Consider the following 115,343-nt stretch of genomic DNA (forward strand, 5'->3'; position numbering starts at 1 on the left):
GAACATAATCAGCAATGGCTTTCATTTCGAGTCCATCGGTAATCACCAAACCTTCAAAGCCGAGGTCCTGCTTTAACAATTTATTGATTGCCAACTCCGACAAGCTGGAGATGGCTTTCGGATGGTCATCAATGGCCGAAACCGCAAGGTGGGCGGTCATCACACCCATCAAACCGTTTTGGATCAGGTAGCGAAACGGGAAAAGATGAACGCTGTCAATTTCCTGCATGGACTTGCTGATGAGGGGCAGCGTGTAGTGAGAGTCTTTATCGGTATCGCCATGACCCGGAAAATGCTTGGCTACACTGATGATGCCCATGTCCTGCATGCCTTTCATGTATGCCAGTGATTTGCTGGCAACAAAGAGGCTGTTTTCGCCAAATGAGCGACTGTTGATGACCGGGTTCATGGCATTGTTGTTGACATCAACCACTGGGGCAAAATTCATGTGCACGCCTATGCGCAGAAGTTGTCTGCCAACTTCAAGGCCCATTTCATAAATGATCAGGTCATTCTCAATGGCGCCCAATGCCAGTTGCCGAGGATAAGAAATTGCACTGTCGAGCCGCATGCCCAGGCCCCACTCGGCATCAATGGCAATAAGCAAAGGTGTCTTGGCAACCTGTTGGTAGTGATTGGTCATGATTAACTGCGAAGCAGGAGTGCCGCGAAAGAAGATTACTCCACCCACATTGTATTTTTTAAGAACTCCGGCAATCGAATCGGTGTAGCGTTGCCCCATGTTTGAAAAGGATCGTATCATAATCAACTGTGCAATCCTTTCTTCGGTGCTTAACGAATTATAAACAGAATCAACCCAAAGTTTTTCCGCAGGCGGGTCGGATACAAAACCAACTCTTGCTTGTTGTGCCTGGGTTTCGGAATAAGCAGTTAGTAATAAAATCAGGGTAAGAATAATGGTAAAGTGCTTTCTCATAGGAGGCAGAAATTCATCATTTATAAAAGCCAAAACGGTATATTACTATTAGGAGTATGCCAAGGTTCAAATACACAAAGATAATAGTCAGAAATTGCAAACCAACAACCCGATCCCACGCAGCAAAGTTCAATGTTTCTGAAGAGTTATAAAAATTTTCTTTGAGTTAGCCTTTATTATTCCTGCAACTTGATAAATTGCCTATTTTTGAAAACTGCAATTCAAGTCCCGCAAACACAACTTCGCAGTCAATTATGAAATCAACAAACGAACTAGCCATTATCGCTTCACAGCTAAGGCGGGATGTGCTCCGCATGGTTCATGCCGTACAATCAGGCCATCCGGGAGCGCCACTCGGATGCGCCGAGTTTTTCTCAGCCATGTATTTCCGCATACTCAGGCATAGTCCCTCCCCCTTCAATATGGATGGAATTGGCGAAGACGTTTTCTTTCTTTCCAACGGCCATCTTTCAGCCGGATGGTACAGTGTGCTGGCCCGTAGCGGCTATTTTGACGTTGAAGAACTCAGCACTTTCCGGAAAATTAATTCCCGTTTGCAAGGCCATCCGGCAACAGCCGAACATCTTCCGGGTGTGCGGGTTGCATCAGGCTCGCTCGGCCAGGGATTGTCAGTGGCCATTGGATGTGCATCGGGCAAGAAACTGAATAACGACAATCACCTGGTATATGTTCTGATGGGTGACGGCGAAATGCAGGAAGGCCAGATTTGGGAAGCGGCAATGTATGCTGCCGGTAAGAAAATTGATAACCTCATCGCTATCGTTGATTATAATGGACAGCAGATTGACGGCATGGTTAACAATGTAATGCCCCTGGGAAATCTGAAAGACAAATGGCTAAGTTTTGGCTGGAAGGTACTTGAAACCGACGGCAACAACCTGGAAGAATTACTCAATACACTCGAAGAAGCTTTTTCGTTAACAGGTAAAGAAGAGCCTATCATCATTCTCATGAAAACTGCTATGGGCAAAGGAGTTGATTTCATGGAGAACCATCATAAATGGCACGGTGTTGCCCCCAGCGATGAACAACTAAAAAAAGCACTTGAGCAACTCGATGAAACACTCGGAGATTATTAATGAAGAAATTCCTCCTTAATATAATTCTGATTTTTCTGGCTGTTTCACCCTGTGCTTTCGCCCAGCAAACAGCAGAGGAAAAAAAACCACCGTTAACGCGTATTCTTTTCATCTTTGATGCATCGCAGAGCATGTATGGCCGCTGGCAAAGTGATACAAAAATGAATATCGCCCAGCGCATGATGGGCAATCTACTCGATAGTCTCAGAACCGTTGAAAATATTGAACTAGCCCTGAGGGTGTTCGGGCATCAACGGACTTATCCGCCGCAGGATTGTTCAGACACAAGGCTTGAGGTTCCTTTCGAACCCGATAACAGCAGGAAAATAAAAAAGAAAATCTACGAGATCACACCTCGGGGCACGACTCCTATCGCCGTTTCTTTGATGGAAGCCGAGCATGACTTTCCCGACTGCGATAACTGCCGCAATATTGTGATCCTGATAACTGACGGAATTGAAGAATGTGAAGGCGACCCATGCGAAGTTTCGGCAGCATTACAACGAAAAGGTGTCGTATTGAAACCATTTGTTATCGGTATCGGACTCGATTTTCGTGATGCATTTGATTGTGTAGGTTCTTACTTTGATGCTTCAAGCGAACATGCATTTACTGCTGCGTTGAATTCTGTGATCTCGCAGGCGTTGCAACGAACCACACTTCAGGTGAACCTCCTCGATACCTGGGGCAATCCTACTGAAACCAATGTGAACATGACATTTTACGACAGGGTATCCGGTCTGCCAAGGTACAACTACATTCACACCATCAACAGTGCCGGAAATCCTGACACTTTGATCATTGACCCTATCCCGGTTTACGATCTAGTGGTTCACACAACGCCGCCGGTTCGGATTGATAATCTTGTGCTGGAACCCGAAATTCATAACACAATTATTATCAATTCACCCCAGGGTTCTTTAAACCTGATGGTAAGAGGCAACGATCGCTTGCTCAGAAGCATTCCCATTGTGGTCAGACCCCATGAAAAACCTGAAACCATCAACGTACAGATGGTGGGCGAGAACAAGCGCTACCTTACAGGTTTGTATAGTCTGGAAGTACTTTCGTTACCTCGGCTGCAAATACCGAGGATTGAAATCTCACAGGATGCCGTTACCAATGTCGAGATCCCATTGCCTGGAATTATCGTAATCAACAAATCAATTATCGGGTTTGGAAGCCTTTACGTACTTAAAAACAAAAACCAGGAATGGATTTACGATCTCAGGGACAACCTGCTGCAGGAATCCCTGATCCTGATGCCTGGTGATTACTTGCTCGTTTACCGCTCAAAATTCAGCGACCGGTCTATTTTTACAATCGAAAAACGTTTTACAATCCGCTCAGGCGAAACTGTTAACCTCAGGGTGTTCTGAGAAAATTACAAATACATGAAAGAATACATAAATACAGGTAGCAAGGACACCCGCTCAGGTTTTGGTGTAGCCATGCTGGAATTAGGCAGGAGCAATCCTGATGTAGTGGCACTTTGTGCCGATCTGACGGGTTCGCTCAAACTCGAGGAATTTGCGGCAGAGTTTCCTGAGCGGTTTTTCCAGGTTGGTATTGCCGAAGCCAATATGATGGGCATTGCTTCAGGGCTAACAATCGGTGGGAAAATTCCCTTTGCAACGACTTTTGCCAATTTTGCTACCGGAAGGGTTTACGACCAGATCAGGCAATCCATAGCCTATTCCAATAAAAATGTAAAGATTGCCGCCTCACATGCCGGCGTCACCCTCGGCGAAGATGGAGCAACACATCAAATACTCGAAGACATCGGGCTCATGAAAATGTTGCCAAATCTTACTGTGATCAATCCCTGCGATTTCAACCAGACCAGGGCCGCGACCCTTGCCGTTGCAAAACATACCGGGCCTTTGTATCTGCGCTTCGGCCGGCCAAAGGTTCCCAACTTTACTCCGGCAGAGCAGGATTTTGTTATTGGCAAAGCCCTTTTGCTGCAAACCGGAAATGACGTAAGCATTTTTGCCACAGGCCATATGGTTTGGAAAGCCCTGGAAGCCTGTTTGATCCTGAAAGAAAAAGGCATCTCTGCCGAAGTGATCAATATTCACACAATTAAACCACTGGATGAAAAGGTAATTCTTGAGTCAGTTAAGAAAACTGCTTGTGCTGTCAGCGCGGAAGAACACCAGCAAAATGGTGGCCTCGGCGACAGCATTGCGCAATTGCTGACGCTTCATCATCCCACACCTATGGAAATGGTCGCCGTAATAGATTCATTCGGCGAAAGCGGTAAACCCGAAGAACTGATGCGTAAATATCATCTGGATACCCCGGACGTTGTTGAAGCGGCGATAAAGGTGATTGGCCGCAAGCGATTATAGATCTGTCGAAAGTGTTGAAGTTCTATTGAAGACTTAAGCGGTTCTTTGCCTCAAAGCTTCATAAACCAATACGGCAGCCGAAGTAGAAACATTTAGTGAATCTATACTTCCGAGCATTGGTATCTTAACCTGGGACTTTGTGTTCTCAAGCCAGAATTCACTGAGGCCATCCGCTTCTGCCCCCATAACGAATGCCAGCGGTTTCCTGAAGTCGCTTTGATGATAAAAGGATTTAGCGGTCAGCGCGGCAGCAAAAGGTTCAATATTATTTTGGCTCAACCATTGTAACGCTTCCGTGGAGGTGCATGTAGCAACTTGTTTTATAAACACACAGCCAATGGATGAGCGGATGACATTGGGATTATAAATATCGGTTAGCGGATCGCAAATAATTACGGCATCAACACCAGCTGCATCAGCTGTACGAAGGATGGCGCCAAGATTTCCTGGTTTCTCTACCGATTCAAGAACGATGAGCAATGGATTTTCTGTAAGCAATATGTCAGTTAGCTTTTTCTCCCGCGCCTGCATCACCGCCAGCAAACCATCCGATTGATCGCGGTAAGCCATTTTTGCGAACACCTGGCTGTTCACTTCAAAACACTTAAAATCATCAATCATGTTCGAGATATCGCCCTGGTTTTTCTCCTGAAAATGAGCGGGGCTAACCATCAGGTATTCAGTTTTAAGGCCTGATTCGATGGCAAGCCGGATTTCCCGGAACCCTTCAACGATAATCAAACCACTTTCCCTGCGATCCTTTGAACGGTGCAGCTTTACAACCTCTTTCACGCGGAGGTTCTGAAGGCTTGTTATCTTCTCTAAAATAGGCATGGACCAGAATTTTTATGGTTCGAACCTGCTCAACGCAGGTTGTGGTCAATGGTTTGGACGCAAGAATAAAATGATGGTCAGGAACAATTGATTAATCAAGATGCTTAAGTGAAGCAATAGCCGCCACCGGATCGGCTGCATTAAAAACCGAGTTTCCGGCAACCAGCACATCAACGCCTGCATCAACAAGTTTCCGTGCATTTCCGGTTCCAACGCCACCATCTACCTCAATCAATGCAGTTGCGTTCTTTTGTAAAATCAATTCTTTCAGCCTGCTGATTTTATCAAACGTATTTTCTATAAATTTTTGACCGCCAAATCCAGGATTCACTGACATGAGCAGCACGAGATCAACATCGTTGATAATTTCCCGCAGGCTTTCAACCGGGGTATGTGGGTTCAGCACAACACCGGCTTTCATGCCTTCTTCACGGATCGCATGAAGTGTACGGTGAAGATGGGTGCATGCTTCAATCTGAACACTGAGGATGTCTGCTCCGACTTCCCTGAACTGCTTGATATAGCGTTCGGGTTGTACAATCATCAGGTGAACATCCAGCGGTTTGCTTGCGTATTTTTTAATAGCGCTTACAACAGGCAGTCCAAAGGAAATATTGGGAACAAAAACACCGTCCATGATATCCAGATGGAACCAATCAGCAAGGCTGTTGTTTACCATTTCAATATCACGGCGAAGGTAGGAAAAATCAGCTGATAATAATGAAGGAGCTACAAGGTGTTTCATTAACCCAGGTAGGTTTTCAGGATTTTGCTTCTTGATGTATGTTTGAGCCTGCGGATGGCTTTTTCTTTTATCTGGCGAACGCGTTCACGGGTCAGATCAAACTTTTCGCCAATTTCTTCAAGCGTCATCGGGTGACTGCCGTTAAGCCCGAAGTAAAGCTTCACAACATCCGACTCGCGGCCGGTAAGCGTTGAAATGGCGCGGTCAATCTCCTTGCGCAAACTGTCGTAAAGCAATTCGGTTTCAGGAGTGGTCACTTCATCGCTGCGGAGCACATCGTAAAGATTGTTGTCTTCGTCCTGTATCAAAGGAGCGTCCATTGATACATGACGACCGGAATTACGCATTGAGTCTTTTACCTCGTTTTCAGTAATTTCAAGCATTTCAGCAATTTCTTCGGCATTGGGTTCGCGTTCATAAACCTGCTCAAGCTTCGCATATGCTTTGTTGATCTTGTTGATGGCGCCAATCTTGTTTAATGGCAAACGCACAATACGTGATTGCTCCGCCAGAGCCTGAAGAATGGATTGACGTATCCACCATACAGCGTAGGAAATAAATTTGAACCCGCGGGTTTCATCGAAACGTTGCGCCGCCTTTATGAGCCCGAGGTTGCCTTCATTGATGAGGTCGGGGAGGCTCAGGCCCTGGTTCTGGTACTGTTTTGAAACAGATACAACAAAACGTAGATTGGCTTTGGTAAGTTTCTCAAGTGCGGCACGGTCGCCTTGCTTGATGCGCTGCGCCAGGGCGACTTCCTCGTCGGCCGTGATCAGATCAACTTTTCCAATTTCCTGTAAGTATTTATCGAGTGAAGCGGTTTCGCGGTTCGTAACCTGCTTGGTGATTTTGAGTTGCCTCATAGTTTATGACAAATTGTTAGCTTATTCTGTACGAACTCAAAGGGGATTAAGTTTCAAAAAAGAGAAAATATTTCAACAAAGCTGAAATATCTTTTATTGTTCCTGCCTTGGAGGCCTGGGAAGCAACACCTTACGGGAAAGTTTGAGTTTGCCTGTTTTGCTGTCAATGTCAATCAGCTTCACTTCAATTTCATCACCAACCTTCAATACACTTTCAACATCTGTGATTCGGGCCCAGTCAATTTCAGAAATATGGAGCAAGCCATCTTTTCCGGGAATAATTTCGACAAAAGCGCCAAAAGTGGTTATGTTTTTAACTTTTCCTTTGTAAACTTCACCAATTTCGGGAACAGCTACGATTTGGCGGATGCGTCTCTTCACCTTCTCAATTGAATCCTGATCGGCGGAAACAATATCAATGATTCCGAATTCACCTACTTCTTCGATCACGATGGTTGAGCCTGTCTCGCGTTGCATTTCCTGGATGATCTTGCCACCCGGTCCGATAACTGCACCAATAAACTCACGTGGAATAGTCATTTTAACGATGCGGGGAACAAAGGGTTTGAATTCTTCTCTTGGCGAAGAAATCACTTTTTCCATTTCGTCAAGAATATGCAGGCGTCCAAGTTTGGCCTGATCCAAAGCTTCTGACAAAACCTTGTAGGATAAGCCGTCAACTTTAATGTCCATTTGGCAAGCAGTGATACCGTTGCGTGTTCCGGTAACCTTGAAATCCATATCACCCAAATGATCTTCATCGCCAAGAATATCTGAAAGTACGGCGTATTTTCCTGATTTTGTGTCGGCAATCAAACCCATGGCCACTCCTGAAACAGGGCGGCGCATTTTTATTCCGGCGTCAAGCAAGGCAAGTGTGCCACCGCAAACTGTAGCCATTGATGATGAGCCGTTCGATTCCAGAATGTCTGAAACTATCCTGATGGTGTAAGGGTTCTCATCGGAAGCAGGAATCATGCTTTTTAAAGCACGGTGCGCCAGGTTTCCGTGGCCGATTTCGCGGCGGCTGGTTCCAAGCATTCGTTTCACTTCACCAGTTGAAAATGGCGGAAAATTATAATGCAAAATAAAATTGATCTTCTCTTCAATCACAGCGCCATCAATCATCTGCTCATCCAGTTTGGTTCCCAGGGTAACAGTAACCAGCGCCTGGGTTTCACCGCGTGTAAATATGGCTGAACCGTGAACTGCAGGCAGATAATCCACTTCGCCCCATATTGGTCGAATCTCATCCAGTTTGCGGCCATCGAGGCGAATGCGTTCATCCAGCACAACATTCCTGACTGCTTCCTTGTGTGCCTCTTTATAATACCTTCCAATCATGTTGGCCTTTTCTGCCTGTTCTTCTTCGCTCAAGGTTTCAATGAACTCTGATTTTATCAGACTAAAAGCTTCACTACGTTCTTTCTTTCCAATACCTTGTTTGGCAACTTCATAAATCTTTTTGTAAACAGCGGTCCTGATTTTTTCACGAAGTTCTTCATCGTTGGTTTCGTGACTATACTCACGCTTTACCTTAGCCTTTTCAACTTCAGCCGCCAATTCTTTCTGAACCCGGCATTGAATCTTAATGGCATCATGGGCAACTTTCAAAGCTTCGATCATGTCAGCTTCACCCACTTCTTTCATCTCACCCTCTACCATCATGATGTTGTCCTCTGAGGCAGCAACAATCATGTCAATATCCAGTTCCGGCAAGTCTTTTACACCAGGGTTAACAATGAATTTGCCATTAAGGCGTCCAACACGTACTTCCGAGATAGGCCCATTGAATGGAATATCTGAAACTGCCAGTGCAGCTGAGGCTGCAAGACCTGCCAGTGCATCGGGCAAGATATTGTTGTCGCTCGAAATCAGAGTTATAAGCAATTGAACTTCGGCATGATAATCATCAGGGAATAATGGGCGGATAGCCCGGTCAATCAGGCGTGAAATCAACACTTCGTAATCCGAAGGGCGTGCTTCTCTTTTGAAGAAACCACCGGGGAATCTTCCGCTGGAAGCGTATTTCTCGCGATAATCAACGGTCAGGGGCAAAAAATCAACATTTTCTGCTGCTTCAGTTTTGGCAACCACCGTGGCCAGGAGCATCGTATTGCCCATTTTTACTACTACGGCTCCATCGGCTTGTTTGGCCAATTTGCCGGTTTCAATGCTAATTGTCCTTCCATCACCAAGATCGAAGGTTTTTGTAATTACGTTCATATAGGGTTTGGTTATAATGTCATCTAAAAATCAATCTGTGTTGCGTGGTCACAGCCCAAAGCAATGTCAATTTTTCACAATATAAAAAAAGGCAATCAGGAAATTGCCTTCTTGAACAGCTAAATATGCTTTCTATTTTCTGATACCAAGCTTTTTGATAATAGCGCGGTACCGGGTAATATCTTTTTCTTTAAGATAATCAAGCAAGCGCCTTCTTTTACCAACGAGGCGAACCAATGCACGTTCAGTAGCTTTGTCTTTCCTGTTTCCTTTTAGGTGCTCAGTAAGATGCTTGATCCTATGTGTGAACAGTGCAACCTGGCCTTCAGGAGAACCGGTATCGAATTCCGATTTACCGTATTCTTTAAAAAAATCTTGTTTTGTTTCTTTTGTAAGGTACATATCCTTGTTATCTATAGCTTTAAACTTCTCTTGAAAAACGGGGTGCAAAATTAAGATTTCTAATTGGATTTACAAAGGATAGAAGTAAAATTTTGTTTTCACTTTTTATTCGAATGGCAAAAGTAAATATTTTACAATTATTTTCTGTGCGAACCTCTTGCATGAGGAGAAAGATTTATACATTAGCCCGGCTTTAATTGATACTAATAATCAAATCTTAAAATCAATCAGCAATGGATCCACACAAAATTGAACTCTTCTTCGCCACCCAGGCCAGCAAGTTTCAGCCCGAACATTTGCCCATTATCCGCAACTACCTCGAAAAAATGGATGATGACAAATTCTTTCGACTCCAAACCATGCAGTTTAAAGATCCCACGTTACTATTGGTACTTTCAATACTTGTCGGCCATTTTGGTGTTGACCGTTTTCTCCTGGATCAAACCGGTGTTGGGATCGCAAAGCTGTTGACCTGTGGTGGCCTCGGCATCTGGACCCTTGTGGACTGGTTTCTGATCATGGGCCTTACACGTGAATATAATTTCAACAAATTCATGCAAGTTGCCGTTTAGGGTTTTACAGAATTTCTATTTCCGAAACCTGCTTGCCATCGTATTGATTACCGGTGGTTATGCATTGTATTTGTTGCCGCAGTTTTTGTCAATTGGCGGGATCAAAGGGCTTTGCATGTTCCGTTCAATCACCGGAATCCCTTGTCCGGGATGCGGAATGGGGAAAGCAAGCATACTTATATCTCAGGGAGATTTCTGGGGCGCTTTCCTGATGAACCCATTAGCAATTCCGTTTGCGCTTGCTGCCATAGCAGCTATTATCTGGCTGACTATTGATCTGATCAGAAAAAAAGAAACTTTTCTTCCTTTACTGAGCCGCAGGCTGAAATGGCCTTATTTTCTGTTTTTGTTAGCTATTATCGGAGGGGTTTGGGTGTGGAATATTATGAAGGATTTGTAGCAATGGGTTGAAAATCAAAACTCATAGCTGAAATCTATTTTTCTTCCAACTTTTACTCCAGCAACCCCCCACTAATTTCCCTTAACTCAACTTCTACGATCTTGGCCTGATAGCGGGCGGTAATCAGCCTTCCCTCGGCCGCCAAATAGTTTTTCTGGGCTTCGCGCAGTTCAAAGCCTGAAAGTTCACCCAGGCGGAAACGTTCCATGGCAATGGCCAGGTTCATATCGGCCACTTCCAGGTTTTCAGCTTCGAAATCTGCAAGCTGAATTTTGCTCTGCATGCTCAGCCATGTTGCCATCAGGTCGGCTTCAAGCTGGTGACGAAATTCAAGAAGTTCAATTTCTGAACTTTCGAGCATAAGCCGTGCATTCTCTATCTGACGGTTCAGATTGAACCCGTTAAAAATATTCCATCCAACTGAAAGCCCGTAATTTATTCCAGAAGTACGGTTGGTCTTAATAAAACCTGATTCTGACTCGGCGCTGACATAATTGTAACCCAGGTTCGCATTGAGACGTGGCATGCGGAGGGCTTGTATTTCGCGTAAATCCAGTGAAGCTATGCGATTGTCGGTAAAACTCATCTGTAGATAAGTGTTATTGGCCATCACCGCTTCATGAACGGCAGCCCATTCAGGTAAGATAACCTGGTCAATCTCGGCAGCAACTTCAAAATCAAAATTTATGTCACGCGCCATCAGGTTGTTGAGGCGTATTTTTGAGGTTCGCATGAGCTCCTCGCTATTCAACAAATCAGAACGATCCGTATTATAATCTACCTGGGCCTGCAAAATATCCAGCCTTGAAGCTGCGCCCAATTGGAATTTCTCATCAGCTAGCCTGATCCTTTCCTCTGAAATTGCAATAGATTTGCCAATCACCTGCAAACGCTGCTTCTGGCGAACCAGGTCATAGTATGACGACAACACGCTGACGATGGTTTGCTCAATAATTGCCCGTGCAGCCAATTCGCCCATTGCTTCAAATTCCTTCAGTTTCTCGTAGCTTGCAAACATGGCCAGCCCGTCGAACAAGGTCCAGTTAAGGGCTGCATTCAGGTTCAAAGAGTTTGATTTAGCATTATCTCTTTCATTAATCTCACCCGAAAGGTATTCCTGACGGGAATTTTGAATATTGTTGTTTTGTGAAGCACCTAGGTCAATTGCAGGTAAAAAACCAGCATTACCGTAAGTCACATTGTTTGAAGAAATTTCCGCCTGCTTTCGGGCAATTCGGATCGAATAATTGTTTTCAAGTGCAATCTCAACGGCCTGATCTGGAGTTAACAATTCCTGTGAAAAACCCAGCAGCGGCATTAAGGAAACTAAAGTGAGAATTGATTTTATTTTGGAAAACATGTTTTTTTATTTTGTGATGCGGTGGTGCGGTGTCGAGTGGTTAATTGGTTGAATTGTTAATTGGTCAATTAGTGGAGTGATGGAGTATTGGAGTGATGAAGTAAATCTTTCTTGTTTCTTGTGTCTTGTTTCTTGGTTCTTCTCACGCCGCTTCCACATTCGAAACATCTTTACTTTTCTCAGAAACAAATGAATAGATAGCAGGAATCACATACAATGTGAGAATTGTTGCAAATAATAAACCACCAATGATTGCAGTTCCCATTGATGTACGGCTCTCAGCGCCGGCGCCTAAAGCAAGGGCAATAGGTGTTACTCCCAGTATAGTTGATAAACTGGTCATCAAAATGGGTCTGAACCTTGCTACCGCCGCTCCCTTGATTGCTTCAAGCTTGTCCAGGCCTTGTGCTTTGCGCTGATTGGCGAATTCAACAATCAGAATACCATTCTTTGCTACCAACCCTATGAGCATGATCATACCAATCTGACTGAAAATATTCATAGTGTTCGCTAAATACCAAGTTGTGAGAATTGCACCGGCTAGCGCCAGCGGCACGGTAAACATTATGATCAGCGGATCGCGGAAACTTTCAAACTGAGCTGCGAGTACCAGGTAAATCAGGATCAATGCAAATACGAATGCAAAGACCAGGCTTGATGAACTTTCAGCAAAATCCTTTGAAGGCCCTGCAAGCGCTGTGCTGAAACGGTCGTCGAGTACTTCATCGGCTATACGGTCCATTTCCAATATTCCCTGGCCAATGGTGACCCCATCAACCGGATTAGCTGATACGGTAGCAGAAACAAACCTGTTATACCGGAACAACTGTGGTGGATTGGTTTCCTCACGAAGTTGTACCAGGTTGTCGAGCTGGATCATATCACCACGATTGTTTCGGACATAAAGCGACTGCAGATCAAGTGGTTTGTTGCGGTTTTCACGGTTCATCTGACCTATAACCTGGTATTGCTTGCCGTTCATCACAAAAAACCCGAACCGCTGTCCGCTGAATGCCAGTGAAAGTGTTTGTGCAATATCCATTGCTGAAACACCCAGGTTACGCGCCTTATCGCGGTCAATGCTTACGCTGATTTCAGGTTTATTGAAACGAAGGTTAAGATCGGCAAACTGAAACTTCGGACTGGCATATACTTCTTCCATAAAAAGCGGGACAATGTCTCTCAGCGCTTGAAAATTCGGAGCCTGAATCACATATTGAACGGGAAGTCCACCGCCTTGCCCGCCAATTGACTGATCCTGTGCAACAAAAACCCTTGCAGCTGAAAGCTCACGCACATGGCTTGAAATAGCCGCTGCAATCTCCTGTTGTGATCTTGTACGTTGCGAAGGGTCAACCAGGCGCGTTCTAATAAACCCGGAATTAACAGAACTTGCTGCACCAAAACCAGGACTTGTAATTGAAATCAAGGCGTCAATTTCAGGCACATCATTCTCCACAAGCTCAACCAGTTCATTCATATAGCTATCCATATACTCATAGGAAACGCCCTCGGGTGCGGTGGCCACTATTCTGAGGCCGGAGCGGTCTTCAAGCGGGGCGAGTTCAGAAGGCAGCAAAGAACCAAAGCCCACGATCATTAAAATAGAAATGATGATGATCACAAATGCTATCCAGCGATGGTTCATAAAAGCATTAAGCGAGTCGCGATACCAGCCGGTAAGATTATTAAAGAAAGGTTCAGTTTTATTATAAAGCCAGTTATGCTTTTCACGTTTTTTCAGGATGCGTGTTGAAAGCATTGGCGTGAGCGTGAGTGCAACAAAGCTTGAAATGATGACGGAACCGGCAAGCACTATGCCAAATTCGCGGAACAGGCGACCGGTAATCCCTTCTAAAAATATGACAGGCAAAAACACAGCCGCCAGCGCTATTGTAGTGGCAATAACGGCAAAAAATATTTCTGCCGAACCCCGTATACCGGCTTCAACCGGCGATAATCCTGCTTCGATTTTTGTGTAAATGTTTTCCAGCACCACAATAGCATCGTCAACCACCAGGCCTATGGCAAGCACAATGCCAAGCAGCGTAAGCACATTGATTGTGAACCCTGCAAGATACATGATGAAAAAGGAGCCTATGAGGCTAATGGGAATTACGATTACCGGAATGATGGTGGTACGCCAGTCGCGGAGGAAAAAGAAAATGATGAGTACAACCAGGAAAAAGGCAATAAAAATTGATTGCTGCACTTCTTTGATAGAGTTGCGGATGTACTCTGTGGTATCGAACCCGATAGCGGTTTTGATATCTGCCGGAAGATCTTTTCTTATTTGCTCAAGCCTGTGGTAAAACTCATCGGCAATTTCAATATGGTTCGAACCAGGTTGAGGTGTAATAGCGTTTCCTACCATAGGAACCCCATCGCGGCGAAGCAATGTGCGTTCATTTTCCGGACCCAACTCAGCAACACCCAAATCCCTGAAACGGATTACTGCGTTGTTATCTTCTTTGATGATAAGATTGCCAAATTCCTCTGGCGTTTCAAGGCGGCTCAAGGTGCGAACCGTGAGTTCCGTTGCATTGCCTTCGATGCGACCTGATGGCAGCTCAACATTTTCACGGAGCAATGCGGTGCGGACATCAAGAGGCGTAAGTCCATAAGCGGCAAGTTTCAAAGGATCCATATATAAGCGCATGGAGTAGCGCTTGGCGCCCCAGATACCAACCTGGCTGACACCCGGAATGGTTTGAAAGCGTTCCTTGAAAATCCGGTCGGCTATATCTGTCAATTCAAGTAGTGAGCGTGATTCGCTTGCAATATTCAGGAAAATGATCGGGCTGCCATCAGCATCCGATTTTGAAACCACGGGTGGATCAGCATCAGCTGGTAAGCGAAACAATGACCTTGCAACGCGGTCGCGCACATCGTTGGCAGCAGCTTCAAGATCAACACCAAGGTCAAATTCAACGCGTATTCCGCTACGCCCATCGCGGCTTGTGGATGTAAGGGTGCGTATGCCCGCAATCCCGTTAATGGATTCTTCGAGCGGTTCGGTAATCTGCGATTCGATGATGTCGGCATTGGCGCCCACATAATTGGTGCTCACATTGATAATCGGAGGATCAACGCTGGGATACTCACGGACGCCAAGGAAGTTCAACCCAATGAGACCAAAAATGATAATGACAATTGACATTACCGTTGCTAAAACCGGACGTTGTATGCTGAGTGATGAAAGGCCCATGGGATAAATTAGGATTGTGGATTGACGATTTCAGATTTACGAATTCAGATTTACGAATTACGATTTAGAAAGTAAGATGTGGGCATAGATCCCAGTTTCAGTTATGTGACCGGCTCCTGACAACACCTTAATTTATTTCGCTTAGCGTAACTGGCATTCCTTTTCTTAACTGAAGAATTCCAGTTGTAATGATTGTGTCTCCCGGGTTCAGACCTGAAGTGATCTGGATTAAATCACTGGTGCGTATTCCGGTTTCTACTTCCATGGGTTCAGCAATGCCATTCTTATAAAGATAAACAAGTTGTGTTCCCAACATAGGAACCAGCGCTTCAGTAGGAATGGTAACCGCTTCGTAATAAGTGTTGAGCACAAGCTCAACCGTAGCAAAGGAGCCGGGAATCACATCGAGTCCAGGATTTGAATACAACGCCCTGAGTCGCAGTGTGCGTGTAGCCTGATCAATGATTGGCTCCACAGCATAAACTTTGGCTTCATATTGTTTGCTTGCATTTCCGAAGGAAAAACTAATTGGGTTGCCGGGCTTTACTTCAGAGGCGTAACGCTCAGGAATTGAAAATTCAATTTTTACAGGTTGCATTTTCACCAACGAAGCAATGCGGGTTCCAGGGCTGATATAACTTCCTTCGCTCACCATCCTCAAGCCGATAATTCCATCAAAAGGAGCTTTTATCTGGGTTTTGGCAATTTGTGCTTCAACCATCAGCATTTCTGCCTGATTGGTATTCAGGTCAGCCAGCGCCCTGTCATACACTTCCTGGCTTACGGCTTCTTTCTCCAATAGCATTCGCTGGCGGAATTCACGCTCTTCCAGCAGCGCTTCCTGGTATTTGAACCGTTGCAATTGGGCTTGCATGTCGGCATCATTGATGGTAAGTAAAAGGTCGCCTTTGCGAACCCTCTCCCCTTCCTTAAAATAAATTGCTGTAATCTTTCCGGAAGCTTCACTTGAAAGCTCAACCGATTCATCGGGCAGTACTGTACCGCTGGTAAAAATACGGTTGTCGAGATCAGCCGGATTTACAATCAAAGCCTTTACCGGAAGCCCTGAAGGAGCAACTGATTCAACTGAAGTTGCCTTCTTATCGAAATTGAACCAATCGAGCCGGCGTCCCAGAAGGAAGAGCAAAACAAGCACTACAAGCAGAATAAGAAGAATTCTTTTAAGTATTTTATCCATCTATTTTATTGAAAAAGTCCCTATTTAAAAACCGGGCGCAAAGTTAGTCATTAACACTCATTTAAGAGCAGGCTGGCAATTTGTAATATAGGTTAGCCATGAAAAATGCAACCTGTATATAAACCTCCCAATGAATTAACACATAAAAAAAGGTCTTTGTTTGACAACGGATGAGCAGAAAGCTTGCGATCAAAAAGAAATAATTTTGTCGAATGCTAGTGAGAAGATTCTGAAGTGCTTCGCAAAGGCGGCACTTTAAATATTAATCGTACATTCGTAACAATTTGAGTTAGCATGTTGGAAAATTCAGTCACCCTCAAAATTAGGAAGCACTCGTAAAACATTTATGAGTCAGAATGTGTTCAACTCTTAGCTCTATTCACTCAAACAAAATATCTTCATTAGTGTTTATGGAGTATTAAAAAAACGATTTTTATCAAACATGTATAACCCATCATGAACAAACATGCAGTAATCATTGGCGCAGGATTTTCCGGACTTTCGGCAGCAGCTTTTCTTGCCCGCGCAGGCTTTGAAGTGAGTGTGTTAGAGAAAAACTCAATGCCAGGCGGGCGGGCACGTAAGTTCGAAGCCAAAGGTTTCACGTTCGATATGGGACCAAGCTGGTATTGGATGCCTGATGTTATGGACAATTTTTTCTCGGCTTTTGATCGGAAAACCAGCGATTATTTTGAGCTCAAGCGCCTGGACCCGTCTTACAGGGTTTACTTTGGTAAGGATGACTTTGTTGAAATTCCCTCAGATGTGGAAGAAACAATTGCATTGTTCGAACGCTTGGAGCCAGGAGCCGGAAGAAAACTGCAAAAATTTCTTATCGAAGCTGAGAGAAAATATACCATCGGCATCAATCAGTTTGCCACCAAACCTTCACTCTCCATAAAGGAATTTGCACAATGGAGATTGCTCAAACACTTGTTTGCCATGCATTTGTTCCGATCCTTTCACAGCCATGTAGCACGCTATTTTAAAAACCCGCGGATTCACAGGCTGCTCGAATTCCCTATCCTCTTTCTGGGCGGCACCGGCGACACCACACCCGCATTATACAGCCTGATGAATTATGGAGATCTCAAGATGGGAACATGGTATCCCATGGGAGGAATGTACGAGTTGGTTGATGCGATGCACAAACTGGCTGTTGAAATGGGTGCTACATTCCACTTTGAAACCGAAGCCAAAGAACTCGAAATCAAAGATGGAGTAATTAACGCCGTTATAACAAAAAAGGGACGCTTTGAAGCCGATTATGTCATTGGCGCAGGAGATTATCATTATATAGAACAAAACCTGCTTCCCGAAAAATACCGCATGTATTCCAAATCATACTGGGCTAAACGGGTTATGTCTCCGAGTTCTCTGATTTTTTATATTGGCCTTGATAAGAAGCTGGAAGGTTTCCTGCATCACACTTTGCTGTTTGATACCAACTTCGACATACATGCAGCTGAGATTTATGGCAAGCCTCGCTGGCCCAGCGACCCGGCGCTTTATGTAAGTGCGACCTCAAAGACCGACCCCAGTGTTGCCGCCGCAGGCCAGGAGAACCTGATGGTGCTCATCCCTGTGGCAACCGGATTGGAAGATACAGAAGCAATACGGGAACACTATTTTAACATAGTAATGAAACGACTTGAAGATATCAGTGGACAGAAAATCCACGAACATGTGATTTATAAGCGCTCTTATGCACACAATGATTTTATCTGCGATTACCATGCATACAAAGGCAATGCCTATGGACTGGCAAATACGCTGATGCAAACAGCATTTTTAAAACCCAGGATGAAAAGCCGGAAATTAAAAAACCTGTATTTTAGCGGACAGTTAACCGTTCCTGGCCCCGGTGTTCCCCCAGCCATCATGTCGGGAAGGATTGCGGCGGAGGAGATTCTTAAAAATGTGATGCTGTGATGCAGTGGGCGAGGTAGTTTGCGATGAGGGGGTATTGGAGTAATGGAGTGATGGAGTGATGGAATTCTTAATTCAAAATTCCAGATTTAAGATTCATAAATCTACAAATGACATCAATTTTATATTTGAAATTCTGGAATTTGGGTTTTGAACTTTGGATTTTGGGCTTTGATGTTTGGTTAATTAGTGGAAATGGAGTGGTGAATGGTTAATTAGTTAGTTGGTATGGGTCAATATAGTGATGGAGTAGTGGAGTGATGGATTATTGTGACTAAGTTTGCGAAGAGCTCATCCCCCTTGGAGAAGGGGGTTAGGGGGATTGACCGATTTAACTAACTGGTATTCAGCAAATCATTGATACGGTAGCTTGGAGCTTGGAACTTGGGACTTGGATTTTGGAACTTGGGATTTGGGACTTGGGGCTTGGAACTTGGGGCTTGGAACTTGAGACTTTGAACTTGGAACTTTGAACTTTGAATTTAACACGATGAAAGAGCTTTTCGATATGATTTCACGCGAGTCGAGCAAGATGACAACTACTACTTATAGTACGTCTTTCTCGCTTGGTATTAAGTTCTTTAGCAAGAAGTTTCACGACCCAATCTATGCAATTTATGGGTTTGTGCGCTTTGCCGACGAGATCGTGGATTCTTTTCATGGGTTCGATAAAGCAAAATTGCTCAAACGCTTTTCTGAAGACACTTACCAGGCCATTGAGGAAGGAATCAGTCTGAACCCAATTTTGAATAATTTCCAGGCAACGGTGAATAAATATAAAATTGATCGGGTGCTGATTGAGCTCTTTCTCAGAAGCATGGAGATGGATCTCACGAAAAAAGTTTACGATACTGCCGATGAATACAAGGAATATATCTTTGGCTCGGCCGATGTGGTGGGTTTGATGTGTTTGCGTGTTTTCTGCGAAGGCAATAACGAGAAATTTCAGGAATTAAAGCCACGTGCTATGCGCCTGGGATCAGCTTTTCAGAAAATCAATTTTCTCCGCGATCTCAAAGCTGATCATTATGGTTTGGGTCGAACCTATTTCCCTGGTGTGAATATGGATAAGTTTGATGAAACCGAGAAAAAGAAGATAGAAGACGATATTCAGAAAGATTTCGACGAAGCACTAGCCGGAATCAAGCAGTTGCCTGAAGGTGCAAAGTTTGGGGTGTATGTGGCTTATGTTTACTTTTACGCCTTGCTGAAAAAGATCAAACGTTTACCGGCAAAACGCGTTTTGAACGAAAGGGTTCGTATCAGCGACCAAAATAAATACTGGTTGCTTGTGACCTCGCTTGCAAAGTATAAAACCGGGTTGCTGAATTAAGACCGAATTTGTCTCTAAAGGCCAAATCTTGTCATCCTGAACGAAGTGAAGGATCTATTTCTAGCTGTAAATCAGATTCTTCGCTCCACTCAAAATGACAAAATATAATAAATAAAAAAGTTTTCAGACGGAAAGAAAATATAAATATGGAACAAGTTATTCTCGTTGATATAAATGACAATCCGATAGGTTCGGAAGAAAAAATCAAAGCCCATGAACTGGCTTTGTTGCACAGGGCTTTCTCGGTTTTTGTGTTCAATAAAAAAGGTGAACTGCTATTACAGCGCCGTGCTTTGCACAAATATCATTCACCAGGTTTGTGGACCAACACCTGTTGCAGCCATCCGCGGCCCGGTGAAGAAACCATAGATGCCGCTCGCAGGCGCCTGATGGAAGAAATGGGACTTGATTGCGATCTTAAATGGAAGTTCTCATTCATTTACAAAGCCACATTTGATAATGGCCTTACCGAACACGAATTCGATCATGTATTTTTTGGATCATACGACCACAAACCGGTGATAAACCCCGCCGAAGTGGATTCATGGAAATGGATAAATATGGATGCATTGCTGATCGACGTGCTGAAGAACCCGGAAGACTATACAGTTTGGTTCAGGATCGCACTGGAAAAGATGATTGAGCTGTCAGGAAAATAAACCGGTTTTAGTGCTATGCTGTTTGGTTACAAATGATTCAAACAAATTGAGATTAACCTCGTTATAATATTATTAGAAAGATAAAAAACTATGAATTGGTATATTGCAACACTTCTTGTTCTGGCTGCCTTTTTCTTTATGGAATTCTGGGCCTGGTTCAGCCATAAGTACATTATGCACGGTTTTTTGTGGTCGCTGCACAAGGACCACCACATCCGCGATGGCCGTAAATGGGAATTCAATGATTTGTTTGCTTTTATGTTCGCCATTCCAAGTATCATCCTGATCATACTGGGGGTTTCAAACGGATTTGATTACCGTTTCTACATCGGACTGGGCATTGCGCTTTACGGACTGGCTTACTTCATTTTCCATGATGTGCTGGTTCATCAGCGGTTGAAAATGTTGTCCGGTTTAAGGAACCGATACCTGAATGCCACCATCAAGGCCCACCTTGAACATCACAGACCTCACCAGCACAGGAATTATGGATTCCTGGTGGCGCCCTGGAAATATTACAAAGAGGAATTTGGAAAGTGAATGGTTATTGGTGATTAGTCAATAACTACATTATCATTCTTTCCCCGCCAGTTTCCTAAAATCCGCTCCGGTAGGCTCCTGGAAAACTTCCAGTTCGAACTGTGGGATAACTGCCAGGAGGTGGTCAAAAATGTCGGACTGGATATCTTCATAATTCGCCCAGGCTTTATCGGAGCTGAAAACATAAATTTCAATGGGTATGCCGGCTTGCGTGGGCTGCAACTGCCTCACCAGCATGGTCATGTCAGTGTTCACCTTTGGATGGTGTTTGAGGTACTCCTTGGCATAAGCCCTGAAAACACCCAGGTTGGTCTGGCGGCGACCGTTCACCATCACCGAACTATCAATATTCTGACTGGAATTGTGTTCCCGCAGTTCTTTCTCTTTACGGTCAATATAATCAGTGAGCCGATGAATTTTTCGGAACCTTTCAAGCATTTCCGGGGTGCAGAACTTCACGCTGTTCATATTGATCTGTATGGAACGTTTGATCCGGCGCCCGCCCGATTCTTCCATCCCGCGCCAATTCCTGAAAGATTCGCTGATGAGGGCATAGGTTGGAATATTTGTGATGGTCATGTCCCAGTTGCGAACCTGCACTGTTGTAAGGTTCATTTCAATTACCGCACCATCAGCATTGAACTTGGGCATTTCAATCCAGTCGCCGGGTCGAACCATATCAAGCGCCGAAAGCTGTATGCTCCCGACAAGGCCCAGGATTGTGTCTTTGAATATCAGGAGAAGGATCGCAGAAATAGCGCCCATGCCGGTAAGAATTGGCCAGGGAGAAGTTCCTACAAGCATAGAAACAATCAGCACTGCAACGATAATATACATGACTATCTTTACCACCTGCAGGTAACCTTTTATTGGCTTCACTTTGGCGATATCGTAATGCTGGTAGATTACATGCACCGCGTTAAGGAAAGCGCTTATTACTGCAGTAAGAACAAAAACCATATAAACCTGCAAAGAAACCTGTACAAAACGGCTCAAACCTTCGATATCGGTCACTGTATCCGGCCCGACATTGTAAATCATCATGGCAGGAATAAATAGAATGAGGCGCTGGAAAAATTTTTGCTCGATCAGTATATCATCCCATTTGCTGGAGGTTGTTCTGGCCACTACCTTAATCACCCTCAGTGCAATATACTTAAGCAGGAAATAAAGCAAGACTCCCACCAGCAATATGCACCCAAATACAATCAGATCGCTGATTTTGAGCGCCATGCTTTCTGACAAGGCCGAATTTAACAGCCAACGGGTAATGAGCTCATCGAAATATTCTATCATGATTTAACTTTTTACATCTTTATGCAAGGAGAAAATCTCCCGGGCAAGTCATTCAGTTTTTGAGTCGCAAGTAAATTCAGAACCATGCTTAGTTCAATCCCCGCTGTTTGAGCAGTGGTTCAATTGAAGGTTCTTTGCCCCTGAATTTTACGTATTGCTCCATTCCCTCGCCTAGGGCGTTTTCGGCCAGGATGTATTTTCTGAATTTATCGGCAAGCTCACGGTTGAATAAATCACCACTTTCCCTGAAGGCATCGTAAGCATCGGCATCAAGCACGCCAGCCCATAAGTAAACATAGTAGCCCGCAGCATAGCCGGTTCCGAAAACATGATTGAAATATGTGGTGCGATAGCGTGGGATAATTTCATCAATCAATCCGATTTTTTCCATTGAGGCTTGCTCAATGGCGCGAATATCAAGATCGCCGCTCACATCCATGGTATGGTATTCCATATCCAACAGTGCCGCTGAAACGTACTCAACAGTTGTAAAACCCTGGTTGAAGTGAGTGCTTTTTTTGAGTTTGGCAATCAGTTCGTCGGGCATGGGTTCGCCGGTTTCATAATGAAGGGCATAAATTTTCAGCATTTCGGGTTCGCCTGCCCAGTTTTCGAGGACCTGGGAAGGCAATTCCACGAAATCGCGGGGAACATCACGGCTGGTGCGGCGGTAATGGCCATCGGCAAAAAGGTTATGCAATCCGTGGCCGAATTCATGGAAATAAGTGGTCACCTCATCCCAACTCCACATGGCCGGATTATCGCCAACCGGACGGGCAAAGTTGGTGACAATCGTAACAATGGGATAAACTTTTTCAGCGTTTTCGTACGAACCGCTCCTGAAAGTTCCACACCATGCTCCGGCGCGCTTGCCCGGACGGGGATGGTAATCCATATAAAGCAATCCAAGGTGCGAACCGTCATGATCAAATACTTCATACACTTCAACTTCTTCGTGGTAAACGGGCAAATCAAAATGCTGTTTGAAAGTAAGGCCATAGAGTTGTTCGCAGAGATAAAAAACGCCATTCCTTACATTATCCTTTGTGAAATAGGGTTTTAACTCCTCTTCATCAAGGTCATATTTTTCTTTTCTCAGCTTTTCTGCATAATACCACCAATCCCATGAAGCAAGCTCAAAATCACCACCTTCACGGTTAACAATCTCCTGCATTTCGTCGCGTTCATTTTTGGCGATCTTCAGGGCCGGTTCCCAAACCTGATGGAGGAAATTAACAACATTTTCAGGGCTTTGGGCCATATTTACATCAGTTGCAAATGCAGCGAAATTTTCAAAACCCAGGAGTTTCGAACGCTCATCGCGCAGTTTCAGAAGTTCGGCAAACAATGCCTTGTTATCAAACTCATTGTCGTTATCGCCACGCATAAAATAGCCACGGTAAAGTTTCTCGCGCAAATCGCGGCGCTGAGCATACTGAAGAAAAGGAATCCAGCTTGGTTTCTGAAGTGTGAAAACCCATTTTCCTTCCATATTCACACGTTTTGCTTCAGTTGCAGCTCCGGCAATGATTTCATCACTGAGGCCGGCAAGGTCCTCAGCATTTTCAATGATTAGCTGAAAATTGTTGGTTTCGGCAAGCACATTCTCGCCAAGTTGCAATGAGATCATGGATAAGCGCTCGTTGATTTCCTTGAGCCTGTTACGTTGATCTTCAGGCAGGGCTGCTCCGTTGCGTGCAAAATCCTGGTAAACTTTTTCAACCACACGCATCTGTTCAGGATCGAGGTTCAAACTTTCACGCTTTTCATACACAATTTTAACTTTCTCAAACAAGTCCTGGTTCAACCTGATCTCATTATTATGAGCGGAGGTCAAAGGCGTAATTTCCCTGGCAATCGCCTGCATGTTCGGATTTGTGTTCGCACCATTAAGGCGATAAAACACTCCGCCCACTTTCCTGAGCAATTCGCCGGCGTTGTCGAAGGCAACAATAGTATTCTCAAAATCAGGTTCGGCTGTATTGCTGATGATGGCATCAATCTCAGCTTTTTCCTGGGCCATTCCTTCCTGGAATGCCGGAAGATAATGAACCTCTTCAATCAGGTGAAAAGGAGGAACATCGAAAGGTGTGTTGTAATCAGATAAAAACGGATTTTCCATAGGAGTTTGCTGTGTGCAGGCGGCCAGTAACAAGCCGGCAAGAATTAGAACAAGGTTAAATTTTCTCATTTCAATAAATTTTTATGAATGATTATAAGAGGTACTTTTCAAGAAAATACTCAATTGGGTTGCTGGAATAATGAGAGGCACGGTTGGCATATACTGATGAGGCCATATAAGGCATGCAGGAACTTATCGTTTTAATGCGACAAAAATAGTCATTTATTAAGAAAAGAAAAGTTTGAGGTGAAGTTCTGCTTTTCTTGCGGCGTCATATGGTAAGATTTGAACCTGAATTCCGTTGGTTGAATTAGCGACGTTAAAGCATTAAAAGTGTAAGGGCATCTTTTCCATTGGCTAAGCGGCAATTGCATTGCCGCTTGGAACATAATTGTATTTGCAATTCAATACTTCGGCATAGCTATACAAAGCCAATACTATAGGCCGGATAACGTAAAACACAGTTTTATTGCTTCACAGTTAGCATAAGCATACTCAAAGCTTCTTTATACTTTCCTGCTTCAATCCATTGCTGCGCCAGGCGATGCAAGCTTTCACTCTGTGCAAGTTCATTATTCTTGTTTTCGCTAATAATACACGATACATAAGGATTTCGCCGGGAGGCTTCAATTTCATCAGATGTGGGCAAACTTTCAAGATTTCCCAACCGGCCCAGGTCATTGCCGGTAAGCATCGTGCTCAGGCGGATTTTATCCGGAAGATTATCAACACCGATTCCAAGGCGTGCCAATGGTTTTTCAACTTCAAACAAAGCATCGCCTGCAGCCCGCACATAAAAATCAGCACCCATGCGGCCTACTAAATCCATTTTCCGGGTGTCAATTTTGCCTTGTGCATTTAAAACATCGGGATGAACATGAATGAGCAGGATTTCACAAATTACAAGATTTGCAGCGCCACCCTGATCACCGGTTTCTATCACCTGCCTTACTTTACATTCAAACTGTACAGGCGATTCCTTTACCCTGAAAGGTTTTACTATTTCAGAAGCCAACGGGCTCAGACCCGATTTTTCAAACTCATTTACACCTCTGGGGTATTCAGTACTTGCCAGGCTGACTTGCTGCACCATGCCGTAAGTAACCGCGTTGATAACCACTTCGGGAACTTCTTTCACATTTTCGTAGGTGTTTTTTACCGTGTTATCGCGGCCACGGCGTGAAGGCGAAAAAATCAGGGTGGTGGGGTTCACACCAAAAGCGTTATAAAAACTAAACGGAGATAAATTTGGTTTTCCTTCCCGGTCTATTGTACTGGCAAGGGCTATCGGACGGGGTGCTATGGCGCCAAGCATTAGCTGATGAAGTTCAGTAACCGATATATCGGATGGGATGATTGTTTTCATAAAGCCAGAATTAAAAACAAGGAATAACCCCGCCTGCCAGTGCATTGGCAAAAATTGGGCGGACAGGGATTTTTGATTTTCGAAGTAAACATTAATTGTAATATAAATCCATTTAACCCTTACAATGCCGGTAAAATCTTTGTGACTGACTCGCCAAATCCAACCCTGAGTCCGTCTTTTTCGGCAAAAGCATGCATAATCACTGTATCATGGTCTTCAATAAATTTTCGTGTGATCCCAGCCGGAAGCTCAATGGGTTTTGTGCCTTTCCATGTAATTTCTAGCAAGGAGCCAAATGAACCTGCATCCGGGCCGCTGATGGTTCCCGAAGCGTACATATCGCCAATATTGATATTGCAACCGTTCACGGTCTGGTGCGCCAGTTGCTGGCTCATGTTCCAGTATAAGTACTTTGTGTTCGAACGGCAAACTGTGGTTGCTTCCTGGTTTTCAGGTTGTATAAGCACTTCAAGGTTGATGTCGAAACTTTTATTGCCGTTGAATTGCAGGTAAGGTAAAACTTCAGGTTCCTGTTTAGGGCCGGCGGTTCGGAAAGGCTCAAGCGCATCAAGGGTAACTACCCAGGGCGAGATTACTGAACCAAAACTTTTAGACAAAAACGGCCCGAGCGGTACGTATTCCCATTTCTGGATGTCGCGCGCTGATAAGTCGTTAAAGATCACCAGTCCAAAAATATAATCCTCAGCATTTTCAACCGGGATGTTTTCTCCAAGCCTGGTGTTCCGGCCTGTAATAAATGCCATTTCAAGTTCAAAGTCCAGGAGGCGGGTTGGCCCGAAAACAGGCTTCTCCACATCATCGGGCTTGGTTTGGCCCTTTGGGCGGTGAATCGGCGTTCCGGAAACCACAATGGAACTGGCCCTGCCATGATAACCAACCGGGATATGTTTCCAGTTTGGCAGCAAAGCGTTTTCCGGGTCGCGAAACATGATGCCCACATTGGTAGCGTGCTCTTTGCTGGAATAAAAATCGGTGTAATCGCCCACCCTGACGGGCATGAGCATGGTCACTTCCTTAATATTATAAAACATAAAGCCGGGTTGTTCCATGAAAGCCTTCAAAGAATCATCATTTTCCGAAAACAAATCTATGATAGTGTTCCTGATGGCTGTAGTTTGGTTTTTGCCAAGTGCGATGAAATCGTTCAGGTGGCGGTTCTCAAAAACACGTTGTTTGCCTTGCAACTCTTCTCCAAAGCAGCCCCAACCGCTCATCGCAGCCAGGCTGATGACGGTATTACCGATCCGTGTGGCAACAAAGGTTTCCTTATCTGAATTTTGGGCAATTCCAAAAGGGATGTTGTTCAGGGAGAAATCGTCGTCGGGTTTGGTTTTGATCCAGGAATTTTTTGCGGACATTTTTTATGGGTTTTGAGGAGTTGAGGCGTTTAGAGGGTTTAGACTGTTTAGAAGTTTAGAGGTTTAGAGTGTTTAGGTGTTTAGGTGTTTAAGTGTTAAGGTGTTTAGTGGGTTTTGGGGTTTAGAGGTTTAGTAAGTTTCATTCTTCATTCGTAATTCGTAATTCAAAATTCAAAATTCGTAATTTAACAATCGTAAATCATAAATCTAAAATCTTGAATCTTAAAGGGTTCCTCTGCGTTCCTGTTCCCGCTCAATTGATTCAAACAAGGCTTTGAAATTTCCTTTTCCGAATGATTTGGCGCCTTTGCGCTGGATAATTTCATAGAATACGGTCGGGCGGTCCTGGACAGGTTTTGTAAAAATCTGCAAAAGATAGCCTTCATCGTCGCGGTCAATCAAAATGCCGAGTTTACTCAATGAGGACAGTTGCTCGTCAATTTCACCCACACGATCACTAACGGTATCGTAATATGATCCCGGAACGGTAAGGAAATCAACACCACGTTTTTGAAGCTCACTCACAGTAGCAATTATATCATCGGTTGCCATGGCCACATGCTGAACCCCTGGCCCTTTGTAAAAATCAATGTATTCTTCGATCTGGGATTTCTTGCGGCCTTCGGCAGGTTCGTTGATCGGGAATTTGATGCGGCCATTGCCATTGCTCATCACCTTGCTCATCAATGCGGTGTATTCGGTGCTGATGTCTTTATCGTCGAAGGAAACAAGTTGTGAGAAACCCATCACCTTGGCATAAAAATCAACCCATTTATTCATTTCACCCCAACCTACATTGCCTACCATGTGGTCAACATATTGCAGGCCAACATCAGCGGGCTTATAATTTGGGTTCCAGGCAATATACCCTGGCAAAAAGATTCCTTTGTAATTTTTGCGTTCAACAAAAACATGAACCGTTTCGCCGTAGGTTTTTATGCCGGAAACAATAACTTCACCCTGCTCATCTTTCTGAACCGCTGGTTCCATGTACGATACAGCGCCACGGCTCGTAGTTTCATGGTATGATTTTGTTGCATCATCAACCCATAACGCTACTACTTTCACACCATCGCCATGAAGTTTTACATGATCACTGATGGGCGATTTCGGATCAAGCGCTGATGTTAACACAAATCGGATCTTTCCCTGTTGCAGAACGAAGGAAGTGCGGTCTTTCAACCCGGTTTCCAATCCGGCATAAGCCAAGGGTTGAAAGCCAAAAGCTGTTTGATAAAAGTGAGCTGCCTGTTTAGCATTGCCCACATAAAATTCAACATAATCAGTACCATTGATAGGGAGGAAGTCTTTTTGATCAGCCATTTGTATTTTCGATTTTGGATTTACGATTTACGATTTTGTGAAGCGGTGATGCAGTGATACTGTAATACAGTAGTGGAGTGATGGAGTAATGGAGTAATGGAGTGATGGAGTAATGGAGTGATGGAGTAGTGAATGGTTAATTGGTTGATTGGTTGAATAGTTACTTGGTTAATTGGTAATTCGTTGATTCGTTGAGCTTTGAATTTTCAATTTGGAACTTGGGGCTTGGGGCTTTGAACTTTGAACATTTGAACTTTGAACTTTGAACTTTCTATTCCAGCCACGACAAAAAGTACTCCTTCTCCTCAATCTCCATGGCCTGTTTTGTGATTTTCAGCGGGCGGAAGGTATCAACCATCAGCGCGAGTTCTTTGGTTTCTTTTGCACCCAGGCTTTTCTCAACGGTTCCGGGATGCGGCCCGTGTGGGATGCCCATAGGATGCAAAGTGATCTGTCCACGGGTTACATGCTTGCGGCTCATAAAATCGCCATCCACATAATACAACACCTCATCAGAATCAATATTGCTGTGATTGTATGGAACCGGGATACCGAGTGGATGATAATCGTAGAGACGGGGAACAAAGTTGCAGACTACAAAAGTTTTGGTTTCAAAAACCTGGTGAACCGGAGGCGGCTGATGCACCCGCCCCGTGATGGGTTCAAAATCATGAACTGAAAGTGCATAAGGAAACAAATATCCATCCCAGCCAATCACATCAAACGGATGCGATTCAAGGTGATAGGGAAAAATCATATCCTGCTTTTTTATAAGCACCTTGAAATCGCCTTTCTGGTCGAAAGTTTCAAGATTCTGTGGTTTACGAATGTCGCGTTCGCAGAAAGGCGAATGCTCAAGCAATTGTCTGTTGTGGTTCAGATAACGTTTAGGAAATCTTAAAGGACTGAAAGATTCAACAATAAATAAGCGGTTGTTTTCATCTTTGAACTCTAACTGGTAAATGGTTCCTCGGGGGATCACGATTTGGTCGCCATAAGCAAACGGGATTTGGCCATACATACTTTTCAGAACGCCTTCGCCTTCATGAATGAATATAATCTCGTCGGCCATTGAGTTCTTAAAGAAATAGTTGTCGGTGCCGCTTACAGGCGCCGCCAGCGAAAGATAAACATCGTTGTTTACCAACACTGGAACACGGCTTTGCAGGTAATCACCGCCAGGCTTTACATTAAACCCTTGGTAACTACGGTGTTGCATATTCTTTTCAATCGCAATTTCAGGTGCAACTGAATAAGGCTCATCAATTCCAATAACCCTGGTAGGCTCATAAACATGATAAGTCAGTGAGCATACATCGGAGAATCCTTCGGTAGAAACAAGTTGCTCAGAATAAAGCCCTCCATCGGGTTTGCGAAACTGGGTATGCCGCTTACGGGGTATTTGTCCGAGGGTGTGATAATGAGGCATAATCAATATGATTGTTTGTTAAACAAACACAAATATACGCCTATTGTTTAAGTTTCCGGCCATTTTGTGATGCAGTTATACTGTAGTGTTGTGATGCAGTGGGTGAATGGTTATTTGGTTGATTAGTCAAATGGTCAAATGGTTGATTGATTTGGACAAATGGAGTGATGGAGTGATGGAGTAATGGAATTGCTAATTCAAAATTCCAGATTTAAGATTCGAAATCCAATTGACATCTATTTTGAATTTGAATGGAATTTGGATTTTGGGCTTTGATTTTTTGGCTTTGGACTTTGATTTATTGGAGTAATGGAATTGCTAATTCAAAATCCGAGATTTAATTCCACCGGTTTGAATAATATTTTATTTTTGCATCAACCCATTCACTAATACCAGAAACAACATGCAAAATCAACTGATTAGAATCAAAGTCAGCAAAAACTTAAAAGGACTTCGCAATGCCTTTACTGTTTGCATTGCCTCTCTCATGCTTATCGTTGCTGCTCAAATTGTGTCAGCACAGGAAGTGTACCGGATACTCCTGCCCGACCCAATTCCATCAGTTTACTTGGGTATTGCTTCCGGAATAAACAATTACAGCGGATTAATAGGAATCGCAATAGAAGCGCCGATAAGCCCGCCAATTTCTTTGTTCGGCCAGGCTGGGATAGGAACATGGGGAACCAAAATCGGAGGTGGATTCAGGTATTATCAAAATCCTGACCTTTACGGATCGGCATGGTCAATTGGCTATGCAAGTGCATCGGGTCTCACTGATTTTGAGGTCGAAATGGAAGTTGAGAACCCCAAAAGAAATGAAATGGTGCTGCTTGATCTGGAAAAAGTTAGCACTTTAAATCTCGACTATTCCTACAATATCAGGATCGGAACCAAAAGCAAAATCAGCCTGCACCTTGGTTATGCGTATCCACTCAACAAAGGCGACAATTATAAACTAAAAACCTCGGGGGTTCAACTCAGCACAACCTCAAAACAATCGTTGAAACTGATTCAACCCGGAGGATTGTTAGTGGGGCTGGCTCTCATGCTGGGTATTTAATCCTGAACTTTATCAGCAATCACTTTTTCCCCCTTCATCCAGACGGATAACCGGCGTTGCATTGAAAGCGTGATCTGATACATGCTTGGCACAATCACCAGGGTGAGAAATGTTGCAACTGTAAGTCCAAAAATAACGGTCCAGGCCATTGGGCTCCAAAAAGCTGCGTTGTCGCCGCCAAAATAAATCTGTGGGTCCAGCTCGGTCATAAGTGTAACAAAATCAATATTCAGCCCGATCGCTAGTGGGAAAAGGCCAAGCACCGTTGTAATGGCAGTAAGTATCACCGGCCTGAAACGTGTTTCCCCTGCCAGCCTGATCAGTTCTGTAGAAGTAGCGTCGTCAAGATAAAGATTATCAGGAATGTCGTTATCTGATTTGCGCAGGTCGTGGAGATAGTCGGTGTAATCAATTAATACGATGGCATTGTTTACAACAACACCGGCCAGGCTTATAATACCAATGCCGGTCATGATAACCACAAACTCCATATTGAAAAGGCCCAGCCCGAAAAATACACCGGCAGTGCTGAAAATTACGCTGCCAATAATAATGAAAGGCTTCACAATAGAATTAAACTGCGTAACCAGTATCAAACTGATCAACGAAACTGCTATAAGCAATGCCACCATAAGGAATGCCATTGATTCGGCCTGCTCCTGCTGCTCGCCGGTAAAGGCATAAGCGTATCCATCGGGCATGGTTGTGTCCTGCAACAAGTCTTTTATTTGCTGGTTCACACTTGTAGCATTGTAGCCGGGCAAAACATTTGAAGTCAAGGTTATAACCCTGTCCATATTGATTCGGTTTACTGAACCATAGGTTTTGCTGTACTCAACAGTTGCCACAGCCGATATAGGAATCTGCATAATCTGGCCGCTGCTTTGGCTTCGGAAAGTAATACGTTGATTTATCAGGCTGGCCATGTTATTCCTGTATTCTTTGTCGAGTCTGAGCTGGATCGGAAACTCATCTTCCCCGATTTTAAAGTTTGATATTTCGTTGCCGAACAAGGCGGTACGTATTGTGTTTGCGATCAGATAAGTTGAAATACCATAACGTCTTGCCCTGTCGCGGTCAATATGAACGATGATCTCGGGTTTGTCCACATCAAGATTCTTGGCGAGGCTTTCAATGCCCTGTATTCCCGAACCCTCAATGCGTTGCTGGATCCTATCGGTGATTGTAAGCAACTGATCGAAATTTCTGCCACTGATTTCAAGGTTTATTGCTTTCCCCGAAGGCGGTCCTGTTGCGTCTTTTTCAATATTGAATTCTACACCCGGATATTTTCCGAGCAATGCTTCGCTGATTTCAGCCTGTATATCGGATGTATTGATTCCCTGCCTGCTTTCAAATTCCACAAATGTAACTGTGATCCGGCCACGGTTCGGAGTATCGCCCGCACCGCCTTCAAATTCGCCAACGGCACCTTGCCCAACTGTAGTTAGAACCGATTTCACGATATGACGATAAGGCTTGATTATTCCTTCAACATCCTGCTCAATTTGAATGATCCGATTATTGGTTTCATTGATATCGTAACCGATTGGCATTTCGGCAAGGATATTAATGAACTTTGGCTGGCTCTCAGGAAAGAATAACACATTGGGAGTTTTAACAGCAAAAAATACAATTGAAGCGACAAGGAATAGAAAGGTTCCAACAATAAAAAAATATGGATTTCTGCCTCTCAATGCAAAATTAAGAGTCCGGGAATAAAGCCTTTCATTATAAGGCAATGCTTTTATCTGGAACCAAAGAGCAATTTTATTGAACACAAAATATCCTAAAAATATTAAAATGGCAATTAGCAGGATGACATTGGCAAGTAAAGTCATTGAGGCCAGATGCAACAAAATACCAAGCAGTACCAGGATGCCAACCAGGATCAAACGTCTGACCCGTAATTTTCTGTGATTCTGCTTGCGGGATGCATCAGCTTCTGTTTGTTTTTTGTCCTTGAAAAATGCTTCTGCGAACACAGGGATAATCACCAGGGCTACAAAAAGTGAAGAGGAAAGCACGATGATCAGGGTAACAGGAAGAAATTTCATAAACTCACCAACAATGCCTTGCCAGAAAGCCAATGGCAGAAATGCTGCCAGGGTGGTTGCTGTTGAAGTGATGATGGGCAATGCTATTTCACCTATGCCAAGTTTTGCTGCTTCAAAAACGCTATAGCCCCTTTCAATGTAACGGAAAATATTGTCAACGGCCACAATGCCGTTATCTACCAGTAATCCCAAAGCCAGGATCAAGGAAAAGAGTACGATCATATTGATCTGGATGCCTATGATCCCGAAAACAACAAACGAGACCAGCATTGAAAGCGGTATAGCGATTCCAACGAATAGCGCATTCTTCAATCCAAGGAAAAAGTAGAGTACCAGTATCACAAGGATGACAGCCATGATCACACTATTTTCGAGGTTTGTGATCTGGTTGCGGATTTCTTCCGATTGATCGTTAGTAATTGTAATATTCAAATCAGCAGGAAGGTTTCCACCATCCTTTGATTCCTGGATGACCCTGAAAATTTTATCGGTTGCAGATAACAGGTTCTGACCCGATTTTTTAACAACCTGCAACGAAACAACCGGTTGATCGTCGAGACGGGCAAAACTGACGGGATCAGCATAAGTATCTTCCACGCTTGCAACATCGCGCAGGTATACGATGGCTTCATTCTCATGCTTGATGATAATATCGCCAATATCCCTGACATCCGTATACTCTCCAATGGTTCTGACAGCCCAGCGTGTATTGTCATCAAATAATACAGAACCTCCAGAAATAGAAACATTTTCCTGCGTGATAGCATTCTCAATATCGGTGAAGCTAAGTTCGTTGGCATCAAGCAGCAATGGGTTCACATTAATCTGAATCTCTCTTTCGGGTATGCCGGTAATTTCAACTTTCGAAATCTCGGTAATATTTTCTATTTCATCCTGCAGATAATCAGCATAGCGCTTGAGATCGTTTATACCATAATTGCCGGAGAGGTTGATGTTAATGATTGGAAATTCCGAAAAATCAATATCCAATACAATAGGGTCGGTTGGCAGATCAATAGGAAGGTCGCCTTTTACCCGGTCAACCGCATCCTTCACATCCTGTAGTGCTGCCTTGATTTCAACATCGGTTTGAAATTCCACGATAATATCAGAATTATCTTGTGTTGATGTAGAGCTGAGTTTCTTAATACCGGTGATGGTATTGATCTCGTTTTCAAGAGGCCTGGTGATCAGGTTTTCCATATCCACTGGCGGGTTGCCCGGATAAATTGTTTTCACCAAAATTGTAGGGATCACTATTTCAGGAAACAACTCCTTGGGAAGCGACCGGTATGAAATGATCCCGAAAATAGCGAATATAAAGACCAAAAGAAAAACGGTATTTTTGTTCTTCAGCGCTAAGGTTGTTAACTTAAATTCGCGGACTTGTTTCATTGCAGATTAGTGTTGAAGTTAGTTTGGGGTTCGAACCCATAAGCATGTTGGCAAGGTTCGAAGTTCGTAGTTTAAGGTTCAAAGTCTTGAATTTGCTAAATGTGATTTATTCAATACTGATCAGGGTTCCGTCGCCAACCTGGTTATGCCCGCGCTGTATGACCCGGGTGCCCGGTTCCAAACCAGATTTGATCATTGTTAGCCCTTCACTTTCAAGACCTCTTTCGATATATTTTTTTCGGGCGTTCAAATCGCCATTATCTGCCTGTTGCGCGATATATACAAAGTGACCCTGCACATCCTGTTTGATCAGTATTGAAGGTAGTACCAGTGTGGAGTCGGAGGTAAAAGTCTGGATGTTTACGCTGGCAACCATATTGGGTTTAAACTTTTCGCCAGGATTATCAATGCGCAATTGAAGCTGGAAAGTTCTGTTTTCAGGATTGATAACATTACCAAGGCGATGGATCGGTACCTTCGCTTCAAAATCAGGGAAAGTTGGAAATCGCAGAATCACATCGGCTTTAGTATTAATCATCGGGAGAAAAGATTCAGCGATATCAGCGTTTATGTAAACACGTCCAAGATTAATGATCTGCATGACCGGAACTCCAGGAATGGCAAGTTCACCCTCCTTCAGGAAAATCTCATCAACAATGCCATTGAAAGGAGCTCGCATCACTGCCATATCCAATTGCGATTCCAGCGTTTTCTGACGCGTTTGCATTGCGTCGTAGTTGTTTTTTGCTTCAAGGTATTGTATCTCGCTGCCAATTTCCTGATCCCACAAACCTTTTTGCCGTTCATAAACTGTTTTTGCAAGTTGCAGGCTTGTTTTTATTTCTTCGATACTGTTTTCGATCACTGATGTATTCAGCTTTGCAACCACCTGACCGGCGCTTACACGCTGTCCTTTGGTAACAGCAATCTGGGTCAGTTGCCCACTGATCTCGGGACTTATAATTGCTTCCTGAACAGCTTCAACGGCGGCGTTCACACGAAAAAAGTGATTGAAAGATTGCGGCTGCAGTTCCATCACCTCCACCGCGGTGAGAGAACGGTTTGCAGGCTGCTCTCCCATGGCCTCAAGTTGCCGTTCAAGTTCGTTGACTTTCATTGTTGATTCCATTATTTGCTTCTGGTGTTCAGCAATCTCGTTGCGGATGGCGTCGGCATCCGATTCCGGTGCATTGTTGCTGCAGGAAGCCAGAAACATTAAACCCGCCACCGGGATTATTAGTGCAAGTCTGCTAAGAAGAGGTTTGCCTGGCAGCATAAACATTTTACGATTTATAAGATGATAGTTACGGTTCATTGTATCTGAGATATTATTGAAAAGACGTTAATTATTATTGTCGCTTAGCTTTAGAAGTATAATTTGTAAAACCTAGATACCCCTGGCTTTCTGAATATTGTTTCTGGCATTGAGAAGTTCGAAAATGGAATTGAGAAAGTTAGCCTGCGTCATAAGGAACTGATCGTTTGCCTGTGTGAGCTCCAAGCTGCTCGCAAGTCCTTCGCGGTGCATAATTGTAGTTCGTTGCAATATTCTTTGCGCAAGTGAGAGGTTCTCTTTTTCATTTCCATATTTTTCCTGAGCAGTCTCAAAATCAGCCCGGGCCTGCTGCATCTGAAGTTTCAACATTTGCGCGGTTTCAGCGGTGGCCAACTCTGATTTTTCAAGTTTCAGCTTTGCCTGCTGAATCCTTGAGGAACGATTGCCGCTTGAGAAGATTGGGATATCCAGGTTTACAGCAAGAAAGGATGTCGGAAACCAGGGTTCATTGGTTTTGAAAAAATTAAATTCGTTGCGCATGGCCATTTGCTGGTAAGTGTATGAAGCCGATAAGCGTGGAAGCATAAATGATTGCTCACGCCTCATGCTCATAAAATCCATTGTTTGTTGCGAACGCATAATCTGCAGGTCAATATGGTTATCAATTTCAAATTGGGCAACGCTTTCAGCTTCAAGCGCTATGGACTCAAAAAGTCCTTCAAGCGAATCGGTAAGTTCAATGGGCAATGAAATATCAAAGCCGAGTTGAAATTTCAGCAAGTTCAGGGTAACCGTATTTTGCCGCTCAAGGTTGGCAATGGTATTTTTCATATTGGCAACGGCAAGTTTCAACTGATCTACATTGATTGGGTCAGTAAACCCTGCTTTGAAGATTTGTTCAGTTTCGGTGAGTGTTTGCTGCATATTACCAAGGTTTTGTTGCACAATTTCCAGATTCTCGCGGGATAGCAGCACAAGAAGATACGATTCAGTGACTGTGCTCCGGATCTCAATTTCAGAACGCTTGAGGTTTTGATTGGCAAGTTCTTTGAAAATACGGGCAGCACGCAAGCCAACAATGTACGAACCATCAAACAATAACTGGCTAAGCGTTGCAGATGCATTCAAGTTTTGCTCAATGCCAAACTGTATTTCGGCAAATTCTCCGGGTTCGCCACCGAAAAACTCAGCAGGCACAAGCGAGGTTGGAATGTTGAAATAATATTGGTAGCCTACGCTTGCATCAAGCTGCGGCAAACCGGTGGAGGTAATTTCCCAAATCTGCTTTTCGGCAATCTCAAGATCGGCCATAGCTGTTTTGATCTTTATGCTGTGCTCCAATGCATATTCTTTTGCCTGCTCAAGCGACAATTTCATTGCATTTTCCTCATTGTTTTCATTGAGTGTACTTGCGGCAATCCAATAAGGAAAAGCAACGTAAATTCCTATCAACAAAAGCCAACGCCAGGATTCAGACCTGAATAAAATATAATCTAGTTTAGGTTTAATTATCTGATTCATTGCAATCTTAGATTTTCGATTTCATTACCGGCCAAGAGTTCTTCGAGGTATTTGCGGCCATTTTCATTGGCGATGCCCCTTACATGATATTGAAAGAGAGTAAGAAACACTTCATGATAAGAGAATTTTTCCAATTCCGGAAATCCACCAGGTGAGTATAGTTCCATACGTGACACAAAAACAAAGGCGAGAATATCGTAGTTGAGATCCTTACGGTATAAGCCCTCTGCAATTCCTTTGCGTATGTTGGCCATGATATGCTCCAGAATTGTTTTGCTTTTAAACTGTACTAGATTGTTCCAAACAGGTGGATAGTATTTTCTAAGGTCGTATGCGAACGATGGGTTAACTGACTTTAAGTGTTCGGAAATATAACGGCTCATCTGCAAAAGTTCGTCAATAGCATTGATAGCATTATTGTTGTTTATGGCAGCAATGCAATCCTGCTGATCATGGATCATGAACTCAACTACATTGCGAACTACTTCCTCTTTATCAGTAAAATATTGGTAAAGTGTCTTTTTTGAAACACCCAATTCACGGGCGAGATCGTCCATTGTAACACTCCTGATCCCGTACCTGGCGTAAATATCTCTGATTTTAGGAATTACTTCTTCCATGTATTGTTACCTATTCTATGCTTCTTATTCCTGATCCTTGATTCATGGAAAAAAGGAACTGAGAAAACTTTTGGTGAGTAGAAAGTTTACCAAGTAACACATGAAAGCCCGTAAATGTTTTAGCCATTTTGAACGAATTATTCGCGCTCCATGAGGAAAGGCAAATACCCACGTTAAATAATAGTCGTAAAAAGCTGGATTATCAGGCACTTAAAAGAAAGGTTCAGCAATGATATTTATATCTTAAATGTCCTGAAAAGCTTGAAGGCACTACTTTATGCTTGCCACATCAATTCCGGCTGGTATACCTTCCGGAAACCTTGCAAACATTTTGAGGGATTCAAGGCTAATTTCGTTGGCGCGGTATCTATAAGCATTTCTCCCTTCGCTGTAAATGATGGTTGTGGCAATCAGGTTTACCGGAAATGATATAGCTAAAAACCAGCCATGACTTATTGTTACCAATGAGTATAGCGGAATAGCCCAACCATAGTTTTTTGGCTGGGCATAATACAAGCTATATCGCTTTATACCAGAAACTGGCATCGAGGTACAGTTGCGTGTAGATTTTTCCAATACTATAATGCTATCATTACCAATTGCTATGAGCTCTCCTTGAAGGTTCGGGCCATCCTGCATTGAAAGGCTGATGTATGAACCATATTCATTCACACCCAGTTGATCAGGCGAAGGCAAATATTTGGGCAAGCCGATGCTGCAGCCGCTGAGCACAAACACAAGCAAGGCTAATAATCCGGTTTTATTCTTCATGGTAAGAAAAGGTTTTGGTGTCAATTCTTGAATTCCAGAATGCCTGCTCCATGGAGCTTTCATATATCTTGAAATCACGAGCCTCGGCCTTCAGAAATGATTCGGGCGCATAAACCATTTGTGCAAGTTTTGTCAGGTCTTTATCCTTGAGCCAATGTTCACGCATCCATTCCAGGTAATATCCTTTTGAATAAAGAAACAGCTCATAGTCAGCATTTTCTTGCGGAAGTGTAAAATTAAACTTGTATTCATCGCCTGGCATTGAAATCAAATAGCTTTCCGGATCAGATATTTTTTTCAGCGCTTGGGGATTAGGTTCCCCTTTTGACAATATATTATCGGGTTTGATCTCAATGGGTTCAACCTGCCTGATGATATTCGTTAATGCGATGTAATCAAGGCGCCACAAGCCTTTGTTAAGTATGAGTTTGATCCTGACCCCGGCATCTGAGTCAAGCCTGCCGACAGGAATAAACTGTTTATTAATGGCAATGGGCCCGGTTTCATAAAATGAATCTTGAAACTGCCAATCATTAAAACGTTCATTCCACATAAACACATCAATTCCACCCATCAGCTTGCTCGTTGCATCAAATTTTTCGCGCATATCCGGGTCTGTTTCAAGCATTGCAAACATATCGCTCACTTCATCGCCCATATAACCCATGGCGCTGTAAAAAAGATAAGTTGTCATAAGGGCTTGCCTGAAATTCAATACAAGCCCAAGATTATCAATATTATCAATACTGCCAAAATCAAAATAGATTTCCTCTTTGCTATTCAGATTGTTTGGGTCAGAAAGAGAGAATCGCTCGATATTATCATCATGGTTTATGAGCGGTGTGATATCTCCTTCTTCAGCACTTGCTTTTTTTACCCTATAGAGGTTCTCACATAAATAGAAATCATTCACAGGCGACTGATACACACGTTCATGTTCATAGCGTGGATAAGCAAGTAACTTTACTTCATTCACACAATGGGTTTCCAGGGCTTCATTCTTCATTGTAAGAGAAAATGTATTGCCCGTAAGCGGTTTATTATTCAAGGCGTCAATATCAAAATACTCCATTGATGGAGAGATAGCATTTGTAAACCCTTCTGCATCGGCATAATGAAAATTATCATGCTCATTCATGTAAAAAGTTGGGCAAGAACCAAAACAAGCTTTTGGGTTAATAAGACATAGAACACCTATAATTGCGTCCACTCCGGCCATGATACTTAAAGCCGTTACTCGTCCTGCCTCAGGCTTAACCAATTTGGTATTGGTTTCAAAAATAGCAACACTGTCAATTGGAATCGAAAGCTCGCCTTCAAATACACTGTTTCGGTTAAAATCAAACATTTGTCCGGAACCACTTACCTGGTTTTGCACGGTATCAATGTTCCAGGTATCTGAAAGGATGCAAATGTCGCCGTTTTTCAGATGTGCCTTCAGGAATGGCCTGGTCTGCAAATTGGCAGTTTCGTGAATCAAACTGTTGGTTTCCTTATAGGTTGAACGAAATTGATAGGTTGCGCAGGACTGAATTGAAAGTATCACTACAACCAGAACTGTAAACAAAAGGAGGAAAAGTTTTTTTGTCATTTCTGTGATATTATTTGACTTAAAATCTTATTATAAAAACCTGCATATTGTCCACAACAAAAGTAGGGTATAATGGTTCATTAAACATAAGATATCGCAATTCTATCAAACATGTTAAAGAGCAGGCCATTAACCTTGCTCCGTTCAGGTAGAAAGCTTTTTGAGTTTCTCAATTGAAAGCAAAACAATCTCATTATTAGCCGGAAGTTCAAAGTCGGGTTCAAACCTGTGATCAGCCACAGCGGAGATGGCATCTTTAATTGCAAGCCAAACAGAAAATGCAAGCATTAAAGGCGGTTCACCAACAGCCTTGCTCTTCTTAATCACCGAAGGGTTTGGAGCATCTTTAAGCAACTCAATATTAAATATTTCGGGCATATCGCCTATTGAGGGAATTTTATAAGTATCGGGCGAATGATTGAGTAGATGGCCATCTTTGTTCCACTTCACCACTTCTGTGGTACACCATCCCACGCCCTGTATAAAACCGCCGGTAACCTGTCCCAGGTCAATGCCTTCGTTGATGGAATCACCAACATCGTGCAGAATATCGGTTCTCAATAATTTAACACCGCCTGTAAGTACATCCACCTGTACTTCAGATACAGCCATTCCATATGCGAAATAATGAAATGGAACACCTTTGCCTTTTTCACGGTCGAAAAAGATATCGGGTGTACGGTAGTAGCCGGTTGTGCTCAGGCTGATCTGATCCAAATGTGCCTGTTGAACAAGCTTTTCAAAAGGCAGCCTGCGATCTGGAAATGCCTGGTCAGCAACATATCCTTCTTTGTACACCAGTTCTTCCGGTTCAGAACCAAATTGATTGGAAAGCATCTTCTTAGCGCATGGTTCGAGCCTTTTTTTCAAAATATCTATAGCATTTTTCACAGCCATACCGTTCAGATCGGTACCGGAAGATGCCGCCGTTGGAGATGTGTTCGGAACTTTGGAAGTATTGGTTGCATTCACTTTTATCTTTTCAGGTGGCAAACCAAATTCAGATGCTGCAATCTGCCAGATTTTGGTATGCAGCCCCTGCCCCATTTCAGTTCCACCATGGTTCACCAACACGGTTCCATCTTTATATATCATCACCAGGGCGCCAGCCTGGTTCAGAAATGAGGTAGTGAATGAAATACCGAATTTCACGGGGGTAAGTGCGAGGCCTTTTTTAATGAATTCATTTTCCCGGTTAAATTCATTGATCTTCCGGCGCCGCTCAAAATAATCAGATGAAATGACAAGCCTGTCCCACAACATATAAAGACGGTTGTTTGGCACCGGTTGATTGTAATGAGTTGTGTTTCGATCCGTCATTCCATAAAAATTCCTGAACCTGATTTCAGCAGCATCTTTATTCAGATATCGTGCGATCCGATCAATGGCGTTCTCAATAACGGCCATTCCCTGCGGCCCGCCAAAACCACGAAATGCGGTGTTTGAAGGAAGATTAGTTTTCCACATGGTTCCGGTTGTGCGCATATTTGGGATGTAATATGCATTTTCGGCGTGGAATAACGCCCGCTCAAGAATGGCAAGCGAAAGGTCGCGGGCTATACCGGCATCGGCATGCATTTCAACGATGTAGCTTGTAATCAAACCTTCGTCGTCAAACCCTATATTATAATTGCTTTGAAAGCGATGTCGTTTTCCGGTGATTTTCTGATCGTCGTCGCGGAATAGAACCATTTGCACTGGTCTGCGGGTATGGTGTGCCAACAAAGATGCCCAGGCAGCAACGTGGTTTCCCTGGGTTTCTTTTCCTCCGAACCCACCGCCCATGCGCTTCACTTCGCACACCACTTCATTGGCTTGCAAGCCCAAAACTTCTGCAACAACCAATTGGGTTTCTGTTGGGTTTTGCGATGAGGCATGCACAGTCATTTCACGGTTCTCACAAGGAATGCAAACTACTGCCTGGGTTTCGAGATACCAGTGTTCCTGTGCGCCGGTTTTTAATGAACCTGCTAGTACATGTTTTGATTCATTCAATGCCTTTTCGGGATCCCCTGTTTCAATTTTGCGGGATGGAGCCAGCATATTATTTGCAGCGATGGCATCATCAATATTGAGAATGGCGGGAAGCGGCTTGTAGTTAATCTTGATTTTCTTTTCAGCTTCCGCGGCTGCAAGTTCATTTTCGGCGGCGATCAGAAAAACTGCCTGCCCAATACAATTCACTTTGCCTTCGGCCAGGCAAGGCTCATCATGAGCCAAAGGGTTTAGCTCATTCTGGCCAGGAATTCGTTTATAATCCAGGATATCCCACACGCCTTTGACTTTGAGCGCTTCGCTTAAGTCATAATCCAGGATCTCAGCATGCGCATGAGGGCTGTAAACCACCCGGCCAACAAGCATTTCCTCACCCAGGTGAATATCACCGGCATAAACGGCTTCGCCGGTTACATGCTGGATGGCGCTTTCGTGGTGGATTTTTGGATTTTCCATGATATTCTTAATCAAACTAAGTTTTCATGGGGCTAAAGCCCCGGGAATTTCTCTGATATCATTAACCCGGCCTAAAGGCCGGGGCAATATGTCTGACTCACATTACAGCTTTGTTGGAACTGGCTCCTGAATCAACATCTTCATCAACAAATTTTTTGCTGCCATCATCCGGTATTCAGCGCCGGAGCGGGCATCGGAAATGGGTGTGAAATCTTTTTCAATCATTTCTTTTGCAAGGGCTATTGTTTCTTTTGTCCAGGGTTTATTTACAAGAAAAGTTTCAGTGTTTGCAGCTCTTTTAGGTCTGTCAGCCATGCCACCGTATGCCAGAATGATTTCTTCAACCATGTTTCCGGCATTTGTTTTTAATCGCATAGCAATGCTTAGCGTGGAAATATCAAGATCGCGGCGGGTGGATATTTTTTTTGTTTTAAACACAATGCCTGGTTCAACAAAAGGAATGAAAACTCCTTTGATCAGTTCATCTTTTCTCAGACAGTTTTTCCGGTAGCCGAGGATAAATTCTTCCATTTCAACCCAGCGTGATCCGGCTTTGCTCATCAACTCCAGCTTTACCTTAAGCGCTATGAACAATGGAATCAGATCGCCAATGGGTGAAGCTGTTGCCAGGTTTCCGCCAATGGAAGCCACATTCCTGATCTGCCAGGATGCAAAAACTTCGAGCATTGGAAGTAGCTGCGGCAAGTTGGTTCCGGCAAAAGCAAGGAAAGCTTCCAGGCTTACACCGGCGCCCAAATAATAACCATCATTCTGTTTACTTATGGTTCGCAATTCAACAACAGCCGAAACATCCAGAATTTCAGGCAGATACTCATGCATTTTATTCTGGCGGATGGCGGTATCAGTAGCGCCATTCACCACATGGGCTTTAGGGTTCTCAGCCTTGAAAAACAATGCATCTTCCATGTTTGCAGCAAGGAAATAGTTTTGATTTACCGAACGGATTTCAAGACTTTCTCCAGCTTCACGAATCTCATTAATCATTTTGATTACTTCTACTTTGCCTTCATCGAACTGATCGGGTTGGCGGTTCGAACAACATTGAACTGCAGCCTTGTAAATAGGATCGTAACCTGTGCAGCGGCATAAATTGCCTGCCAGCGCCTGGATCACATTATGCCTGCTGATCTCAATATCTGATTTGTAAAGCGCAAACAACGCCATTACAAAGCCGGGTGTGCAAAACCCGCACTGACTTCCGTAATTCTCAACCATGGCAAGCTGCACCGGATGCAGTTTAGTTTCATATCCGTTTCTGATTGCAAGGTTTTCAACGGTAATCAATTGCTTTCCGTGGATTGCTGGCAGAAACAACAAGCAGGAATCAACTGCGCGATAATGCATCTTCCCGTTCACCAACTCGCCCAGCACAACGGTGCAGGCACCGCAATCGCCTTCGGCACAGCCTTCCTTTGTGCCGCGATGGCCGGGCAAGGATCGCAAATAATTGAGAACCGTTGTAGAAGGTAGCAATTTGGTTTCATGAAAATCCAATTCTACGATCTGCCCATCGAACACGAATCTAAAAATGCCGTTCATAACCGTAGCGTATTTTTCACATCAATAAGTTTAGCAACAATGCTTAGGGCAATTTCTGCCGGAGTTTCAGCATAGAAAGAAATACCGATAGGCATGTCCACAAAGTTCAACTGATCTTCGGTCAGGATATTTTCAGTTAACAGGCGTTTACGGGCTTCGGCTACTTTTCGCTTGCTGCCGATCATGCCCAGGTAAGCGAGTTTTTCTTTGGCCAATTTCCCTAGGAGATTCTCGTCGTATTCATGCCTGGGTGTTGTGATCACAACAAAATCACGGGCGCTGAAGTTGATTTTTGCCAAAGATTGAACATAATCATCAACAATGCATTTGGCATAAGCGCTTTCAAATTCCTTGTAAATTTCGGACCTGTGGTCAATAAAGATCACACTGAAACCAAACTCCCTGGCGAACTTTCCTACTTCACGACCAACATGGCCGGCACCGAAAATATAGAGTTTCAGTTCTTCAAAGAAAGGTTCAAAATAAATTTCCATATTGCCCCCGCAATGCATTTGAAGATCGTCTTCGAGCTGATATTTTTTCTTGAAAGGTTTACCTGATTCAAGCGCCAGCAATGTTTCAGCAATAGCCTGCATCTCTATCGAACCACCGCCAATGGTTCCCATGATGCTGCCATCATTGAAAACGATCATGCGGGCGCCTTCTTTTCGTGGTGTTGAACCTTGGGCTTCGGTTACGAGACAGAGGACAAAAGGCTTTCCCTGCCGCTGGAGTTCAGGAAGTTGATAAAGGATATCTTTCATTATTTGAGTATAGGTAATTCTGCAGACAGGCAAAAATAGGTAAAATCAAAGCATAATATCACGCAAAAGCGCTTATTCTGAAGCGAAGGGCAGTAGAGGCGCTTACGTTTAGCCTGTAGTTGAATTCACCTCTTTGAGGAACCTCTTTTTTATTAAATTCCTTCGTAATTTTCCTGGCAGGAAAAGGTTAATCACCAGCAGGAATCTGTTGATTCTTTTGGGTATGATGACTTCTTTCCTGTTCAACATTCCATTGATTGAAACTTTGGCCAATATGTTCGCTTCAATCTTGGTAAGATTACCAAAAAAACCATGTGCTTTTATTCTGGTAAAAGTGCCGGAATTGGTTTCAACTCCATTCGGACAAACCACACTTACCGAAATATTGGATTGCGCAAGTTCACTGGAAAGCGCCTGGCTGAAGCTAAGCACGAAAGCCTTCGAAGCTGCATAAACGGCCTTATATGGTATTGAAAAGTAAGCGGCCATGCTTGCAATATTGAGTATATAGGCTTTGGGGTGGATTTCGAGCAAGGGTATAAACAATTGAGAGAGCAAAGCCATTGCCCTGATATTAACCATGATGCGGGTATCGGTGTAGGCCAATTCAGATGATTTAAACACTCTTGAGCCCGCGAGCCCAGCATTGTTGACCAGCACATTAACCTTGTAATCACTTGCAACACACCATTTATAAACTAACTCTGGACCATCAATCATGGCCAGGTCAACTGCGAACGTGTGAACTAAAACATTGAATTTAGCGGCAATCTCATTGGCAGTTTCTTCGAGCTCCTTACCGGGCAAGGCAACAAGCAACAAATTCATTCCCCTTGAGGCACAATCATGGGCAATGGCTTTGCCTATTCCCATTGAACCTCCTGTGATGAGCGCGTAAACTTCAGGTTTTTCCATTGTTCTTGATCCAATCAATTGTTTTTGTAAGACACTCCTTAAGCGGTGTTTGTGTATAGCCGATTTCACTCATTGCTTTCAGGGAATTCACACGCCAATTATAATTAAATTTTCTCATTAGTCCTTTGGTTATAAACGGTTTAACTCCAGTCAACCTATTTACCAACATTGCCAGATCAGAAGCAAAGTAGATAGGCGACAAAGGAACTTTCAACATTAAACGTCTTTTTCCTGAAATTTCGCCTAATAGTTTAAAAAAATCATTGTAGCTGATGTTTTCTCCACCTAATAAATATTTCTCCCCGGGCTTACCTTTTTCCATTGCCAGTACATGGCCGTTCACAGCATCATCAATAAACACATAATTACCAACACTATTGCCATCGCCAGGAATAATCCTCCACGTGCCGGACATGTATGCGGCAATAAGTTTGGTAACGCTGTTGCTTGGGTTCAGAACACCCGGGCCATAAACACGGGTTGGGTTCACGATTCTGATGTTCAGGCCCGATTTTAAAAACTCAAGTGCCATTTCCTCTGCAATAGCTTTGGTACGTTCGTATTCAATAAAGAAATCTATTTGCCGGATGGATGTTTCTGAGACTTCATTACCATCGAGCGATGGCCCGAATACGCCGGCGGTGGAAGAAATAACAATGTCTTTTATACCGGTTTCCATAGCAGCGTTCAGCACATTCAATGTTCCGGTCACATTGAGTTCGTAAATGCGCGATTCATCTTTGACCCAAACCTTAGTAAAGGCAGCCATATGATAAATCTGCTGGCAGTCTGTCATTGCATTTTTCAAACTATTGTAATCAAGGATATCTCCTTTGAATAAATGAATATCCGGATGTCGTAAAATAATGGCTTTGCTTTCCGAGCGATACAATGCATGTACCTGATGTCCAGAACCCGCAAGCTTTAAACAAAGCTGCGATCCTATAAAACCTGTAGCGCCAGTTACAAAGGTTTTCATTCTTTAATTATTTTCTTAGCACTTTCATTTCAGGATGGACCCTCAGTGAAAACCATTCATTGCTTAAAGCCATCACCACATGCACCACAAAGGCAATCAACAGATTTCCGGTAATCAGGGTGAGATAGCAAAGCAGGATTCCAAGTGGAATAGCGCCCAATGCTTCTGTTTTTCCTTTTGGAATATGCACCAATGAGTATATGGAAGTATTGATTGCGATGGCAGCCACCATGCCCAGCTCACTGTATAAAGCAAAGAGCAAAAACCCGCGAAACATAAATTCATACGCTGCAAGGTACAGTATCCAAGTAATTGCACTGATGAATATTGTGGAAGCGCTCCAAACAGGTATGCGTATCTGCGGATACATAGCAAGGTTTGACTTTTGGGGTGCATTTAAAAAATTCATAGTAATAATTGCAACAGATAGTATTGCAATCCACATCCATGAAAGAAATCCAGCCTGGGTTCCAAACCCAAAGTCCTTTAATCGGAAGTCTGCCATGAAGAATATTGCAATCAAGGGAAGTCCGCCAAATAAAAGAAAGCCAAGTAAGCGGTTAGCCACAACCTGGTCAAAAGATGCATTTCGATAACCAAGCAGGGTTTCAACTCTACGCTTAAATGCTAGCGAACCACTACTGAAATGGTAAATCAGGAATGCGCAGGTAGTGACGGCTACGGCTATGGCTATGGTCATTGGATGAGGTTCTTTCAAAATCGGGGTTGGTTAAGCGCGTTGGTGCAAAAATATGATTTTTAAAACATGACAAAGATGATTTGATATTTAGAAACGGAAATATTAGTGTAATGATTTGTCTTAATTAGCCTTAGAATCTTCTCATTCTCCAATTTTGGTAATCTTTTAATGTATTAATGTTTGTTAGCATACCAAAATCATTAATCTCGATTGTTGACTTTATGAAACGATTCAGAAAAACTTTCAGAATCATGTCATCCGCCTTTTCATTGATTATTTCGTGCACGATCATTTTTCTTATTAGAACCGGATGGCCACCTTTACCACGAAACACTGGGTAAGTGTAATCAGTATTACCAACATGATCAAGTAAGGCAGTAAGCCAATCAACGCTTATATCCGGATTATCAATATTTTGAAGAAAAACAAAATCTTCATTTTGTAAACTCATCAACCCGGTTTTTACTGAAGCAAATCTTCCTCTTTCAGGGTACGCATTCACAACAACCTCAACTTTGCCAGGGAATTGAAACAAGTTTTGTTTAATAATTTTCTCGCCTCGTGGATTAACAACAACAACAATTTTCCCGCACCCAAACTGGTGGTACTGATGAACTATGTGCTCCAGGAAAGAAACTCCAGGCGTGAATTCTAGTGCAAATTTTTCCTGTCCCATTCGTTCAGAAAAACCGGCAGCAAGCAGCAAGACTGAAGTTGTCTTGTTTTTCATACTTTTATGAAATTTGAATTATAATATACCGAACCAAAAAAATAATTTTAGAAATTGCCCTTAATATATTGGATTCTTTCTTTCTATCAGCTAATTATTCACAATCTAATACAAAATATGTTCATTCAGGTTTATCATTGGCAAGCACCTATCTTGCATCAGTGATAAAATTCATTTTAATAAAAATACTGCCCAAAATTTCAGTGATGCTCACAATAGTAAACATAATCATTTTAGTAAATTCAATTTAAGGAGCAGAACCCAAGTTTTCAGTTACATCATAATTGACATTTTTTAGATTAGCTAAATATAAGGTATTGAAGTAAGAAATGTTACATTGAAAGTTTTCGCAGGAGCTAAGGCAAAAATAAAGGAAAAGCAATTATGCTTTAAACTCAATATTATTATCGCATAAAATTTCTTATCTTTGAAGGATAAATCAATCATCCTACTTTCTTCATCAGGTTTACTCAGGAACTCTGCATTCAACTTGCTCGCCTTGGTACAAATAATTGTGATAGTTCATTGCTTATCAACAATTGCCTTAAAAGATGTCTCTGAAGAAATCAAAAAATGGCGAAAAATATCCACTTCTGAGCGGATATCCCTGTAAATCTAACTTTATAGGAGTAGAAGGCATTCAAATTCATTATATTGCAGAAGGTGAGATAGGGTCACCAACCGTTCTGTTACTCCACGGTGTTCCAGGCTGGAGTTACACCTACCGAAATATTATACCGATATGTGTTGCCAGTGGATTGCGAGTAATCGCTCCTGATTTACCAGGTTTTGGGAAATCAGATAAACCTTTGGATAAAAATTTTTACTATCTGGAAAAGCTCGTTACAGTAATTGAGAGCTTCATCCTGAAACTGAATCTGGAAAGAATCTTTTTATTCTCTCATGACTGGGGTGCGATAATCGGTATGATTATAGCCGCTAAGAATCCGGTTTTGTTTTCTGGAATCATAGCTTGCAATGGGTTCCTTCCAATGGCCGGTCAAATGATTCCTTTGTCGTTTCGGCTGTGGCAATGGTTTACGCAATATTCACCATATATCCCGGTTGGAAAAATTATCAACTTTGCTACAAGCAGAGGGCTTTCAAAAGTGGAACAGGCTGGGTATGATTACCCGTTTTCAAATGAAAGAGAAAAAATAGCCATAAGAATTCTTCCGGGACTCATCCGGGAAATCACAAAAGAACCAGGAATACCAGCAATCAATAAATGCTGGAATGAGCTGAAGAAGTTTGATAAACCCTTCTTAACTGTTTTTAGCAACAACGATCCCATCAGCCGGGGTGGCGAAAAAATACTTCAGTCATTGATACCTGGAACCAGAGATCAACCCCATATGGTCCTGAAGGGGAGCCATTTTTTACAGGAAGATGCTCCTACCGAACTGGGATTAATTATCAGAGAATTTGTAAAAAGAAATAAATGATTGCAGGAAGTAAAATAGAAAGCATTGGTGTAAGGCTTCCTGAAAAAAGTGTTGCTACCTCTGATATAATTAACAGGTTAAGAGTATCTAAGCCAATCAGGTTAGAGTTATTGACGGGGATAGCAAAACGAAGAGTTTGCTCCGAAAATGAAGATTCTTTAACTCTTGCTGTTGATGCAGTCCACGATTGCCTGAATCATTCAAAATTTGAAGCAAAGGATATTGAAATGATCATTTGCTGTTCCATTTCAAGGTTCGTTAACGGTTTGAACCATTATTACGAGCCACCGCTTTCCTTGCTTATTAAGCAAAAATCCGGATGCATCAATGCTGTGAGCCTTGACATTTCAAATGCCTGTGCAGGTATGATGACCGGTGCATATATTGCCAATAACTTTATCTCGCGGGGTGTTGTTACTAATTGTCTTGTAGTTAGTGGTGAATTTATTACAAGCATTAGCAATAATGCAGAACAAAGAGTAGATTCACCAAAGCATTTAGAACTGGCCTCACTCACTGTTGGTGATGCCGGTGCAGCAGTTATTTTATCGCAAACTGAAAATATTGAGGATTGCTTTTCGGCCTTTGAAATGGTAACACTAAGCCAATACAGTGATTTGTGCCTTGGTAATCAAAGTACAAGCTTTCCAGGTGCTGTCATGAGAACCTGTATAAAGAAAATTCATGAAGTGTCTATCCTGAATGCACCCCCACTTATTGAAAATGCATTAAAGCTTGCAGGATTAAGGATGAACCAGATTGACTTTTTGATCCCCCATCAAACGGCAAAAGCTTCCATACAGTCGGGGGCAAAACATTTTGCTCAATATTTTGGAGAAGAACCCGGAGAAATCGTTATTAATCTCGATGAAACCGGAAACACAGCCTCAACAACACATTTTACAACGCTTTGCAAGTACCTGAATGAAAACCGGCTTAAGGAGGGTAATAAGATAATGTTGGTGAGTTTTGCATCAGGTCTTGTTATTGGAATTGCGGTTTTCACCATACACGATTTAGTAAAAAAATATGGGAACAATCATTAAATCAGTTGCTTTTCACAGACCCTGCTTTCGAACTGGTATTTTGAAGTTAACTTCCCAGGCAGCGAGCAGGTGTCTAAGCTATGCTGGATTGAGTATGGCAAATGTTGGAATGTTGATAAATACTACCGTTTATACAGAAAACCATCTTGCAGAACCAGCACTCTCTGCACTGATTCTGAATAAATTACAAATATTAAAGGTCAAGAAAAACAACAAATACAGAAATTCAGGAAAGATTTTTTCCTTCGACTTGCATGGTGGTAGTACCGGTGTAATGAGCGCTATGCAAATCATTGATGGATTTATTCAATCAGGGCAAATCGAAAATGGACTGATAATAGCTGGTGATACCAAACCTCGCGCAGGTCATACATTGAATTACAATTATGAAGATAATGCAGGCGCCATACTTCTTTCAAATGATCCGCGGATCAAAGGGTTTGAAAAATTTAAAACTTACACCTATCCAGAATTTGAAAGTAGTGTTATTAGTTCGATCACATGGGGTTCCGGAAAATTCAGGTTTGTAATAAGTCAAAGTGAAAACTACCTCAAAGATTGCCTGAAATGTGTCGAGATTTCACTTCAGCAATTTTTTATGAAGACAAATTCAGGCTGGGATCAAGTTGATTTGATCGTTACCTCACAAAGCCCGCCTGGATTTTCATCATTGCTTATGAAGAAGTTTGATTTAGAAGGCAAAATTCTACCTATAAATGGAAAAAGTGAAATCTTTACTGCCGGTGTAGTTTTTTCTTTGAAAAAGGTTTTTACAAACGGAAAATTCAAAGCAGCAACAAATATCCTGTTTGTAACAGTCAGCTCTGGAATTACGGTATCGCTTTCGTTATACTTAAATCAATGAAAGGCCAGAATGAAAAATATTCCTGATTATTTATTCGATTTTGCCCAGTCAAACCCTGACAAGCCGGCTTTGCTCCATCCTGATAAAATAAGTTTTTCGGGACTATGCCTCCTTACAAACAGATATGCTGCCGGATTTCAGGATATTGGAATTACCCAGGGAATGAAAACCATTGTCCTGGTAACCCCCGGAGTTGACTTTTTCGCAATTACATTCGCACTGCTTCGTATTGGTGCAGTGCCAGTTATGATTGATCCGGGAATGGGTAACAAAGCAATGGCATATGCCCTGTCGAAAACGGAATCCCGTGCATTTATCGGAATACCAAAAGCCCACCTGCTACGCTTAATGTACCCTCACGCTTTCCGACATGTTGAAATATTCGTGACGACCGGCTTTTCATTAAGATGGCAAGATCACAGCCTAAAGGCCATCCGGAAATCGGAATGCTTCAATTATGAGATTTGCCATGCTATGCCTTCGGATGTGGTGGCGGTATTTTTTACCAGCGGTAGCACTGGCCCGGCAAAAGCTGTAATTTATCAGAATCGCATGATTGATGCACAAATTAAGTACTTGAGAAATCACTTTAATTACAAATCTGACGATATTGATCTTTGCACATTTCCCCTGATTGGACTGCTTGTAATTTGTCTCGGGCTTTCTATTGTTTTGGCCGATATGGACATGACACATCCATTACGCCTGAAACCTGATAAACTTATCATGAATATTGAGCAATTTAATTGTTCAAGTATGTTCTGCTCACCACTGGTTTTGAGACTAATAACTGATTATTGTATCGCTAATAAACTACATATCAAATCATTAACAAGAGTTTTAACTGCTGGTGCACCTGTTTCTCCAGCATTATTGAGAAATATTAAAAGAGTGCTTCCGGAATGTTCTGTTGTTCACACACCATTCGGTTCAACAGAAGCTCTTTCAGTTACAGATGCAGTGGATTCAGAATTACTGGCTGTTTATGGAAACTCTGAAAACTATTTTAACGGAATTTGTGTAGGCTACCCATTAAAAGGCATCAGGTTAAAGATTATTAAAATTACAGATAATCCTGTTGAAACAATTGAAAACGTTCAGGAGATGAATGCCGGAGAAGTAGGAGAAATAGTGGTAAATGGCCCGAATGTAACCCAAAGCTACCTGGCTGATGATTGGGCCAGTAAAATTTCTAAAATAGCAGAAAGCAATAGTTCTTTACTATGGCACAGGACCGGTGATGTTGGAAAAAGCGATGAAAACGGAAGAATCTGGTATTTTGGAAGAAAATCGCAGAGGGTTGAAACAGGCACAGGAACTTTATTCACCATACCCTGTGAAGCAGTGTTTAACCAGCATCCGGCAGTTTTCCGTTCTGCTTTAGTTGGTATCAAATCAAATTCTCAAACAGAACCAGTAATTTGTATTGAGTTGAAAGCAGGAATAAAAAAGTCAGAACATCTTGTAAAAGAACTACTTAACCTCGCACAGGAAAATAAGTGGACAAAGAAAGTATCAACTGTGCTGTTTCATAAAAATTTTCCTGTTGATCCGCGACATAACGCTAAAATTTTTCGTGAGAAACTATCCGAATGGGCTAAAATTCAATTAAAATGAGGGTATTGGTAACAGGTGGCGGCGGTTTTGTTGGACTTGCACTGGTGCAGCGACTTATTGAATTGGGCTACGACGTTACATCCTTTTCAAGAAGCCTGCATACTGAGCATTTCGATCTTAAAGTAAAAATTATCAGGGGCGATTTAATGAACCCATCTGAAATTCATTCAGCTTGCAAAGGAATGGATGTAGTATTTCATAATGCTACCAAAGTTGGCTTTTGGGGTTCATATCGCGATTTTTACAACACCAATGTTCTTGGTACATCCCATCTGATTGATGCTTGTATCCATAATGGAATTAGTAAGTTGATCTATACAAGTTCAGCAAGTGTTGTTTATAGTGGAACTGATCTTGAAGGAGTTAATGAGTCAATTGGTTATCCTTCCAAGCCTGTTTCCCATTATACTTCTACCAAAGCTGTTGCAGAACAATTGGTTTTAAGTGCGAATGCCGAAACTTTCAAAACTATTGCCTTGCGCCCACACCTGATATGGGGGCCTGGTGATACACAATTGCTTCCAAAAATTATTCAGCGGGCAAAATCAGGGAAATTAAGGAAGCCTGGAAACAAAGATCATCTGATTGACACAACTCACATCAACAACCTGATCAATGCACTTTTACTGGCTATGAAAAAAATGGATGAAAATCCAATAGTATGTGGAAAAGCATTTTTTATAACTAATGGCAAACCAGTATTGGTGTGGGATTTCATTAATGAAATTATTCATTCTGCTGGCTTACCCCCGGTTCAAAAAACAATACCAAAACCGCTTGCGTTTTTCACAGCATGGATATTAGAAAGGTTCTATTTTTTACTGTGCATAAAATCAGAGCCTTACATCACACGGTTTCTGATTCAGGAATTATGTTCTCATCATTGGTTTGATATTTCTGCAGCAAAGAATTTATTGGGGTATACTCCAATTGACTATTCCAACTGTGGTGTCGAGATGCTGCTGAATTAATGACCACAAGAGTATATCTTTTGGGATTATCATGTTCTATCTCGCCTATTCTAGAATATTCTGTTTCTTCTGCGTTCAATTTAATCTTGCTAATTTAGCAGAAATTTAAGCCGCACATCATGCCATCCGATAAATTCTTTCCTGCTCCCCTACCCGTCTTACTTCAAATCATTCTTAATCAATACAATCGCAATAAAAGCATTTTGGGGATTACAGAGAATTTATTTTTCCGACCCGTTATTTCTGATCCGTTCAGGACAAATCGCTACGAGCGTTTACTGGAAACGCCTATCGGACTTGCGGCTGGGCCTCACACCCAGCTTTCGCAAAACATTGTGGCAGGTTGGCTCACAGGTGCAAGATTCATCGAACTTAAAACCATTCAAACCCTTGATGAACTGGAAATCTCAAAACCCTGCATTGACATGCAGGACGAAGGCTATAACTGTGAGTGGTCGCAGGAATTGAAGGTTGAACAATCTTTTGATCAATACCTCAATGCCTGGATTCTGATCCATGTGCTGAAAGATCATCTCAGAATCGGGTCAGCGGAAGAACCGGGTTTTATTTTCAACATGAGCGTGGGATACGACCTCAAAGGCATACTGAGCGACAATGTACAATGGTTCCTGGAAAAAATGCAGAATGCCACTCAAGAACTAGCGGCGAAAATTGAGGAAATTAAACCTATCTATCCCCGCATCACACAATTGAAAATTAGTCAGAAATTATCGGATAATGTAACGCTTTCCACCATGCACGGTTGTCCGCCGCACGAAATTGAAGCCATTGGCACTTATCTGCTAAGAGACAAAAAACTGCACACAACTATTAAGCTCAACCCAACTTTATTGGGCAAAGAAGAATTGCAAAAGATCATGAAGAATTCAGGATTCGAAACCAATATTCCTGATAAGGCATTCGAACACGACCTGAAATACGATGATGCAATCAAAATCATTTCATCACTTGATGAAGCTGCGTCCATTCACAATCTGCACTTTGGGATAAAACTCACAAATACTCTTGAAAGTGAGAACCACAAGGATGTATTTCCGCCTCATGAAAAAATGATGTACATGAGCGGCAGGGCGCTGCATCCGGTTTCGGTGGCGATTGCAAACAAAATTCAGCAGGACTTTAATGGCCGCCTCAATATATCATTCAGCGGAGGTGCTGATGCTTTTAATGTGACTGATTTGATAGCTTCCGGCCTGGATCCGGTCACTGTCTGCACCGACCTGCTGAAACCTGGCGGCTATGGCAAGCTACATCAATATATTGAAGAGCTGCGCAATGATTTTGCCCAGAAAAAAGCACATAGCATCGAAATATTTATATCGGCCCGGGCAGGTCATCCCGAAGCCGGTCTGAACCAAGAAGTGCTGACAAACCTTGAAAATTATGCTGAAAAGGTGTCGCAACAAGAGCGCTACAAGAAAACCAACTTGCATGACCCCAGCATCAAAACCACACGCCCATTAGGTTGGTTCGATTGCATCCATGCACCCTGCGAAGACACCTGCCCAACCAACCAGGACATTCCAAATTATAATTATCACACCGCAAACGGTGAATTTCAAAAAGCCGCTGCGGTGATCAGGCAAACCAATCCTTTCCCGCAAACTACCGGCATGATCTGCGACCATCTCTGTCAGTTAAAATGTACTCGCCTCAACTACGATCACCCGGTTCTGATCAGGGAAATAAAGCGTTTTGTGGCTGAGCGGGCAATAATGGGCGACCCGAAGCTGCCAGATCAGGTAAAGCCCGTAACCGGCAAAAATGTGGCGGTGATTGGCGCCGGGCCTTCCGGATTATCCTGCGCTGCTTTCCTTGCCCGTGCCGGATTCCAGGTTGAAATTTTTGAAACCAAATCAAGGCCTGGTGGCATGGTTTCCTCTGGCATTCCCTCATTCCGCCTGACTGATGAAGCCATAAAGAACGATGTCGCTGACATTGAATCGCTTGGCGTGAAAATTCATTATGATGAGGAAATCAATCAATCACGCTTCGAAAAACTGAGAAATGAATACGACTACATCTATATTGCAGCAGGCGCTCAGCGATCCAGCAAACTCAGGATCGAAAGTATAGAAGCTGCTGGAGTAATTGATCCTTTACACTTTCTTGAGGATCTGAAAGATGGAAAGAAAGTCTCGTTGGGAACCAATATTGTGATCATCGGCGGAGGCAATACAGCCATGGATGTGGCCCGAACGGCTTTCAGGCTGGTAGGCAAAAACGGAAAAGTCACCATCGTTTACCGCCGAACCATTAAGGAAATGCCGGCCGATATGGGTGAAATCAAAGCCGCACTGGCCGAAGGCACGGAAATTATTGAACTGGTTGCGCCTGTTCGTGTGAACACCAAAGATGGAAAAGTTACCTCAATCACATGCATCAAAATGGCGTTGGGCCAGAAAGATGCCAGCGGCAGGCCAACACCTGTGAAGATTCCCGGTTCAGAATTTGAAATAGAAGCTGACACAATTATACCGGCTGTTGGACAGGAACTCGCCATTGATTTTTGTGATCCTACCTTATTGCGAACCAAATCAGGTTCGTACGAAACACAAATTCCCCGGATTTATATTGGCGGTGATGCCATGCGTGGCGCTTCCACTGCAATCAACGCCATTGGTGATGGACGGAAAGTAGCACAGGAAATCATTGACCGGGAAAAAATTGCGTTCAGCACAAAACCTGAAAATTTAAGAATGCCGCAGGATATAAACTGGCATGCGATGATGCGGGCAACGAAAATGCCAGCGGTTGAAGTGAGGGAAACATCGCTGGAAGGCCGGAAAAACTTCAACCTCGTGTCTTCTACCATCAGCGAGGAAGAAGCCATGTATGAAGCTTCACGCTGCCTGCTCTGCGACGAAGTTTGTAATATTTGTACCACCGTTTGTCCGAACCTGGCATTTCATAGTTATGAGATTCAGCCGATTTCAATACAGCTACAAAAACTGGTTCGCAAAAATGGAAACTGGGAAATTGCTGAGGATAATCAGCCCTTTGAAGTAAAGCAGCAGCGGCAGATTCTCCACATCGCCGACTGGTGCAACAATTGCGGGAATTGTAACACTTTTTGCCCATCTGCTGATGCACCTTACAAAGTTAAACCGCATCTATTCCTGAATAACGAAGCCTTTGAGAGTGAAGATGAAGGCTTTTGGCTTGAACACGCAAACGGAAAAAGAATCCTGCACAGTAAATCAAAAGGGAAACTAACAAAATTTACCCGGGAAGAAGGCAGATTGATTTATGAATTTGGTAACAATCGTATTGTGCTGGATGAAAACAAGATGGAGGTCATTGATTACGAAATTAATAGTTTTGAGGAAGCAGAAATTGAGTTAAGCAAGTTTGCAGAAATGGCTATAATTCTTTCTGGTGTGATATCATTTATGGAACGCGAATGACGCAATAGAACGCGGATGACGCGGATTGAACAGATTTTCGCGGATTTAATCCCTACTTATCCGCTTGATCCGCATAATCAGCGTTCTATCAAAAAGTAATCCTGTGAATCTGATTGAAAAAGAACTTATTGAGAAAATTATCAATGCATTTTATGAGGTTTACAATACCCTCATTTATGGCTTTCTTGAGAAAGTTTATGAACATGCACTATACAAAGAGCTTAACAATAGGGGGTTTCATGTATCAAGGCAGGAGCCGATAGGAGTATTATATAAAGGACAAAAAGTTGGTGAATACTATGCCGATCTGGTAGTTGAAGGAAAAGTAATCCTTGAGCTTAAGGCGTCAGAGTCAATTTGCGACGAGCACAAATACCAATTAATCAATTATTTAAAAGCAACAAATATTGAGGTTGGACTTTTATTTAATTTTGACAGAAAACCTCAATTCGACAGAAAAGTATTTCAAAATAAAAACAAAATCTAATCCGTAAGAATCAGCTAATTTTGCGTCATACGCCACGGTGCACAAGTCCGTGTTCCATTTTGGAAACTTTATCCGTAAGACCGCTAGAAGCGGTCGGACTGTTTTAATTAATTCGCGATCATCCGCTCAATCCGCGTCATCCGCGTTCTATTCAAAAGACTATGAACAACAAACAAAAAACACTCGAAAACACTATCCAACGCTTCAGGGAGAAAAAGATCATTCTCCCCACTTTTGCTCAAATGCGAAATCCTGAGCTTATCCCTGAAACAATCAAAACCAAACTTAAAAACATTGGCCTTTGGGATCTTGATCCTCTCAACTTATTCAGGATCACCTGGAAAAACGAACCCAAAGCTTTTGGCGGTGGTTTTGGAAAGGTCAATTATCTTGAAATTCCCCCTGAGCTCACCGGCATTAAAGCCAGGGTAGTGATGATCGTTGGAAAGTGGTTTCCCACTGGTGCTCACAAAGTTGGCGCAGCATACGGCTGCCTGGCACCCCGTATTATCCAGGGTGAGTTCGATCCCACCCATCACAAGGCTGTGTGGCCCTCAACCGGAAATTACTGCCGGGGCGGCGCCTTTGATTCTTACCTGATGGGTTGTCATGCCGTTGCAATCCTTCCGGAGGAAATGAGCCAGGAGCGTTTTGAATGGCTGAAGGAAATTGGCGCGGAGATTTTTGCAACACCCGGCTGCGAATCGAACGTCAAAGAGATTTATGATAAATGTTGGGAACTCCGCCGAACCAAACCTGACTACATCATTCTGAACCAGTTTGATGAGTTTGGGAACCCGACCTGGCATTATCATGTTACTGGTCCGGCGATAGAGGAAGCTTTCAAGGAAGTGAAAACGCCTGGTTCAACATTGACAGCCTATGTTTCAAACACCGGTTCGGCAGGCACAATCGCTGCTGGTGATTATTTGCGGGAGAAATACCCGCTGATGAAAGTGGTGGCATCGGAAGCGCTGCAATGCCCTACACTGCTAAATAATGGCTTTGGCGGGCATCGCATCGAGGGCATCGGCGACAAACATGTGCCCTGGGTTCACAATGTTAAAAATACGGATGTTGTTACAGCCATTGATGATGAAGATTGTATGCGACTGCTCCGCCTTTTCAATGAAGCTGCCGGAAAAGAATTTCTTAAAAATGAAGGTGTTGACCCTGAAGTTGTTGATCAACTGCATTTATTAGGGATTTCAAGTATTGCCAATCTTTTATCGGCCATAAAAACCACTAAATATTTTGAATATACTGAAAATGATGTAATTATGACCATCGCTACCGACAGTGTTGAGTTGTATCAATCGCGGCTGGAAGAACTCAAAAAGGAACGGGGGGAATACACAGCGCTTCAGTCTGCACGCGATTTTGAGAAATGCCTGATGGGAACCCAGACTGATAATATGAAAGAACTTTCCTATCAGGATCGCAAGGCTATACATAACCTGAAATATTTTACCTGGGTGGAGCAACAAGGCAAAACGGTGGATGAACTCAACGCCCAATGGTACGACCCGGATTATTTTGATACGCATTTTAAGATGGCGGATGATTGGGATGTTATGATCAAGGAATTTAATGAGAAAACAGGCGTGTAGAAGACAATAGAACGCGGATGATGCGGATAAAGCCCGTCCGACTGCTCCAAGCGGTCTGATGGATAAAATAACTTCAAAATCAGCGATCATCAGTTCAATCCGCGTCATCAGCGTTCCAATCAAAATCAAATGGATCAAAAGTTCAAATACCAGTGCACCACCTGCGGATCGGAATACGGTTCAGAAGAGGTAATTTACCTATGCCCGGAATGCAACAGATACCAACATCCCAAAGAGCCACCCAGGGGCGTGTTGAAAGTAATCTACGATTACCAGGCTTTAAGAGAAAGAAAGATAGATTTCCAACAACTGAAGCAAAATGGATTTCTTGATATTCTGCCAATTGAAAGCCTTTCCAGCCTGCCTAAGCTAAAAATCGGGAAGACACCACTTTATCAAATCGAAAAGTTAAATGGGGTAAATATTCCTTTCAATTTATATATAAAAGATGATTCCCAAAACCCGACCTTCTCATTCAAAGACCGCGCTTCAGCCTTGGTCTCAACTTTCGCTAAAGAAAGAGGGCTAAATAACATAGTTGCTGCTTCAACAGGAAATGCAGGTTCATCGCTTGCCGGGATTTGTGCCGCACAGGGTCAGAAGGCGATCATTATGGTTCCGGAAACTGCACCCATTGCCAAGCTGACACAAATCATGATGTATGGAGCAATCATTGTTCCGGTTAAGGGAACCTACGACCAGGCTTTTGATTTGAGCATTGAAGCTTCAGATAAGTTCGGATGGTACAACCGCAATACTGCCTACAATCCCCTCACCATCGAAGGGAAAAAAACAGTAGCCTTTGAATTGTTTGAACAAATGGGGTTTACGGTTCCTGACAGAATATTCGTTCCGGTTGGTGATGGAGTAATTATTTCGGGTGTTTACAAGGGATTTGAAGATTTGTTAAACCTGGGCATCATCGAAAAGATGCCAATCATTGTTGCTGTGCAATCCTCGGGAAGTGACAACCTTGTAAGAAACTTAACAAACACTGTGTTTGAATCCAGAGCGAGTGTAACCATAGCCGATTCAATAGCGGTTGATTATCCGCGAAACTTTCACATGGCCAAAAAGTACATTGAAATATACAATGGCGAAACGTTGATCATCCCTGACAACGCGATTATTGATGCATCAAAACTCCTTGCAAAAGAAACAGGCATTTTTACTGAACCGGCATCGGCGGCGGCCTATGGAGGATTGTGTTTATATCAGCATAAAGCTTTGATTGAGCCTGGTTCAAGCAATGTAGTTTTACTCACCGGAAGCGGACTCAAAGATACAGGATGCCTTGGATCTGTAATTAAGTTGCCTTCATCAATCAGTCCAACAATTGCGAACCTGAAAGATTTTATCAAATGGTAAATTTTACGCTCAACGGAACATTGGTGGTTTACAATGGCGCTCCAGATAAAACATTGCTAAATTTCCTTCGCCTCGACCAACACCTCACAGCAGAAAAAGATGGCTGCTCAGGTCAGGGCGTTTGCGGGGCTTGCACCGTCGAGATCAATGGAGAAGCAAAGCTTGCATGTCTGATTAAAATGGCAAAATTGCAGGATGCTGTGGTTCTTACGATGGAAGGCTTTCCGGATTATGTTAAAGAAACAATCGCCAAATCCTTTGTAAATAGTGGCGCTGTGCAATGCGGTTTCTGTATTCCGGGTTTTATTGCCCGAACCAAGGTGCTGCTGCAAAAGAACCCAAACCCTGACATCCACGAGATTCGACAGGCTATCAAACCGCATTTATGCCGATGCACGGGTTACAAGAAAATTGAAGAAGCAATTCTCGAATCTGCTAAGGCTCTTCGTGAGAACCTTCTGGTTGAGATTACTGAAACCACAGGTGAGGTTGGCAACTCACATCCAAAATACAAAGCTTTCGAAACCGCCCTGGGAATCCGAAAGTTTGTTGATGATATTTTCCTTGACGGAATGCTTTTCGCAGCTTTGAAGTTCAGCGATCATCCGAAAGCAATTGTTAAAAATATTCACACCAAAAAAGCTGCTGCATTGCCTGGGGTTCAGAAAATATTTACAGCCGCCGACATTCACGGCAAGCAGAACGTGGGTTTGATTTATGACGACTGGCCGATAATGATCGCCGAAGGGCAAGCTAATCATTACATTGGCGATGTTATTGCCGGCGTGGTGGCCGATTCGGAAGAAATTGCCCGTAAAGCTATTTCACTAATTGAAGTGGATTATGAAGTGCTCAAACCGGTTACCGATGTGTTTGAAGCCATTGACGGCGAGCGGGTTCATCCAGGAAAACCCAACCATTTCGACACCACAAAATTCACCGTTGGCGACACCGGTGCTGCCTTTAGTGAGGCAAAGTACATTTCTCGAGGCAGCTATGAAACCCAGCGCATTGAGCACGCCTTCCTGGAAAAGGAAAGCGCCATCGCCCACCCCGATGAAAATGGAAGATTGGTGCTTTACAGTCAAAGTCAGGGAATTTATGTAGATCGCCGACAAATCGCCCCGGTTCTGAATATTCCTGAAGAAAGAATCCATGTGATCCAGGTTCCCAATGGTGGCGGGTTCGGAGGAAAAGAGGATTTGAGTGTGCAGGCACATGCCGCGCTGTTCGCATTTCTGCTTCAGAAACCGGTGAAACTAAGCATCAGCCGTGGCGAAAGCATCCGCCTGCATCCCAAGCGGCATCCGGTTTTTATGGATATGGAACTTGCTGCCGACGAAAACGGGAAAATTATAGGATTAAAACTACTGGCCACCGGCGATACCGGCGCTTACGCCTCGGTGGGAACCAAGGTGATGGAGCGCGTAGCAGGCCATGCTGCCGGTGGTTATTTTATCCCCAATGTTTCCATTGAAGCCCGAACCGTTTACACCAACAACATTCCCAGTGGCGCCATGCGTGGTTTCGGTGCGAACCAGGTGAATTTTGCGCTCGAAAGCTGTATTGATGATATTTGCTACCAGGCCGGCTTCGACCGCTGGAAGTTTAGGTATGACAACGCTTTGGTGGATGGTTTGGCTACTTCCACCGGCCACAAAGTGTATGGTGTGGGCATCAGGGCCTGCCTTGAAGCGTTGAAAGAAGATTTTTATAAATCCAAATTTTCCGGGATCGCCACCGCCATCAAAAACTCAGGGGTTGGCAACGGGATGATTGACGAATCAAAGGTGATAATCGAAATTGTTTCGATTGATAAAGTCGTGATCAAACATGGTTGGACTGAAATGGGCCAGGGAGTTCACAACATGGCCATACAAACCCTTTGCACAGAAACCGGCATTGATCCACAGATAATTGATGTAGTGGTTGATACAAATGCTGGAATTCCCACCGGCATGACTACTTCCTCACGCGCAACAGCTTTATTGGGTCTCGCAATCATCAATGCTGCAAAACCCTTGATAGAAGATTTGAAATTAAAATCGCTGAAAGAGCTTGCCGGTAAAACCTACCGCGGGGAATTTGTATGTGACTGGACCACAAAACCCGGAACGTCTGGCGTAGAGCAAATCACTCATTATTCTTATGGCTATGCCGCTCAGCTTTGCGTATTGAATGAAAAGGGAGAAATTGAAAAAATTGTCGCTGCCCATGATGGCGGTAAAATCATGAATCCCATGCTGTTTGAAGGACAGGTACATGGAGGCGTGCATATGGGGCTTGGTTATGCTCTCACCGAAAACCTACCAATGAAAGACGGTTTTTTAGTAAGCGACAATATGCGCGACCTGAAAATCCTGCGTGCACATGAAACTCCTGAAATTGTGGTCAAAATGGTGGAAGTGAAAGACCCTGTCGGGCCTTACGGCGCCAAAGGCATTGGAGAAATCGGGCTGGTTCCTACAGCTTCGGCTGTTGCAAACGCTTTTTATAATTTTGACGGAATAAAGAGAACGAAATTACCTTTAAAACCGATAGAACGCGGATGACGCGGATTGAACTGATGATCACAGATTAATCAGCGTAAATCCGCATAATCTGCGTCATCTGCGTTCCAATTATAAACATTATGGCAATTCTACTTAAAAATGCAACATTCATCAATTGGGAAACTCTCAAATTCTCACAAACCAATATTCTTGTTGAAGAAGGTGAAAGAAAGCAACTGAAGTCTTTTAAAAATTCAGACCAGGTTCAAACTGACTCACATGATGAGATCATTGACTGCACCGGCAAATATGTTACCAAATCCTTTGCCGTTGGGCATCACCACGTATATTCCGCGCTGGCGCGAGGTATGCCTGCCCCGGCAAAATCCCCACAGAACTTCAGGGAAATTCTTCAATACATCTGGTGGAACCTCGACAAAGCATTGGATAAGGAAAGCATTGAAGCCAGCGCTTTGGCAACTGCCATGGCCTGCGCCAAAGCCGGCGCTACCTTCGCCATTGACCACCACGCTTCTCCAAATTGCATTGAAGGCTCACTTGAGATCATTGCCAATGCTTTTGAAAAAGTGGGTGTGAGCCATTTGCTCTGTTATGAGATCACCGACCGTGACGGCAAGGATAAAGCTGAACAGGGTTTGGATGAAAATGAACGCCATCTGGAAAACAATCAGGGGTTGGTAGGAGTGCATGCCTCTTTCACCGTAAGCGATGAAACCCTTGCAAAAGCAGCGAGCCTGTCCGAAAAATACAATACCGGTGTGCATATGCACATTGCTGAGGATCTTTACGATCAGGAACATTGCATTGCGCATCATGAGAAAAATGTGACTGAACGACTCAGGGATTTTGGCTTGCTCAACTTCGCCAAAACCATCCTGGTGCATGGATTGCACCTAAGCGAATCTGAGCGGAAAATTATCAGTGAAAGTAAAGCCTGGATGGTCCAGAACATGGAAAGCAACCTCAAAAATAAAGTAGGTTACTTCAATGGTGAAGGTTTGGATCCGAACAGTATCATGCTTGGAACCGACGGCATGCACAGCGATATGCTGCAAAGCTCAAAAGCCGCTTTTTTTGCCGGACAAAAGTCTGATAACATCAATTATGCATCTGCTTATCAACGGTTCAGGAATGTGCACCGATACCTGAACACAAATGGGTTCAAAGGCGACGGCGAAAACAACCTGGTGGTAATGGATTACGACTCCCCTACCCCATTCAAGCAGGAAAACTTCTTGGGGCAGTTCATCTTCGGTTTACATTCGAACCATGTGCAGCATGTGATCAGCAACGGTAAGCTGATTGTCAAAGACCGATTGCTACAAAACATTGATGAGCAGGAAGCGTTAAGTTTTACCAGAGAGCAGGCGGAGAAGTTGTGGAAGAAGCTATAGTTCAAGGTTCCGGGTTTAAAGTTCAAGGTTAATGGGCCCTAGAGTATTTCGAAGAGCTAACTTAAGGAACCTTTTATCAATCCCGATATCTGAACCTGAAACTTTGAACTTTGAACTTTGAACAATCATAAATTGTAAATCTCAATGGATATTGTCACACTACAATGGATTGGTTACATCGCTTCGGCGATCATCGCTATTTCGATGACCATGAACTCAATCCTGAAATTCAGGTGGATCAACCTCGCCGGAGCAACTACCTTTGCTGTTTATGGCTTCCTGATCGGAGCATGGCCGGTTGGGTTTTTAAATTCTTTCATTGTACTGGTGGACGTTTATTACCTTGTAAGTATCTATTCAAAAAAAGAAATTTTTGAGATCCTGGAAGTCAGGCCTGAAAACCGCTATCTGATCCGCTTTCTTGAATTTCATAATGAGGATATTCAAAAATTCTTTCCCGGATTCAGCTATAAGCCGGAAATGAATACTGTAAGTTTCTTTACTTTGCGAAACATGGCTGTGGCAGGTGTTTTCCTTGCACATCGTAAAGAAGACAATACATTGAGCGTGGGACTGGATTTTGTCCTTCCTGAGTATAGGGATTTTAAGAATGGGCGGTTTATTTACGGACAACTGAATACCAAATTCGCAGATGCCGGATTCAGGAAAGTGATAGCCGATGGAAAAAGTAAAAAGTATGCAGGATACCTCAGAAAGATAGGCTTTGTGGAGAATGCAGATGGCTTGTTTGAGAAAACACTGAAATGATGGAACACTGATGACGCAGATTTATAGGATTTTCGCAGGTTATTAGTTGGATTAATACGACTGCCGCTGCCTACTGCCACTGCCTACTTTTTCTTTGGACTTTGAATTTTGGCCTTTGGACTTAAGACTTACTCATGAAAACAATCATCCGCAACGGAACCATCGTTACTGATAAGCAGACATATCCTGCTGATATCCTCATTGAAAAAGGGACGATCAGCCGGATCGTTGAAAATCTGCCTTCTGAACCAGGCAGCGCCCAAGAGATTGACGCCAAAGCTTGTTATGTTCTGCCCGGCGGAATTGATCCACATGTACATATGCACTTGCCGGCTCCAGCCGGTTTTTCGTCTGATGATTTTTTAAGCGGCAGCCGTGCTGCTCTTATTGGAGGTACAACTACCATCATTGATTTTGTGACCCCAATGCGCGGCCAATCCATCACCGAAGCGCTTGATATCCGAAAAAAAGAAGCTGGTTCAGCGCTCACCGATATTATGTTTCATGTCAGCCCTGTTGAGTTCACTGAAAACACCGAAAAGGAACTGGAGCAATGTATTGAAATGGGCATCCGGTCCTTCAAGGTTTACATGGCCTATAAATCCAATATCGGGCTGAATGATGATGATTTGCTGAAGGTTCTGAAAATTGTTGGAAAAGCCAACGGAATCGTTGCCGTGCATTGTGAAACCGGCGATGAGATTGAGGTTTTACGAAACAAATATTTTGAACAGGGAAAAATTGAACCTAAATATCATGCCCTTTCCCGTCCACCTGAAACTGAAGCAAGAGCGGTTCGCAAATTGCTTGAAATGGCGAAGGAAGCTGGTTGCGCAGTTTATCTGGTGCATATTTCTTCTGCTTTATCACTGGAACACATCAGAAAAGCCAGGGAAGCCGGTCAGGAAGTATTTGCTGAAACCTGTCCCCAGTATCTCCTGCTGGATGATTCACTGTATGAAGGGGATTTTAGTCAGACCGCAAAATTTGTGATGAGCCCGCCGCTACGTAAAAAAACAGATAATGAAGCGCTTTGGAAGGCTCTTTCGGAAGGCTTGATACAATCTGTTGGAACCGACCATTGTCCGTTTACACTGGCTCAAAAAAAAGCCGGCCTGAATAATTTCCGCAAGATTCCAAACGGAGCCGGAGGCGTTGAGCACCGACTAGCTTTGCTTTACACTTATGGAGTGTTGGAAAACAGGATCACTTTGCAGCAATTTGTGAATCTGACCGCTGCGATGCCAGCAAAAATCTTTGGTCTCTATCCCCGTAAAGCCGCAATTGCCGTTGGCTCCGATGCCGACCTTGTGATCTGGAATCCAAACACCAAAAACATCATTTCAGCCAGCTCGCATCATCAGCATTGCGATCTCAATATTTACGATGGATTCAAAACAACTGGCAGCCCGGAGTATGTGATCAAAGGAGGAGAAATTGCGGCTCGAAAAGGGGAAATTAAAGTCCAAAATCCAGGATGCTATCTTGCAAACCCAGCCCGTCGGGGTTTCTAAAAACCTGACGGGGTTTTAAGAACCCGTTGGGGTTTCACAGCTATTCCACCACCAGTTTTCCCGATCCCAGCGCTTCTTTTTCATTTACGATCTGGTAAAAATAAAGCCCGGGTGTTAGTTGTTGAAGGCTGATTTGCTGATTGGTTTCCATTAACACGAATTCTTTCAGCAAACTTCCCATAACATTATAGATTTCAATTTTTGCAGGTAAAGCCGATTCCTTAAGTTCTACACTTAGATAATCCTTAACAGGGTTGGGGTACACCTTTACATCAGACGATAATTTTGCCTCTTCTAACCCAACGATAACCAGCGGGGTTCCCCATTCCACATCGCCTTTTTTATAATATACGAGGCTACGATAACTTTCTCCGAACCACCAGCACCAAAGGTATGGCCCGCCCAATCCTTTGTAGTATGCATAATCTGACATACAGCCATCATAAATCGCTGTATGCCAACATGTGTCACCATAATTAAAGAACCAATAATTTTCCTCCGGGATTATTTTGGCGAGATGTGTACCTGAGTACATTTTCAGCGAGTATGCAATTAGTTCCGAACCATAAGTAATTGTATCAATCCCCACTTCTCCAGGCAATTTATCAAAAATTGGATTAGGATGGATAATCTCAGGAATGGTATCGTGGATAAAAGTAAAGGTGTAATTGCCCTGATTTTTGTAATCCCTGCTGAAAATCCGCTCTGCATGATATACAATCGAATCAGGATAGTCAGTCCGCTCAAGATACCGCAAAATGAGTAGCTGGATGTCGGTTTCCTGCATAGTTTGTGACCAGTAACGTTTCACATGAATTTCATCTCCCGGCTGAAAATCATAAATATCCATCCAGGTAAAATCCTGAATCCCGGTTACAGGATCAGATAAACCTGAAATATCAAACTCAACTAAGTTTTCAAACTGTACCGGCGGATAAGAAGTGGGAAGCAGATCTGAGAAAATGGTATAATTCAAGGTTCTGACAAAGCCATAGTTTTTGCTTAATTTAATTGTGTAATTATTGATTAGATGATTCATTGGGTTCATTAATTCGTTATAAACCTGAAAGCCAATTGTTTTAACGGAATCTTGCAACCCCAGAAAACTCATTGTATCATGGTTAATCACAGTTGAAATTATGGATAGTTCCCCCTGGCGGTGAAACGTCGTCCAACTGTCATTCAATGAAGCTGCAGTATTGATGTAGATGCTATCACCGTCTCTGTTTAAGAAGATGTTAAAGCCGTCTTCACGGATGATAATCTTATCGCCAAGCCAGTGTGCCCCGTTAATGGTATAACACCAATAATCAACATCCTGAATGTTCCGGAATGGGATCAGGATTGAGTCAGTATCATAAGCAACCGAATCTATCCTCACAAAGCCATGATCGCCATTATACTGAAAAGAAGCAACCCTGTCCGAATTAACAGTCTGATAATTCTGCGATGCAACCTGGAAAACCAGGCTGAGAAATAAGATGGATAACAGGAATGGTTTTTTCATGATGAATGGGGGTTAATTTAAATCAACAAGGGGCTCGAAATATGTGACAGCTAACTTTGGCTTTACCCCTAGTCTGTCAGTAAAATTTTTCAATGAAGCCTAATATTGGTGAATGCTTACAAATATAGACCAGATCACCATAAATTGATGTAATAAATTCTCACAAATTCTTTGATTAGCAGTTTTCAAATTGATTTATAGAGTTCCAGAAAGCTTTTGAACTTGTGCCTCACCTTGTATTTTGTAATGAATAATCTTTACAAAGTGTATTCAATTATTCGTCAGACCGCTCGAAGCGGTCGGACGGGTAAGGTAGGCATAAAATCAGCCAGAAGTTTAAACCAACTGCCTCTCCTTGTTGCTGTCAATTATTTTGCCAAGCAACTCAGCTGGATTCGCCAAGCAGTTCGCCAGCATCATAGCGGCAATGATATAAGGTTTAAAACCGGCTTCCTGGTAAGTTAGCAGGCGGTATTTGTCAAACACAGCAGCGCTGACTTCGCCATGTTTGCACGAAACGTCTGAAATATCAGCCGGCAGACAATGCATGTACAGGGCTTTGCCATCGCGGCTAAGGCGCATCATTTCCTCATTGCATTCCCAATCCTGGTGTTTTGCATTATGAATAAGGCATTGTTGCTCAAGCTCGTGGAGGCCGTTCTTATCTGCCAGCTTCAGCAGTTCGGTGCGTTGCTGCATCACATGAAAAGGCGCCCAGCTTTTCGGGTAAACGATATCGGCATCCCTGAAAGCATCTTTCATGGAATGGCTGATATTAAAACTACCACCATGCTGGTTTGCGAACCCGGCTGCTGTTTCAGTGATTTCAGGGATCAGACCATAACCATCCGGATAAGCAAGTTCAACATTCATTCCAAAGCGGGTCATAAGTGCTATAATGCCTTGAGGAACGGAAAGCGGTTTGCCATAACTCGGCGAATAAGCCCAGCTCATTACAAGTTTTTTACCTTTCAGGTTTTCTACCGAACCAAAATGATTTTTCAGAAACAACAAATCGGCCATGCTTTGGGTGGGATGATCCATATCGCATTGCAAATTAACTATTCCGGGTCTGACTGGAAGTACGCCTTTTGCGAACCCTTCATCCAGCGAAGCCGCCACTTCGCGCATGTATTTGTTGCCTTCGCCAAGGAAAATATCATCACGTATGCCGATGAAATCGGCGAGAAATGAAATCATCTGGGCCGTTTCCCTCACGGTTTCTCCATGCGCAATCTGCGATTTTTCTTCATCCATGTCCTGAACCGCAAGCCCGAGCAAATTGGCTGCTGAAGCAAAGGAAAAGCGTGTTCGTGTTGATTTATCCCTAAAAATGGAAACAGCCAAACCTGAATCAAAAATCCGGGGTGAAATATTTTGCTGGCGCATCAATTTCAATAAATCGGCCAGTTCGAGGATCATCAATAAATCATCCTGGCTTTTTTCCCAGGTAAGCAGGAAGTCCTTGCCGTAGAGACTGGTATTGAGTTGGCTTAATCTTTCGATTCTTGTTTTCATGTTCTTTTCGTTGTTGTGATGCTGTGAAGCAGTGGTTAAGTAGTCAAGTAACCAAGTAGTCAATTAGTTTATTGGTTTATTGGTAGAGTGATGGAGTAATGGAGTAATGGAGTATTAGAGAAATGCAATGTTGGGATTTTATGAGAACACTTGCAAAGAGCGAGTCCCTCTTGTCGAAGGGGGTTAGGGGGATTGATATTGTCGTTGTATCTTTGAACATCAAATAAGTCCTAAGCTGCTACAAACAATAAGCAAACGCCGCATAAAACGCCGAGGCTGCCACTAGATCTTCTATGGGTACTTTTTCGTTCGGGGCGTGGGCCATGACTTCATTGCCCGGCCCGAAGCCAATCACCGGAATTCCATAAAGGCCGTTGATTGTAACTCCGTTGGTTGAGAAAGTCCATTTATCAATATTCGGATGTTTATTGAAAAGTTGTTGAAACGCTTCCACTCCCACTTTCACAATTTCATGGTCTTCAGGAATTTTCCAGGTTGGATAATACTTCTCCATTCCATATTTCAAGCCGGTGTATGCAGTTTCTTCGTAATGCAACAGTTCCACCTTTGCATCTGTTCCGGCAATGAGCTCTTCAATTTCCTTTACAGCAGATTCTTTGGTTTCGCCCCAGCTAAGGCGGCGATCGAGATGAATTCGGGCGTAATCAGCAACCGCGCATAGCGAAGGACTTCCTGAGATAATTTCTGAAATTGTAATGCTACCCTTGCCTAAGAAATCATCACCAGGTAAGTTTTCATTCAGTTTTTCAATTTCCAGCGCAATTCTTGAGGCCATATAAATTGCATTCTTCCCTCGTTCGGGTGCGGAACCATGAGATGAAACGCCGTAAAAATGTACATGCATTTCCATGCGACCGCGTTGCCCCCGATAAATTCCCAGGTTGGTTGGTTCGGTACTGATTACAAAATCAGGTCTGATGCCTGTTTCCTCAACAATGTATTTCCAGCAGAGGCCATCACAATCTTCTTCCATCACGCTGCCGACAAAGTAAATTGTCAGGTCTTTATTAAAACCCAGGTCTTTCAAAATACGACCGGCAGTTACAAACGCAGCCACACCGCCTTTCTGATCTACTGTTCCGCGTCCATGAACATAACCATTGCTGATTTCTCCACCCAACGGATCGAAATCCCAATTTTCGGTTCGCCCAAGATCAACTGTATCCATGTGGCCATCAATTGCCAGAATTCTTTTACCATTGCCAATGCGCCCAATCACATTGCCGAGGCCATCAATTATCACTTCATCAAAACCCGCTTCTTCCATCTGGCGTTTGAGTTCAAGCTGAACATCCTTTTCTTTAGCGCTGAGCGATTTTATGCGAACCAATCTGGAAAGGTTCTCAGCGGTATAAGCGCTGTATTTTGCTGCTGCATTGTTTATTTTCTGGTAAATGGTTTCCATGATAAAGGGGTCAGTTTAAAAATGAGAATGATTGTACTAATTCAAAGCTTACGATCCAGCAAAATTAGAAATATTAAGACTCCTGTCATTGGGTATTGGCGAAGATCTAAAACAAAAAAGCTCCCGTGAAGGAGCTTCCAGAAGTATGAGGGATCTTTTCTAAACTGCACCAGCTAGTTCAGCGCCAGCTTTGAACTTAACAACCGATTTAGCTTTGATGTTGATTTCTTTACCAGTTTGAGGGTTGCGTCCTTTGCGGGCAGCCCTTTTGGCTACTGAGAAAGATCCGAATCCAACGAGGGCAACGCGATCGCCTTTGGCAAGTGCACCGGTGGTGGCTTTTACGAAAGCTTCCAGGGCTTTCTTTGAATCGGCTTTGGTCAAGCCAGCTTCTGCTGCAATAGCATCAATTAATTCAGCTTTGTTCATTTTTTTAAATTTTAAATTAATACTCAATAATATCTGTGTGAAAAGTAAACGCAAATATACGCTATTTAGCGCCGAAATCAACTTTTAAGTGTCTGCAACCCGCGAAAATGTTAGTAAAAACATGGATTTGTTAATAAAAACCGTCGCTTTTGCCCGGCTTTTCATTCTAATCCTTATCAGGCGCAGCTTGTAGAAGGGCTATTCTACCTTCCACCCAGAATCAATTTTAAAGCCGTTGAGAAAGTTTTTTGTGTTCATGCGAGCCCTTCCGGCAAGCTGTACCTCCAATAATTCAATTGAGCTATCTTTAACAGCAACAAAAACCTGATTTTGGGAATTGACAAAGATATCACCCGGTTCGCATGGAGAAAATTCTTTGGCTGGCCGGGCACTGAATATTTTCATCTGAAATGTAGTCCCATCGGGCGATTTTAAGAAAGTAAATGCAGCAGGGTGCGGACTTAATCCCCTGATGCGGTTAAAAACAGCATCAGCATCCTGGCTCCAGTTGATATGGCAATCTGCCTTTAAAATTTTGGGAGCCTTTTTTAACGCCGGATAGTCCGGAATAAGCACTTTCTGATCCAGCAGTTTTATGCTGCCTTCACGAATTGCATCTACGGTTTTCAGCACCAGGGCAGCACCTTTTTCCATCAAACGATCATGCAGTTCACCTGCAGTCTCGGACAGAGCTATATGCGTTTCTTCCTGCATCAGAATTTTGCCGGTGTCAATTTCGCGGTCAATTAAGAAGGTAGTGATCCCGGTTTTAATCTCACCGTTAATAATGGCCCAGTTAATGGGAGCTGCGCCCCGATACTGAGGGAGCAGAGAAGCGTGTAGATTAATAGTCCCATGCTCAGGAAGGCGCCAAACCATTTCAGGAAGCATCCTGAAAGCAACAACCACAAACAGATCGGCCTGAAGGGCTTTCAAAGATTCGATGAAGGAATCTTCTTTCAACGATGTCGGCTGGAACAAGGCCATATTGTGTTTTTGAGCAAATTGCTTTACAGCCGAGAACCTCGGCTGTAAGCCACGACCGGCTGGTTTATCAGCTGCCGTAACCACGCCCACGACAGAATACCCCGCTTCATGCAATTCCTCAAGGGTTCGCACGGCAAACGGTGGGGTTCCCATAAAAACAACACGGAATAATTGGCGGGGTTTCATCATTGCTTTATATAAAAAAACCTGCCGCCAGCGACAGGTTCAGAATATTTTGCTGTGAATTAATCTATTTCATCTTTGCCTGGGCATGGGCGATAAACTTCTCAGCTTCGCGTCCTTCCTGGGTCTCGAAATGATCTTTTTTGAGCCTTTGGTAAATATCAATCGCTTTGTTCCATTCGTCCATAATCTCATACGTTTGTGCAGCTTTCATGAGATAAACAGGGGTAGAAAAATCGTTGACGTTGCTTTTAGAAGCTTTCAGATAATAACTTACAGCTTTTGATGGTTCATTAAGCTCAAGATAAGCATCGCCGATTGCTGCAGTAGCCATGTTGTTGACAAGGAAATCCTTACTACGGAATTTTTTCAGATGACTGATAGCCTCTTCATACTCCCCTGTTTTCAGGTAAATAACCCCGGCATAATAATTTGCAAGACGGGCTGTTTTGGTCCAGGAGTATTCGTCAATAATTTCTAGAAAGCCAGGGTAATTGCCATCGCCATTCAATGCCAGGTTGAGTGAATCACTGGCAAAATATTGTTCAGCTTTGAAAATAATTGCTTTTGCTTCATCTTCCCTGGGTTCGATCACAAATTTTCTGATGCCGAAAAACGCAAGCACAATCAGAATAATCACACCAATAACGATGGTAAGTGTTTTCTGGTTTTTCTCAATAAAAAGCTCGGATCTGCTCAAAGCTTCTTCAACTGCAGTGATGTTTTCTTCTGTTTTATCTTTCTTCTTGGCCATGGTTTTTTATTTAGCGTGCAAAAATAGATTATTTTTTGTTTAACAAAAGCAATTGGTTCAATTAATAAGCAGTGTTTGTTGAAACTTTCTTGCAAAACAGAAACATATTCCTTCACAGCTATTCAGTTCCTGCATCGGTTGCTTATGTGAGCCCAGACCCGGATATGAACCTGCTTTCAGCAACAACTCATTTTGTTTCAAGTTTTACCGATGAAACACAGGTTTATAAAGTTTATAACTATAATTTTGCAACCGTTAGCAATTAAAAACCAGCGGCTCAGCATGAAAAGAAATGGTGCGATTTTACTGATGTCTTTGGCATTCAGCATTACAATGGATGCCGCTGAGCCGCGTTGGCTGATACAGCAACGAACCATTATTCCTTATAGCAGCGTAAGTACCAGGCAGCTTCACATTTCAGGGCAAAAAATAAGGCTGCAGGAACAATCGCATACGCTGATCCTTGATTTGAAAAGCCTTGAATTATTTTTCATTTTGAACCCTCACGAATTATACTGGCAAGGTACGGTTGATGAATTCAGGCAAGGTTTTTCAACTCTGACACCAGGCCAGATAGCTGAGGCTGTCAGAGCAATGCCGGAATCAGAACGAGAACGCTTTAAAGAGTTCTTACTTGAATCCAGCAATCAGTTTAGCGAAGATGAGGATTTCTCAATTCATCGTGCAATCCCTGACATCATCAAAACCAATGATCTTGAAAGGATTGCCGGATACCGCTCATTCAAATACAGGGTTGTTTTTGAAGACGAAGTAGTTGAAGATATCTTTATTGCCCCAGCGGTTAAGCCAGGTTCCGCGTTCAGCATGAGCAGGTTTTATGAATACCTCCATAAACTTGCCATGCCCTCTGCCAGCAGTGCGTATGTTTTATCATCAGAGTATCTTAAATTACTTGAAATTGGCTTTCCGATGAAGTCAATCAAATACAACGGTTATGTGACAGAGATCAACGAGGTAACAGAAATCAAAAAACTTGTGCATTACCCGGCTTTGTATCTTCCACCGGTTAATTTCACAAGCACTTCATTGTCCGAAATCCTGCTGTTACAAATGAAAGACAGCATGGAAGAAAACGAGGAATAGTGATCCATCAGCATAACTTTCCATAATGAATGACGTGGTTCAAAATACAAAACTTCTTAACTACCTGCTTGAATTTATTTCTGATAACAAAAGAAACAAATTCGACGAGATAATCCGGCACCGTACGCGCTACCTCACCATTGTGCTGGAAGATATTTTTCAACCTCACAATACGAGCGCTGTGTTGCGCTCCTGCGACTGTTTCGGCATACAGGACATTCACATTATTGAAAACAGCAACAAATATCAGGTAAATCCTGATGTAGCTTTAGGTTCGAGCAAATGGCTCAACCTTGTTCAATACAATTCGTCAGAACACAACACGCGCAATTGTCTTGAGCAACTAAAATCAAAAGGCTACAGAATAGTCGCTACCACGCCACATAAGAATGGCTTTACACTTGATGAACTGCCATTGGATCAGAAAACAGCACTTGTGTTCGGAACCGAAATGCGCGGACTTACTACTGAAGCGTTGGAGATGAGCGATGCTTTCGTTAAAATTCCGATGTATGGGTTCACAGAAAGCCTGAATATTTCTGTTTCGGCTGCATTATGTCTCTACCATTTGACAGAGAAACTGCGAAGGTCGCCCGTTCAATGGCAACTTGATGAAACTGAAATCATTGAAACCAAACTTGAATGGGTCAGACAGGTAATAAAAAATGCATACTTGATTGAAACAAGGTTTCTTAAGGAACAATATTCCTGCAACTCCGGTTGAGAGGTTCACTTTATTTTGTACTTTTACGCCAGCAACTTATTTCGATAATTATAAAACATTGATTGTATGGGAAAAGGAGACAAAAAAACCCGCAGGGGTAAGATAATTGCCGGTAGTTTTGGTGTAAGCCGCAAGAGAAACAAGGGCAAATATAAGAAACCGGCAGTAGCAGAAGCTGAGGAAAAGACTAAAGCAGAGGCTAAGATAGAAGACAAGGTAAAGGAAAAGGTTGATGTTAAGGTTGAAGAGAAGGCTAAGGCTAAGGCTGAGGCTAAGGTAGAGGAAAAGGCAGAAGAAAAGACTAAGGTAGAGGAAAAGGCTGAGGCTAAGGCTGAAGACAAGGCAAAGGCAAAAGCTGAAGACAAAGCAAAGGAAAAGGTAGAGGAAAAGCCGGAGGCTAAGGAAAAGGTGAAGGCCGCGCCGGAAGCCAGTGAGGAACCAGCGAAAAAACATGATGCTAAAAAAGCTGCCGCCAAGCCTAAGGCAAAGAAAGAAGAAGAGGCAGAAGAAACTCCTGAAGCTGAGTAGCTGCTGATTTTTACTGTTGAAAACTTAAAAGATTAAGAATTCCGGGTTCTTCGTCTTTTTTTTGTGAACCCCCGTAAAAGTTAAAGATTTTCTAGCTTGGTAAAGTGAGTTTTTATTATTTCCCTGAACCGCTTGCCACGATGCTCGAAATTCATAAACCTATCGTAGCTGGCGGCTGCCGGCGATAAAAGGCATGAGCGGCCTTTGGCAGTTGATGTAATGGCTGCAGAGATCATTTCGTCGAAATCGTCGAACCATTGATAGTTATGTTGGCCCGGGAAACCGGATTCAAGCTCACTTTTAAGTCTTTTGCCGGCGTTGCCTGTCAGGAAGATATTCTTTGAAGAAATCTTGCCCAGATAAGTCGTTAGTTTGCTGTAATCAATGCCACGATCAAACCCACCTAGAATAAGTGTATCCACATCACCAATGGTTTCCAGCGCATAGATTACTGCTTCGGGGATGGTAGCAATGGAATCATTATAAAATTTGATCCCGCCAAACTCGCCTACAAACTCCATCCTGTGTTGTAATCCTTTAAAAGTATCCAGTGCGCTGCAAAAATATTTGCTTTCCACACCGGCGGTATGACAGGCAGAAAGTGCAGCAAGTAAATTCAACTGGTTGTGGTCGCCATTAAGAAATGTTTTACCGTTCAGATTGCAAATCTTTTCAGGCACAATACTTTTTTTCGCATACACCTCCCCTTCTGAAATAAAGGTGTGAACCCCTAATTCTTCATGCAGAGCATATGGCAGCAGATTTGAAACCGGCATTATTTCATGGATCAAAGCGGGGATCTCCAAATCATTGTAATGATATATAAAGAACTCGCCGGGTTTTTGCCACCTGGCAATATTGTATTTGGCCATTTGGTAAGCCTGATAGCTGGCATAATGATCGAGATGCTCCTGGTAAATATTCAGCAGTACGGAAATATGCGGTGAAACCTTTACCGCCTCAAGTTGATGTGATGACAGCTCAAACACAATCAACGTGTCATCTTTTATACGATCCAGCACATCAAACGGAGGCACTCCGATGTTTCCGATCAACAAAGTGTCCTTTCCGGCGGCAGTAAGCAAATGAAAAATAAGGCTTGCTGTCGTGCTTTTGCCTTTTGTTCCGGTAATACCAATGGTGCGATCACGAAAAACCTCAAGGAAAAAAGCGGTTTGTGAAGTAAGCTTTTGCGATGGAACATTGGCTGGCAATTGGCTTAGAGAAATTCCAGGACTTTTGATGATCAGGTCAAAGGAACCAAGGTTGGCAAGATAAGCCGGTCCCAATTGAAATTTAGTTGCGGCGTGTTTGAGTTCTTTGTCATTTGCCAATTCCTCCCGGCGATCAACAAGTGTGAAGATTTGTTCAGGAAAGAGTCTCCGAAGAAGCTTGTATGTGGATCTACCTTCGGCTCCCAGCCCCAGGATCACAACCTGTTTTCCTTCGATCCTGCTGTTAAGAAATTCTTTCATTCAGGCGGATTTTTAGCGTTTGAAGGAAATGATCAGGAATAAAATGCCGGGAATTGAATTGAGTTAGTAAATCCCTGAAAGTACTATCATTATCTGTTGTGTAGTTACGGCTCTGCTTGTAATGTTGCAGCAGAACCGGGAGATTATCAACGCGGTATTTTTTGAATGCGGCGCGAAGCGCCGCATTCACCTCATCAATGGTGCCGATGCAATCAAATGGTTTTTCCTCTTCCAGTCCACAAAGCTGATCGAAGTAGAACGACAAATTTGGATCATCCAGTAAAATGCTGCCAAAAATTTCAACAAGTTCAGCCGGCTCAAGAAAAGGGGAAAGGATAATAAAGGTAAAAAGGCATTTTGGGCATTTCCCGCACCAGATCCCAGTTTTGCTTCCTGCGTTGCAGCTTCTGAAAGCCGGATGATATTTATTGAAACCTGAAAAAAGCGCTGCAATCTGCAATTCGTTCAGCGGTCTGAGGAAACTGAAATAAGTGAAATCATCACTGATATAATTTGCACAATATTCCCTGAAATCCTTTTCAAAGTCATAGCTTTTAGAATACTGATGGTTGATCTCTGTTCCGGGAATAGTTGGCTCATTGGCGCTGCTTTCGTTGCTGAGCACAATGTTTTTCGATCCCGTCAAAGCAGCAGGGATCAGCGAATAAAAAGCCAATATAGCCGAAAAAGGCGTATGGCCGTTCATGAATCCCTGATCATTCAGTCGCAACAATTCCGGGTCAATGTTTCGTTTGATAATGATGGTTTGATCCTCTTCGAACCCAGCTACCCGGGCGACTTCCAGAGAAGCTTTGGTAGGGTTCAGAAAGAAAGGAATCACAGCTTTGTTTGCGCTTTGCAAAATTTCAAGCGTTACAACTGAATCTTTTCCGCCACCAATAGGGAGCAGGCTGGTGTCAGCGAGATCAATTGAATACTTTTCAGGACTTGAGAGAGGTTCACATACAAATGTCAAAAAATCATCAAATTGGGGCTTAATACCGTTGATGTGGAAAAATTCCCCCAGGCCATGATAATACAATTTCTTCCACCAGGCCAGCGCATTGGGTTCGAGGTAAAAAGATTTGATAATTATTTCAGGTGAGCAGCTTGCTTTCCAATAGCTGATCATTTCCACCATGCCAATATGAAATACAAGATTATCAAGGAATTCCTGAGGTATTGATTTTGAACAAAGACTGTTCAAAACTAGGCTAAAACTGGGTTCGAACCTGATTTTCCCGGAAAGGTTAAATGAGTATGTTACCTGAATTGTGTTCGCAGCATGCTCAATATGATAGCCTTCGTTCACAAAGTATGGAAATTCATGGCGTAAATGATCATAATTATTTTGAAGGTGCTTCATACAGAAATGGTATAATAATTGTTTACTTTTACCCTTGACAAACGAAATGCAAAAATAACAATTGCATAGCGCAAACGTTAAATAAACGATAGTTGACCTTAGCCATGTCAGCAAAAAAAGAAAATAAAAAAATCAGCCATATTCCTCCGGCAGTGGGTCGTATTCTTATTTCCGAACCTTTACTTCAGGATTTTTATTTCAGGCGTTCGGTGGTTTTGCTTGCCGATCACAGCGATGAAGGCACTTTTGGCCTGATCCTGAATAAACCGGTTGACGTGCGTTTCAATGATGTGATCAAAGGATTCCCAAATTTCCATGCACCGCTTTACCTTGGTGGGCCGGTTCAAACCAGTAACCTTTACTTTATCCATACCCTCGGCGATAAAATCGAAGGCAGCATGAAAATCCTCGACGGACTTTATTGGGGAGGAGATATAGAACAGATCAAGGAAATGATGACTTTGGATCAGCTAAATCCCTCCAATATTCGTTTCTTCATCGGCTATGCAGGTTGGGTAAGCAAGCAACTTGACCGTGAACTTGATGAAAACTCATGGGTAGTTTCATCTGCATCAACTGAGCAACTAATTCTTGCCAATCCTGATAATTTATGGCGCGATATAGTGAGGACTCTTGGTAAAGATTTCGTGCTATGGGCTAATTATCCACCAGATCCTTTGCTTAACTAAGGGCTTGTCAGTTTCGAATGATGGTTTTCCGCTGGCTTCAGCGTTTTCCGTTGGCTTCAGCAATCGAAAATTGGAATATAGCAGTTTGTGAGGCTTTAGCCACATTAAACATCTTTTCGGACAAGCCTCAAATATCCATTCTCACTCTACATTATTCAACAAGTGTATGGTCAATTTCTGAACCAAGCATACTGTGCGGGATCATGTAAACTGCCAGTAATACCACGAAGGCAATAATGACCCATAATCTTTCTGCCCGGTTTTTATACAACCGGTAAAGCGCTATAAGCCAGAATATAAATGAGACAGCTGTTTTATTGTCGGTGAGGTCAGTTCCAAACGGCCAGCCGGTCCAGTAAGCGCCAAAAGCAAATTTTTGCACAAACGGGCCGAGAACAATACCCCCGAAGAATAAGAAAATCACAGTTAACCAGGCTAGTTGATAGGTATTTTGACGTCTGAACAGGGCTTCAAAGCCTGTGCGCATGGAAAAGATCATGGCAAAAATCATACACAGGACATGCGGAATTAGTATACCTTTTGGTACAGCGCCTTTGTAGCGCATAACCACATGCTCGGCATTGAGTTGGGTCCGTTTTAGATTATGAACAAGAAATACATCGTACATCACCTTGCCGGCCGATGGTTGCTCCGGAATGTAGGCAACGAGGCTATCCCCGGCACGAACCATTGGGACCTCACTCCATGCGTCGTAACTTTTGTAGCGACGGTATTTTAATGCTCCGCCTATTTCAGGATTTTCAACTTTGACCCAAATTGCGGCATCGGCGCCGGTTTCATGGGTACGGATCAGGCGATATTTTATGGTTTCACCGGCAATTTCAACCTTGCCCCTTACAGGCTTGGTGGGGCCGGTGCGGCGCTGATAGATAAAGGTTGTAGTGGTTAAAATGATCGTAAGAGTCCAAAGTATGAAGGAGTTGACTTTCATTGGTTGCTTATTAATATTGATTTTTAATTGAGGGCAAATATAGGTAAAAGACCCAATTACCAAATTCAAAGTTCAAAATCCAAAGTCTAAAATTCAAAGTCCAAAATAATGAGGCAAAGTGCTGAACTGGATGTCATAGGCACGGAGCCATTCCCCCTTAGAAAAAAGGGGGTTAGGGGGATTTGTCAGTAATTGGCTGGAAAGTTTGAAGCGAACAACGGAACAATAGAACATTTGAACATGTGAACATCCGAACAATTGAAGTGAGAAAAGGTCAATCCCCCTGGCCCCCTTTTCCAAAGGGGGACGCGGCCAAAACAAGCATTTCAGCAAAACTGCTTCACAGTATCACTACAGCACAAATAACAATACATTACTCCATCATCCCACCAATTGACCAATTAACTAATTGACTACTAAACCACTGTAACAGCATCACTGCATCACAATCAACGAATAACCTCAACCCACCGTCCTCTACCATTTGAATGAATACTGCGGTCGTACATAGCCTCGAGCTGGGGAGCGGGAAGATAGAATTTGCCCAGGTAAGCCGCGGTGAGCGAGACTTTAAAAGTTTTCTTTTCCCTTGCGCCCAGGTCAAAATAAGTCATCACACGATCGTCGCGGATGTCCTGATAAGTGAAATGGGATGGATTAGAACCAGCCTGATCGAAAAGGCGGAGATTGCCAATTTCCCAACCCGAAGGGAAGACCTGTGTTAGCGCTATATCGGTGATGTTGCGGGTGTGCGAAGGATTGGTGACTGAAATCTCTGCCACAACATAATAGCCTTGCCGCAGCTGACTAACTTCCAGTGTTTTTCCGGCAGCATCGGTGTAGCGTATGCTTACCTGGATGTTGCTTTCGGAAGCAATTTCATCGCCGGGCGCGGGAATGCCCACAGCTAAAAGCCTGGCAAACAACACCGCTTTGCTGCGGTTTTCTATTTGTATTTTCCCTTGTAGGTTCGCAGTAGAAAGGCTAACGTCAAAAATCTTGGTTATTTCCTTAATATTCTTCTTTGCTTCATCATCCTGTTTTATACTTGCATTGATTTCATGTGAGGTTTTATCCCCACCAAGGAATTTCGATACTGCTAGCAGCGAATAAGCCGTGGTTTGTGTGCTCATCCACATATTGGAACTCAGCGCTTCGCTGAGTTGCTGCAATATCTCATATGCTTTTTCGCGTTCATTCAAATAGATCAGGGTTTCGAGGATCATCGCCCAATCGCGTTCCCTGGAACCATAAGTGTTCGAAAAATCAGTGTATTCTTTGATCTCCTTGTCCAAGCCCCGAATCATATTTTGTGCAACGCTTTGCTGGCCTATTAAAGCATATGCGGCAGCCAGTCGCCAGGTGGCGGCCAACGACAAGCCAGCACGTTCACGCAGGCGGTTCATGGCACCGGTTTCAGGGGTCTGCGCAAGCGCCAGCGTGAAAAGGCGGTAAGCCTGCACAAGATCGCTTTGGCGGTAGGCATAACGGGTTGCGGGTGTGGTCTGACCCCAGGCACGGGCTGCCAATTGCTGATAGCTGATCCACTGATTTTTGATTCCCGGAGAAATGGCATAGCCCAGCGCTTCGGCTTCCAGCATAAAATGGCCGGCATAACTGGTTGACCATTCATCGGTATAATTGTGTCCCGGCCAGGAAGTAAAACTGCCATCGGGCAACTGGAAAGAGCGAAGGCGCTGCAGCCCGTCTTTCACATTGATCTCAATGCGTTTTTTCTCCAGATCGTTCAGTGTGATCACCGATGAAATAAACAATTGCGGGAAAGCGCCCGACACGGTTTGCTCAAAACAGCCATGCGGATATCGCAACAGATATCGCAAGCGATTTGTGAGATCAATAGGCGGAATGGTGCTGAGTTCCAGGTTCAGACTGTTGGTTCCGGGCAAACCGAAAAGTTTATAATCCATTTCTTTGCTTTCAATGGCTTCAAGCAATATTTTCGTTGAAACGGTTTGTGTTGTGTTCGGATTGCGGATGCCGATCTCAATATCATGGGCAGCGCTGTGATTCCCCGAAACTGCCTTAACCTGAACAGCGCCGATACCGGTCTGCCTTTTGGTTCCAAACTCAAAAAAGATGGTTTGATCACCAGGCTCTTCGAAAAGAACGGTTTTCGTGAGCGAGCCGGAACTGAAAATATCACTTAGCTGAATGCTAACTTCCACGCTTCGTATCGCAGGTTCCATCGCAAAAACTGTTACAGGCAGGCTGAAAGTTTCGCCGGGGCCAAGCATACGAGGCAAGGTAGCCAGTAGCATCAAAGGTTTGCGCACAGGCGTTTGCTTATGAGCGAAACCATATGCTTTGGTGTTGCCGGCTATGACCATGGTTCGCACTGAACCCACGTACTGGGGCAGCTCGATCCTGAGTTCCTTCATTTCATTGGGTTTGATGGTGAAGGGGCCGAGGAATTTCACCACCGGTTTAAAACGGTTGGCCAGGTTCGCATCTTCTCCTTGTATAAACTCATCGTCGCCGCCGATGCTGAACATTTGTTCGAACCTGCCGCCGAAAGCGCCGATCACCTGATCGTACAAATCCCAAGTTTTCACACCGAGGGCTTCGCGGGCAAAGAATTTCTCCCAGGGATCAGGGGTTGCGAAGCGCGTGAGGCTGAGTAGTCCCTCATCTACGATAGCAAGGGTGAAGGTCATTTCCTGGTTGTTTTTTTCGCTGACTGTGACCTTGAAAGGCTTTTCCGGTTCCAGCACATCGGGCATTGCAATGACTGGTTGCAGGCGTGTGTCCGGGTCTTCCACCATCATGGGCAGGATGCCGTAAAGCCGGATAGGCAAATCATTGACGGTTTGCCCGTGAGGCTGCAACAAGCTTATGTGCACGTAAACATTGGGGATCATTTCACCGGTAACAGGTACTTCAACCACGGTTTCTTTCTCCTGGGTTCCCACCCTGAAAATATCAAGAATGCGCGAACCGTTCTCGATGCTTATAATGGCTGCACTGCCCGCTGCTGAAGGGAAAGTGACAAGTGCAACATCGCCGGGATTGTATTTCTCCTTGTCGAGGGTGAAGGTAAGCATGCTTGAACCTTCGGGTGCCGCACGGCGTGCACGACCTGCCATTGAAGGCCAATCGAAATAACGGATGAACCCTGTGCTATGGCCGCTGAGGTTATCGCTTGCCTTTACATAATACTGACCCCACAAACTATCGGGAATGTTAATGTTGCAGGAACCGCGGCCATTTGTTGCCACAACGTTATAACTAAATACAGGCACCCTGCTTTGCTGACGCATATAATGAGCCAGGTTGCGATCGTAAGTGCTCCACCACCAGTTCCAGTCTATTTTAAAAACTTCAACATAGAGGTTGCGCTCACTCCGCGGGTTTCCATCAAGATCAACAGAAGCTAGTTCAATGAGATGGTCGCGCCCGGTTTCGAGCATGCCGTACTGGGTTGTGGGCGGTGGTTTCAAACCCACATAGCTGTCGTAAGGTGAGAAGGGCGCTTCAAAGCCATCAATGCTGAAATCCCCGCCTTCTTCAAATACCCGGGTCGCAAAAAATGCAGATAACATGCCGGGGGCATTGCTGCTGCCAGGCATATCCACCATGAAACTTGTATTGCCTGTTTCGTCGAGCGTGCCATCAAAAAGGGTCTTTTCTTCTGTTATAAAAATTTTGGTAGGATCGGTAAATTGATAAGCGTTCCATCCAGAAAATTGAGTTCTGGCGGGGCTTAGCTTTACTTTTACATCAGCTTTGAGGTTTCGGGCTGTGGCGCCGTGCAGCCATTCGGCTTTGAGGGTGGCACGGGTAGCAGGCGCCTGTGTGATAATCTTGCGGTTAAAATCCAGCTCAATCTTGAGGCGGTTGGGTTTGATGCTTTCGATTTTGATCCGCTGCCTGAACTCAGCGCCGCCCACGCGTACCACTGCAGTCCAGTTGCCGGTGGGTGCATCATGGGCCGTACGGGTCGTAAAAGTATAAAAGCCATTCATGCCCTGGGTTTTGGTGATGCGGTCGTAGGTCTGACCCATGGGGTTGAGCAGCTCGAAGCTGACCGGATGGTTCTGCGGCAAAGTTTTCTGTCGGTCTTCGAGGATGAAGGTGAGGAAGAGCGTATCGCCGGGCCTCCACACCCCGCGTTCGCCATACATAAAGCCTTTAAGACCCTGCTGTACCACATCCCCTGAAACGTCGAAATTGCTCACGGGCAACGACAATCCTTCACCCACACGCAGGTAGGCGCGCTGTTTGGCGTGCTTTGCGATCACAAGAAAAGGCAAACCTTCGGGTTCGAGCACAAGCATGCCCTGATCGTTGGTGCTGCCTTCGGCGATAGGGCGGTTCTGAAAATTACGAACCTCCACCGATATGTTTTGCATGGGCCTGGCGCTGATGAGGTCAGTAACCAGCACGGTGAGCTTGCCATCGTTGCCCTGCTTGGCGATCACACCCAGATCGGAAGCGAGGATATTACGCGAAACATTGTGTTGACTGCCAAAATATTGCGGATAGCAGGGATCGCTGCGCCGCTGGTACCAGGTGTTATAATCACCTTCGTAATCCCAGTATTCATAGTAATAATCGTCATAATACCAGTACGTTTGACTGAAGTCATAAGCTTTGACTTCGCGCTCAAAATCGGCTTTATCCATAGCATCAATTTCCGACTGTGTGGGCAGTTCTTCCGATGTCGCACAGGGATAGGCGGAATGTATTTTTTTGAAACCCATCTCGATGCGGTAAATCGCGCCGGGGTCAGGCTCGATGAGGTTGGCGAGGTCAAGCGAAAAAGTATTCCAGCGGCCCAGATCAACGGGGGTGTCTTTGCCAAGCAATATGGTTTTTTTTAGTATCAGGCGGCCGGCGCGCTTAAGTTCATTGTTACCCCCCAGGTTGTTGGATTGCAGGAAATACGGAATGTTTTCCTCGTAGAGTTTTACAACACGTACTTCCACTGCCCGCAGGCTGATGGCTTCGAAAGGCAACAAGAGGCTGCCCGAATTCGGGAGGATAACGCCTTTGCCCGGCAGGCGCACTTCGGGTTTGGCGGGTTCAAAATTGATGCTTTCGCTGTGTTGTTTTGTCAGCTTTTGCCCAGCATAATTTCGCAATGCAGCGTCTATTACCATGTTGTGCGAACCGGTGAGGGGCGATGCAGGATGTATGGTGAGAATGTTATGGTTGATGGTGAAGAGTATGTTTCTTTGATCAACAATTTGTATCAGGCCGTCGAGGTTTTGCTTTTCGTCGAGCGGGTCGGAAAAGCGGCAGATGATGCTTTGGCGGGGGAATTGCTCCACCGAAATGTTGATGATGTCGAAAACATCTTTTGGGGGGATGTCAACGTCGTGGGTTTGGTTCACATCAAGGTCCATGGGTTTGCCACTGAATTGCAGGCGGAGTTTATAGCCCTGGTTTTGGCGTGGGACGCTGTCCACTTCAAAGCGGTGGATGCGGCCATCCGCTTCATGCATCCAGGTAACAGGCAGGGCATTGCCTTCGGCATTGACTTCCAGCATTTTTTGAATAATATCAGGACTGGTGTAATCTGCAGTTCGCAGCAGACCGCGGAGCAGGTAACAATCACTGCGGTTTTTGTGTTTGGAAACCAGTCCCTCTATTTCATGAATAAAACCCTGGCTTATGGTCTGGAAGCTGAAATCAAATGTTTTGGCATCCGCATCAATTCCCGGCAGCTCAGCCAGCAAAAAGCTTGCCTGGTAAATGGTGGAAGGCGGCAATGTTTTGGCCGGTTTGAACTCGATGGTGCGACTGTCGGCCCAAAAAGCCTCGCCCTCAATGTCAGGCTTAAAGCGGAAAACCTTTTTACCAACCGGTGTATTGGGCGCCAACAACTCAGGATAATCCTCAGCCAGCACCACACGAATGGCAGACTGCCCGGAAATAGTCCCAGAAGTAAAAGCCGCGATGGCGGGGTTAAAGACGGGGGTTTCTGGGGTTGCTTCTGTCGTTTCTGTTGGCGATTGCTTGCAAGTGGCAAATAATAATATCATTGCGATGGCAGCCAGGATGCTGAGGGAGGTAGGGAAGTGGGGTTTCATAGTGGGGAGGAATTGGTTTAGTTTTCACGGTAAAATTAATGAAAATGGAATAGCAGACTCGATTTTCGGGAAATTGCAAATATCCTGTCGTTAATCTGGGAAGAGTTTCTAAATTTGGGTTTTCAAAATTAAGCTTAGAGTCCAATCTAATTTACCTTTTGAGATAATACAATTATAATGCATTCATCCTGAATCGAAATTATTACCTTTTATCGCCACAGAGTAAAATCCGCCAATAAGGAGGGGGTTAGTGCATGTTTTGCACAATAAATTTCCAGATGCCGTCCCTGCCTCTTTCTTTAACATGCATCTCAAACATATAATAAATAATGCTTTTCGTGAAGGTGAAATCCAAAGGATCAGTTGTCGCAACATTTGCGACGACTTTGATGATGGCAAAGTTTACCAGGTGGAGCATTATAACCTGAATGTATAATTTAAGTAGGTTATCGGGTAAATCCATTCGTGGCGCCCAATTCCGCATCTGGGCAACGAAAGTGGTGAAAGAGAAGTTGCTGGAACTGGTGAACGTGGTGAGGTATATTGGAAGGATCACCGAAGGGAAAGCGCTGGAAAAAGAGGAAGCGGTTGGATTACTGCATTTTATTAATGATTACAGCCATGCGCTTGAGATATTGGATCAATATGAACAGACCCAAGTTCCAAGACTCAAGCTCCAAGCCCTAAATTCCAAGGTTTGTTCTAAGAAAGATTTTGCTTGCCTGCAGGCTGGAGATTTCTATGTGGGTTTTTCTATTGTGATCTACTGTTGCTACTGGGGTGAAGAAAAGTTCCTTGCCCCAAATCAAAAGGACATTTAAAGAAAGCTTATGCTTTAGCAACCAAACTTATCCTCCTTGTTATTTTTGGTAATTTTGCCCTTCTCAACTAACGATCAAACAAATGCAAAAAGAATTCTGGGATGAGCGGTTCTCAGTCGAAGAATATATTTATGGTGAAGAGCCCAGTGAATGGTTCAGGCAGATTATTGATGGCATGAAACCAGGCAGAATACTGATACCCGGCGCCGGAGAAGGCAGGGATGCCGTTTATGCAGCAAAACTTGGTTGGGAGGTTTACGCTTTTGATCAGAGTGAGGCCGGCAGAAACAAGGCCATGAAGCTGGCAGAAAAACACAAAGTAGCCATACATTATATTGTGACCGATGCAGCGGAATATGATCCGGGCAAGAATCAATTTGATCTGATCACAATGGTTTTCTTTCATTTGCCTTCGGATTTTCGTTCAGATTTTCATACCAAACTCATCCAATGGCTTAGACCCGGAGGAACAGTGCTGATTGAGGCATTCCACCTTCGACAGTTGAACAATACTTCCGGAGGGCCAAAAAACCCTGATCTACTGATTACGGCCAACCATCTTGCCAATGATTTCAAATTGATTGAGATCACAGAAAACCTGGAATTAACAGTTGAATTGAATGAGGGAACGCATCATCACGGACAGGCGGAAGTTGTCAGGTTCACAGGAATAAAAAGAAATTAAAACCGGCTCGCATGAATTACCAGGAAATCATAGATAAGATAGCGCTTGACGTTGAACCATTGCTATCGCAGGGCAAAGTGGCTGATTATATTCCTGCTTTGGCTAAGGTTCCGTTTGATCAGTTCGGGATGGCTGTTTGCACGGTAAGCGGTGAACTATATACTAGCGGACTGGCATTCAAACCATTCAGTTTGCAAAGTATTTCAAAGCTCTTCACCCTTACCATGACAATGGATCGCATCGGCGATGCACTCTGGCAACGTGTGGGCCGTGAACCTTCCGGAAACCCTTTCAACTCACTGGTGCAACTGGAATATGAGCATGGTATTCCCCGCAACCCATTTGTAAATGCAGGAGCGTTGGTAGTTACCGACTGCATTATTCTCGAGAACCATGATCCAAAGAATGACCTGCTAAAGTTTGTGAGAAGTTGTTCATGCAATCCAGGAGTTGAGTACGATGAAGGAGTGGCGCAATCAGAAAAAGCAAGTGGCCACCGCAATGCAGCCCTGGCTCACTTTCTGAAAAGCTACAACAACCTTGTAAACGAAGTTGAAGAGGTTCTTGATTTGTATTTCCACCAATGTTCTCTCAGTATGAACAGTCACGACCTTGCCCGTGCAACACTCTTTCTTGCCAACAATGGTGTTGACCCATGCACAGGCAACACCATCTGCGGACCACGACAAGCTAAACGCATCAATTCCCTGATGCAAACCTGCGGATTATATGACGAAGGCGGTGACTTCACATACCGGGTAGGACTGCCGGGAAAGAGCGGCGTTGGGGGTGGCATTATAGCCATCATGCCCGGGGAACTCACTGTTGCTGTTTGGTCGCCAGGGTTGAATGCAGCGGGAAATTCACTTGCCGGGATCATGGCGCTGGAGCTATTTACAACTTATACAGCCAAGTCAATTTTCTGATCAGGATTATTTTCTTGGAAAACAGACCATTCTTTTGCTTCTTACGTGGCCATATGAAAGCTTCTGATTTTACTGTTTTTTTGTCATCCTGAGTGTAACGAAGGATCTGATTTTGAAGCTTAGAAGAGATCCTTCACTGCGTTCAGGATGACAAGATACGAACTTTAGAGACATCCTTGGTTCTCGCTCCTTGGTTCGACAGCTTGGAGCGGTCAGATCGTTTGCGGCTTTCCGATCCGACCACTTCGATCGGTCTAATCGGTATTAATGAAAATCTTTGTTCATTATAACTTGTGAACCGAATGAGACAAAGCTTTACTTTTCATCAAGTCCGGGTCGGATAAAATCCATTGCATCCGGAAACAGTTCGTTACAACTGCGCCTGACTTTTTCGAGCCTGGTCAGAAACCAAAGCAGGCTGTCTTCTTCTTCGGGCATGTGATTGAGTATGATAGAGTATGCTGCAATTGACCTTTCAGTTGCAATAATGGCTATCTTGGCCGAACCAAGCATATCGTATCTTTCAAATTCATCGTCCGGATCGTCTTTGCCTATTGCGCGGCTTAGTTTTACCGCAATAAAAAACAAATACCAGCTAACTACGTCAACTGAATCAATAAACTTGCTTGCCTCATCCTCCGAGATCGCAGCTAGAGTTTCTGCGGTTTGCCTGATATTTTCCCTTTTCTGATTTAACCATTCATGAAGTTTCCTACCGTATTGGTCAGCGATTTCAACCACAGGATGTTTCAGCCTGTCACCCCTGGTCCGGGTTTTTGCTTCCTTCTTAATTTCATCAAGATCAATTCCCATCTCCACAGCATTCTTTTCAATCATTTGACTTATCTCGCCAAAAATGTGCGAGAGATGGGCGAAAAAAGCATCCGCATCATCATCTTCGTAAGGATGTTTTTCTTTGTATTTCTGTTCACTGTAATAAACCCTGCAGCGCTCAGTAAAACGGCATCTTTCGCACCATCGGTCGCAATAATTGTGAATGCCGGAGATAAATTTGGGCTTTTTCTTTAGCCTGGATTTATCCGATGGTTTAGATTTTTCAGGTTTTGGAGTCATTGGTTGTTGGTTAGTGATTTATATCTTTTCTTCCGATTCGACCGCTTCGAGCGGTCAGACCGTTGTAGCTTATCGGTAGGATCGCTTGGAGCGATCCGATCGAAGCGGTTAATATCTGCTACAAATATCAAAAAGCTTTTTCACACTGGCCTCATCACTCATATATCTGCAATCAGTTTTCTGCCGGTGTTCAAAGTATTTTTCTGTGATCCCATCCACTTCCTGTGAAAGTGCGAGCCAAACCGGAGTATCAGCGCCTTGTTCCGGTGTTTCATGGCCACCATATCCCAGGTTGTTGCTCAGCTTTGAGTTCACATCGCCGGGATGGCATGCATTCACGCTTATGTTTTTGCCTTGGTGCATTTCGGCAAATGAGCGTGTAAGCATCCGATCCGCCTGCTTGCTCTGACGGTAAACAGTATCGTTGTGATAATTGCGGCGTTTGAATTCAGGATCGCTTAGATCAAGGTCGCCCGCCCAATAACTTGCCACATTCACAACACGGGCGCCAGCGGCTTTTGCCAGATGTGGTGTAAAAGCATGGATCATACGAAAGTAAGCCAGCACATTTACCGCCCATTGCATTTCAATGCCTTCTTCAGTTTCGAGCCTTTGACGCGGTGTTGTGGATGCATTGTTTACCAGGATATGAACCGGTTCCGAAATCGTTTCTGCAAATGCTTCGATGTTCTTTTTCAACGAAAGGTCAAGCAAGCCTTCAATTATTTCAGTATTGCCGGATTGTTTTCTGACATCCTCAGCGGCATTCCGGAGCATTACCGGATCACGGCCAAGCATAATAACTCTATAGTTGAGCGTTTTGGCGATGCCATTTGCAATGGCTTTTCCGATGGTGCCGTAAGCGCCGGTAACGATTGCTATTTTCATGGGCTTAGTGTGTTAAGGCTCAAAAATACAAAATCCGGGTTTATTCCGAACCCTGGGCAACAGTGAACTCCTGTTCAAGCCTGTATCCACTTTCATCAACCAACACCACTTTTCTTTTTCCAGGAGCCGGGCTGATTGCAAGATAATGTTCAGTATGCGTAGCGCCAATATATTCCCCATCTATGTGCCAGAAGATGACTGCTTCCGCATTTCGATGCGCCGCCTGAAGTACAAGTTTTCCTTTGTCGCCTCCAAGCTCACGGGGGATGCTCACTGTAACATTTCCGGCAGGGTAAATCAATTGCATGGGGTTGCGGCCTAGTGTGGCATCACATCCGGCGTACCAAGGTGGTAGCGGACGGTAATCAGGGTTGTGTGCACGGTAAAACCATTCCATGGCTGGAGGAAGAATAAACCATGATTTTTTTTGCATGCGATGTACTTCGTAGCAATTGCTGTTTACCCGAAACCTGCCTGTTGCATCAAGATGCACCGCGGTGTGGTAAGGACAACTGATGGTTCGCAGCGTTTTGAGCGGGATCCAGACTGAATCGGTTTCGGTACAGAAAACACCGGCAATATGGCCGCTTTGTCTGCAGATGTTTGCAGCAACCAAATCGTCATAAGGCTGCGGGAAGCTGGAGGTGTGGGGCAGTAAGCCAAAAAGGTCGAATAAAACCGGTGCGGCAAAACCAACCCCGGTAAGGTTGGGCCGGCCTTCGCCGCTTGCATTTCCGATCCAGACTCCAATTGTGAATTCAGGTGTGGTTCCAACGGCCCAGGCATCGCGGTTGCCATAGCTTGTTCCGGTTTTCCAGGCTATGCGCCGGGCATTGTTAAAAATCTTCCAGCCCGATTCTTCTTCCGGGCGGTTCACCTCAAGCAATGCATTGTATGTGACCCAAATGGCTGATGCATCCAATACTCCTGTGGGTTCAAGCAATTGGCGGGTTTTTCCAATATCGGTATTTCCCACTGGTTCAGAAGGCAGCAATAAAATGGGCTCGAACATATCAGCGGGAAGATACAGGCCGTCATATTGCGAAAAATTTATCAAGGTCCTGGAAAGCCGCGCATACATAGCTGTAACATCCCACAGCGTTGATTCGGCTCCTCCAAGAATAAGGGAAAGGCCATAATGTGAAGGCGGCTGGTTGAGGGTTCGCATGCCAAGCTGCTGCATGAGAAAATAAAACTTTTCAACGCCAAATTGCTGCAACATGCGTACAGCAGGAACATTCAGCGAGCGCTGCAAGGCACGGTAGGCTGGCACAGCGCCATCAAAACGGCGGTCGAAATTCTGCGGATTGAAACCCGGAGTTTGAAAAGGGTAATCGGCTACCAGTGTTTTCTCGCTCATCAATCCTTCATGAAGCATGCCGGCAAACAAGAAGGGTTTGAGGATGCTGCCACCGCTGCGGGGCGCGGTTATCACATCAACCATTGCTCCGGGAACCATGTTCTGAGGGTCGAAAACATTACCGGTATAGGCTATCACTTCGCCGCTGCGATTATCAATAATGAGGGCGGCAGCGTTGTGAACCTGATTGGAACGATATTGTGCAACGTAGTTATTCACAATTCGGTTTGCGTTGCGCTGCAAGCCGGCTTGCAGGGTAGAATGCACGATGGTGCCCGGCTGGGTAAGATGCATTCTTTCAAGAAGATGGAAAGCATCCATGGGCAGGCTCAAAGGCTGGCCGGGCAGCGTTTCAAGCAAGGCAAGTTCATAATCTTCGACTGAAATCGTTTTGTTCTTCATCAAACGCTCAAGCAGCAGATTGCGTTTTTGGATCAGCAATTCGCGGTTACGACCCGGATGAATCATGGAAGGTGCGTTTGGCAAAACAGCAAGGGTAGCAGCTTCTGCCCAGGAAAGTTCAGTCGCATTGCGGCCAAAATATCGCCAGGCTGCTGCATCTAACCCTACCACATTGCCACCAAAAGGGGCATTGGAAGCGTAAAGCGATAATATTTCTTTTTTGCTGAACCGGACTTCCAGCCTCAATGCCATCACAGCCTCCACAAGTTTTTCACCAATGGTTCGAGGCTTGCCTTTTCGTGAAAGCCTGATAACCTGCATTGTAATTGTGCTGCCACCGCTTACATTGGCTTTTGCTTTAATATTTGAACGCAATGCCCTTAACACAGCAATCGGATCTATTCCAGGATGGTAGTAAAATCGCTTATCTTCAAAAGCAATGAGGCATTTTTCAAACTTTTGCGGAACCAAATGATTGTGCGGGAAACGCCATTGTCCGTCGGCGGCGATTCTTGCACCAAGCAATTCATCATGCCGGTCAAGCAGAACTGTGGATGTTGGGTCGTCAAAAAGTTCGCCGACACGAATGCTCAGAAAGCTCAGCAACAACAACAAGGGCAACAGCAAAAGCAGGATTGGTTTAAACCTCCGATTCATGGCACAGCATTGAGTGATGGCGAAGGTAGGAGTTTTGTAATAAACGATAAAGGCGATTGGGTGGTGAGGAAGAAATAAATCAATTGCCGTTGACAATTGTTCATGCTAAGTGAAAAGCGGAAAAAATGTACGTTTGCAATTCATAAATAAAAATCTACACAATGATCCGATTATATATTCTCTCACTTATACTTATCCTAATCTTGCCGGCTTGCCAGCGAACGCGCTCCTTTTACAAACCTGGGGTTTCCATTGAACTGGCACAATACCGCGCAAAGAATATTTCTGAAGTGCATTACGATTTATGGTTCAATATACCTGAGAACCCTGAGGAAGCAATAACAGGAAAAGCTATTATTCACTTCAAACACCGCAAATCCCTGCACGGTATCAACCTCGATTTTCAGCCAGGTGCCGATCAGGTAAGTAACGTGGTTGTCAATGGAAATGCATCTGATTTCACTTATATGAACCAGCATATTTTGATCCCATCCGATTATATCATTCCGGCGAGGAACAAGATTGAGCTTGAGTTTATTTCTTCAAACCAGGCCTTGAACCGCTCGGATGATTTCATGTACACCTTGTTTGTTCCGGATCGCGCATCAACGGCCTTTCCCTGTTTCGATCAGCCTGATTTAAAGGCCACTTTTAACCTTACCCTTGACGTTCCGGAATCATGGACAGCCATCAGCAATGGACCGTTAACTGGCGAAGAATCAGCCAACGGAAGAAAGGAGTTGCATTTTTCCATGCAGCAACCTATTAGCACCTACCTTTTTGCGTTCGCAGCCGGAGAATTTCAAAGGCTTACCAACAGCAACGGAGAGAGGAGCATTACTGTGTTTCATCGAGAACCGGATCAGGAAAAACTGGAAAGAAATGCGGATAGGATTTTCCGGCAGCATTTTGAATCCCTGGCCTGGCTCGAAGAGTATACCGGCATCCCCTACCCATACCAAAAGTTTGATATTGCTGTAATTCCGGGATTTCAATACAGCGGCATGGAACATCCGGGCGCTATCTGGTACCGCGACGACAGACTGATGCTTGATGAATCTGCGCCACTTACGCAACAACTTCGTAAAGCAAGTCTCATTGCTCACGAAACCGCACACATGTGGTTCGGAAACCTGGTAACAATGAAATGGTTCGACGATGTCTGGCTTAAGGAAGTATTTGCCGGCTTTATGGCTGATAAAATGATTGAACCGCAGTTTCAGGAGATAAACCACGAGCTGCAATTTATGCTATCACATTATCCCAGGGCTTATTCCATTGACCGCAGCGCGGGAACACATCCTATCAAACAGCAACTCCTCAATATGAACCAGGCAGGCAGTTTGTACGGCCCCGTCATCTATAACAAGGCTCCAATTATTTTCAGGCAACTCGAAGAGATCATGCAGCCTGATAATTTCCGGGAAGCAGTGCAGGAATACCTGCTCAGTTTTTCTCATGCAAATGCTGACTGGATTGATCTCGCTGAGATTTTCGATAGCCATAGCGATAAAAATATTAGCAAATGGAGTCAGGCCTGGGTATATGGCAAGGGAATGCCCAGGATTGAGTATGAAATTGAGACCGAAGTGCGAACCCAGGAAAAGACACTGAAAATAAAACAGGTAAATGCTGCAGAAATGAATCCTTTTCCCTCGCAGCTCCTGAGCGCAGGAATGGTTTACGCTTCCGGCTCAGTGCAGCAGAATATCTGGTTCGATAAACCCGAACTTACGGTTTCAATGCCTGAAGCCAAACGGCTGCCGCTTTGCATCTCGCTCAATGGAGGGGGCATGGGCTATGGATATTTTCCAACCAGTGATCAGGACAAAGAATTTCTTATGCAAAATATTAATGATATAAGCAATGAGAACCTTCGTGCAGCATTATTCATCAACATTCATGAGGACTTTCTGAATACCGGTCTTAGCAAGGAAGTTTACTTTGAACTCCTCTTCGAGGCACTGGATACTGAAACCAATGCTCAAATCCTGAATTATCTAACGAATAATTTAGTGATAATGCATAGGAATTTCCTGAACCGTGAAAATCATCATGTCTTCATTTCGCGCACTGAAGCATTGCTTTGGGAGAAATTGGTGACGGTTCCTAATGAAAGCAAACAGGTTTTTCTGGATGCCTGGCTTGTTGTTGCACGAAGTCAGGAAAGCATAAATCAGATGATTGGATTGTATAATAAAACAACGGAAGTTCCTGGTTTTAGTATCAGTGATCAGAACCTCACAGTGTTGGCTTGCGAAATTGCTTTGCGTTCAGAAAACGGCAAGGAAATACTTGAGAAAGAATTACAACGCATTGAAAACCCCGATCGCAAAAAGAAATTGGAATTTATCATGCCTGCGCTTTCTGGTAACCAAGCTGAAAGGGACGGCTTCTTTGAGAGCCTGAAAAAGCCTGAAAACCGCAACCCTGAACCCTGGGTTCTTGAAGCGTTGAACTATCTGCATCATCCATTGCGCGATGGAGGAAGTGTAAAGTATATCGCTGAAAGCCTTGAAATGCTTGAAGAAATTCAACGCACTGGTGATATTTTCTTCCCGAAAAACTGGCTGGATGCTACTTTAAGCAACTACCAAATCGTTGAAGTTGCTGAACTTGTAAACAGCTACCTTGATAGCCATCCTGAGCTTTCGGAAAGCCTCACGTTAAAGGTGTTGCAATCAGCGGATTTACTGTTCAGGAATAATACTTTGTCAGGGAGATTACACTTTTGCAATACAATTAACCGACAATCTCATTGAGAGCGGTTATTGCATTCTTAAGCCTTTCCTCCTGTTGGCCAGCAATAATACGGTATGGAAAATGCCGGCTCTCCAATTCATCTATATAAAGCTCCATAAAATGCTGCCGCATATGCGGATGTTCGCGCTGCGGATCTGGTTCCCACGGAAGGTCAATATCTGTCAATAAATAAAGGTCGAAATTTTGTTTGAGAATGTGCTCTTCGATCCATTGATGGCATTTTCCGTATTTAACCTCGCACCAGATTTTGGTAACGATAAGTTCGGTATCGCAAAACAAAAAGCGGTTTGCTAACTGAGTAGCTTCATTGTTCAAGCGAAACTGGTTCATGGCAATAACAAGGATATCATCATAATTGTATGGCCTTCCGAGATCTGATAAATAGCCGCGTGCAAATTCAGGAACCCAGGTTGTTTCATAATGGGTTGCCAGTTCGCTGGCAAGTGATGACTTCCCGGTTGATTCCGGCCCGGTAATGGCAATTCTTTTGCTCATGCTTCGATTTCCCTGTATAATCTCTTCCATTCAATATACCCTAATACTGCAATCAGCAGGAATACAGCATACTGAAAACTTGTAAACACCAGGCCTTTCATAAAATATAGTGGTATTGAAACAATATCGCCGATAATCCAGTAAATCCAGTTTTCAACTTTTTTGCGCGCCATCAGCAACATACCAATCAGAAAAACAGAGGTCGTAAATGAATCCACATAAGGGATATAGGAGTTCATGTATTCAGTGTCTTCCCGTTTGAAAACCCATATCAATCCTAAAATGGCAAAATAAGCCACAACGGTTGCTATAATGCCGATCCATTGTTCCTTTTTTGAATTCCATGAAATACTGATCACCTTTTGGCCGGGCCTTTTCCGGGTCCAGTTATACCAGCCGTAAACGCTCATCACAAAATAAAAGAAGTTGATGCCCATATCGGCATACAGCTTCGCGAAAAAGCAGATGTACACATAAATTAATACCGAAACAATTCCAGTGGGGTAAACAAGGATGTTTGCTTTTTTCGCATACCAGACACTCAGCAGGCCAAAAACAACTGCGATTATTTCGAGCCAGGTGGTTGCAAGTACGTTTTGATAGAAGAGATCAAAAAAGGAAAGTAGAATCATGTAGATTTTATTAAGTCATTGCTTTGGAGATGGTAAGAAGCAAATAGGTTGTAGTTAGCTAATTAAAAGGCGCTTTGGTCAACATTCACAATCTTTACTACGAACACCGAATTGGGTATTTCAAATGATTTGTGGATTTCGTCTTTAACTGTATCCATCACCTTGTCAAAATCACCAAATACCTGTGTACTCAGTCCATTGGTTCGAACCAAAAGATCGTGATGGCTTTTGATCCGCTCAATAAAATCCAGGATCGGAGGAATGTGTTCACGGTTTAGCGGGTAATAACTGATGTCGAGGGAGATATTCATAGCAAATTTTTATAATTCAAGATTCCGGATTTGAGATTCAAAATTTTACAGACAAGATTGCCTTTGTCACCAAAATGGATTCAGGATTTGAATTTTGGATCTGAAATTATTTTGGTTTGCAAAAATAGCATAAAAAAGATGCTACCTTTGGTGCAACCTTAAAACCCATTATCATGAAGAAAATTTTTAGCATGCTTACAGCATTGTTCGTTATTTCTGTTCTCCTCGGTGGATGTCTGACTGTAGAGAAAAAGGAGTATGTATTTGAGTTCACAGGAGAGAATTCGGGCATACTCACCATTCGTTATATCAACATTATGTCGGTGATGGATGAGGAAGCGGATGTTTCCGAAACGGATTTTGACGAGCTTGTCAATTCCTATTTGTATGGAAGCGAGCTGGAAGATGAATATCCAATGGCTGTTGTGACAGGTAAACGACTTTACGAGGAAAATGAGATGCTCTGCGCAGAAGTGATTATTGAATTCGCCGACCTTGCCGCTGCCAAGTTACATCAGTTTGATAAGGATTCGTATTATATGTATGCCCTTTGCCAATGCCTGAACTCTGAGAGTTTTTTTAGTTCAAATGGTAGTTTTGGAAGCGAGGAAGTTCCTGTAATCATCTGGCCTTCAAAGTTCAACAAGCTTGAATTAACCACACTAGTTACCGAACCCGACGAAACAACTATCAGCCTATTGCCTAATTACCAGGCCTGGGAATAGCTTAAATTTGAAACCCCGACGGGTCTTTCAGACCCCGTCGGGTTGCCTTGTTGCCAAAATATCTGGAATGGGAATAATCTCAATCAAGAATTTTGTTTGCCAGTAAATTAAGGTCTATTCCATCGAAGTTTCCGGAGCTCATCATCAGCAGGTTGGCGTGGTTCCAGTTTTTGTTTTCCAGAGCGGACAACAACTTCTTCGAATCGGTATAAACCATTAATCCTTCCTTGGCAAACGCAGCTCGTACATCTTCCTCACTGATGGGAGGCAGTTTTTTCATGGCTATTGTATGTGGGTTAAAATACACGATGGCTTCATCGGCATGTTGCATACAATCTTTATACTCTTGCAGGAAACCACCACTCAAACTGCTGAAAGTGTGCAACTCCATGCACGCCACAAGTTTTGATTCAGGGAATTGCTCTTTTACAGCTGTTACTGTTGCTTTCAGTTTTGAGGGCGAATGGGCAAAATCCTTATAAATATGGGTTTGATCCTTCGCAGCAATTAATTCCAGCCGGCGTGCTGCGCCCTCATAAGTCTTTATGGCTTCCAGGAAATCATCGTCGCTTATTCCGCACTCACTGCAAACTTTCATGGCGCCGGCAAGGTTTTGCATATTATGCCTGCCAAAAATTTTAAGCCGGTAAACTTTATCGTTGTGTTGGAGGTGGGTCACACCATCCCTCACAAAGTATTCAGGAGTATTATAAGCAATGCGAACCATATCATGCAGTAAGTTCATAGCAATGTCGCGAACCAAAGGATCTTCCTGATTATAGATCAGTGATCCGCCCGGCTCAATCATTCCGGCAAACAACCAGAATTGCTTAACATATTCGTCGAAATCGGGGAAAACATTAATATGATCCCATGCAATTCCGCTGATCAGCGCCACATGCGGATGATACAAATGAAATTTGGGTCTGGGATCGAAAGGAGCCGTGAGATACTCATCTCCTTCAAAAACCATGAAGGGGGCGTTGTCGCTCACTTTCACCATTACATCAAATCCCTGCACCTGCGACCCAACAAGGTAATCGAACTCCAGGCCGAAATGCCGCATCACATGCATGATCATGGCTGTGATGGTAGTTTTGCCATGACTTCCACCGATCACAATCCGCTTTTTATTGCGTGCATGTTCGTATAAAAATTCTGGAAAGGAATAAACCTTTACACCTGATCCAATTGCCGCCTGCAGTTCAGGATTATCATTCCGCGCGTGCATCCCAACTATGACGGCATCAAGATTTTGGTGGATTTTTTCAGGGAACCAACCAACATCTTCCGGCAATAAGCCTAAAGCATCCAGCCGTGCTTTGGCAGGGTCAAAAATTTCATCATCCGAACCGGTAATTGCGTGGCCTTTATGATGCAGGGCAATGGCCAGGTTATGCATCACGGCGCCGCCAATGGCAATGAAGTGATAGTTCATATCTTTGTTTTAGCTTGATAAGCAGGCGACAAAAGTAAGAAATGAACCGGGTTCATAGAAATCATTAAATTTGCCACTGAAAATAAAAAAATATGAATCAACAGCAACTCATTTCAGACTGGAACCAGCTTTTCAACTCAGCCAAACCCGAAGATGTAATTTCATGGGCCTTGAAATTTTTCGGCGATAAAATTGCATTTTCAACCAGCATGGGCGCCGAAGATCAGGCAATACTTCACATGATTGCTGCAATTGATAAAACCGCGAATGTATTTACGCTCGACACAGGCAGACTTTTCCCGGAAACTTACGATTTGATTGATATCAGTTCGAAAAAATACGGAATTCCAATCCGTTCATTTTTTCCTGACACTCAGCAAGTGGAAAACATGGTCAACGAAAAAGGCATCAATCTTTTTTATGAGAGTATTGCGAACCGCAAGCTGTGTTGTAATATCAGGAAAATTGAACCTCTCAAAAGGGCATTCTCTGGACTGGATGCATGGATTTGCGGGTTGCGAAAAGAACAATCGGTAACGAGGAATTGTGCAGCCATGTTTGAATGGGACAAGCAATTTAACCTGATCAAAATCAATCCGCTTATTCACTGGACTGAAGATCAGTTATGGGATTATCTAAAACGAAACAATGTGCCATACAATCGCTTGCACGACAAAGGCTACCCGAGTATTGGCTGCCAACCCTGCACACGGGCCATTGAGCCCGGCGAAGACGTCCGCGCCGGTCGCTGGTGGTGGGAAAACCCGGAAACCAAGGAATGTGGGTTGCATGCTGCAAAATTGAAATAACATCTGTTGTGAGTAAGAATCCTGAATAGAGGGACTCTTGCAATCCAACTTTCCTGAATTTTTAATCCGGTTTTTTTACCTCGCTCTATTTTCAGTTTCCCCATAAGTATGATGAGTGAAATAAATCTCAAATCCGGCTGCGTTAAGGAATGTCCTGCCTGTCCGCATCGTAACCTCCCGATGAATGAGAGCCTGGCGCAAAAGCAGCAATGGCTTGAAAAAAGGTTGGGTGAATTTGCTCAGCTGCTACATCCAATCAGAAGTGCTTCAGAAGAACAGCGCTGGAATTACAGAAAAAAAGTTTGTCTGGCGGCTGAATTCCATGAAGATAGCTGGCGAATTGGGATCAGAAAAATAGATAGTGTAATTGCCATTCATGATTGCCCGGTTCAGAACACCATGGTAAACCGGAACATACAGTTGCTGTCCAAAAGCTTACCACCACCTGAACGCTTTCCACTTGCTTATTTTATTCAGTCAGGGGCACAAATTACGCTGGTAGTCAAGAGCCGGGAAATAGTTGATTTGATCTGGCTTAATAAAGATCTTAGGTCAGCATTTGAAAGCAACGGGGTTGATGGGTTCTGGTTACACATGCATCCAAGCGCCGGAAAAAAGATATTTGGTAAAGGCGGCTGGCAGCTTGTTTTCGGAAAAAGTCGCTCAGTAACGGATGAAAACCTTGTTTACGGGCCTTCATCGTTTCAACAGGTCCTGCCAACATTGTACAACGATTCATTGAAATCAGCATCAGATTTCCTGTCGTCTGCCAACAATCATGCAGTTATTGATCTGTATTGTGGTATTGGGGCTTCATTAAAAAAATGGTCGGAAACCGGGGCAACAGTTATTGGCGTTGAGCTGGGTGGAGAAGCCCTTGAATGTGCTAAGATCAACGTGCCGCAAGCAACACTTTTGCGTGGAACTTGCGCGCAGCGGATTCCGCAGTTAGACGAATTTTTATCCCAATCTGCTATGCAAGGAAAGGAAATATGCTTATATGCGAACCCACCCCGCACCGGATTGGAAAAAGAAGTTTCGGAATGGATCGCAGCACAGCTAAAACCCGGCAAAATGGCTTATCTATCATGCAGCGCAGGAACGCTTTACAGGGATTTGGTTTTTCTGAGCAAAAATGGATTTAAGGTTCATAGCATAATTCCGTACGATTTTTTTCCACAGACGCTGCATGTTGAGACGCTGGCGCTTATTGAAAGAAACAATAATTGATAAAAATGTGGCTAGCCTTGATTGTATTTTTTTCCTTTTAACCGTTGGCTAAAGCCAACGGCAATGGGATGAAGCCAACGGCAAATTGCTAATGCCAACAGATAATGAAATGTTATAAAAAAAGATCAGCGGTAACGCCCTGGCGTTGCCGCTGATCTTTTTTTATTGCCAAACCAACCAACATTAATAATAGGCCGGTTTGAACCCTGTGTTTACTTTTTGATCAGTCTTTCAGTTCCAAACTTATCACCATGGAGGCAGCGAACGATGTAAATTCCGGGCGTTAAATCAGAAACATTAAACTCATATTGCTGATAGCCGGACATTTCATTCATGAATAGTCTTTCGCCAAGCATGTTATAGATTTCAACCTTAAGCGCCGACTCATTTTCAACGTCCTCTAACTGCAGTATAAAGGAACCTGATGTCGGGTTCGGGAAAACTTTAAAGAAGCTTTCATTATTTATAACACTGGCAGGCAATTGGTCAGGTATAATCTCCAAATCCTTTGCTATTATTACAGGTACTGGGTTCACACAATAATTATCACCAATATACGCATGGAGATATCCCTGATTAAAGACCTTGAAACCCGGCAGTAAGTGAATAGATTCACCTGCGATCAAGGTCAGGCTACCATATACTGATAACCCGGATATGGTTATGGTTTGCGTTGCTCCATAACATACAATTTCCCCGGTTCTGATATGGCCTTTGTCAATGATCACGGTTTCCGGAACAGCACTGCCGCTATAAGTAACATTACATGCAGTAAAGTTGCCACAAACATCCGTGATTGTAAACTCATAGGTAAAGAACCATGATTGGTCAGAGTTCGGTCCTGTTGGAGAGCCTGCAGTTACTGATGAAACGATAGCTGTTACAGCGCCACCGCAATTATCAGTGTACAATGCCTCCACTTGTCCTATCAGACTTGCGGGGTCAAACATTTCAGCTTCTGCAAGTGTAAAAGGTAGCCCATTTTGATTAAGACTTGAGCAATCAACATTTTCATCAACCAATTCGGGGCCTGTAGCAGGCAGTAAGGTGTAGGAATAGGTCCAGAAATAAGTTGCTCCAGCACAATCTTCATAAGTGGCCGTCCAAACAATTTCGCCAGCGCAACCTTCGGTGTTATCTGAGGTTTGAACCAGGCTCAGAAGTTCAAGGTCGCGTCCGCAATTGTCAGCAATTACAGGTGTATTTGGTGCAATGGCCAACGAAGGACAAGCAATTTCAGAAACTCCATTTTCAGGCATTACAACTACCGGTGTAAGCACGGTATAGGTGAAAGTCCAGAAATAAGTTGCTCCGTTGCATGCTTCATAGGTTGCGGTCCATACAATTTCGCCGGAGCAGCCTACGGTGTTATCAGAGGTTTGAACCAGGCTCAGCAGTTCCAGATTGCGTCCGCAATTGTCAGCAATTACAGGTGTATTTGGTGCAATAGCCAGCGAAGGACAAGCAATAACGGAAGCTCCGTTATCAGGCATTTCAACTACCGGGGCCAATACTGTGTAAGTATAGACCCAAAAATAAGTAGTTCCGCTGCAATCTTCATAAGTGGCTGTCCATTCAATTTGGCCGGCACAACCTTCTGTGTTATCCGCGGTTTGAACCAGGCTCACAAGTTCAAGTTCGCGGCCACAGTTGTCAATAATTACAGGGTTGGTTGGCGCTACAGCCAGCGAAGGACATGAAATATCCGAAGAACCGTTATCAGGCACCACAACAACCGGGGCAAGCACGGTGTAAGTGTAAGTCCAGAAATAAGTCGCTCCGCTGCAATCTTCGTAAGTTGCAGTCCACACAATTTCACCAACACAACCTTCGGTGTTATCCGAGGTTTGAACCAGGCTCAGAAGTTCCAGATTGCGTCCGCAATTGTCAGCAATTACTGGTGTAGTTGGCTCAACAGCCTGCGAAGGACAAGAGATTTCCATTCCAGCGTTTTCCGGCATAACAACCACCGGGGCAAGCACCGTGAAAGTATAAGTCCAGTATGACGTATTATCAGATAAGTCGGTGTAGGAATAAGTATATGTTCTTGTTCCACTGCATAATAGTGGGTTCGGAACATCTAAAATATTAGACAGAACCCCCGGAATGGAACCATCACAATTGTCCACAGCGTTTGGAACAACTGGTTCAATTGCAGAGGCAATACAATCAATTGTTGAAGTTCCATCAGCTTCAGTAACTGGGGCTTCAGTATCATTTACGGTGACACTAAAGCTGCATGAGGTTTCATTCCCTGACTCATCTGTAACAGTATAACTAACAGTGCTTATCCCAACAGAAAATGCTATACCACTGGCGTCATTTGTACCAATAATATTGTTTTCACTGTTTGGTGTTCCTATGATAATTATATCATCAATACGATTAGTGCCACCACCTAAAATTGCTGAACCATTTACAGCAATATTACTGCTTCTCAGCCAGCGCAAATGTAAGGTCGGCTGGTTATTACATACTTCAGGAAGCGCCAGACCTGACAATACACCTGAAGTAAAGTTGTTGGCCACCGTAATAGCAGAGCCTGGAATATTGACCCAAATTAAACCATCCAGGGAGTATTCCACCACAAAATCGCGTGGGCCGGTACTACTACTTTGTTGTTTTGAACCCAAGGTAAGGTTGTTGTACCCAAGGGTATTGATAACAATAGTCCATGCATTACTACCAGCGTTATGCCATGTATTTGTGTTAGGGGCAAATGTGCCGGATCCACCTGCACCAGTAACCCATGTAGAAAAAATCGGTCCGCCCGTTAGATTAACAGTGGCAATGTTTGCATTGGCCGGTATTCCTTCATCTGCTGTATATGGAAGGTTTCCGAGTAGTTTTGTTGCATCTTCGAAATCCCATGCGGCAATAATTTCTGGATCTGAAGGCCCTGTTGCTGGAAATGTCACTTCCCAGCTTATACTGGCAATTCCACAATTATCTGTTGCAGAAACCAAAGTGAGATCGCCTGCCTGACTTTGCCATTCGCATTGACCGGGATCTGCAGGTTTTTCCAGATTATCACTACAGATTACTGCCGGGGCGGAAATATCTTCAACAACAACATCGAAACTGCAATCTACAGTTCCACAAATATTTTCTGCGACTACAGTTACAGTTGTACTTCCAACCGGGAATAAATGGGGAGAGGTAATTATCAAACCATCAATCGAATAAGATACAATGGGAGTAGGAACACCTCCGGCAACTGCCGCAAAATCAACCCAGGCGTCGCATAATCCTTGATCATTGGAAACCTCAATATCTTCAGGACATATAATTGAAAGGGCTTCATTGATGGTTATTGAAGCAGTACATAGTGAGAGAAATTCTTCACTCGCATGGCAGTTATTTGCGTCAATAATATCTGTGACAACAATCTCATAAACTCCTGAAGCATAAATCTGTGGTTCAGATAAAAAGTCTCCGGGATTTAGATTATATACTGTTGCAGGAACACCATCAAGTTCGTAGGTTACGGTATAAGGAGCAGTTCCTCCATACATTGCATAAATTGAAACTCCCACAGGAACTCCATAACAATAAGTAAAACTGGCATTATGTCCGGCTTCTACTCCGTTAAAACCAAAGCTAACCAAAGGCTCCTCTTCAATAACAATAGTAAACTTATAGTATGCAAGCGCCCCGGGTGAAAGTGTGCATTCATTGAAATCGCTCAATTCAGTAACTTCTATAAAATAGGTGCCTGCTTCAATCTGACCTGGTAATTGGCCTTGTGGCAAATAACCAACAAGGTTGATGCTTGAACCGAACTGTATGTCGTTTATCACAATGGGAGAACCACCGTTGATGGTAAATGTGACAGAAAATGGTGGTGTACCTGAAGCCTGTTCACCTCCTTGTTCATCCACCAGTTCCAGAGCTATAAGATCGGTATTGAAACAATATTCAATCATCTGAAACGGCACCAATGCTTGTCCATCAATGGTGAAGAAAACATCGAGCGGATCAGGATCAACAATTTGATAATCTCCCAGGTGAAATGTACAAACTGGTTCTGATGCGTTACGGATGTTTAAAGTATATGTATCCGGTTCGAGATCAGTAAAACTAAACGTTCCATTTAAAGGATACCATCCGTCGCCAATATTGACTTCATAAGATGTTGCTCCTGAAGCGTTGCTGACAGTGATTGAACCATCTTTACTTCCAACGCAGGTTGGGTTCACAACAGTAACATCTGCTAAGATTGGAGGACATGTAAGCACCCAGGCATCTTCATAATCTACATCAATTTCGTAGGCCTGGTTGTTGGCAACAACGCAATTTCCAAGCTGAAATTTCAGTTCGGTATCCGAAGCGCCCGTGTAATTAAATACCATGTTCAATAATAAGCCATCAGCCGTATATCCACCACCTAATGGGTCAGGGTTTACCCAGTCAACAATAAGCCTGGAAGGATTGCTGATGGTGTTCACAAAAACTGATCCTGCCGGCAATGCAACATCATCCAGTCCTGAAAATGTAAGCTTTGTGTTATCATAGATGATAAAAAAAGTGAACGATCCCACACCGTATTCGACCCCGAAAAAGTTTGCCATCAAAGGAACTTTCACCTCTCCGGGAAGCGCATACTGATCCAGCATATAAACAATTGCTTCAGGCTCCTCTTTAATACTTCCGTCTGTGGTTACGAGCTGAACCTCATTATACGCCGGCATTTTGAGAGCCGTACAATTGTTAACTATAAAATTCAGATCGCTTTCGTTTCCTGTATAATTAAAAACAATGTTGATCAGAACCCCATCAGGAATATTTATTCCCATAGGATTATTGGTCAGGTCGTTCCAGGTTAGGCTTAGCCAGTTTACACTACCCATATTTTGGGCGTTTACTACAAACCCTCCAAAAAGGTGGGGGTTCTGGAAGGACTGGTATTGCAGTATGGCCGGGTTGTAAGTGAAATCAAGGGTTATTGCGCTGATATTGGCAAAATCCTGAACCATTACTGGTATGACAACCTGTGTTCCTGCTGTGCCGTATTGGTCGGGCAAGGCAACTGACTGGGCCACTGCACTGTTGAACAATACCACTGCAAGAAGCAAGATGGAGAGTAGCATTTTTTTCATGTCATTCTGAATTTATGTTTAGACTTTTTGTGGATTGCACTGATTATGTATGAATATCTTGTATTAGGTTCATTTTCAGGTTAAAGTAATGAATATCTTCGTTGGTTCACCATAGTTTCTCCTGCGAAATTTACAGACCAGGTCGCTGTGATGCTAATTTGAAAATATTTTGTTGAGAATAAAATTCGGGCGGCGGCTTCGCCGCCGCCCGAATTTATCATCCTCTATTCTACAAATATTACACTCGCTAACTTCGTGAAGCTTGTGTTTTCGGTTCTCACCTCCATCCGCACAAAATACAATCCTTTTGAGAGGGTGTACTTACCGGCTGTGAAGCCAAGAATGTGATTGCCGGCTTCATGATGGTGATCGGCCAGTACAGTAACAACACTACCCAAACTATTCACAACGCTGATTTTAACATCTCCGGGTTCAACCATTGAGTAGCCAATGCTCATAAAATCGTTGAACGGATTTGGATAGCATTGCAGTGCATATTCCATGCTGTTGTCAATACGGCTCATGCTCAGGTCATAATTCTGGATAACCTCACCTGATTTATCAGCAAATTCGGTTTCGCTGCTGAAGAAGAAAATGTCATCGTCAGAACCAATAGGAGCATTGCTTGTTACAACCAGGGTTATAATAGCGTCACCGTTTTGCATAACTACTGGGTTCAGGTTATACCAACCAATGTTGATGAATCCGTTAGCTACGTTATACTCAAGTCCGTTGATGTCGGATTTGATTCCAACAATACTGATTTTATCATCAGGATATGCAAGTTGCAGACTCAGCGCCGAGAACTCAATGGTTTTATCAACCCTGACAGGAATTTCAAACTGCATACCAGGAACCACCTTTGTGATCTCATCGTTATGGGCTGAGGTCAATGACTTGGCGCCACCGAAGTTGTAGCTGCCATTCACATCACCGAAACACAAAGCTCTGATGTCTAAAATATTGGAGTTCAAATCTGAATAATTAAATACAGCAGTGTTAAGATTGATATTGGTGAAGTTCATGCCAAGGTTCTTTGCATTGAACGCCCAATCTCCTGCCGGATAACTATCAATTGTGTAAATTGAACGGTTGCGCACAAACAATGCATCTGTAGCATTTACAGCATTGTTTGAATTCACATCACCAACAAAATCAATGAAGTTTGAAGGAGTCCAGTATGCCGGTGGCAAACCAACAGTTTTTAATTGTATGGCCAACGCATCGGTTGAGTTGTTACCTCCCCAGGGCAATGAAGTGGAAACTTCAATCCTGTCAATTTCACCTGGATTCTGCTCAATAAATGTATACGCACCAGCAGCATCGGTAGTAGCAGTTGCCAAAACCTGCGACTGGTTATTAATCAGTTTAACAACAACATCCTGTATCGGAATATCATTATTGTTCTTCCAATAAGACACCGTACCAAGCAGACTGAACTCAACAGTTAATTCACCATCGAAGTAAGTGATCAGATAGTTAGTCATCAACGTTCCGGTATTTCCAACGGCATCGCTAGCAACGATCGGATAAACTCCCAGCGGAGCATTGGATGGAGTACCATCACTTACAAGGGTTATTGAAGCTATTGTTTCACCATTTACCATTCCGGCTGACTCAAATTCAGTGCCTTCGAACACCAGGGTGTTGCCATAGGCTTTTGTAAGGTCATTGGCGGTGATAGACAAGGCTTTTGCAAGGATGCTGGCGTTTGCTGTACCATCCACTGTAAGAAGATGATAGTTGAACTGATCAGGGCCGCCAACGATGGCGATGTTCGTATAATTAACCGTTTTATTGGTTCCAACATTCTTATCTTCAAAATTGGCTTCAAACGAGAATGCAAGGATATCACCGGGTAAGCGGTTATCGAACCAACCGGTTCCAATCACTGTAGTGCTGCCGTCGTAAGTTTTGTTGGCTGCACCAAAGTCATACAAGGTCAACGGACGTGCTTCCACCATTAAAGTTCCGGCACTCGAATAAGTAATGTTGTAATTAGAGAGCAGGAACCCTTGCGAACCAACTGCATTTGATGTGTGAATCGGGTACACGCCGGCATCAGCAAGTACTGGTGTTCCATCACTATTCAAAGTTAGCTCATCAATGGTTTCGGTAAAAGCCATGCCATCACCGCTGATGCTGAATTCTGTAGTGCCAAGCACCAGCAGATCACCATAGGTTTTATTGCGATTTTCTGCAGTGATTGTAAGCGGGCGCTCAGTAATAGTGAGCAGGTCACTGAAATAGCTGATGTTATAGTTGGTGTTATTAACAGTGTTCCTGTAGATGTTGTAGGAACCAACATTTTCGCCAGCGTTACGGTCAAGTTCACCACTAAACTCAATAATCAGATTGTTGGGTAAAGTGCTGCCTACAGCAGGATCAGAAACAAATGTTAAGGCCGGGTCTGCATTTCCGTAAACCTTGGTCTTGCTATCAGCTGTTACAGTAACTGCAAGCGGCGTGATTTCCAGTTCGTTCTCAACATAAGTGATAGTATAGTTGCTGTTATCAAGCGAGTTCCTGTTAATAGTGTAGGAACCTACTGTTTCACCGGCATCGCGGTTTAACCAACCTGTGAACCCGATCACTTCATCGTTAGGTAAAGTATACCCAACAATAGGATTAGAAACAAAAGTGAGATCTGGATCGAGGTTTCCGTAAACCTTTGATTTACCATCAGCAGCTACTGTTACAGCAAGTGGATCAATTTCAAGAGAATTGCCGGTAAATGAAATGTTGAAGTTGTTATTGCCGAGGCTTCCCTGGCCAATTTCATAAGAACCAACATCTTCACCCATAGCACGGACGAGCGATCCGGTGTAGCCGATATAAATTCCATTATCAAGTTCGAAACCAACTGCAGGATCGGAGGTAAAGCTCAGAACTGGGTCAAGGTCACCATAAGTTTTGCTTTGGCTATGAGCAGTTACGCTTACATCCAGCTTGCTGATTGTAAGATCAGCTCCTGTGTAGGTGATTGTATAATTGGTGTTAGCAACCGAGTTTTGATAGATTGCATAAGCACCGACATCTTCGCCAGGTTCGCGCAATAATGCACCTGTGAATTCAATTACTTCAAAGTTTGCAAGTACAGCACCCACAGCAGGATCGGAAACAAAGGTAAAAGCTGGATCCAATTGGCCAAAAATCTTAACTTTTGGTTCGGCATTAACAGCAACGGCCAGAGGAATGATTGTTAACTGCGCTCCGGTGTATACGATGTCATAATTGCTGTTCGCAACATTATTTTGCAAAATATTGTATGCGCCCACATCTTCACCGGCAACGCGGCTTAATTCACCTGTAAATGCAATAGCATCACCATTGTCCAATTCAGTGCCAACGGTTGGGTTCGATACAAATGTGAGTATAGGATCAATGTCACCATAGGTCTTACTTTGAACATCGGCAAAAACTTGAACCTGTAATTGGGTAATTACCAAATCAGCTTCATGATAGGTGATGTTGTAGTTACCGTTATCAACTGTATGCTGGTTGATGGTGTAATTTCCGACTGCTTCACCTAAGTCGCGGTTTAAGGCTCCGTTAAATCCAATTACTTCACCATTTGCCAGTTCGAAACCTACTTCTGGTTCAGATTCAAATGTGAGTGCGGGATCAACTTGTCCATAAACCTTACTCTTTGCATCAGCATAGACATCCACATCAAGCGCGTGAATTGTAAGGTTGGCGCCAGTGTAGGTAATAGTGTAGTTGCTGTTGTTAACTGTATTCTTCAAAATTGCATAATCGCCTACATTTTCACCTGTAATGCGGATCAGTTCGCCAGTGAACGATATTGTAAGTCCGTTTTGCAATGTTGAGCCTACCGCAGGAACAGATACAAATGTGAGTAAAGGATCAAGATCACCATAAGTTTTCTCCTTGGCGTCAGCAGTTACCTGAACTGCCAAAGGTGCAATATTGAGTAAATCGCCAACATAGGTGATGGTGTAATTATCGTTGTTCAGCGAACCCTGATAAATCTCGTAGGATCCAACTGTTTCTCCCAGTTCGCGTATAAGTTCGCCTGAGAATGAAACAGCAATACCATTTGGCAGGACTGATCCATTTACTGGTGCTGAAACAAAAGTCAGGGCCGGATCATCATCACCATAGGTTTTGTTCTGCTCGTCGGCAGTGACAAGTACCGGCTTTTTGGTGATCTCAAAATCTCCGCCGATGAAGGTAATGTTGTAATTGGCAGTTTTGTTTACCAATCCATCTTCATCATAGATCAGCAATGAACCCTGGTCAATTCCATAAAGTCCTACATCTTCGCCAATTTCACGGGCAAGCGCTCCTGTAAACTGATCGTTGTTCACGAGATTAAGCGCGGATGAAACAGTATAAGAGAAAATGGGGTCCATTTCACCATATACCTTGGCTTGCAATTCAGGACTAACTTCTATTGTTATTGGCCTTGCAACAACGGTAAGTTTTCCTGCGGTAGAATAATTGATGTTATAGTAGGCGGGGTTGAACCCATTGATACCGGTAGCATTGCTGGTAACAATATCGTAGTCGCCAACGAAAGCTGCAGGATCGGTTCCATCACTTGCAAGTGTAACATTGGTAATTAATTCCGAGTTCGCGTAAATTTCAGCCTCCGGTTCAATACCACTGCTTACAGTAAACAAGTTGGTTCCCAGATCATAAGCATCACCATAGAAATATTTTACCTGGTGATCCGCAATAACATTGATCGGACGCTCAAGAACAATAATTTCGGTTTGAGCACCATACTTGGTTGGGTCGGCAAGATCAATAGCAGTTACCCACCATTCATCTACCGGACTGAAGCTGCTTGGCTTGGTAAACAAAATGCTGGCAGGGAAGGTCATGATACCCGCATTGCCCAAAGTGAACTGGTAATCTGCCGGAGGAATAGCATCAAAATCAGTAATTGAGAATGTGATACTGCCTGTATAATTGATCTTCCTGTTGTTAAACAAGTCGCGGGCTTCAACAGTAACGGTTTGAATATCTCCATAATAATGCGGACTTTCAATTCCGTAAACCAGGAAGTCTTTCAACGCTGCAGGCCTTACTTCTATCAGATCACTGGCATCATTCACACCCAAATCTCCATCTGGAGCAACTGAGTTATCAGAAACCGTGATTGTGTGCATGCCGGTTTTTTCATCATAATACCAGAAATTGGCGCTGGTTGCTCCAGGCAATATATTGATGAGTGTGATGATGTTTCCACCGGTAGCGGCATCGCGGAATTGCTTGTTAGCGCCCGTTGAACTACTATAGAGATAAACCGGTTCATTGGCATCAGTATTACCGACAACCTTATTCACTATATTTCCAAACTCATCATATCGCTTTACTGTGTAGGGAGCTCTTGCGCCACCTGCCATGATGAAGTTTGCATCAGTAATGGTATAGTAAGCGGTAGCCGCGTGGTCAACCACGATCTGGCTTGAGATTGCATTTGAATTGCTCAAGTCGGTATCGCTGCTGTAAATCAGCGTAATGGTTTCCATTTTTGTGTAATACAGGTCCGTAAAAGTGGCAATACCATCTGTTGCGGTTACTGTAACGGTTCCATAAAGCTGTTCGGTTCCAAGGTAACGGGTGGCTGTGACTTCGGTAGTATTATCACCTGAAACGAGGTTTCCAAACTGGTCTTCAATCCGAACCTGTGGCTGCGTTGCAAACGGTACACCTGCCATTGCGGTTGGCGATGGTTCGGTCAAAATAGTAAGCTGTGTGGCAACTCCATGAGTCACTGTTACTATTGCATCATCTGAAATGTTTCCATTTACTTCACCTGCTAAAGTTCCGGTAATTGTGGCCAGACCGGTTCCAAAAGCATTGAGGAAGAATGTAGCGTTGTATGTTCCATCAAGGTTGTCAGTAACGCTTGTCAGCGCACCAATCGGTGATGTAGAAAGCGCAATGGTTCCCCGGCTGCTTGTCAGGTTATTACCCCACTGGTCTTTGAGCTGAACCAAAATCAAACTGGTTCCGTCAGCCGTGATGCTTTCAGGATCTGCTGTGATGCTGATCTGTGAAAGATTTGGCAAACCTTCAGTGATAATAACCTGGGCATCATCGTTAAATGCCTGTGGTGAACCTTCATCGTCAATCACTATTGTTCCGGTTAAAGTAGCTATACCTGTTCCACTTTCGTTGCCGGTTAGGGTTGCTATGTATGTACCAGCTCCATCATAAGATGTAACTGTGAGGACTCCCAGATCAGTTGATAATACAACTGTTCCCCTGTTGTTAACAATCAGGTTGCCAAACTGGTCCTTCAATTGAACAGTAACCACGCTCGACGCATCAGAAGTCATCGTAATTGGTGAAGCGGTGATGGTTGAGGTAAGCACATTCGGCAAGCCTTCAGTAATCAGTACTGTGGCGTTGTCTGAAATATTTAGAACCGCACCTCCGCCATCAATTTGGATTGTGCCGGTAATTGTTGCCAGTCCAACACCATCGCTATTGCCTGATAAAGTGGCTGTGTAAATGCCATTTCCAACATAAATTACTCCTGTTAAAACTCCCCTGTCAGTGCTCAGTGCAACAGTAGCTCTGTCGTTAACAATCAGGTTTCCAAACTGGTCAATCAACTGAACGCTGATCAAACTTGTCTGGTCAATGGTCATTTCACTTGGATCGGCAGTGATGATTGTTGTTGCTATTGCCGGCACTCCTTCAATGATCAGCACGGTTGCGTCATCAACAATTTGTAAGTGCGATCCTTCGCCATCAGCCTGGATGGTTCCTGTAATGGTAGCTAGACCAACACCCTGGTTGTTGCCCGAAAGGGTCGCATGATAAACTCCGGCCTCGAAATAAGTCACCACAGTTAATACCCCGCGACTTGTATTGAGCTGCACAACAGCCCTATCGTTAACAATCAGGTTACCAAACTGGTCTTTCAACTGTACGCTGATCAAACTGGTCTGGTCAATCGTCATTTCAACCGGATCGGCAGTAATTGTTGTTGTTGCTACAACAGGCAAGCCTTCAGTAATTTCAACTGTTGTATTATTAGCGAAATCTCCTTCAACTGTTTCAGCACTACCAGTACCATCAAATGAAGCGGTTATTTCGGAAATTCCTGTTCCGTTCAAACCTCTGGTATCGCCTGTTAAGGTTGCAGTATAGGTTCCATTAAAGTTATCAGTTACACTGGAGAGTAAACCAATGCTTGATTCCATGGTAACAATTCCACGACTCGAAGTAAGTAGATTGCCCCACTGATCTTTCAGTTGCAGGGTAATTGTACTTGATCCATCAGTTGTCATAGTTTCAGCCGATGCCGAAATAGAAGACTGTGCCAGCGATGGCAAACCTTCAGTGATCAGCACTGTGGCATTGTCGGCAATATCAAGTGCCGGTTCTTCACCGTCAATCTGAATGGTTCCGGTAATGGTTGCAATGCCGGTTCCACTGCTGTTAGCAGTAAGTGTTGCGGCGTATTGCCCATTTATTGTATAATTTGTGACACCGATAACCCCAAGATTGGTTGATAGCACAACCGGGCCACGGTTAGTCACTATGGTATTTCCAAACTGGTCGCGCAACTGAACTGTGATGGTGCTACTTTCATCTGTAGTCATGGTGGTTGGCTCAGCAGTAATCTCAATAGTTGCAATTGCAGGCAAACCTTCGGTAATTGTTACCTGGGCATTGTCAATAATAGCAACAGCGTCGCCAATATCATCAATGATAATTGTTCCGGTAATTGTAGCTACTCCAACTCCATCGGCGTTGCCATATAGCGTGGCTGTATAAAGCCCATTGCTAACGTAGCTTACTCCCAAGAGGTTGCCCCGATCGGTTGATAGCGCAACCGTTCCGCGATTGTTCACAATCATATTTCCAAACTGATCGTAGAGTTGTACGCTGATCAGACTGCTCTCATCGGTGGTCATAGTGAGCGGATCGGCGGTAATCTGGATCATGGCTACTGCCGGCAGGCCTTCGGTAATTGTTACCTGGGCATTGTCATCAATAGCAACAGCATCGCCACTATCATCAATGATAATTGTTCCGGTGATAGTAGCTACTCCTACTCCATCGGCATTGCCATACAGAGTGGCTGTATAAAGACCATTTTCAATGTAAGTTACTCCCGAAAGGTTGCCCCGGTTGGTTGAGAGCGCAACTGTACCGCGATCGTTCACGATTGTATTCCCAAACTGGTCGTATAGTTGTACGCTTATCACACTGATTTCATCGGTAGTCATGGTAAGAGGATCGGCGGTGATCTGAATCTCGGCTACAGCCGGCAATCCTTCGGTAATCAGAACGGTTGCGTCATCATCAATATCAATAATATCTGCAACAGTAATATCACCGATGATCGCGAA

Annotated in this window: 82 protein-coding genes (1 of these 82 running past the window's edge); 34 read left to right on the forward strand and 48 right to left on the reverse strand. The window is 43.7% G+C overall.

Annotated elements, in window-relative coordinates; all coding sequences use genetic code 11:
- A partial coding sequence (locus IH597_15515; protein ID MBE0663864.1) for a hypothetical protein occupies positions 1 to 937 on the reverse strand: 937 nt, incomplete at its 3' end.
- Between the two features lie 254 nt (positions 938 to 1,191).
- Between IH597_15515 and IH597_15520 the strand changes: the two genes are divergently transcribed.
- The 3 genes from IH597_15520 to IH597_15530 are packed head-to-tail and all read left to right on the forward strand — an operon-like array spanning position 1,192 to position 4,391.
- Positions 1,192 to 2,037, forward strand: a complete 846-nt coding sequence (locus IH597_15520; GenBank protein MBE0663865.1) for a transketolase — start codon at positions 1,192 to 1,194, stop codon at positions 2,035 to 2,037.
- Positions 2,037 to 3,416, forward strand: coding sequence for a VWA domain-containing protein (locus IH597_15525; GenBank protein ID MBE0663866.1), 1,380 nt, complete (start codon positions 2,037 to 2,039; stop codon positions 3,414 to 3,416). The genes IH597_15520 and IH597_15525 overlap by 1 nt, the downstream gene beginning before the upstream one ends.
- 15 nt (positions 3,417 to 3,431) lie before the next feature.
- Positions 3,432 to 4,391, forward strand: coding sequence for a transketolase family protein (locus tag IH597_15530; GenBank protein MBE0663867.1), 960 nt, complete (start codon positions 3,432 to 3,434; stop codon positions 4,389 to 4,391).
- 33 nt (positions 4,392 to 4,424) lie between these two features.
- Here the strand turns inward: IH597_15530 and IH597_15535 are convergent, their stop codons facing one another.
- The 5 genes from IH597_15535 to rpsO all read right to left on the reverse strand — a co-directional run bounded on the left by IH597_15535 (position 4,425) and on the right by rpsO (position 9,461).
- Positions 4,425 to 5,225, reverse strand: coding sequence for an RNA methyltransferase (locus tag IH597_15535; protein MBE0663868.1), 801 nt, complete (start codon positions 5,223 to 5,225; stop codon positions 4,425 to 4,427).
- A gap of 91 nt (positions 5,226 to 5,316) precedes the next feature.
- Positions 5,317 to 5,970 (reverse strand): ribulose-phosphate 3-epimerase, encoded by a 654-nt coding sequence (locus IH597_15540; GenBank protein MBE0663869.1) that lies wholly within the window; start codon positions 5,968 to 5,970, stop codon positions 5,317 to 5,319.
- Complete coding sequence (locus IH597_15545) at positions 5,970 to 6,833, reverse strand: sigma-70 family RNA polymerase sigma factor (GenBank protein ID MBE0663870.1); 864 nt, start codon at positions 6,831 to 6,833, stop codon at positions 5,970 to 5,972. The genes IH597_15540 and IH597_15545 overlap by 1 nt, the downstream gene beginning before the upstream one ends.
- Positions 6,834 to 6,926: 93 nt before the next feature.
- Positions 6,927 to 9,059 carry a polyribonucleotide nucleotidyltransferase gene (gene pnp, locus IH597_15550; protein ID MBE0663871.1) on the reverse strand — a complete coding sequence of 711 codons (2,133 nt, stop codon included), beginning with the start codon at positions 9,057 to 9,059 and terminating at the stop codon, positions 6,927 to 6,929.
- Between the two features lie 132 nt (positions 9,060 to 9,191).
- Entirely contained in the window at positions 9,192 to 9,461 is a 270-nt protein-coding gene (gene rpsO / locus IH597_15555) for a 30S ribosomal protein S15 (GenBank protein MBE0663872.1), read from the reverse strand.
- 233 nt (positions 9,462 to 9,694) lie between these two features.
- Between rpsO and IH597_15560 the strand changes: the two genes are divergently transcribed.
- Entirely contained in the window at positions 9,695 to 10,033 is a 339-nt protein-coding gene (locus IH597_15560; protein ID MBE0663873.1) for a TM2 domain-containing protein, read from the forward strand.
- Positions 10,023 to 10,433 (forward strand): DUF2752 domain-containing protein, encoded by a 411-nt coding sequence (locus IH597_15565; protein ID MBE0663874.1) that lies wholly within the window; start codon positions 10,023 to 10,025, stop codon positions 10,431 to 10,433. Before IH597_15560 ends, IH597_15565 begins: the two co-directional genes overlap by 11 nt.
- 52 nt (positions 10,434 to 10,485) lie before the next feature.
- Here the strand turns inward: IH597_15565 and IH597_15570 are convergent, their stop codons facing one another.
- From IH597_15570 to IH597_15580, 3 genes are all read right to left on the reverse strand, one after another.
- Positions 10,486 to 11,793 carry a TolC family protein gene (locus IH597_15570; GenBank protein ID MBE0663875.1) on the reverse strand — a complete coding sequence of 436 codons (1,308 nt, stop codon included), beginning with the start codon at positions 11,791 to 11,793 and terminating at the stop codon, positions 10,486 to 10,488.
- A 142-nt stretch (positions 11,794 to 11,935) separates the two neighbouring features.
- Positions 11,936 to 15,001, reverse strand: coding sequence for an efflux RND transporter permease subunit (locus IH597_15575; GenBank protein ID MBE0663876.1), 3,066 nt, complete (start codon positions 14,999 to 15,001; stop codon positions 11,936 to 11,938).
- 127 nt (positions 15,002 to 15,128) lie between these two features.
- Positions 15,129 to 16,199, reverse strand: coding sequence for an efflux RND transporter periplasmic adaptor subunit (locus IH597_15580; GenBank protein MBE0663877.1), 1,071 nt, complete (start codon positions 16,197 to 16,199; stop codon positions 15,129 to 15,131).
- A 456-nt stretch (positions 16,200 to 16,655) separates the two neighbouring features.
- Between IH597_15580 and crtI the strand changes: the two genes are divergently transcribed.
- From crtI to IH597_15600, 4 genes are all read left to right on the forward strand, one after another.
- Positions 16,656 to 18,131, forward strand: coding sequence for a phytoene desaturase (crtI, locus tag IH597_15585; GenBank protein MBE0663878.1), 1,476 nt, complete (start codon positions 16,656 to 16,658; stop codon positions 18,129 to 18,131).
- A 487-nt stretch (positions 18,132 to 18,618) separates the two neighbouring features.
- Entirely contained in the window at positions 18,619 to 19,461 is an 843-nt protein-coding gene (locus IH597_15590) for a phytoene/squalene synthase family protein (GenBank protein ID MBE0663879.1), read from the forward strand.
- 140 nt (positions 19,462 to 19,601) lie between these two features.
- On the forward strand, positions 19,602 to 20,120 hold the full coding sequence (idi, locus tag IH597_15595) for an isopentenyl-diphosphate Delta-isomerase (GenBank protein ID MBE0663880.1): 519 nt from the start codon (positions 19,602 to 19,604) through the stop codon (positions 20,118 to 20,120).
- A 90-nt stretch (positions 20,121 to 20,210) separates the two neighbouring features.
- Positions 20,211 to 20,660, forward strand: a complete 450-nt coding sequence (locus tag IH597_15600) for a sterol desaturase family protein (GenBank protein ID MBE0663881.1) — start codon at positions 20,211 to 20,213, stop codon at positions 20,658 to 20,660.
- 33 nt (positions 20,661 to 20,693) lie between these two features.
- Here the strand turns inward: IH597_15600 and IH597_15605 are convergent, their stop codons facing one another.
- From IH597_15605 to IH597_15630, 6 genes are all read right to left on the reverse strand, one after another.
- A complete protein-coding gene (locus IH597_15605; GenBank protein MBE0663882.1) occupies positions 20,694 to 21,956 on the reverse strand; it encodes a mechanosensitive ion channel in 1,263 nt (420 codons plus the stop codon).
- An 88-nt stretch (positions 21,957 to 22,044) separates the two neighbouring features.
- Positions 22,045 to 24,147 (reverse strand): M3 family metallopeptidase, encoded by a 2,103-nt coding sequence (locus IH597_15610; protein MBE0663883.1) that lies wholly within the window; start codon positions 24,145 to 24,147, stop codon positions 22,045 to 22,047.
- Positions 24,148 to 24,544: 397 nt separating this feature from the next.
- Positions 24,545 to 25,444, reverse strand: coding sequence for a flavin reductase family protein (locus IH597_15615; GenBank protein MBE0663884.1), 900 nt, complete (start codon positions 25,442 to 25,444; stop codon positions 24,545 to 24,547).
- 119 nt (positions 25,445 to 25,563) lie between these two features.
- Entirely contained in the window at positions 25,564 to 26,823 is a 1,260-nt protein-coding gene (gene fahA / locus IH597_15620; GenBank protein ID MBE0663885.1) for a fumarylacetoacetase, read from the reverse strand.
- A gap of 222 nt (positions 26,824 to 27,045) precedes the next feature.
- Positions 27,046 to 28,146 (reverse strand): 4-hydroxyphenylpyruvate dioxygenase, encoded by a 1,101-nt coding sequence (hppD, locus tag IH597_15625; GenBank protein ID MBE0663886.1) that lies wholly within the window; start codon positions 28,144 to 28,146, stop codon positions 27,046 to 27,048.
- A 271-nt stretch (positions 28,147 to 28,417) separates the two neighbouring features.
- Complete coding sequence (locus IH597_15630; GenBank protein ID MBE0663887.1) at positions 28,418 to 29,575, reverse strand: homogentisate 1,2-dioxygenase; 1,158 nt, start codon at positions 29,573 to 29,575, stop codon at positions 28,418 to 28,420.
- Between the two features lie 403 nt (positions 29,576 to 29,978).
- Between IH597_15630 and IH597_15635 the strand changes: the two genes are divergently transcribed.
- The gene (locus IH597_15635) at positions 29,979 to 30,635 is read left to right on the forward strand and encodes a hypothetical protein (protein ID MBE0663888.1); all 657 of its coding nucleotides are present in this window, start codon (positions 29,979 to 29,981) and stop codon (positions 30,633 to 30,635) included.
- Here IH597_15635 and IH597_15640 read toward each other — a convergent pair.
- From IH597_15640 to IH597_15700, 13 genes are all read right to left on the reverse strand, one after another.
- Entirely contained in the window at positions 30,632 to 34,087 is a 3,456-nt protein-coding gene (locus tag IH597_15640) for an efflux RND transporter permease subunit (protein MBE0663889.1), read from the reverse strand. The genes IH597_15635 and IH597_15640 overlap by 4 nt on opposite strands.
- Positions 34,088 to 34,193: 106 nt before the next feature.
- Positions 34,194 to 35,402: an efflux RND transporter periplasmic adaptor subunit gene (locus tag IH597_15645; GenBank protein ID MBE0663890.1), complete on the reverse strand. Its 1,209-nt coding sequence runs from the start codon at positions 35,400 to 35,402 to the stop codon at positions 34,194 to 34,196.
- Between the two features lie 72 nt (positions 35,403 to 35,474).
- Positions 35,475 to 36,884: a TolC family protein gene (locus tag IH597_15650; protein ID MBE0663891.1), complete on the reverse strand. Its 1,410-nt coding sequence runs from the start codon at positions 36,882 to 36,884 to the stop codon at positions 35,475 to 35,477.
- Entirely contained in the window at positions 36,881 to 37,504 is a 624-nt protein-coding gene (locus IH597_15655) for a TetR/AcrR family transcriptional regulator (protein ID MBE0663892.1), read from the reverse strand. The genes IH597_15650 and IH597_15655 overlap by 4 nt, the downstream gene beginning before the upstream one ends.
- A gap of 270 nt (positions 37,505 to 37,774) precedes the next feature.
- Positions 37,775 to 38,275 (reverse strand): hypothetical protein, encoded by a 501-nt coding sequence (locus tag IH597_15660; GenBank protein ID MBE0663893.1) that lies wholly within the window; start codon positions 38,273 to 38,275, stop codon positions 37,775 to 37,777.
- Complete coding sequence (locus IH597_15665) at positions 38,265 to 39,866, reverse strand: hypothetical protein (GenBank protein ID MBE0663894.1); 1,602 nt, start codon at positions 39,864 to 39,866, stop codon at positions 38,265 to 38,267. Before IH597_15665 ends, IH597_15660 begins: the two co-directional genes overlap by 11 nt.
- A 144-nt stretch (positions 39,867 to 40,010) precedes the next feature.
- Positions 40,011 to 42,317, reverse strand: coding sequence for a xanthine dehydrogenase molybdopterin binding subunit (xdhB, locus tag IH597_15670; GenBank protein MBE0663895.1), 2,307 nt, complete (start codon positions 42,315 to 42,317; stop codon positions 40,011 to 40,013).
- 102 nt (positions 42,318 to 42,419) lie between these two features.
- Positions 42,420 to 43,877: a xanthine dehydrogenase small subunit gene (xdhA, locus tag IH597_15675; GenBank protein ID MBE0663896.1), complete on the reverse strand. Its 1,458-nt coding sequence runs from the start codon at positions 43,875 to 43,877 to the stop codon at positions 42,420 to 42,422.
- Positions 43,874 to 44,641: an XdhC family protein gene (locus IH597_15680; GenBank protein ID MBE0663897.1), complete on the reverse strand. Its 768-nt coding sequence runs from the start codon at positions 44,639 to 44,641 to the stop codon at positions 43,874 to 43,876. Before IH597_15680 ends, xdhA begins: the two co-directional genes overlap by 4 nt.
- A 108-nt stretch (positions 44,642 to 44,749) precedes the next feature.
- Positions 44,750 to 45,556 (reverse strand): SDR family NAD(P)-dependent oxidoreductase, encoded by an 807-nt coding sequence (locus tag IH597_15685; GenBank protein MBE0663898.1) that lies wholly within the window; start codon positions 45,554 to 45,556, stop codon positions 44,750 to 44,752.
- Positions 45,543 to 46,535 carry an SDR family oxidoreductase gene (locus IH597_15690; GenBank protein MBE0663899.1) on the reverse strand — a complete coding sequence of 331 codons (993 nt, stop codon included), beginning with the start codon at positions 46,533 to 46,535 and terminating at the stop codon, positions 45,543 to 45,545. The genes IH597_15685 and IH597_15690 overlap by 14 nt, the downstream gene beginning before the upstream one ends.
- Before the next feature lie 7 nt (positions 46,536 to 46,542).
- Positions 46,543 to 47,253: a CPBP family intramembrane metalloprotease gene (locus IH597_15695; GenBank protein ID MBE0663900.1), complete on the reverse strand. Its 711-nt coding sequence runs from the start codon at positions 47,251 to 47,253 to the stop codon at positions 46,543 to 46,545.
- 112 nt (positions 47,254 to 47,365) lie between these two features.
- Entirely contained in the window at positions 47,366 to 47,965 is a 600-nt protein-coding gene (locus IH597_15700) for an NTP transferase domain-containing protein (GenBank protein MBE0663901.1), read from the reverse strand.
- Between the two features lie 551 nt (positions 47,966 to 48,516).
- On the opposite strand from IH597_15700, the gene IH597_15705 reads away from it, so the two are divergent.
- The 13 genes from IH597_15705 (at position 48,517) to hydA (ending at position 66,991) form a co-directional block, all read left to right on the forward strand.
- Positions 48,517 to 49,410 (forward strand): alpha/beta fold hydrolase, encoded by an 894-nt coding sequence (locus IH597_15705; protein ID MBE0663902.1) that lies wholly within the window; start codon positions 48,517 to 48,519, stop codon positions 49,408 to 49,410.
- Positions 49,407 to 50,456: a 3-oxoacyl-ACP synthase gene (locus tag IH597_15710; GenBank protein ID MBE0663903.1), complete on the forward strand. Its 1,050-nt coding sequence runs from the start codon at positions 49,407 to 49,409 to the stop codon at positions 50,454 to 50,456. Before IH597_15705 ends, IH597_15710 begins: the two co-directional genes overlap by 4 nt.
- 88 nt (positions 50,457 to 50,544) lie before the next feature.
- The gene (locus tag IH597_15715; protein ID MBE0663904.1) at positions 50,545 to 51,321 is read left to right on the forward strand and encodes a hypothetical protein; all 777 of its coding nucleotides are present in this window, start codon (positions 50,545 to 50,547) and stop codon (positions 51,319 to 51,321) included.
- A 9-nt stretch (positions 51,322 to 51,330) separates the two neighbouring features.
- Complete coding sequence (locus IH597_15720) at positions 51,331 to 52,938, forward strand: AMP-binding protein (protein ID MBE0663905.1); 1,608 nt, start codon at positions 51,331 to 51,333, stop codon at positions 52,936 to 52,938.
- On the forward strand, positions 52,935 to 53,909 hold the full coding sequence (locus tag IH597_15725; GenBank protein ID MBE0663906.1) for an NAD-dependent epimerase/dehydratase family protein: 975 nt from the start codon (positions 52,935 to 52,937) through the stop codon (positions 53,907 to 53,909). Before IH597_15720 ends, IH597_15725 begins: the two co-directional genes overlap by 4 nt.
- Positions 53,910 to 54,028: 119 nt before the next feature.
- Positions 54,029 to 57,337: a putative selenate reductase subunit YgfK gene (ygfK, locus tag IH597_15730; GenBank protein MBE0663907.1), complete on the forward strand. Its 3,309-nt coding sequence runs from the start codon at positions 54,029 to 54,031 to the stop codon at positions 57,335 to 57,337.
- A gap of 103 nt (positions 57,338 to 57,440) precedes the next feature.
- A complete protein-coding gene (locus IH597_15735; protein ID MBE0663908.1) occupies positions 57,441 to 57,824 on the forward strand; it encodes a GxxExxY protein in 384 nt (127 codons plus the stop codon).
- A gap of 161 nt (positions 57,825 to 57,985) precedes the next feature.
- Positions 57,986 to 59,434, forward strand: a complete 1,449-nt coding sequence (locus tag IH597_15740; protein MBE0663909.1) for a pyridoxal-phosphate dependent enzyme — start codon at positions 57,986 to 57,988, stop codon at positions 59,432 to 59,434.
- Positions 59,435 to 59,563: 129 nt separating this feature from the next.
- Positions 59,564 to 60,802 (forward strand): threonine synthase, encoded by a 1,239-nt coding sequence (gene thrC / locus IH597_15745; GenBank protein ID MBE0663910.1) that lies wholly within the window; start codon positions 59,564 to 59,566, stop codon positions 60,800 to 60,802.
- On the forward strand, positions 60,796 to 63,354 hold the full coding sequence (xdh, locus tag IH597_15750; protein ID MBE0663911.1) for a selenium-dependent xanthine dehydrogenase: 2,559 nt from the start codon (positions 60,796 to 60,798) through the stop codon (positions 63,352 to 63,354). The genes thrC and xdh overlap by 7 nt, the downstream gene beginning before the upstream one ends.
- Before the next feature lie 80 nt (positions 63,355 to 63,434).
- Positions 63,435 to 64,709: an amidohydrolase family protein gene (locus IH597_15755; protein MBE0663912.1), complete on the forward strand. Its 1,275-nt coding sequence runs from the start codon at positions 63,435 to 63,437 to the stop codon at positions 64,707 to 64,709.
- 144 nt (positions 64,710 to 64,853) lie between these two features.
- Positions 64,854 to 65,477, forward strand: coding sequence for a hypothetical protein (locus tag IH597_15760; protein MBE0663913.1), 624 nt, complete (start codon positions 64,854 to 64,856; stop codon positions 65,475 to 65,477).
- Positions 65,478 to 65,611: 134 nt separating this feature from the next.
- Positions 65,612 to 66,991, forward strand: a complete 1,380-nt coding sequence (hydA, locus tag IH597_15765; protein ID MBE0663914.1) for a dihydropyrimidinase — start codon at positions 65,612 to 65,614, stop codon at positions 66,989 to 66,991.
- A 40-nt stretch (positions 66,992 to 67,031) separates the two neighbouring features.
- Here hydA and IH597_15770 read toward each other — a convergent pair whose 3' ends face one another.
- The 6 genes from IH597_15770 to IH597_15795 form a co-directional block, all read right to left on the reverse strand.
- Complete coding sequence (locus IH597_15770) at positions 67,032 to 68,498, reverse strand: T9SS type A sorting domain-containing protein (protein ID MBE0663915.1); 1,467 nt, start codon at positions 68,496 to 68,498, stop codon at positions 67,032 to 67,034.
- A gap of 336 nt (positions 68,499 to 68,834) precedes the next feature.
- A complete protein-coding gene (gene ygeW / locus IH597_15775) occupies positions 68,835 to 70,016 on the reverse strand; it encodes a knotted carbamoyltransferase YgeW (GenBank protein ID MBE0663916.1) in 1,182 nt (393 codons plus the stop codon).
- Between the two features lie 238 nt (positions 70,017 to 70,254).
- Positions 70,255 to 71,442, reverse strand: coding sequence for a YgeY family selenium metabolism-linked hydrolase (locus IH597_15780; protein ID MBE0663917.1), 1,188 nt, complete (start codon positions 71,440 to 71,442; stop codon positions 70,255 to 70,257).
- Between the two features lie 159 nt (positions 71,443 to 71,601).
- A complete protein-coding gene (locus IH597_15785; GenBank protein ID MBE0663918.1) occupies positions 71,602 to 71,871 on the reverse strand; it encodes an HU family DNA-binding protein in 270 nt (89 codons plus the stop codon).
- Positions 71,872 to 72,069: 198 nt separating this feature from the next.
- Positions 72,070 to 73,044 (reverse strand): methionyl-tRNA formyltransferase, encoded by a 975-nt coding sequence (locus IH597_15790; GenBank protein MBE0663919.1) that lies wholly within the window; start codon positions 73,042 to 73,044, stop codon positions 72,070 to 72,072.
- A 64-nt stretch (positions 73,045 to 73,108) separates the two neighbouring features.
- The gene (locus IH597_15795) at positions 73,109 to 73,795 is read right to left on the reverse strand and encodes a tetratricopeptide repeat protein (protein ID MBE0663920.1); all 687 of its coding nucleotides are present in this window, start codon (positions 73,793 to 73,795) and stop codon (positions 73,109 to 73,111) included.
- A 282-nt stretch (positions 73,796 to 74,077) separates the two neighbouring features.
- Here IH597_15795 and IH597_15800 point away from each other — a divergent pair, with 282 nt between their 5' ends.
- From IH597_15800 to IH597_15810, 3 genes are all read left to right on the forward strand, one after another.
- Positions 74,078 to 74,899, forward strand: coding sequence for a hypothetical protein (locus tag IH597_15800; GenBank protein MBE0663921.1), 822 nt, complete (start codon positions 74,078 to 74,080; stop codon positions 74,897 to 74,899).
- A 25-nt stretch (positions 74,900 to 74,924) separates the two neighbouring features.
- The gene (locus IH597_15805) at positions 74,925 to 75,623 is read left to right on the forward strand and encodes an RNA methyltransferase (GenBank protein ID MBE0663922.1); all 699 of its coding nucleotides are present in this window, start codon (positions 74,925 to 74,927) and stop codon (positions 75,621 to 75,623) included.
- Positions 75,624 to 75,689: 66 nt separating this feature from the next.
- Complete coding sequence (locus IH597_15810) at positions 75,690 to 76,151, forward strand: 30S ribosomal protein THX (GenBank protein MBE0663923.1); 462 nt, start codon at positions 75,690 to 75,692, stop codon at positions 76,149 to 76,151.
- An 80-nt stretch (positions 76,152 to 76,231) separates the two neighbouring features.
- Here IH597_15810 and murD read toward each other — a convergent pair whose 3' ends face one another.
- Both murD and IH597_15820 read right to left on the reverse strand, forming a co-directional pair.
- Positions 76,232 to 77,626, reverse strand: a complete 1,395-nt coding sequence (murD, locus tag IH597_15815) for a UDP-N-acetylmuramoyl-L-alanine--D-glutamate ligase (GenBank protein MBE0663924.1) — start codon at positions 77,624 to 77,626, stop codon at positions 76,232 to 76,234.
- On the reverse strand, positions 77,610 to 78,992 hold the full coding sequence (locus IH597_15820; protein ID MBE0663925.1) for a hypothetical protein: 1,383 nt from the start codon (positions 78,990 to 78,992) through the stop codon (positions 77,610 to 77,612). Before IH597_15820 ends, murD begins: the two co-directional genes overlap by 17 nt.
- Positions 78,993 to 79,096: 104 nt before the next feature.
- Between IH597_15820 and IH597_15825 the strand changes: the two genes are divergently transcribed.
- Positions 79,097 to 79,681 (forward strand): YqgE/AlgH family protein, encoded by a 585-nt coding sequence (locus IH597_15825; GenBank protein MBE0663926.1) that lies wholly within the window; start codon positions 79,097 to 79,099, stop codon positions 79,679 to 79,681.
- A gap of 151 nt (positions 79,682 to 79,832) precedes the next feature.
- On the opposite strand, the gene IH597_15830 is transcribed toward IH597_15825, so the two are convergent.
- From IH597_15830 to IH597_15840, 3 genes are all read right to left on the reverse strand, one after another.
- Positions 79,833 to 80,633: a hypothetical protein gene (locus IH597_15830; protein ID MBE0663927.1), complete on the reverse strand. Its 801-nt coding sequence runs from the start codon at positions 80,631 to 80,633 to the stop codon at positions 79,833 to 79,835.
- A gap of 449 nt (positions 80,634 to 81,082) precedes the next feature.
- Positions 81,083 to 86,686: a hypothetical protein gene (locus IH597_15835; GenBank protein ID MBE0663928.1), complete on the reverse strand. Its 5,604-nt coding sequence runs from the start codon at positions 86,684 to 86,686 to the stop codon at positions 81,083 to 81,085.
- A gap of 247 nt (positions 86,687 to 86,933) precedes the next feature.
- Positions 86,934 to 87,104, reverse strand: coding sequence for a hypothetical protein (locus IH597_15840; protein MBE0663929.1), 171 nt, complete (start codon positions 87,102 to 87,104; stop codon positions 86,934 to 86,936).
- Positions 87,105 to 87,114: 10 nt separating this feature from the next.
- On the opposite strand from IH597_15840, the gene IH597_15845 reads away from it, so the two are divergent.
- The 3 genes from IH597_15845 to IH597_15855 all read left to right on the forward strand — a co-directional run bounded on the left by IH597_15845 (position 87,115) and on the right by IH597_15855 (position 89,118).
- A complete protein-coding gene (locus IH597_15845; GenBank protein MBE0663930.1) occupies positions 87,115 to 87,507 on the forward strand; it encodes a hypothetical protein in 393 nt (130 codons plus the stop codon).
- Between the two features lie 82 nt (positions 87,508 to 87,589).
- Entirely contained in the window at positions 87,590 to 88,192 is a 603-nt protein-coding gene (locus IH597_15850; GenBank protein MBE0663931.1) for a class I SAM-dependent methyltransferase, read from the forward strand.
- A gap of 11 nt (positions 88,193 to 88,203) precedes the next feature.
- On the forward strand, positions 88,204 to 89,118 hold the full coding sequence (locus tag IH597_15855; GenBank protein MBE0663932.1) for a glutaminase: 915 nt from the start codon (positions 88,204 to 88,206) through the stop codon (positions 89,116 to 89,118).
- A 315-nt stretch (positions 89,119 to 89,433) separates the two neighbouring features.
- Here the strand turns inward: IH597_15855 and IH597_15860 are convergent, their stop codons facing one another.
- The 3 genes from IH597_15860 to pbpC form a co-directional block, all read right to left on the reverse strand.
- Positions 89,434 to 90,192, reverse strand: a complete 759-nt coding sequence (locus IH597_15860) for a hypothetical protein (protein ID MBE0663933.1) — start codon at positions 90,190 to 90,192, stop codon at positions 89,434 to 89,436.
- A gap of 108 nt (positions 90,193 to 90,300) precedes the next feature.
- Complete coding sequence (locus IH597_15865; protein ID MBE0663934.1) at positions 90,301 to 91,080, reverse strand: SDR family NAD(P)-dependent oxidoreductase; 780 nt, start codon at positions 91,078 to 91,080, stop codon at positions 90,301 to 90,303.
- Positions 91,081 to 91,120: 40 nt separating this feature from the next.
- Positions 91,121 to 93,463, reverse strand: coding sequence for a penicillin-binding protein 1C (pbpC, locus tag IH597_15870; protein MBE0663935.1), 2,343 nt, complete (start codon positions 93,461 to 93,463; stop codon positions 91,121 to 91,123).
- Between the two features lie 197 nt (positions 93,464 to 93,660).
- Between pbpC and IH597_15875 the strand changes: the two genes are divergently transcribed.
- Positions 93,661 to 96,261, forward strand: coding sequence for a hypothetical protein (locus IH597_15875; protein MBE0663936.1), 2,601 nt, complete (start codon positions 93,661 to 93,663; stop codon positions 96,259 to 96,261).
- On the opposite strand, the gene IH597_15880 is transcribed toward IH597_15875, so the two are convergent.
- The 3 genes from IH597_15880 to IH597_15890 form a co-directional block, all read right to left on the reverse strand.
- A complete protein-coding gene (locus IH597_15880) occupies positions 96,242 to 96,757 on the reverse strand; it encodes an ATP-binding protein (protein ID MBE0663937.1) in 516 nt (171 codons plus the stop codon). The genes IH597_15875 and IH597_15880 overlap by 20 nt on opposite strands.
- A complete protein-coding gene (locus tag IH597_15885) occupies positions 96,754 to 97,389 on the reverse strand; it encodes a nicotinamide mononucleotide transporter (GenBank protein ID MBE0663938.1) in 636 nt (211 codons plus the stop codon). The genes IH597_15880 and IH597_15885 overlap by 4 nt, the downstream gene beginning before the upstream one ends.
- A gap of 62 nt (positions 97,390 to 97,451) precedes the next feature.
- Entirely contained in the window at positions 97,452 to 97,700 is a 249-nt protein-coding gene (locus IH597_15890; GenBank protein MBE0663939.1) for a hypothetical protein, read from the reverse strand.
- Between the two features lie 173 nt (positions 97,701 to 97,873).
- Here IH597_15890 and IH597_15895 point away from each other — a divergent pair, with 173 nt between their 5' ends.
- Positions 97,874 to 98,425, forward strand: a complete 552-nt coding sequence (locus IH597_15895; GenBank protein ID MBE0663940.1) for a hypothetical protein — start codon at positions 97,874 to 97,876, stop codon at positions 98,423 to 98,425.
- A 79-nt stretch (positions 98,426 to 98,504) separates the two neighbouring features.
- On the opposite strand, the gene IH597_15900 is transcribed toward IH597_15895, so the two are convergent.
- Positions 98,505 to 99,863, reverse strand: coding sequence for a peptidoglycan synthetase (locus IH597_15900; protein ID MBE0663941.1), 1,359 nt, complete (start codon positions 99,861 to 99,863; stop codon positions 98,505 to 98,507).
- Positions 99,864 to 99,955: 92 nt separating this feature from the next.
- On the opposite strand from IH597_15900, the gene IH597_15905 reads away from it, so the two are divergent.
- Positions 99,956 to 100,672 (forward strand): phosphoadenylyl-sulfate reductase, encoded by a 717-nt coding sequence (locus tag IH597_15905; protein MBE0663942.1) that lies wholly within the window; start codon positions 99,956 to 99,958, stop codon positions 100,670 to 100,672.
- A 108-nt stretch (positions 100,673 to 100,780) separates the two neighbouring features.
- Positions 100,781 to 101,902, forward strand: coding sequence for a class I SAM-dependent RNA methyltransferase (locus tag IH597_15910; GenBank protein MBE0663943.1), 1,122 nt, complete (start codon positions 100,781 to 100,783; stop codon positions 101,900 to 101,902).
- Between the two features lie 212 nt (positions 101,903 to 102,114).
- Here the strand turns inward: IH597_15910 and IH597_15915 are convergent, their stop codons facing one another.
- Positions 102,115 to 107,001 (reverse strand): T9SS type A sorting domain-containing protein, encoded by a 4,887-nt coding sequence (locus tag IH597_15915; protein ID MBE0663944.1) that lies wholly within the window; start codon positions 106,999 to 107,001, stop codon positions 102,115 to 102,117.
- Positions 107,002 to 107,225: 224 nt separating this feature from the next.
- Positions 107,226 to 115,343, reverse strand: partial view of a hypothetical protein gene (locus tag IH597_15920; GenBank protein MBE0663945.1) — the 3' portion only. Its footprint extends 5,955 nt past the window's final position; 8,118 of the gene's 14,073 nt are visible here — the last part of the coding sequence; its start codon lies off the right edge, out of view; its stop codon occupies positions 107,226 to 107,228.

Source organism: Bacteroidales bacterium, from assembly GCA_014860575.1.
In the GTDB taxonomy this organism is placed as follows: domain Bacteria; phylum Bacteroidota; class Bacteroidia; order Bacteroidales; family JAAYJT01; genus JAAYJT01.

Coding starts and splice junctions, on each gene's coding strand:
- IH597_15520 (MBE0663865.1), top strand. CDS start 1,192: ATGAAATCAACAAACGAACTAGCCATTATCGCTTCACAGCTAAGGCGG.
- IH597_15705 (MBE0663902.1), top strand. CDS start 48,517: ATGTCTCTGAAGAAATCAAAAAATGGCGAAAAATATCCACTTCTGAGC.
- IH597_15785 (MBE0663918.1), bottom strand. CDS start 71,871: ATGAACAAAGCTGAATTAATTGATGCTATTGCAGCAGAAGCTGGCTTG.
- murD (MBE0663924.1), bottom strand. CDS start 77,626: ATGAAAGAATTTCTTAACAGCAGGATCGAAGGAAAACAGGTTGTGATC.
- fahA (MBE0663885.1), bottom strand. CDS start 26,823: ATGTCCGCAAAAAATTCCTGGATCAAAACCAAACCCGACGACGATTTC.
- IH597_15605 (MBE0663882.1), bottom strand. CDS start 21,956: ATGATAGAATATTTCGATGAGCTCATTACCCGTTGGCTGTTAAATTCG.
- IH597_15810 (MBE0663923.1), top strand. CDS start 75,690: ATGGGAAAAGGAGACAAAAAAACCCGCAGGGGTAAGATAATTGCCGGT.
- thrC (MBE0663910.1), top strand. CDS start 59,564: ATGGATCAAAAGTTCAAATACCAGTGCACCACCTGCGGATCGGAATAC.
- IH597_15910 (MBE0663943.1), top strand. CDS start 100,781: ATGATGAGTGAAATAAATCTCAAATCCGGCTGCGTTAAGGAATGTCCT.
- IH597_15780 (MBE0663917.1), bottom strand. CDS start 71,442: ATGGAAACCATTTACCAGAAAATAAACAATGCAGCAGCAAAATACAGC.
- IH597_15665 (MBE0663894.1), bottom strand. CDS start 39,866: ATGACAAAAAAACTTTTCCTCCTTTTGTTTACAGTTCTGGTTGTAGTG.
- IH597_15875 (MBE0663936.1), top strand. CDS start 93,661: ATGATCCGATTATATATTCTCTCACTTATACTTATCCTAATCTTGCCG.
- IH597_15645 (MBE0663890.1), bottom strand. CDS start 35,402: ATGAACCGTAACTATCATCTTATAAATCGTAAAATGTTTATGCTGCCA.
- IH597_15660 (MBE0663893.1), bottom strand. CDS start 38,275: ATGAAGAATAAAACCGGATTATTAGCCTTGCTTGTGTTTGTGCTCAGC.
- IH597_15885 (MBE0663938.1), bottom strand. CDS start 97,389: ATGATTCTACTTTCCTTTTTTGATCTCTTCTATCAAAACGTACTTGCA.
- IH597_15630 (MBE0663887.1), bottom strand. CDS start 29,575: ATGCCTCATTATCACACCCTCGGACAAATACCCCGTAAGCGGCATACC.
- IH597_15710 (MBE0663903.1), top strand. CDS start 49,407: ATGATTGCAGGAAGTAAAATAGAAAGCATTGGTGTAAGGCTTCCTGAA.
- hppD (MBE0663886.1), bottom strand. CDS start 28,146: ATGGCTGATCAAAAAGACTTCCTCCCTATCAATGGTACTGATTATGTT.
- IH597_15835 (MBE0663928.1), bottom strand. CDS start 86,686: ATGAAACCCCACTTCCCTACCTCCCTCAGCATCCTGGCTGCCATCGCA.
- IH597_15890 (MBE0663939.1), bottom strand. CDS start 97,700: ATGAATATCTCCCTCGACATCAGTTATTACCCGCTAAACCGTGAACAC.
- IH597_15650 (MBE0663891.1), bottom strand. CDS start 36,884: ATGAATCAGATAATTAAACCTAAACTAGATTATATTTTATTCAGGTCT.
- IH597_15725 (MBE0663906.1), top strand. CDS start 52,935: ATGAGGGTATTGGTAACAGGTGGCGGCGGTTTTGTTGGACTTGCACTG.
- IH597_15850 (MBE0663931.1), top strand. CDS start 87,590: ATGCAAAAAGAATTCTGGGATGAGCGGTTCTCAGTCGAAGAATATATT.
- IH597_15640 (MBE0663889.1), bottom strand. CDS start 34,087: ATGAAACAAGTCCGCGAATTTAAGTTAACAACCTTAGCGCTGAAGAAC.
- IH597_15740 (MBE0663909.1), top strand. CDS start 57,986: ATGAACAACAAACAAAAAACACTCGAAAACACTATCCAACGCTTCAGG.
- IH597_15610 (MBE0663883.1), bottom strand. CDS start 24,147: ATGAGAAAATTTAACCTTGTTCTAATTCTTGCCGGCTTGTTACTGGCC.
- IH597_15830 (MBE0663927.1), bottom strand. CDS start 80,633: ATGAAAGTCAACTCCTTCATACTTTGGACTCTTACGATCATTTTAACC.
- ygfK (MBE0663907.1), top strand. CDS start 54,029: ATGCCATCCGATAAATTCTTTCCTGCTCCCCTACCCGTCTTACTTCAA.
- pnp (MBE0663871.1), bottom strand. CDS start 9,059: ATGAACGTAATTACAAAAACCTTCGATCTTGGTGATGGAAGGACAATT.
- IH597_15655 (MBE0663892.1), bottom strand. CDS start 37,504: ATGGAAGAAGTAATTCCTAAAATCAGAGATATTTACGCCAGGTACGGG.
- IH597_15820 (MBE0663925.1), bottom strand. CDS start 78,992: ATGAAGCACCTTCAAAATAATTATGATCATTTACGCCATGAATTTCCA.
- IH597_15685 (MBE0663898.1), bottom strand. CDS start 45,556: ATGGAAAAACCTGAAGTTTACGCGCTCATCACAGGAGGTTCAATGGGA.
- xdhA (MBE0663896.1), bottom strand. CDS start 43,877: ATGAACGGCATTTTTAGATTCGTGTTCGATGGGCAGATCGTAGAATTG.
- IH597_15570 (MBE0663875.1), bottom strand. CDS start 11,793: ATGTTTTCCAAAATAAAATCAATTCTCACTTTAGTTTCCTTAATGCCG.
- IH597_15600 (MBE0663881.1), top strand. CDS start 20,211: ATGAATTGGTATATTGCAACACTTCTTGTTCTGGCTGCCTTTTTCTTT.
- xdhB (MBE0663895.1), bottom strand. CDS start 42,317: ATGGAAAATCCAAAAATCCACCACGAAAGCGCCATCCAGCATGTAACC.
- IH597_15615 (MBE0663884.1), bottom strand. CDS start 25,444: ATGAAAACAATCATCCCATCCGATATATCGGTTACTGAACTTCATCAG.
- IH597_15635 (MBE0663888.1), top strand. CDS start 29,979: ATGCAAAATCAACTGATTAGAATCAAAGTCAGCAAAAACTTAAAAGGA.
- IH597_15825 (MBE0663926.1), top strand. CDS start 79,097: ATGTCAGCAAAAAAAGAAAATAAAAAAATCAGCCATATTCCTCCGGCA.
- IH597_15575 (MBE0663876.1), bottom strand. CDS start 15,001: ATGGGCCTTTCATCACTCAGCATACAACGTCCGGTTTTAGCAACGGTA.
- IH597_15795 (MBE0663920.1), bottom strand. CDS start 73,795: ATGGCCAAGAAGAAAGATAAAACAGAAGAAAACATCACTGCAGTTGAA.
- IH597_15790 (MBE0663919.1), bottom strand. CDS start 73,044: ATGAAACCCCGCCAATTATTCCGTGTTGTTTTTATGGGAACCCCACCG.
- IH597_15700 (MBE0663901.1), bottom strand. CDS start 47,965: ATGAAAAACAAGACAACTTCAGTCTTGCTGCTTGCTGCCGGTTTTTCT.
- IH597_15525 (MBE0663866.1), top strand. CDS start 2,037: ATGAAGAAATTCCTCCTTAATATAATTCTGATTTTTCTGGCTGTTTCA.
- crtI (MBE0663878.1), top strand. CDS start 16,656: ATGAACAAACATGCAGTAATCATTGGCGCAGGATTTTCCGGACTTTCG.
- IH597_15895 (MBE0663940.1), top strand. CDS start 97,874: ATGAAGAAAATTTTTAGCATGCTTACAGCATTGTTCGTTATTTCTGTT.
- IH597_15535 (MBE0663868.1), bottom strand. CDS start 5,225: ATGCCTATTTTAGAGAAGATAACAAGCCTTCAGAACCTCCGCGTGAAA.
- IH597_15840 (MBE0663929.1), bottom strand. CDS start 87,104: ATGCTCCACCTGGTAAACTTTGCCATCATCAAAGTCGTCGCAAATGTT.
- IH597_15915 (MBE0663944.1), bottom strand. CDS start 107,001: ATGAAAAAAATGCTACTCTCCATCTTGCTTCTTGCAGTGGTATTGTTC.
- IH597_15580 (MBE0663877.1), bottom strand. CDS start 16,199: ATGGATAAAATACTTAAAAGAATTCTTCTTATTCTGCTTGTAGTGCTT.
- IH597_15880 (MBE0663937.1), bottom strand. CDS start 96,757: ATGAGCAAAAGAATTGCCATTACCGGGCCGGAATCAACCGGGAAGTCA.
- IH597_15845 (MBE0663930.1), top strand. CDS start 87,115: ATGTATAATTTAAGTAGGTTATCGGGTAAATCCATTCGTGGCGCCCAA.
- xdh (MBE0663911.1), top strand. CDS start 60,796: ATGGTAAATTTTACGCTCAACGGAACATTGGTGGTTTACAATGGCGCT.
- IH597_15690 (MBE0663899.1), bottom strand. CDS start 46,535: ATGAAAACCTTTGTAACTGGCGCTACAGGTTTTATAGGATCGCAGCTT.
- IH597_15860 (MBE0663933.1), bottom strand. CDS start 90,192: ATGACTCCAAAACCTGAAAAATCTAAACCATCGGATAAATCCAGGCTA.
- IH597_15560 (MBE0663873.1), top strand. CDS start 9,695: ATGGATCCACACAAAATTGAACTCTTCTTCGCCACCCAGGCCAGCAAG.
- IH597_15855 (MBE0663932.1), top strand. CDS start 88,204: ATGAATTACCAGGAAATCATAGATAAGATAGCGCTTGACGTTGAACCA.
- IH597_15590 (MBE0663879.1), top strand. CDS start 18,619: ATGAAAGAGCTTTTCGATATGATTTCACGCGAGTCGAGCAAGATGACA.
- IH597_15865 (MBE0663934.1), bottom strand. CDS start 91,080: ATGAAAATAGCAATCGTTACCGGCGCTTACGGCACCATCGGAAAAGCC.
- IH597_15905 (MBE0663942.1), top strand. CDS start 99,956: ATGAATCAACAGCAACTCATTTCAGACTGGAACCAGCTTTTCAACTCA.
- IH597_15760 (MBE0663913.1), top strand. CDS start 64,854: ATGGATATTGTCACACTACAATGGATTGGTTACATCGCTTCGGCGATC.
- ygeW (MBE0663916.1), bottom strand. CDS start 70,016: ATGAAAACAAGAATCGAAAGATTAAGCCAACTCAATACCAGTCTCTAC.
- IH597_15545 (MBE0663870.1), bottom strand. CDS start 6,833: ATGAGGCAACTCAAAATCACCAAGCAGGTTACGAACCGCGAAACCGCT.
- IH597_15805 (MBE0663922.1), top strand. CDS start 74,925: ATGAATGACGTGGTTCAAAATACAAAACTTCTTAACTACCTGCTTGAA.
- IH597_15800 (MBE0663921.1), top strand. CDS start 74,078: ATGAAAAGAAATGGTGCGATTTTACTGATGTCTTTGGCATTCAGCATT.
- IH597_15770 (MBE0663915.1), bottom strand. CDS start 68,498: ATGAAAAAACCATTCCTGTTATCCATCTTATTTCTCAGCCTGGTTTTC.
- IH597_15900 (MBE0663941.1), bottom strand. CDS start 99,863: ATGAACTATCACTTCATTGCCATTGGCGGCGCCGTGATGCATAACCTG.
- IH597_15720 (MBE0663905.1), top strand. CDS start 51,331: ATGAAAAATATTCCTGATTATTTATTCGATTTTGCCCAGTCAAACCCT.
- hydA (MBE0663914.1), top strand. CDS start 65,612: ATGAAAACAATCATCCGCAACGGAACCATCGTTACTGATAAGCAGACA.
- IH597_15540 (MBE0663869.1), bottom strand. CDS start 5,970: ATGAAACACCTTGTAGCTCCTTCATTATTATCAGCTGATTTTTCCTAC.
- IH597_15755 (MBE0663912.1), top strand. CDS start 63,435: ATGGCAATTCTACTTAAAAATGCAACATTCATCAATTGGGAAACTCTC.
- IH597_15530 (MBE0663867.1), top strand. CDS start 3,432: ATGAAAGAATACATAAATACAGGTAGCAAGGACACCCGCTCAGGTTTT.
- rpsO (MBE0663872.1), bottom strand. CDS start 9,461: ATGTACCTTACAAAAGAAACAAAACAAGATTTTTTTAAAGAATACGGT.
- IH597_15680 (MBE0663897.1), bottom strand. CDS start 44,641: ATGAAAGATATCCTTTATCAACTTCCTGAACTCCAGCGGCAGGGAAAG.